The sequence below is a fragment of the Mariniluteicoccus endophyticus genome (assembly GCF_054780035.1).
The window spans coordinates 1-113,646 of record NZ_BAAGXC010000013.1 but is presented as its reverse complement, the minus strand read 5'-3'; the positions used below and the strand labels follow the sequence as shown (position 1 = coordinate 113,646).

The following is a 113,646-nucleotide window of genomic DNA, read 5'->3' as shown; positions in this document are numbered from 1 at the left end:
CTCGAAACCCCAGATGACGCCGTTGTTCTGCTTCCAGTCGGGGGGCAGATCGATCGCGGCGGAGTCCTTCACGCTGCCCAGCGACTGCCAGCCGGGGCTCTTGGCGGCGACGGCACGGGTCGGACAGCTCGAGCCCCCGTCGCCCGACGGGGTGGGGCTCGCGCTCGGCTTCGGGGAGGCCGTCGGCGAGGGGGTCGGCTGCGTCGTGGTCGTGGGTGGTGGCGCGACGGGGCCGTCCTCCTTCGGGTTGAGCAGCGAGTAGGCGAGGACGCCGACGAGCACGAGCACCAGCACCCCGACTCCGATGATCAGGGCCGGTCCCGCCGCGGACTTCCTGGGGGGTTCGGAGCCGAGCCCACCGCCGCCGGGCCCGTTTCCGGAGCCACTGCCCGCGGGCGGCCAGCCCGAACCGCCGCCGGACGGCTGCCAGCCCTGTGCCCCCTGCTGACCCCAGGCCTGCTGCTGACCCTGGTTGGGCCAGCCCTGCTGGGGCTGCTGGCCCCAGCCGCCCTGACCGGAGCCGCCCGGGGCGGGCTGCTGCGGCCAGCCGCCGCCGGAGGATCCCTGGGCACCCCAGCCACCCTGACCGGCGCCGCCCTGACCGTAGCCGCCCTGTCCGTAGCCGCCCTGTCCGTAGCCGCCCTGTCCGTAACCGCCGCTGTGCCAGCCGCCCGAGTTCGTCATGGGCGGCATCCTAGGACGCGGACTGGGCCACGGCAGGTCAGGCGACGAAGGTGCGGCCAGTCAGGCGCTCGTACGCGTCCACGTAGCGTGCCCGCGTCGCCTCCACGACCTCGGCGGGCAGCGCGGGCGGCGCGGTCTCCGCCGCCTTGTCCCACCCGGACTCGCGCGTCAGCCAGTTTCGGACGAACTGCTTGTCGAACGAGTCGAGCGAGTCGGGCCAGGTCGCGGCCTCCCAGAAGCGCGACGAGTCGGGCGTCAGCACCTCGTCGGCCAGCACCACGGTGCCGTCGGCGCGTACGCCGAACTCCAGCTTGGTGTCGGCCAGGATGATGCCGCGCTCGCGGGCGATCTTCTCCGCGGTGGCGTACACCTGCAGGGTGAGGTCGCGCACGCGCTCGGCCAGGTCCTGGCCGATGGTCGCGACGACGGTGTCGAAGTCGACGTTCTCGTCGTGCTCTCCGAGCTCGGCCTTGGTGGCCGGGGTGAAGATCGGCTCGGGCAGGCGGGCGCCGTCGGTGAGGCCCTCGGGCAGCGGTACGCCGCACACCGAGCGCGACTGCTGGTACTCGACCCAGCCGGAGCCGGTCAGGTAGCCGCGCGCCACGCACTCGACGGGAATCATGTCGAGCTTCTCGCACACGATGGCGCGGCCCTCGACGAGCGTGGGGACGTCGGTCGACAGCACGTGGTTCGGCACGACATCGGCGAGCTGGTCGAACCACCACAGCGACATCTGGGCGAGGATCTTGCCCTTGTCGGGGATCTGGCTGTCGAGCACCCAGTCGTACGCGGAGATGTTGTCGGTGGCGACCATCAGCATGGCGTCGTCGCGAACCCTGCCGCCGCCGTCGGGCAGGGCGTACAGCTCGCGCACCTTTCCGGCGTGGATCAGGGGCAGGCCGAGGCTGGCGTAGGTGCTCACAACGAGATTTAACCACCTGGGGCGCCCCGAGGGATGTCGCGCGCGTCTGCAGGCCTACCATCCGTCGCATGACACAGCAGGCGCTGCCGCGCGACGCGGCCGACGGCAGGGTCCGTCACTACGGGCACTTCTACGGCCTCGACGCGGTCGTCGACGACGACCGGCCGCTGTGTGTCGTCCTGGGGAACTGCCAGGCCGAAGCCCTGCGGGTTCTGCTGGACGGGGCCCCGTCATCGCCCCTGCGGACGGTGCGGATCCCCCCGGTCTTCGAGCTCACCGCCGCCGACCTGACCCACCTCGACGCACTGCTGGAGCGCATCGACGTGCTTGTCACACAGCCGGTCCGTGCCGGGTACGCCGGCCTGCCGCTGGGCACCGAGGAGGTCGTGCGCCGCCTGCGCCCCGGCGCCCGCGTGGTGCGGGTTCCGGTGTGCTTCTACGCCGGGCTTTACCCGTGGCAGGTCCTGGTGCGTACGCCGGAGTCCGGCGACCCGCCCGGCGTCCCCTACCACGACCTGCGGACGGTGCTCGAGGTCGCGACGGGCACCCGTCCGGCCGCGCCGGCCAGCCCGGACGGGATTCGAGCCGTCGCGGCCGCCTCGGTCGCGGAGCTGGCCCGCCGAGAGCGGGTGGCGGGGACCCTCGTGGTGTCGGACCTGTTGGCGGCGGCGGGTGCCGACGCCTGCCACGTCGTCAACCACCCCGGCAACACGCTGCTGGTGGGGCTGGCGCGGCGCGTTCAGGCCGCGCTGGGGCTCGTCGAGGACGCCTGTGCACCCGAGCGGGTGCTGCTGTCTGAGCTCTTCGCCCCGCTGTATGGAGAGGTGGTGGATGCGTTGGGTCTCACGGCCGTACCGCGGCCCGGGTGGACCCACCGCGGCCGGGAGGTCAGCGACGCGGAGGTCTCCTCGGTGCAGCGGGAGTGGCTGCGCGCCCACCCCGACATCGTCGACCTGGCCCTGCAACGGCACGCGACCACCGCCCGGGAGCTGGGATGGCTGTGACGACCCACCTCGTGGTCGGGCCGCCGGAGCACGGGGTGACCCGGTGCGCACTCGACCTGCTGACGACCGATGCCCTGCGCCAGGCACCGCGGGTGAGGCTCGCCGACGGGATCGGCGCCGACCTGGTGGGCGCCGTATGCGACACCGACACCACCGGCGGCCTCCACGTCCACTTCACCGATCGCCTGTTCGGGCGGACCGCGGATGCGGCGGCGGCGGCGTTGGAGGCGCTCGCCGGCGCCGTGGCGACGACCGTGACCCTTCACGACGTGCCGCAGCCCTCCGACGGCGAGACCGGCTTCCCGCGGCGGGCGGCGGCTTATGCCCGAGTCGTGGCGGCGGCGCGCGGGGTGATCGTCAGCAGCGAGCACGAGTCGGCGCTGCTGGACGACGCCCTGGCGCGGGCCGGGACGGCCCCGAGGCGCCCACGGGTCGTCGTGCCGCTGGCGATCACCGAGGGGGTCACCGCCGAACCCCCGGCCGACGCGCCCGGCATTTCACCCGACCTGGTCCTGCTGGGCTTCCTGTATCCCGGCAAGGGCCACGCCGAGGCCCTGGAGGCACTGGCGAGCCTGCCGCCGGAGGTCGGCCTCCTCGCGCTGGGGCGCCCGTCCCCCGGCCACGACAACCTCGTCGACGACCTCGCCGCGCGGGCCGCCGTGCTGGACCGGCGCTTCGCGGTCACCGGCTGGGTGCCCGACGCCGATCTGCCGCGCCAGCTCGGCGCCGCTGCGGTGCCCGTCGCCCCGCACGCCCACCTGTCGGCGTCGGGATCGATCAACACGTGGCTGGCCGCCGGGCGCCGCCCCCTGGTGCCCCGCAGCCGGTACGCCGAGGAGCTGGAGCGCCGGTGCCCGGGCGCGCTGTGGATCTACGACGACCTGGCGACCGCGTGCGCGCAGGCGCTGGCCGACCCCGCAGGGACGTGGCTGGCCCCAGATGTACGCCTCGCCCCGCCCCTCGCCGAGGCCGGCGCGGCCTACCGGGACGTGCTGGCCGGGTGGCACCGATGACCACCGCCGCCGTGGTGGTTCCCCACTACCGCGACCAGGCCCGGCTCGACCTGGTGCTGGCGGGCCTCGACCTGCAGACCCGCCGCGACTTCGAGGTCGTCGTCGCCGACGACGGCTCGCCGGAGCCCCCGCACACCGGCGACCGCCCCTACCCGGTGCGGGTGGTGCGACAGGCCGACGAGGGCTTTCGGGCGTCCGCGGCGCGCCACCTGGGGGCCTCGGCGACCGACGCCGGGCTGCTGGTCTTCCTCGACGGCGACACCGTGCCCGAGCCCGCCTATCTCGAGCACCTCCTGCCCGTGCTGGGGCAGGGGCCGCGCGGCACCCTGGCGGTGGGCCGGCGACGCCACGCCGACCTCGGGGGCTGGACGCCCGACCGGCTGCGCGCCTGGTTGGGGGGAGGTGCCCCGGCCCCCACCGAGCTGCCCGAGCCCGCGTGGCTCACCGACGCGTACGCCGCGTCCGACGACCTGCGCGACGCCGACGACCGGTCCTACCGGTTCGTCATCAGCGCAGTGATGGCGTTGCCACGGGAGCTGTACGCCCGGGCCGGCGGCTTCGACCCTGGTTTCGTCGGTTACGGTGGCGAGGACTGGGACTTGGCCCACCGCTGCTGGCTGGCCGGCGGTGACCTCCGCCACGTCCCGGCGGCCGTGGCGTGGCACGATGGCCCCGACTTCGCGGGCCGCGGCGACGACGCGCGCCTGGCCAAGGACGCCGAGACGTTGCGACTGGCGCACGTGCTGACCGATCCGTACGCCCGGGGCGACGGTCTGGTCTGGGAGGTCCCCGAGACGACCGTGACGCTCCACGGCCGACCCGACCCCGGCCAGCTGGCCGCCACCGCCTCGTCGTTGCTGCGGGGCAGCGACGCCGCGGTGTGGTGTGCCGACCTCGGGGACCTCCCGGCCGGGCTCGGTAGGGACCCGCGGCTCCACACGGGCCGCCCGCCGTCGCGGGTCCTGCAGCGCTCTCGGCACCGGGTCGACGTACTCACCCCCGTGCTCCTCGACCAGCCCCTCGCCGCGGTCGTCTCGGACGGCCCGGCCGACCTGATGGCCGACGGCGAGGTCGTGGCGCGGGTGCGGCACACGCGCGACCTCGCCCGCGACCAGACCACCGCGCCGCGGGTCGCGGCCGCCCAGCGGGGCGTACGCCGCTGCCCCGGCGCTCCCCTCGAGGCGCTGTGGGGCGGATGGGCCTGACTCGCCCACAGGCGCGCGGGTGAGGACAATGGAGACATGTCTCTCGCCGCCATCGCATACAACCCCGTCAAGGTCGACCTCGAACGGCTGCGCGCCGTCGTGGCGCAGGCCGAGAAGGAGCACGGCTGGGAGCCGAGCCTGTGGCTCGAGACCTCCGAGGAGGACCCAGGTGCGGGCATGGCCCGCGAGGCCGTCGAGCGCGGCGCGGACGTCGTCGTGGCCGCGGGTGGTGACGGCACCGTTCGTGCGGTGGCCGAGGGCCTGCGCGACAGCGGCGTACGCCTGGCCCTGCTGCCTGCCGGGACGGGCAACCTGCTCGCCCGCAACCTCCACCTCACCCTCGACGACATGGAACACTCGGTCGAGACGATCTTCTCGGGCACCGACCGGCCCGTCGACCTCGGCCTCGCCACGCTCGTACGCCCCGGTGGCCGCCAGGAACAGCACGCGTTCCTCGTGATGGCCGGCCTCGGCCTCGACGCGCAGATGATCGCGAACTCCGACGAGGAGCTCAAGGACAGGATCGGCGCCCTCGCCTACGTGAAGTCGATCGCGACCTCCCTCAAAGAGGCCCACCGCATGCGCCTGCGCTACCGGCTCGACGACGACCCTCCCCGTCGCGCGCGCGTCCACACCATCATGATCGGCAACTGCGGGTCGTTGCAGGGCAACATCCTGCTGCTGCCCGATGCGGCGGTCGACGACGGTTTCCTCGACGTGGTCGCCCTCAAACCGGAGGGCCCTGCGGGTTGGCTGCAGATCGCATGGAAGGTGTTGGTCGAGAACGCGATCCTCAAGCGCGCCGACGCGGGGGTGAAGATCCCCGGCACCCAGGTCCGTACGCTGAGCTACCAGCAGTGCCGCCGCATGGATGCCGTGCTGAGTGATACGCACGACATCGAGCTCGACGGCGACCACTTCGGCGTGGTGACCGCCTTCCGCGCCGAGGTCGACCCCGGCGGCATCCTGGTCCGCGTACCTCGCGACGAGGACTGACCGCCTGACCTCAGGCCCATGCCCGACGGCCCGGCCACGAGCATGGCCATCGCCGCCAAAGCGCTGCCCGTCCTGTCTCGCCCACCGGTGCAGGCGACCTCACCGGGCTGGCGAGGGCCCACATCGCGTCGGGGAAGGGTTCTTCTCGCGCCGTCAGAGCACCGAGCCGACGGTGTACGCAGCCGCCCGGGGATGAGCCTCGGCGAGCTCTTGGACGCGCGCGACGAGGCGCTCGACCTGCGTACGCGCCGCCCCGGTGAGCTCGATCGGCTCGGCCAGCAGGGAGTCGAGCTGGTCCTTCGTCAGGCCCAGGCGGGAGTCGCCGGCCAGGCGGTCGAGCAGGTCGTTGTCCGTGCGCCCGGTCTCGCGCATCTCCAGCGCGACGGCGACCGCATGCTCCTTGATCGCCTCGTGGGCCTCCTCGCGGCCGACACCGTTGCGGACGGCGGCCATGAGGACCTTCGTGGTCGTCAGGAACGGCAGGTAGCGGCGCAGCTCGGTCTCCACGACGGCCGGGAACGCGCCGAAGTTCTGCAGGACCGTCAGGAACGTCTCGAACAGCCCGTCGACGGCGTAGAACGCGTCGGGCAGCGCGACCCGGCGTACGACCGAGCACGACACGTCACCCTCGTTCCACTGGTCACCCGCGAGCTCGCCGATCATGGACACGTACCCGCGCACGATGACGGCGAAGCCGTTGACGCGCTCGCACGAGCGGGTGTTCATCTTGTGGGGCATCGCCGACGAGCCGACCTGGCCCTTCTGGAAGCCCTCGGTGACGAGCTCGTGGCCGGCCATGAGGCGGATCGACGTGGCCACGTTCGACGGGGCGGCGACGACCTGGGCCAGCGCGGTGACGACGTCGTAGTCGAGCGAGCGCGGGTAGACCTGACCGGTCGAGGTGAGCACGTTGGCGAAGCCGAGGTGGTCGCCGATTCGCTGCTCGAGCTCGGCGAGCTTCTCCTCGTCGCCGCCGAGCAGGTCGAGCATGTCCTGAGACGTGCCGACCGGGCCCTTGATGCCGCGCATCGGGTAGCGGGCGATGAGCTCATCGACGCGGCGGTGGGCCACGAGCAGCTCGTCGGTCGCCGTGGCGAACCGCTTGCCGAGCGTCGTGATCTGGGCGGCGACGTTGTGGGAGCGTCCGGCCATCGCCAGCGCGGCGTGGTCGGCGGCGATGCGCGTGAGGCCGACGAGCACGGTCACCATGCGGTCACGCACGAGCTCGAGCGACTGGCGCACTTGAAACTGCTCCACGTTCTCGGTGAGGTCGCGCGACGTCATGCCCTTGTGGATGTGCTCGTGGCCGGCCAAGGCGTTGAATTCCTCGATGCGGGCCTTCACGTCGTGCTTGGTGACGCGCTCGCGGTCGGCGATCGAGGCCAGGTCGACCTGGTCGATGACGGCCTCGTACGCGGAGATCACTGCGTCGGGGTCGTCGCCGCCGAAGTCGACGCCCAGGTCGCGCTGGGCGGCCATGACGGCGAGCCAGAGCTGGCGCTCGGCGACGATCTTGTTCTCGGGCGACCAGATGTCCTGCATCGCCTTCGACGCGTAGCGCGTCGCGAGGACGTTGGGGATCGTCACTGGAACAGGCCCCCCGCCGGCACCTGCCACGCCATGGTGCCCTCGGTGGCGTCCTTGGCGATGTCGGTGCGCCAGAACACGTCGCGCATGAAGATCGAGCTGATGGCGGCGTACACCATGTTGCGGGCGAACTTCAGGTTGTGGCCGCGGCCGACGACAGTGAGCACGCGGCCGCCGCCGATGACGAGGTTGCCCATCTCGTCGCGGGCGGTGCCCGAGTGGATGAAGCGGATGTTGCCCGAGCGGAACTGGTTCTCGGCGATCTTGGTGCCGGTCTTGTACTCACCGGGGTAGCCGTCGGCGCACATGACGACGGCGACGGCGGCGCCCGGGTGGAACTTCAGCGGCGGCTCCTCGTCGAGATTCCCGTCGGCGGCGGCCTTCAGCACTCGTCCGAGCGGCGTCTCGAGCATGAGCAGCAGGGCTTGTGTCTCGGGGTCGCCGAAGCGAGCGTTGAACTCGATGACCTTCACGCCCTTGGAGGTCAGGGCGAGGCCGGCGTACAGGAGGCCGGTGAAGGGGATGTCGCGCTTGTTCATCTCGTCGACGACGGGCTGGGCGATCTTCTCGACGACCTGGTCGGACAGGTCGTCGGGAGCCCACGGCAGCGGCGTGTACGCGCCCATGCCGCCGGTGTTGGGGCCGTTGTCGGTGTCGCCGACGCGCTTGTAGTCCTGGGCGGGTTGGAACGCACGGACGGTCTTGCCGTCGGTGATGGCGAACAGGGAGACCTCGGGGCCGTCGAGGTATTCCTCGATGACGACGCGCTCGCACTGCGCGGCGTGGGCGAGGGCCTCGTCGCGGTCCGCGGTGACGACAACGCCCTTGCCGGCGGCGAGGCCATCGTCCTTGACGACGTAGGGGGCGCCGAACTCGTCGAGCGCGGCGGAGGCCTCCTCGGGCGTGGTGCACACGCGCGACTGGGCGGTGGGGACGCCGGCGGCCGCCATGATCTCCTTGGCGAACGCCTTGGAGCCCTCGATCTGTGCGGCCTCCTTCGACGGGCCGAAGCAGGAGATGCCCGCAGCGCGCACGGTGTCGGCGACGCCGCCGACGAGCGGGGCCTCCGGGCCGATGACGACGAGGTCGACCTCCAGCTCCTTGGCGAGCGCGGTCACGGCGTCACCGTCGAGCGGGTCGACGGGGTGCAGCTCGGCGACGCGTGCCATGCCGGGGTTGCCCGGGGCCACGAACACCTCGCTCACACCGGGATCCTCGGACAGCGAGTACGCGAGCGCGTGCTCGCGGCCGCCCGAGCCGATCACAAGAACCTTCATGCCACGCGGAGCCTCAGTCGTCATAGGCCCCACCTTAGTGGCGTCGCGCCACTCCGTCGGGCCTGTGCCAAACGCGCGCGAGCGTACGCGGACCCTCACGCGAGCACACAACAGGCCGAAAACTCCACAACAGGCGTTGCATGACCTGTTGTGAAGTTTTCGGCCTGTTGTAACGCGATCAATCAGTCAAGAAGGCTGCGGACCATGACCGACTGCTCGCGGCCGGGGCCGACGCCGATGCCGGAGATGCGGCAGCCGATGAGTTCCTCGAGGCGGTGGACGTAGTCCTGGGCCTTCTGGGGCAGGTCGGAGAACTCGCGGCAGCCGGAGATGTCCTCCTGCCAGCCGTCGAGCTCCTCGAAGATGGGCTTGGCGTCGTGGAACTCGGACTGGTTGGTCGGCATGTGGTCGTGGCGTACGCCGTTGACGTCGTAGGCGACGCAGACCGGGATCTTGTCCCAGCCCGACAGGATGTCGAGCTTGGTGAGGAAGATGTCGGTGCAGCCGTTGAACTTGGCGGCCTGCTCGACGACGAGGGCGTCGAACCAGCCGCAGCGGCGCGGACGGCCGGTCGTGACGCCGAACTCGCCGCCCTGAGCGCGCAACCGGTCGCCGTCGGCGTCGAACAGCTCCGTCGGGAACGGCCCCTCGCCGACACGCGTGGTGTAGGCCTTGGCGATGCCGACGACACGATCGATGCGTGTGGGGCCGACGCCCGTGCCGGTGCAGGCGCCGCCCGCGGTCGGGTTGGACGACGTCACGTAGGGGTAGGTGCCGTGGTCGACGTCGAGGTGGTGGGCCTGAGCGCCCTCGAAGAGCACGACGTTGCCCTCGTCGAGCGCGTCATTGAGGAGGCGACCGGCGTCGACGACCATCGGGCGGACGCGGTCGGCGTACGACAGCAGCTCGTCGGCGATGGCCTGCGGGTCTTCGGCGCGACGGTTGTAGACCTTGATGAGGAGCTGGTTCTTCTGGTCGAGGGCCGCCTCGACCTTCTGGCGCAGGATGGTCTCGTCGAACAGGTCCTGGATGCGCAGACCCATGCGGTTGACCTTGTCGCTGTATGCCGGGCCGACCCCGCGACCGGTCGTGCCGATTCGGCGCTTGCCGAGGAAGCGCTCGGTCACCTTGTCGATCGTGCGGTGGTAGGGCGCGATGATGTGGGCGTTCGAGCTGATCTTGAGGTTGTCGACGGGTACGCCGCGGGCCTCGAGGTCGGTGATCTCCTGGAAGAGCACCTCTAGATCGACGACCACGCCGTTGCCGATGACCGGGGTGGTGTTGGGCTGGAGCAGGCCGCTGGGCAGCAGGTGCATCGCGTACTTCTCGCCATTGACCACCAGCGTATGTCCGGCGTTGTTGCCGCCGGAGAAGCGGACGCAGTAGTCGACGCGATCGCCGATCTGGTCCGTCGCCTTGCCCTTGCCCTCGTCGCCCCACTGGGCGCCGACCACGATGATGCCGGGCATTCTCAGCCTCCCCTGATCAAACCGGGAACATGTCGTTCCACAAAGCAGAAGGTCCCGGGACGGGTGCTTCCGCCAAGGACCTCTTGACGCTTCACCCTACCGGATTCACTCCTCGGCGCCGCCCTTGGCCACGGGTCGCAGGGCGGTGAGCTCGGCGTACGCGGTCTCGCTGGAGTCGCGCAGAAGCTGGGAGCAGCGCTCGAACTCGGCCGTCTCGCCGATGCGGTGGGCGGCGTGGGCGAGCGCCCACACGCAGCGCAGGAAGCCGCGGTTGGGGCCGTGCTCCCACGGCACCGGGCCCTGACCCTTCCAGCCGGCGCGGCGCAGCGCGTCGAGGCCACGGTGGTAGCCGGTGCGGGCGTACGCGTAGGCCATCACGGCCGCGTCGGGGGTGTCGACGTTGAGCGCGCCCTCGGCGAGCAAGGCCCAGCACAGGCTCGACTCGGGGTGGCTGGTGACGATCTCGACGAAGCGCTCGCGGCCGTGGTCGGCGATCTCGGCGGCGGCCGGGTCCTCCGGCAGCTTCGTCTCGGGGGCCGTCCCGTGCGTGGCCAGCAGGTTCTGGTGGGTCTTCACGTCGTCGCTCACGTCGCCAGCCTAACCGGAGCCCCCGACATCTGCGGGAGAACGACATCCGCGGGCAGAGACGGCACGTCCCGCGCACGTCGGTGCGGGGGACGGGCGCGGGGGCGAGTCGGCCGGCTGTCCCCTCGGTGAGTCATGGCACCATGGCGCGATGAGCCTCACCTCGAACCCGTGCCAGGACCGCTGCGCGTGGCGCGACACCGGCGACGACCGCGACGGGCTGCCGCTGTTCGCGTGCGCGGGCTGCGGCTCGGAGTGGGTGCGTACCGAGGGGTGGACACCCGCGAACCGCAACGGCCGGGTGCCGTCGGCGGTGCAGCGCGAGCGCAACCGCGGCTGATCAGGGGTTACCGACGCGTATGCACGATCGTCACCTGACCATGGGAAAGCTCTCACCTAAGGATTCTCTGTGAACCCGCGATCCCGGTCCCGACCCGACGTAAGATGGGCCATGCCTGAGCGGCACCAACGACTTCCGCAGAAGGCGATGGTCGGTGATGATCACTCTCGTCGACCGACGCAACCACGAGGCCCCGATCCACGATCGGGGCCTCGCGCTCTCCCGGGGAAGGAGAGCCGCCCCGGTCCGTGCGGACCGGGGCGGCTCTCGCGTCGTGCGTACCGTCAGTGGGTGCCGGCGGAGCGCAGCGCCTGGCAGGCCTCGACGACGCGGGTGGCCATGCCCTTCTCGGCGGCCTTGCCCCACGAGCGCGGATCGTACATCTTCTTGTTGCCGACCTCGCCGTCGATCTTCAGCACGCCGTCGTAGTTCTGCATCATGTGCGTGACGACGGGTCGCGTGAAGGCGTACTGGGTGTCGGTGTCGATGTTCATCTTGACGACGCCGTAGTCGACCGCGTCGGAGATCTCCTGGGCGGTCGAGCCCGAACCGCCGTGGAAGACCAGGTCGAACGGCTTGTCACCCTTGCCGTACTTCTCGCCCACGGCGGTCTGGATCTCCTTGAGGACCTCCGGACGCAGCTTCACGGCACCCGGCTTGTAGACACCGTGGACATTGCCGAAGGTCAAGGCAGCCATGTAGCGGCCGTTCTCGCCCAGACCGAGGGCCTCGGCCGTCTTCATGCCGTCCTCGACCGTGGTGTAGAGCTTCTCGTTGATCTCGTTGGCGACACCGTCCTCCTCGCCGCCGACGACGCCGATCTCGACCTCGAGGATGATGTTCGCGGTCTTGGCCAGCGCGAGCAGCTCCTTTCCGATCTCGAGGTTCTCGTCGAGCGGCACGGCCGAGCCGTCCCACATGTGGGACTGGAACAGCGGGTTCTGGCCGTTCTTCACACGCTCGGCCGAGATGGCCAACAGCGGGCGTACGTAGCCGTCGAGCTTGTCCTTGGGGCAGTGGTCGGTGTGGAGCGCGATGTTGACCGGGTACTTCTCGGCCACGATGTGCGCGTACTCCGCCAGCGCTGTCGCACCGGAGACCATGTCCTTGACGGTCGGGCCCGACAGGTATTCGGCGCCACCGGTCGAGACCTGGATGATGCCGTCGGAGCCCGCCTCGGCGAAACCGGCCAGCGCGGCGTTCAGCGTCTGCGACGACGACACGTTGATCGCCGGGTAGGCGAAGGAACCCTCCTTCGCCTTGTCCAGCATCTCGGCATAGACCTCAGGGGTTGCAATAGGCATGGATTGCTCTTTCTCTCGACTCCAAGTCCTCGACGCCCATCCTTCCACCCGCACTCCGGCGTATCCGGGGCACCCCCTGCGTGCGGGGTCAGGCGCCGAAGGCGGACAGGTCGATCGAGACGCGACCGTCGGAGTAGGCGCGGACGGCGGAGTCGAGCGAGCCCGGCTTGATGCCCAGCGACTCGAACGGTAGCTCCACCGGCGGCCCGCCGGTGTGGCTGATGCGCAGGAGGTGCCCCTCGCCGGTTCGGCTCCAGACTGTGTCCATGCGGGTCACCGCCGACCAGGGGATCTGGGCCTGTTCGACCTCGATGCCGAGGGGCGACAGCTGCATCGCCAGCCCGGGCGCGACGCGCAGCCTCGTTGTGCGCCAGCGCCACAGCGCGTACGCGATGGTGAGGAGCACCGAGATGGCGCTGCCGATCCCGGCGATGGTCCACAGCGACTCCAGCGCGCCGTCAGGCATCTGGCCGCGTCCGAGCGTGAAGAAGTAACCCGTCATCAGTGCGCCGATCACCAGCGGGGTCAGGATGCCGGCCGCCGAGCCAATGATCCGCCGGCGCTGGTTCGACAGGCGCTCCTCGACCACGGACGGGTCGTAGGCGATCGGGGTCGTCGGCATCACGCGGACAGCGTACCCGGGCCCCGTCCGCCTGCGGCCGACGCGACCTGGCCGTCAGGAACGGTCGGTGGTCCCGGTCGGGGTGAGGTCCATGTGGATGTTGTAGCGGTCGCCACGGTAGGCGGACACGGCGAACTCCATGGGCTGTCGGTCGCCGAAGTAGGTGACGCGCTCCTGGACGAGCAGCGGCGCGCGCCGGGCGATGCCCAGCACGTGGGCTTGGGCCGCGTCGGCCGACTCGGCCCGGATGACCTGGCCGCCGGCGCTCACCACGACCCCATAGGTCTTGGCGAACAGCTCGTACAGCGACCCGAGCTCGTGGTCGAGCAGGCCAGGGAACAGCGCCGACGGATAGAAGCCGACCTCTAGGGCCATCGGCGTCCCGTCGGCCAGCCTGAGGCGCTCGACGCGGACGACGGGCGCCCCGGGCAGGATCGCCAGCCGGGTGGCGACGTCGTCGTCGGCGTTGACCTCGCAGGCGTCCAGGACCTGGGTCTCGGGGACGAGCCCACGGGCGCGCATCTCGCGTGAGAAGGACATGAGGTGGAGCCGGGTCGAGATGCGCGGCCCCATGACATAGGTTCCCTTGCCGTGGACGCGTTCGAGGCGCCCGGTCTCGACGAGGTCGGCGATTGCCTGGCGGACGGTGACGCGCGAGACGCCGAGCAGCCGGACGAGCTCGCGCTCGGAGGCGATGGCGTCACCGGGACGGTGCTCGGTGGCGATCATCTGCTCGAGACGCTGGCGCACCTGCACACGCTTGGTCGCGGGCACCTTGCGGTCGTCGAGAATCGCGGCGGCGGGGGATGATTCCACTGCGGCTCCCATTCAGGTCGACTGGATGGATCCTGACCATTCCAGACCAGTAAATACCAGATGGGACCAGCGTGGCCACTGGTCTGGCGCGAATGTGAGGAGACTCACCGCTGACCGGGTGCCGGGTGCTGCAGAGCCCAGGCGTAGATGGTGATGGCCGCCGCGGCGCCCGCGTTGATGGAGCGGGTCGAGCCGTGCTGGGTGATGGCGACGACCTGTACGCAGCGCTCGGCGAGGCCGGGCGTCAGCCCGGGCCCCTCCGACCCGAAGACCAGACAGGCCCGCTCGGGCAACGTCGCGGTCTCCAGGGGGACGGAGCCCGGCACGTTGTCGACGCCCACGACCGCGTACGCCTGCTCGGCCATCGCCGCAAGGAAGTCGTCAGCGTCGGGGTGGTGGTGGACGTGGAGGTAGCGGTCGGTGACCATCGCCCCGCGCCGGTTCCAGCGCCGTCGGCCGATGATGTGGACGCCGCTGACGTTGAACGCGTTGGCGGTGCGCACGATCGAGCCGATGTTGAAGTCGTGCTCCCAGTTCTCGATGGCGATGCGCAGAGGACGCCGGGTGCGGTCGAGCTCGGCGACGACCGCCTCGACGCTCCAGTAGCGGAAACGGTCCTCAACGTTGCGCCGGTCCCCCGCCGCGAGCAGCTCGGGGTCGAGACGGGGATCGTCGGGCCACGGCTGCGGGTGGGGGCCGACGCCGGGAAGACGCGGCGAGCCGTGCCCCTCCGCCTGTTCGGAATTCATCAGGGCAAAAGGTACCCTCGCTGCGTGCTCCCTCTGCTGATCGACGTACTCGCCCCTGCCCTGACGGGCCTCGACATCTCCATGGTGCCGATGCTGCTGCCAGACTGGCTCGACCCCGAGAAGATCATCTCCAGCGCCGGGCCGTGGGCCCTGTGGGTCGTGGCGTTCATCGTCTTCGCCGAGTGCGGGCTGTTCTCGCTGCTGCCGGGTGACTCGCTGCTGTTCACCGTCGGCATGTTCTGCGCCGGCGGCCTGTCCGGCGGCGCGGCTGCGATTCACTACTTCGAATCGAAGCCGCTGACGCTGATCTTCTCCTGCATCGTCCTGACCATCTGCGCGATCCTCGGCAACGTCGCGGGCTACTACTTGGGCCGGCTCATCGGCCCGCCGCTGTTCAAGCCGCGCGCCGGCCTGATGGGCAAGGTCTTCGACCCGGTCTACGTCGACAAGACCCACGAGTTCTTCGAGAAGTACGGCTCGCGCGCCCTGATCCTGGCCCGCTTCGTGCCGATGGTCCGCACGTTCGTGACCCTGGTGGCCGGCGTCTCCCACATGAACTTCCGCAAGTTCATCGAGTTCACCGCCATCGGCGGCGTGCTGTGGGTCTGGTCGATCACCGTCATCGGCTACTTCCTGGGCCAGATCCCCTTCATCCAGCACAACCTCGAGTACATGGCGCTGCTGATCGTGGCCGTGTCGATCCTGCCGATGGTGTTCGAGTACTGGAACGCCCGCAAGGACAAGAAGGGCGCCCTGCCGGTCGACGCCGACCTCGACGACTGAGGCGGACCGATCCGGGGGCTACAGTGACCCCGGGATTCGCAAGAATCTCCGACGCCCACCTGTCCCCCCACCTGTGGAAGCTGAGCGATGAGCGATCGTCCCCGACAGTTCTCGAGGCCCGCGTTCGGGCCCTCGGGTGCTGGCGATCGCTCCGACGCCGACGACAACACCCTCCTGCGCCGCAACCTGCGCGGGGCGGGTGAGCCGGCACGACCCCGGGGCACCGCCCCCTCCCAGTTGGACGCGCCCGCCCGCCAGGTCCGCAGGACCGACGAGTCGGTTTGGGCCAAGACCGACCGTCCGGCCGAGCCCGCGATGCCGGCCCACGGCGCGTACGCGGGGTCGTCGGCGTCCGCCGCCTCGCAGGCCTCCGCGGCCCGCCACATGTCGGCCTCGTCGCAGCTGTCGGCCGGCTCGCAGGCCTCCGCGTCCGCCCCTCCCGCCGCCGCGGCCGCCGTGCCGCCACCGGCGCGCGCCGAGATGGAGGAGCTGCTGGCGCAATACCCGGAGCAGCCCGGTGGCGGGCGGAAACACCGCGTACGCGCCGACGGCGAGACCCTCGAGGTGCCCCTCCCGGGACGCAGCCTGTCCGACGCCCGGAAGAAGGCGGCCACCGCACGTGGCCTGGCCGTCGCCGCCCTCGTGCTCGGCCTCGCCGGGCTCGCGGCCACCGGCGGATTCATGGCGGTCCTCGCCTCCCGCAACGCGACCGGGGACGACCGCGGGACCACGACCACCGGGGAGACGTGGAACACCGCCGCCGGCCAGGCGTTCGGTGCCCAGTACCTGCGCGCCTGCCTCACCCGTCACCGCGGTGACGACCGCGCCGAGGAGTCGCGCATGAACCAGCTCCAGGCGATGAACGTGGGTGCCTTCGACGAGGCGTGCCGCGCGACCAGCGGAGCCGACCAGAAGCCCCGCACGGTCGCGACCCCCGTGTTCACCGGCCGGGTCGAGGAGATGCCGGGCATCCCGAAGGGTCGCTACCTCAGCTTCCTCGTCGACCTGGACCGTACGCCGACGACCTACGTCGTGCCCGTCTACCTCGACGACCCGGCTCAGGGCTTCGGACCGGCCGTCGTCGGCCATATCGGCGTCGGCCCGTCTGGCGGCTACGGCATCCCGTCCGGCGAGGGCACCAACCGCGTCGCCGACCCCGACCTGGCCGCGAGCCTGCGCGGCGAGTTCCTGCCCCAGTTCATGACCGCCTGGGCGGGCTCGACGCCGTCGCTGCAGCAGTTCCTCGCCGACGACCCCACCGAGGGCGCATCGTCCGGGCTGGGCGGCACCGTCAAGGACGTCATGGTCACCGACGTCCTCGCCCACCCGCGCAAGGACTCCCGCCCCGGCGAGAAGGTGTCGTACGCCGACGGCGAGATGGTCGACGTGGTCGTGACCACGACCGGCACGCTGCCGATCGGCGGTCTGCAGGCGTCGAGCTACCGCGTCGTGATCCAGCGCAGCGGTGGCAAGTGGTTCGTCAAGGACGCCCAGGGCGGTGTGGCCGAGGTGCCGACGAACGCGCCACAGCCGACGAAGTCCCCCAAACCCTCCCGAACGCCCCGATAGGAACCTGAGCCATGGAAGAGATCCTCCGCGCACTGGCCAGCCAGATCGCAGCCCTCGGCGGCATCATCGCCACGCTGGCGTTCATCTGCCTCGGCATCAAGGCGATCCTCACGTTCCACAAGGGCGGCGGCCTCCGCGAGATCCTCTCCGGCGCCGGCATGATCTTCCTCGGCCTGATGCTCATCGGCGCGGCCGGGATCCTCGTGGGCGCCATCCAGGCAATCGCCAAGAGCCTCTGACGGGCGCGGCTGGATCGATCATGCGCTCGTCCGACTACACACGCCTGAAGCAGCGTGAGAACAAGCTCTGGGAGTTCGGCGGCATCGCCATCCCCGGCGGTCTGTCCACGGTGCGTGCCGCCGTGGCCGGTGTGGGCTTCATCGTGCTCGTCGGGTTCGGTGGCCTGCTCGCCCAGTTGACCGACAACGTGTGGCTCGGGGTCGGCGGACTGGTCGTCGGGATGGTGGCCGCCCTCATCGGGTACGCGGTCGCCGGTCGCGAGTCGCCCGACCGCATGACGCTGGGCCAGCGTACGGCCGTCCTGTTCGACTACCTGTTCGCGCAGCCGCGACGCATCTCCGGGTTCTCGCGTGACGCCGAGCCCGATCACATCCACTGGCGCGCCATCGTGTGGGAGCCGACGAGCCCCGAGTGGGTCGAGACCCACAACACCTTCGCCCGTCACCTGATCCGGCGCTGGTTCGCGACCGAGGGCGGGCAAGAGCGCCCGTGATGAGCACCATCCTGATCGTCCTGCTCGTCGTCGCCCTGTTCGTGGCGATCGGCGTGGTCTGGGCGGCCGTACGCAGCGGCACCCGCCGCCCCGTCGCCGACGTACGTGCCGACGGCTCAGGCCGCAAGGAGCGCAACGAGGACCTGCGTCTGGGCTACCGCTACGACGCGGGCTCGGTGTTCGTCCACCAGAACACGGTGTGGACAGGGCTGAAGCTGGAGCCGGTGGGCGACATGTACATGAGCGCCGACGACGTCGAGTCGCTGGCCTACCAGGCGACGCAGGCGCTCGTGCACACCGCCGGCGAAGCCGAGCCGGTCCAGGTCCACTACCGCCTGACCCACCAGCCTTTCGACGTCGACGCGTGGAAGCGCCAGCTCATCAAGAACGCGTGGAACCCGTCGAAGCTCTACCGCTCCTACGTCGACGCGACCGCCTTCTTCCTGCGCCACACCAAGACGGTGCGCCCCGTGGCCTACCTGCTGATCCAGATCGACACGCTGTCGACCAGCGCCCTGGCCGAGATCAAGCAGTCGGCCAACGCCGCGCTGATGGGCGGCCACGACGAGTTCATCCCGCCCGACCTGGCGGCGCGCTGGGAGGTCATGGCCCAGCGGGTGCTGCGCAACGTGACCAGCCTGGGCCCGGTCGAGCCGATCACGCGCGCCGACCGCATGTGGCTGATCCGCAAGCCGCTGGCCGGGCATTTCGCCCCGGCGATGCACGACTTCCCCCAGACCAAGCCGTGGGGCGAGGGCGAGTTCGCGCTGTGGGTCGACTTCACCGCCGAGAACAAGCGGCAATACCTCCACATCACCTCGCTCAACGAGAACGTGACCGAGGCCGACCGCAGCGACGACACCGACGAGCTCCACTCCTACACGGCGTGCCTGGCTGTGGCCGAGTGGCCCGAGGAGACGGCGACGAACTCCGGTCACGCATGGATCCGCCACTTCGCCAACGAGGGCGTCGAGGTGTCCTACCGCATGGAGCTGCTGCCGCCGCGCAAGTTCCGCGAACAGCTCGAGAAGATCAACAACAACCTGCGCAGCGAGCTCAAGAACATGGGGGCCGCGACGGGCGGCCACGTGACCGACGTGCTCGTGGCCGACGACCAGGTGCGCGCCGAGGACGCCGTCAACCGTGCCCGCCAGACGCCCAAACCAGGCGTGCTGGGCCAGATCATGGTGCAGGTGTCGGCGCCGACGCTGGAGGAGCTCAACGCCCGCGTCGAGGCGCTCATCATCAACACCAAGAACGCGCTGGGCGATGCGATCCTCGTGCGGCCGTCGCGCTATCAGTGGCGCATGCTGGCTTCGTTCCTGCCCGGCACCGGCCCCCAGCTCGTGTCGGTGCCGTACGTGCGCCTGACCGACCCGGAGCACTTCGGCATCGGCTTCCCCCGCGCGGGTGTCGTCATCGGCGACCGCCAGGCACGTGCGGCCGACGGCGCCTCGCTCGGCTGGATGGGCAACTACATCGGCGAGTCGCAGGGCGTGCCGGTGTTCCACTCGCCGCACTCGGGGGTGGCGCGCAACTCCGGCGGCGGCGTGTTCATCGTCGGCGGCTCGGGCGGCGGCAAGTCGTCGCTGGCCCTGCTGATGTTCTTCCAGGCCTCGGAGTCGGGCGTCCAGACCGTCGTGCTCGACCCGAAGGTCGACTTCGCCCAGTTCTGCTACTACTTCGCGTTCGGCCCGCAGGTGAACAACCCGGCCTTCCAGGAGGAGGCCGCGCGCGGCACGCTGGGTACCCCGGGGTCGCGATTCCAGCCCGTCAACCCGGAGTTCTGGGCCGACACCGAGGTCATCGACATCGTCGCGTCGCTGCCCGGCGTGCTCGACCCGTGGCAGGTCGAGAACTCCGTCGAGGCGGGCGCACTGCTGGCCGACGAGATGCTCACGATGTTCCTGGGCCAGAAGGTCCGCGAAAAATACGACGACGTGATCGTGCCCGCGATCGACACCGTCAAGCAGCGCTACCAATACCGCATCAACACCGCCGTCCGCAACGCCATGGCCGCCGAGCCCGTGCCCGAGCACCGCGTCGGCGAGCTCACCGAGCGCGTCGCCCGCGACGTCCCGCGCCCCACGCTGTGGGAGGTCGTGCAGGTCGTCGGCGAGGAGGCCGCCCGCGTCGAGGCCATGCCCGACGTGCCGTTCGAGATGAAGCGCGAGCTCGGTCGCGCCGCGGTCCAGCTGCGCCAGCTGTTGTCGCTGCCGTACGCGAGCCTCGCGTTCGCCGAGCAGCCCCACGGGTTCGCCCGCCTCCGCAAGCGGCGTACGGTCTTCACGCTGCGCGGCATGAAGGTGCCGAACTCCACGACCAGCGAGGACTCCTGGTCGAAGGAGGAGCGCCTGGCCGCGGCGATCATGTACGTGCTGGTGAAGTTCGCCGCCCAGATGCTCGACAACCGGGTCACCGTGAACCCGGTGACCGGCAAGACCGGCGACATCCAGCCGAAGATGCTGTTCGTCGACGAGTCCTACCTGGTGACCTCGACCAAGGGTGGCCGCGACCTGCTGCTGACGACGCTGGCACAGGGCCGCTCGTACGGCCTGATCACCGTGCTGATCGACCAGCTCGCCAAGCGCCTGGGCCAGATCGAGTCGGCGACTCGCGACTCGGACGGCCCGTCGGCCAACCAGGTCCAGTCGGTGTTCGCGTTCCTGCAGCGCTCGGACGAGGACGCCAAGTCGGTTGCCCCGCTGCTGACCCGCAACAACGCCGAGGTCGTCTCGCGCGCGCTGCTGCCGATGGGCATGGGCGGCCACCTCGAGACCGGCCGCTGCCTGTTCCGCGACATGGACTTCCACGTCGCGCTCACCGACATCGACCTTCTGTTCAAGGAGCTGCTGCGCGCGTCCGACACCAACCCGGCCACGCGCGCCGCATCGCAGCGCCACCCCATCTCCCCCGACCCGTGGGAGTGGGAGTTCATCACCAACGACGACCGCGAGTCGGCCATCACCGAGGCCGAGTCGATCGCCGACGCGCCGGAGCCGGCGGTCAACGTCGCGCCCGCGGGTACGCCGGGGGCGGTCTGATGAGGACCTTCCTCCGCGCTTTCGGAGACGGGAGCCCCTTCCGCTCCCCCAGCGCGGCCGCCCACGGCCCAGACGAGGAGTCTGCGCTCCCCCGCCGCGCAGTCCCGCGCCGCGTACGCGTCCTGCTCGGACTGCTGCTCACGATGATCGTGGCGGTGGCGCTGACGCCGACGGGCACGTCACGCGCGGCCGAGCCGCCGGAGTGTGCGACGCTGCCGACGTTCGGCTCCCACCAGCCCTACACCCAGGACGCCGCGTCGCTGATGGCCGTCGGCCAGCTGCTGCCGCCGAAGGGCAACACCCAGGTCTGGGACGCAGCCGCCGGGCGCCCGCGCCCGGAGTTCACGCTCTACGAGGCCATGGGCATGTCCGGCCTGACGTGGTCCTACACGAAGGTCTACCAGCAGGAGGAGTTCGCCGGCTTCGAGCCGAAGACCGAATACTCGTGCGCCTACCTGGCACCGACACTGAACACCGTGGCGAACTCGATCTTCGACCTCGCGAAGCTCATCACCGCCGGGGCGATCTCGTTCCGCCAGCTCGCCGCCAACCCCCAGCTGGTCGTCGGCCTGCTGGACGGGGCCGTCGCCCCGGTCAACCGGGTGTCGACCGGACTGTTCCTGGCGATGTCGACGGTGATGGTGATGCTGACCGGCGCGCTCATCGCGTTCCAGGGCGGGTTCCGCGGCCAGAGCCAGCAGCGCGAGACTCTGCGTGCCCTGCTCGGCGTGGGCGTGTTCATGGTCATCGGCACGTTCCTGGTGATCCCGTCGACCCGTGACGCCCAGCAGCGGCCCAACTACTACTGGCTGACCACGTCGGCGCTCGACACGATCAACAGCGGCTCCGGCGAGCTGTCGAGCTTGGTCCTGCCGCGCGAGACCTCGCCGTGGTGCTCGACGACCGGGCGCGACGCCCGCCGTACGTTCGACTGCCTCGTCTACCAGAACGTCGTGCTGGAGCCGTGGGCGATCGGCCAGTTCGGCTCGCGGCTCGACCAGCCGATGCCGTACAGGACCGACAACGTGAAGCGGTTCAAGGACGGCGCGAACAAGATGATCGCGCCCGACCGGCAGGCCCGCACCGACATGCGCCTGGTCCAGCTGTGGGCGCAGGGGCGCACCGCGTCGGAGCAGGCGTACGGCGCCCGCCCACCGGGCACGCCGACCGACGCCGCCAACGACAAGGTCGACCAGCGCCAGGGCCAGTGGAACGTCGTGCGCGAGATCATGTGGGCGCAGTACCACGACCAGTACCCGACGTGGTCGGGCGCCAACGCCGGTGAGCGCATCTCGCTCGCCCTGTCGTCACTGCTGCTGTCGGTGCTGGTGGGCTCGTTCCTGCTGGTGACCTCGGGCCTGCTCCTGCTGTGGAACGTCGTGCTCGTCGTGCTGTTCTTCTTTCTGCCGGTGATCGCCCTGCTGGGGCTGTTCCCGCCCACGCAGCGGATCTTCCGCTCGTGGCTCCAGACGTGGCTCAAGGCGCTGCTGCTGAGCTTCGTGTTCCAGCTCGGCCAGACGTTCGCGATGCTCATGGTGAGCGCTGCCCTGAAGGTGCCGGCGATCGGCATGGGCATGAAGTCTGCGCTGCTCGCGATCATGCTGATCGCGCTGTGGAAGATCGTCCAGTTCTTCCGCGGCGACCACGCCGACGCGCGCGCCACGGCCACGTCGACCACCTCGGGCGAGGCCACCGCCGGCGAGTCGTCATCGACGATCAGTGTGGTCAACCGGGCCGCCACTGCCGCGGCCGCCGCCGGGGCGGGAGCCCTGGCGTACGGGACCGCCCGGGCGCCGGGCGTCCAGCGCGTCGGCCCGATGGCGCGCAACCTCAACGCCCCCACGCGCAAGAAGGCCGACGCCAAGATCAGTGCCGCGCTCGCCGAGGCGGAGGAGCGCTGGGTGGCCGAGCACGGTACGCCGCCCGACGACCGGGCCCGCGCCCGCCTGCGCGAAGAAGTCGTGCGCTCGCTGGGCGTCGACGAGCGCGCCCGCCCGACGGGCCGTCCCACCGCGCTGGGGTCGCCCATGCGCACCGACCGCCGCATGGCCCGCGAAGGCGCCGCCGAACGACTCGTCGCCGCCCAGGAGGCGCAGACGAAGGAGCCCCAGCAGCCGCAGGTGCAGGTCAACGCGACCAACTACAACTACTTCCGAACCAACCCGGGCGTCGGCCGCCCGTCCGAAGCCGACCGCGACCGCGAGCGCGGCGAGCAGTCGGGCACCCAGGCCGCGTTCGACGTCGACGCGGGTCGCCTGCGCCGCCGCAGTGGTGGCGGGCGCGACGACCGCCCGGCCGAGGTGCGCGAGCAGACCAACGAGGCCCGTGCCATGGAGGTCGTGTTCCGGCGTACGCTGCCCGCCGGCGCCAGCGAGCAGGCCACCGCCCTCGCCCGCGCCGAGAGCTTCGCCCGCCAGCTCGCTCAGGCCGAGCAGGAGTTCTCGGCGGCCCGCACCGCCCGCGACCAGGCCACCCGCGATTTCCAGCTCGTCACCGGCCGTCACGCCAAGGGCCAGGCCAGCGACGAGGAGCTGGCCGCGGCACGCCGCGCGGCCCGGCAGGCGTCCGCGGCGCTGACGGTGGCCACCAACCGCGTACGCCACCGCACCAACATCGCCCGCTCCGCCGAACAGGCAGCGGGCGAGTACCGGTGAGCCCGCGCGCCCTGCGCGACCCGGTCGTCGCGCTGCTGGGCGTCGTCGTGTCCGAGGCCTGGCTCGCGCTGGTGGGCCTGCGCGCGCTGTGGGACGCCGGGGACCGCACCGGCCTGCCGACCGCCGCCTGGTTGATGCCGCTGGTCGCCGCGCTCGCCCCGTGGGTGCTTCCCGCGCGCACCGCCGGCACCCGCGGCCGGCAGGCGGCCGTGGGCCAGCTCGGCGCGGTGGTCGGTGCGGGGATCATGGTGATCCACCCCGCCGCTGGTGTCGCGGTCGCCCTGGCGGGCATCACGTACGCCGCCGCCACCCGCCGCTGAAGGCCGACGAGGGGTCCCCGACCCGGTGTCAGACAGATTGTCTATCGTCGTGACCAAGGCCTCCCAGAAGAGGGCGGCTCGAACGACCAGAGGAGTTCCCATGGCCACCGACTGGGCAGCCGACGTCAAGAAGCATGTCCCCAAAGCCGACGACGACGCCATCGCCGGCATCATCAAGCATTGCGGCATCGCGCTGCAGAAGGCCGACTCGTCGCTCGTCTCCTTCGGCGACAAGGCGGAGACCGATCGCGTGAAGGCCGGTTTCCTCACCAAGAAGCTCGAGATCACTGACGAGGCCAAGCAGGATGCCGCCATCAAGGCCGTCGGCGAGAAGCTCAAGGGCACGTCGCGAAAGAACCGTGTCACCGTCTACTACATGCTGGCCGACCACTTCGGGAAGCTCGACCTGTTCAAGAAGTGAGCTCAGTCCGCTGAGCCCACCGGCCGCGGGCGTGCCCTGAGCGCGCCCGCGACCGCCAGCGCCGCCCCCGCCCAGCCGCCGAGCGCCAGCGGGCGTGCGCCGGGCACGCCCGCGAGCACCGTGGGGTCGCCCGCGCGGACCAGAGCGGCGTAGCCGACCAGCCAGGCCACCAGCAGGGCCGCGACGGCCCAGCCTGCCCCGCGTGCAAGACCCCGTACGCCGGAACGCGCGCGGGACGCGGCGAGCGCCGCGAGAGCGGTGGCGAGCGCGAGCGCCGAGACGATCATCGTCACCCCTTGGTGGAGGCTCCGGAGAAACCTCTGGTTGGTACCGTTGTCCAGCCAGTCTTCCACGCCCTCGGAGGTCGATCCATGGCGATGAACCCTGATGCGGGATCGCCCGCCGACACCCCGACGTCCGGCGTCCCCTCGCCCGAGTGGGAGATCATCGAACGCATCCCCGGTGACCCGTGGTCGGCCGAGCTGGTCGTCTGGTCGGGCAACGACATCGACGGCGTGAACGTGCCCCTCGACGACGCCCTGGTGGGCGCCGTCACCGAGCTGCGCCGCCGCCAGGACGACATCGCGGGCCTCGACCACGACGACGTCGACCCCGCCGGTCCCGGCGCCCCCGGTGCGTCGATGGGCGGGCCGCGCACGAGCTCGTTGCTGCAGGGGCTGGGGCGCACCACGGGTGCCGCCCAGGCCGACCGCTGGCTGTCGGGTGTCCCGGTGCGCTATCAGGTCGCCGGTGGTGTCGCGCTGCTCGTGGTCTTCGTCCTCGTCATGCTCATCGGGAGCTTGACGTGAGCGAGACGACCGGAGCCCGCCCCCGCCGTTCGTCCGCCGGCCAGCCACCTGCCTGGTACAAGCCCCAGGAGGCGCCGCTGCGTCCCGCGGCTCGGCCCGTCGACCCCGGGGCCCCCGACCCCCGCCGCCAGAACCCGCCGCCGCCCGCCCCGTCCGGCCCGCTGCCGCAGGCGTGGCCACCGCGCGGTGCGGCCGAGGCCTGGGCGCCGCCCCAGCAGCAGGTCACCGGTCATGTCCCCTACGACGAGGCACCCCTGCGCTCGGCGCCCGAGCTTTTCCCCCAGTCGCCGTTCCACCAGTCCCCCTTCCAGCCGTCGCCGTCGACCCGCGACATGGGGCCGGTCGAGCCCCAACGCGGTGACCACCCCAAGGCGTCGCCGGTCGCGCGCAACCGCTGGCTGGGCCGCGTCTTCGGCCAGGACGCCGCCGAGGATGCCGACGACGACCTCGTCGACGACTGGGACACGATGCTGGAGGTGCTCGACGCGCCCGTGGCCCAGCAGCGCATCACCGTCAGCTCGCTGCGCGCCCAGAGTGGCAAGACGACCACGCTGCTCGGGCTCGGCACGGCGCTCGCCCTCCATCGCCGCGAGCTGGTGACCTCCATCGACACCCATCCGTTCGGCATGCTCGCCGACCGCGTCGGCCCCGAGCACGGGGCGACGGTGAGCGACCTGCTGCGCGCGATGGCGTCGATCCACACCTCGTCCGACCTGCGCCGGTTCACCTCGATGGCCCGTTCGCGGCTCGAGGTGATCGCGTCCTCCCGCACCACACCGCTGTCTCCGGGCGACTACGCGGCGGCGCTGCAGGTGCTTTTGACGTTCCGGCCGATCGTGCTCACCGACACCACCAGCGACCTCAGCGCCGCGGTGATGCCCGACGTCTTCGGGCTGACCGACACGCTCGTCGTGCCGCTGCCGCTCGACCCGGAGGGTATCCGGTCGGCCGTCGAGACGCTGGCCTGGTGGGAGCGCCGTTCCCCGCTGGGCCCCGGCATCGTGGCCCGCGCCGTGATCGCACTGGGCCGCGCGTCGTTCGTCCCCGATCCCCACCGTCACGTGCGGGGGCGCGAGCTGCGCCGCATGGAGGACGAGTTCGAGGCCATGCAGGACGCGCTGGAGGACGAGGCGCTGCGGGTGCTGGGTCCGCGCGTGGCCGGCGTCGTGTCGGTGCCGTCCGACCCCGCTCTCGAGCTCCCGGGGCTGTTCCTTTGGGACGAGCTCCAGCCCGAGACCCAGGACGCCTACATCAACGTCGCGTACGAGGTCGCGCGTCTCTTCCCCGTCTGACCGCGTCCCGGCGGCGTCAGAGGGTGTCGCAGAGACCCGCGTACAACACGGCCGAGTCGAGCCAGCCCGCGATCTCCGCGTACGAGCCGGCGCCGCCCCACGCGTCCACGTGACGGTCGAGCAGCACCAGCACCGCGACCTGGCCGTGGGTGCGGACGAGGTCCCACCAGGCCGGGTCACCGGCGAACGTCCACTCACCCAGCCGGGTCACGACGGTGGTGCGGTCGGGGTCGGTCCAGCCGACCACGCGCGGCGCGTCCGGCCAGCGCGCCCAGCCGGCGTCCTCGAGGGGCGCGGCGTGCGGGAACGGGCCGGGGGAAGGCGTACGCGTCACCGGGTGGGTGTCGACGTCGACGTTCGCCACCAGCGCGGGACGGCCGTCGGGCAGCTGGGAGCACACCAGCCGGTGTTCACCGCGACCTCCGTCGCTCATCCGAACCTCACTCCGTTGGCCATGAGGAAGGCGACGGGGTCCTGTGCCTTGTAGACGTCACCCGCGGCGACGCCGGGCGGGTAGTACTCGAGGTGGAGGTGCGGACCGGACGAGTTGCCCGTCGAGCCGACGAGCCCGATGGGTTGGCCGGCTTTCACCTGCGTACCCGGTTGGACGAGCACCTGGGACAGGTGGGCGTAGTGGGTGTGTATACCGCCGGCGTGGGCGACGACGACGTGGTTGCCGTTCCAGCCCTGCGGGATCTGCGGGGCGACGACGCCGTCCATCACGGCGAACACCTGCGTGCCCTGCGGCGCGGAGAAGTCCTCGCCGGTGTGGGTGCGCGACCACATCGCGCCCGTGCGGCCGAACGAGCCGCTGGGACGGATGCCCGGCGGCAGCGGCGCGACCGCCTTGCCGGTGCCGACACCGCCCGGGCCCGTCGTTCCGGGCTGCGGCGCGGGCATGCCCTTGCCGACGTTGCCGAACGTCGTCACATGGACGTGGTCGCGGTGGGCTGCCGTGTCGTCGGGGCCGTTGTAGCATCCCGCCTGCGGCGAGCCGCACTGGCGCCAGCCCTCCGCCTGACGTCCGATCGACCAGATCTTCGCGTTCCAGATCACGTGGTCGACGCCGAGCGCCAGCGCGTTCTGCACGGCGAGGTCGGCGATGCCCTGCCCGTACGCCTGCGCCTCGGGGCTCTTGTAGTCGGCGAACGCCGAGCTGACCATGATGTCGAGCCCGCGCCCGGACGGGTGGTACGGCAGCGCGTCGGGGCGCACGCCGCCGTAGACGCGGATCTTCGGGAACTTGTTGGCCACCGCGCCGGCGACCAGCATCGTGTCGGGCTGCACGCCCGGCAGCATCGCGACCAGCCACGGCGGAGGAGTCGTGCCGCCCAGGTAGGCCGCCGGGCCGCAGCCGCCGACGATGGTGGGCACCGTGCCGATCGAGCCGTCGCCTGCGACCCGCTGGAGCAGTCCCTGGGCGAACGTCTCGAACTCGGCGTACCGGCCGGGGAACGCGGATCGCTGCACAGACTGGATGACCTCGCCGGCCGGACGCGTCTCCCAGTTCGGCTTGTCGAACAGGCCGGGCGGGTCGTGCTGGCCGTTGGGATGTGTACGCCCCTTCAGGAACAGCCGCGTGGTGATGCGGATGTCGATGCGCTCCTGGGGCGTGCCGTGCCAGTGCTGCTGCTGGTACATGCCGACCGAGCCGTGGTCGACCGATACCCCGTCGTTGGGGTAGTTCAGGGAGTCCTCTTGGCCGGGGGCGTCGGAGGCGAGGTTGTACAGCCGCGTCTCGACCATCGCCGCCATGAGCGCCATCACCGCGGCCTTGTCGTTGCCGCCCTCGGCGCGCACGGCCTGGACGATGGCCTTGGCGTTGCGGAGCTGGATCTCGTTGAGCTGCTCGAGCTTCTCGGGCGCGGCGAGCTCGGGGTTGCGGACCGGTGGGCCCTTGGGGTTGGTGCGCTGCGGCAGCGGGAGCGGCTGGTTGCCGCCGGGGATGGCCGCCGAGATCGGCTCGGTGTCGCCGCAGGAGAGTTGACTCGACAGCAGGACGGCGTTCGGCGGCGGCGTGAGTTGGACGGCGGACAGGCCCGCGAGGATCGCGCCTACGGTGGCGACCACGACGAGGCCGGCCAGCCACGGCCACCACGAGCCCGGGCGCCGGTGGCGCGTACGCCGGGTCGTCGTGCGTGGGAGTGCGCCGCGGGCGGCCGTGCGGACTGCCCGCGTGGCACCCGCGAGCGGGCTCGACATCAGTGGCCCTCGCGGGTGAGGGCGTGGACGCGCCACTCGTTCTTGGCGGTGAGGTCCTTCACCAGCGTCGCCGCCCACCACGTGCCGTCGGTGAGCTGGACGTGGGCCTGGGTCTGGTTGGGACGCGACAAGGAGCCGTCCGGTGTGCAGTCACCCTTGCGCTTCGCGGAGCTGAGGCGACGCGGGTCGGTCTCCTTGGCCTGCTCGACGTTCTGCGGCGTACCCCACTCCCGCAGGCGCTGCTCCCGCTCCTCGGGGCTGCCCGGCTGGAGGAAGGCGTCGATGTAGGCGTTGCAGACCTTGACCTGGTTTGACTGGTCCGAGCCCGATGGTCGATTCTCGACGATCGGCGTGGAGCTCGACGACGGCGGGCGGCCGTCGGGACCTCGATGCGTGGGCCGACCGTGCCCGGGCCCGGCGTCGTGTTCGCCGTCGGGCCCTTGGTCGACGTCACGAGCAGCACGATGAGCGACGCGATGACGACGGCGGCGACCACACCGACCGCTGCGACGAGCTTCCAGCGCTGCACGACGACTCCTTGCGCCTCGGGGATGACGGGCCGCGCCCACCCTACGTGCTCGGCGGCTCGCTGCGGGCCGCACCCGAGTCAGGTCCCGAGCTCCGCACGTCGCCCACGCGATGTCCGAGTGAACGCCGACCTATCAGGAGCACCGTCACACCACTCCCCCGCACGCACCGCTTTTGCATACGCCGGGCGCTGCAGCCAGGCCAGCGCTGCGGGCGTGGGCAGCACGCTCGTTCGCAGCAGCGCCGCGTCCGGCCGGCTCGACCGGCCGGTCCGATCGCGGATCGGCGCCCATCAATGCATCGACGCCGCGCCCCCGGGGGGACGCGGCGTCGATGCGTACGCTGGTTCAGCGCGAGGTCAGCTCTGCTTCCACTCGCCGGGGGCCTGATAGCCGCCCTGCTGCGGCTGCTGGCCGTAGTCCTGCTGGGGCTGCTGGCCGTACCCCTGCTGGGGCTGCTGGCCGTACCCCTGCTGGGGCTGCTGGCCGTACCCCTGATGGGGCTGCTGGCCGTAGCCACCCTGGTCCCCGTACTGCGCCTGTTGGCCGTAGCCCTGCTGGGACTGCTGACCGTACTGCTGCTGCGCGTGCGGGGCCTGGTAGCCACCGTTGGAGTGGATGCCCTCGGGCTCGAAAGTGCTCTCCGGCTGGCGGTACTGCTGCTGCGGGGCGCCGTACTGGGGCTGCGACTGCTGCTGCTCGAGCGCCGGCTGGGCCGACGGCTGCGACTGCGGCTGGGCCGTCTGGGACGGGGCCTGCTTCTCGTCACCGCGGTAGGCGATCTCGCCGAAGTTCACGTCAGGGGCCTGGCGGGCGGCGGGGTCCTTGACCTCGAAGTAGGTGGCCTTCTCGAACTTCGCCATGCCGGCGATGACGTTCGTGGGGACCGACTCGACCTTCGTGTTGTATTCGCGCACGTTGGCGTTGTAGTAGCGACGGCCGGCCGCGATGCGATCCTCGGTGTCGGTGAGCTCCTTCTGGAGGTGGAGGAAGTTCTGGTTCGACTTCAGGTCGGGATAGGCCTCGACCGAGACGAGCAGGTTGCGGACGGCGCCCGACAGCGCCTCCTCGGTCTCGGCGCGCTGCTGGGACGGCATCGCGCCCTCCTGCGAGGCGACCGCGGCGGCCTGGTTGCGCAGGCGTGTGATGTCCTCGAGCGTGTTGCGCTCGTGGGCCGCGTAGCCGCGCACCGTCTCGACCAGGTTCGGGATCAACTCGTAGCGGCGGTTCAGCTCGACATCGATCTGGCGCCACGACTCCTGGATCAGGTTGCGCATCTTTACGAGACCGTTGTACATGCCGATGCCGACGACGCCGAGGATCACAGCGATCGCGATGATCACCAGCAGGATGAGAATGACAGACGACACGAGGTCAGCTCCTTGGTCGGTTGCGGTGCGATGCGCGCCAGCCTAGTGGGTCGCAGGGACACAGCCGCCGGGCGGGCCGCGATAATCTCACCTCATGGCCGACAAGGAAGAGCTCATCGAGCACATCAAGGACCTCGCGATCGTCCACCAGCGCGTGACGCTGTCGTCGGGCCGCGAGGCGGACTACTACGTCGACATGCGCCGCGTGACGCTCGACGGCGCCGCCGCGCCGCTGGTCGGCCGGGTCATGCGCGAGCTCGTCTCCGACCTCGACTTCGACGCCGTCGGCGGCCTCACCCTCGGCGCGGACCCCGTGGCCACGTCCATGCTCCACGCGGCCGCGGCGGCCGGTGAGCGCCTCGACGCTTTCGTCGTCCGCAAGTCCGAGAAGGCCCACGGCCTGCAGCGCCGCATCGAGGGCACCGAGGTCGCTGGACGCCGCGTGCTCGTTGTCGAGGACACCTCCACCACCGGCGGCTCGGCGCTGACCGCGGTCGAGGCCGTGCGCGCGGCCGGCGGCGAGGTCGTCGCCGTCGCCGTCATCGTCGACCGCAACACCGATGCCGAGGCCAACATCCGCGCCGAGGGCCTGGACTACCGGTATGCCGTCTCCGCCACCGACCTCGGCCTGGCCTGACCGCCCGCTCCGCCCGTGCGGCGCGACCGGATCCGCCACGCCCACGAGGACGGCGACCGCGGCGACGCCCCGCAGGCCATCGCCCTGACGAAGGGTGCGCGTGTCGAATCATCCAAAAGTTGCCCCGGAAAGTCGGATTCGGGCGCGCTCGACCGAACTTTTCGCTGATTCAGCACGGTCTCCCCGGCTCCCGGGTTCCGGATGTCGTGTATTCGGGTGGGGGTTGTGGTTCTGGTACGCGGGGTGGCTGGGTCCGTTTGGTGGGGGCCCGCGGGTCGGCGAGAATGACACCATGAGCACCAACCTGATGGACGATCTCGAGGACCGCCCGCGCAAGCGGAAGCGCAAGGGCATCTCGGTGTTCACCGTGCTCGGGCTGCTGCTCATGCTGGGCGGGCTCGGCGCGCTCGGCTACGTCGGCTGGGAATACTTCGGGACCAACATCACCTCCCAACAGGCGTTCGACCAGCAGAAGTCGGGCCTGCGCGCCGAGTGGGACAAGAACCCCGCCGCGACCAACAACCAGCCCGGCACCAAGGGCCAGAACGGCCAGCCGCAGGCCCAGCCCGAGAAGCGGATCCCCGGCAGCGCGATCGCGCTCATGCGCATCCCGAAGCTCGGCAAGGATTACGAGGTGCCGATCATGACCGGCACCGACGCGGGCACGCTCGCCAAGGGCCTCGGCTGGTACGAGAACTCCGTCCACGCCGGCCAGATCGGCAACTTCGCCGTCGCCGGCCACCGCGTCACCCACGGCGAGCCGTTCAAGCGGATCCTCGAGCTCAAGAAGGGCGACGAGGTCGTCGTCGAGACGCGCGAGGCCATCTACACCTACGTGATGGACACCTCACCCGCCGACCTGACCGTCGACGACTCCGAGACCTGGGTCCTCGACCCCGTCCCCGGCAAGCCCGGCGCCCAGCCCACCCAGCCGATCATCACGCTGACCACCTGCCAGGACCTGTTCCACTCCGCCGACCGCTCCATCGGCTTCGGCCACCTCGCGTCGACGAAGAACAAGTAGTCGACGCACCTGCGTCTCGCTGGCATTCCTCGTCTCGCTCGCTCTGAAACCACTCGCTCGGAGAGCCGCAACTTTCCGCTCCCACAGCGAGGCCGCCCACGAGAGGAGACGAGGAGCTATGAGAAGTACGCCAGCCCGCCCGGTGGCTCCGGTGAGCGCTCGGCGTCGGTGCCCGCGTACGGCTTCGCCCCGCCGGTGAACCGCGCGAGGTGGTCGCCGAACACCACGCGGTAGGGGAACGCCGAGCCGGCGGCCTTCCGTGTGAGGATGCCCGTCGGCAGCGCCACGGCCGAACCCAGGAGCAGGATGTTGCCGAACCGACGCCCCTTGAGCGTGGCGGGCTCGGCCGACATCAGCCGTTCGGGGTAAAGCTCGGCCAGACCGGCCAGGACGCGGCGCGTGTACGCGAACGGCGCCCGGTCGGTGATGTTCATCATGACGGTGCCGGCCGGGGTGAGGACGCGGCGTACGTCGGACAGAAACTCCAGCGACGACAGCTCGGCCGGCACACGCGCGCCGATGAAGGCGTCGACGATGACGATGTCGGCGAAGTCGTCGCGCATCTCGGCGATGCCCGTGACCCCGTCCTTCGGCCGGACCTTGATGCCGGAGTTCCGCGGGAGCGGCAGGGTCTCCCGTACACGCTCGGTGAGGTCGGCGTCGGGCTCGAGCACGATCTGCGGCGAGGTGGGCCGGGTCGCCGCCACGTAGCGCGCCAGGGTCATGCCCGCCCCGCCGACATGGACGACCCGCAGCCTCTCGCCCTCGGGCGCGTGGGCGTCGATGGCGTCGCCTATGCGCTGGACGTAGTCGAACTCGAGCCGCGTGGGGTCGTCCGGGTCGACCCACGACTGGTCGGCGCCGCCGACGCGCACGGTGTACGCGCCGGCACGGTCGGGATCGGGCACGAGCGGATCGGTCACCGCGTCAGGCTAGCGCGCCGCGCTCGCCGTCTCGGGCCGGTCCCGTCGCGCTCAGCGCTGGTGACGGAGTGCGGCCAGCTCGACGAACGGCTGCAGCAGCGCGGCGTCGTCGAGGGCCTGCGGCGAGACCACCGAGGCCGGGTCGGCGCCCTGCAGGATGCGCTTGATCGGCACCTCCAGGCGCTTGCCGGTCTTCGTGTGCGGAAGGGCGCGTACGGCATGGACCTCGTCGGGCACGTGCCGCGGCGACGCCTCGGTCCGCACCTTGTCCCGGATCGTCGCGACGAGCTCGTCGGTCAGTTCCGCGCCGTCGGCGAGCACGATGAACAGCGGCATCCAATAGGACCCGTCCGGCATCTCCGCGCCGATCACCAGCGACTCGAGCACCTCGGGCACCTGCTCGACCACGCGATAGACCTCGGCCGAGCCGATGCGTACGCCGTTGCGGTTCAGCGTCGAGTCGGAGCGGCCATGGATGACCACCGAGCCACGGGAGGTGACCGTCACCCAGTCGCCGTGGCGCCAGCGGCCGGGAAACACGTCGAAGTACGAGCCGCGGTAGCGCTCCTCGTCGGGGTCGTTCCAGAACGAGACCGGCATCGACGGCATCGGCCCGGTGACGACGAGCTCGCCGACCTCGTCGATGATGGCGTTGCCGTCGGCGTTCCAGGCCTCCATGGGTACGCCGAGGTTGCGCCGCGACAGCTCGCCGGCGTGGATGGGGGTGATCGGCGTACCGCCGCAGAACCCGGAACAGATGTCTGTGCCGCCCGACATCGACCACACCGGCCGTCCGCCGAGCTGGTCGGTGATCCAGCGGTGGGTGACCGGCGACAGCGGCGCCCCGGTGGTGCACAGGGCCCGCAGGGAGGACAGGTCGAACCGCGACAGGTCGAGCCCGGCCTTCAGACAGCCGTCGAGGTAGCCGGGCGACAGGCCCACGACCTCGACCTTCTCGGCCTCGGCGATCTCCCACATTCGTTCGACACCCGGGTGGACGGGGTGGCCCTCGTAGCAGACCACCGTCAGCCCGACCAGCAGCGAGCAGGCGATGAGGTTCCACATCATCCAGCTCGGCGAGGTGTACCAGAACAGCTTCTCCCCCGGCTTCGAGTCGAGGTGGAACGCCTGGATCTTCAGCTGCTCGAGCGTGATGCCGCCCTGGGAGTGGACGATCCCCTTCGGGATGCCCGTGGTGCCCGACGAGAACAGCACCCACAGCGGCTCGTTGAACTCCACGTCGACGGGCTCGGTGGGCTCGGCGCCAGCCAGTAGGTCGGCCCAGCGGTGGGGGCGTACGCCAGCGGGCGCGGCGACGTCGTCGGCGTCTGCGAGCGCGTGATCGATCATCACGACGTGCTCGACGGAGTCGATGGCACCGGCGACCGCGTACGCGTCGGCGCGACGGTCGATGGTCTTCCCGCCCCAGTGGTAGCCGTCGGCGGCGACGAGCACCTTCGGCTCCAGCTGGCCGAAACGGTCGACGACGGCCTGCGGCGCGTAGTCGTGGCCGACGGCCGACCAGACCGCACCCACGGCGGCGGTGCCGAGCAGGGCGACGATCGCCTGCGGGATGTTCGGCAGGTAGGCGACCACGCGGTCGCCCCGGCGTACGCCGAGGGCGGTGAGGGCGCCGGCGAACCGGCGTACGTCGCGGCGCAGGTCGTCCCACGAGAACTCGGTACGGCGCCCCGACTCGTCGAGCCCGATCAGCGCGGCGCCGGTGTCGGTGCGCGCGAGGACCTGCTGGGCGAACGACAGGTTGCGGCCCGGGAACCAGCGCGTGCCCGGCATCGGACCGTCGTGGACCGGGCCGGCGCCGCGGTCGCCGAGGTCGAAGAAGTCCCAGACCGCCGCCCAGAACTCGCCGCCCTGCTCGGTCGAGAAGCGCCACAGGTCGTCGTAGTCGCCGACCTGCACGCCGCGCTCGCCGAGGAAGCGCATGAAGGCTCGAAGGCGGGTGTCTTCGGCCTCCGGGCCGGGGGTCCACAGCAGGTCGCTCACGTCAGACTCCTTCGTCGGTTCGTCGTGGGCAGGGTAGTGCGGGTGGGCGTCGACGGGAAGGGGTCTTCCCCTGCGGACGGCGGCTAGGGCTGGCCGGGCGGGGACAGATAGGCGCGGGTGGTCTCGGTGGGCCCGTCGAGCTCGGTGAAGCCGGCGTCGACGACGTGCACGTCGCCGGGGCCCGCGGCCCACGCCTCCTCGGACATCTCGACGACGCGTACGCGGAACCCCGTCACCTGCCACCGTGCCCGCTCGTCCGGGGCCATCGCCTCCCACATGAGCTGGGCGGCGTGGCCGCACTGGGCGGCGGCCTTGCCGGTCGTCATGGTGATCAGCGGGCTGATGCCGATCGTGACCGGCGCCCGTTCGGTCACCGGGCCCTCCTCGTGGGGCAGCTCGGTGCCGGAGACCTGCAGCTTGTCCAGCTCGGGCGGGAGCGGGCGCACGGGGCCGGGGACGAAGGCCCGGACCGCCGCGCGGCCCTGCTCGACCGTCACGCCGGGGAGCGCCTGGACGTCGTCCCAGCGCTTGCCGCGGGCCCGGCGTACGAGCTTGCGGATGCGGCCATCGCGCCACGTGTGGATCGGCTGCGCCCACTCCCCCTCGGGCCCGGCCTCGGGGTCGGCGAGCAGCGAGACAACCGCACGTGCCGCCGCCTCGCACGTCTCGAGGTGCCCCGCCGGGTCGGTCTTGTCGTGCCGCACCACCAACTGCATCGCCCACGGCACCTCGGCATCGTCCATGGGGCGAGCGTAGCCGGGGGTCGCGACACCCACGCGAGACAGATCGTCCTCCAGGTCACCCTGGACCGGGTGCTGGAGGATGATCTGTTTCACGGGCCCGGCGCCCCTCCCCGGAGCCGCCGGTCGATCGGTCAGCCGATGGACTCTGTCTTGAGCGTGTAGCCCATGACCTCGCCCACATCGGTGATGGTGCCGGTGACGGTGACCTGCTGGCCCTTGGAGAACCCGGCCACCTGACCGGCCTGGTCCTTGTTGATCCGGCACATGATGCTCTGCAAGGAGAACTCCTCGCCGGTGATGGTGAAGTACGCACCGGAGCTGTCGATGGTGCTCACGGTTCCCGTGACCTTGACACGCTTGCCCTTGTACTTGTTGGAGGCACCGAGCGCGTTATCCTTGAGCTCGTCCTGGAGCTGCTTCGCCGTCACCTCGATGGCTGCGGCCTGAGCCTTGGTGGAGGCAGCACCGGGGGCCGAGGTCGAGCCTGCCGACGAGTTCGATCCCGGGGACGAGCTCGAACCCTGATCGTCACCGCCGCCACCGAACACGGATGCGAGGATCGCGAGCAGGACGATGCCGCCCACGATGGCGCCCACCACCTTGAGGCAGCCGCCCTTCTTCTTGGGCGGGGCGACCTGCGCCTGGGGCGGGTACGCGGTGTACATGGGCTGATCGGGCTGCGGGTGCTGACCGGGCTGCGGGGGCTGGTTCATGGTGGGACTCCTGGGTGTCTGGCCGGCGTACCGGCGGTCGGGATGCCTCCAGAATCCTTGCCACCGCAGGGTTCGCGCGTCGCCCAAGCGGCTCGACCCGGTGTCCCCCGAACGGGTGAACGTGCCCGTCCGGCCGAACGACGGCGGATGTCTGAGCGGGGCAATACGATCGCGCCATGACCCTGTCCGACCGACGGTTGCGCACCTGGAGCCACCGCATCGTCACGTTTCTGGTCAACGTCGTCGTGTGGGTGGTGGCGCTGTTCGCGTCGACGCTGGTGATGATGGAGACGCCGTGGTTCATCGCGTCCCGCGACCCGGTGACCAACCAGACGATCGGCAACACCTTGGCGATGGCCTGCTGGTTCTTGGCGATTCTGCTGTCGCTGTCGGTGTTCGTCCGACGCAGGCACCCGTGGTGGGTGCTGGGGACCGGACTGGTGATCGCCGTCGTGCTCCAGCTCGATGCGGTGGTGCTGCTGGTCGGCATGGCCCAGCTCGTCGCCCACGGCAGTGCGCGGGAGCGTACGCGGGCGATCGCGCTGGGGGCGTCCGGCTCGTTGTTCGTGCTCGCCCGGCTGGTGTGGTTCCGCATCCCCATCTCGGGGATCGCCGAGCGTGGGGTGACGATCGCGTTGGTCCACACGCTGGTGATGGCGACGGCGTTCGTCGCGGCGCTGGCGCTCGGCTGGCACCGCCGCAGCCGCACCCAGATCGCCGAGGCCGATGCCCGCGTCGAGAAGGTCGAGCAGCGTGCGGAAGACCTGGGCGTCCAGGTCGCCCAGCAGGCGGAGCGGGAGCGGCTGGCCCGTGAGATCCACGACGCGCTCGCCCACCGGCTGTCGTTGGTCAGCCTCCACTCGGGTGCGCTGGAGGACGCGGCACGCTCCGGTGACCCGAATGTGTCGGAGGCGGCCCAGGTCGTCCGCGACAACGCGCACCGTTCGTTGGAAGACCTGCGCGACCTCATCGGGGCGCTGCGCAACCCGCAGCCTGCGGGCCCGGTGGAGGAGCCGGTGCAGATCCCCCGCTACGGCATGGCCGACGTCGCCGACGTGATCGACTCGACGATGGCGGCGGGCGTGCAGGTGAACGCGTTCGTGATGCTGTGCGACCCGCAAGATGCGGGGGAGCTGTTGAACCGGGCGGTGTTCCGCCTCGTGCAGGAGGCCTTGACCAACGTGGTGAAGCACGCGCCGGGGTCGCGGGTGGGGCTCGACCTGCGGGCCACGCCCCAGGACGGTGTGAGCCTCACCGTCCGCAACCCGCTCACCGGGGGCGAGCCGATGGCGCCGGGGTCGGGCTCGGGTCTGATCGGCATGCGTGAGCGTGTCGGCGCGCTCGACGGGCAGTTCTCGGCCGGGCCGACCGACGACGGCTGGTTCGAGGTCTCGGTTCGGTTGCCGTGGCGACACGAGGACGCGGTGACGGCCTAGGATCGCGGGGTGCCGCTCCCCCATCCCATCCGCGTGCTGGTCGTCGACGACGACTCGATGGCGCGCGCCGGCGTACGCGCGATCCTGAGCCACGACCCCGACCTGCAGGTCGTCGCCGAGGCCGCCGACGGCGACGAGGTCGTCGAGGCCTGCAACCGGCATTCGCCCGACGTGGTGCTGATGGACATCCGCATGCAGCGGGTGGGTGGGGTCGACGCGACGGCCCTGCTGCAGCGCCGTGTGCTGCCGCCGAAGGTGATCGTGCTGACGTCCTACGACCTCGACCGGTTCGTGTATGCGGCGCTCGAGGCGGGGGCGTCGGGGTTCCTGCTCAAGGACACCTCACCGGAGGACATGCGACGCGCGGTCCACACGGTGATGGCGGGCGAGGCGTTCCTGTCGCCGCGGAGCACCAGGCACCTCGTCAGTCACTTCACGGCGGGCCGGTCCTCGGGCCGCGACGAGGCCGTACGCCAGCTTCACTCGTTGAGCGAGCGCGAGCAAGAGATCGCCCGTCTGGTGTGGGAGGGCCTGTCGAACCCCGAGATCGCCGCACGGCTCCATCTCGGCGAGGCGACGGTGAAGACCCATCTGAGCCGGCTCATGACCAAGCTCGACGCGACATCGCGTGTGCAGGTCGCGTTGCTCGTCGAGCGCGCACGCTAGCCCGGCCCGGGGAGGACGCCGAGGGCGGCTGCACCGAGGCCGGAGTGGCGCGCGGGCCCGCATCCCGGCAGGGACGCGGGCCCGCGCACGCGTTCAGGCCTTCTGGACGGTGATGGTCCAGCCGGCGTCGCCCACTTTGCGGTAGTCGGTCACGGGATAGCCCTCCTCGGCCGCCCAGGCGGGGATCGACTCGGTAGCCTGGGTGCAGTCGAAGCCGATGACGAGCTCGTCGCCGACGGGGAGCTCGGCCATGGCCTGCTTGGCCTCGACGAGCGGGAAGGGGCAGACGGCGCCGTTGGTCTCGAGGGTGTGGGTGGCCATGGTGGCTCCTTCGTGGTTGTGGTTGGCAGATGCGGGTCTGGTGGGGCGCAGGGTCAGGCCGGGACCGCCACGGTGGCGGGTCGGCCGGCGGCCTTCGCCCGGGCGGGGTTGGTGATGAACAGGCGCGTTCCGATGGCCACGCCGACGAACGTGAACAGGAACGACAGCCAGCCCTGGTAGGAGAACTGGGCGGTCTGGACCATCGAGTTGCCGATGGTGCAGCCGCCGGCGAGCGAGGCGCCGACGCCCATGCCGATCCCGCCGGCGATGGACTTCACGACGGTGGGGGCGTCGGGGACGCGTACGCGGAACTCGCCGGAGGCCTTGGCGGCGACGAACGAGCCGACCAGGATCCCGACGACGAGCCACACGCCCCAGTCGACCATCTTCGGGTTGCCCGTGACGAGGAACGACGTGATGTTCGCCGACGGGGTGGTGATGCCGAGCCCGGACTGACGGCCGGCGGCGTACGACAGCGGATAGGCCGCGATCGCGATGGCGCCGATGAGCAGCGCGGTGACGAACGGGTGCCAGGGCTTCTCGAGCAGGAGATGCGCGAGGCCGGTGCGCTCCGGCGGCAGCGTCGCGACCTTGAGGGCGGGCTTTCGGAGGTGGCGGACCGCGGCGTACGCGACGCCGGCGACGAGCAGGACGACGAGGACCCACGGCGAGAGTCCGAGCGAGTCCTGGATGGTGGTGGCGGGCACGGTCTGCGCCCGGACGGCGGTGTCGAAGGGCTTGAGCGCGCCGTACTTCATGATGGCGGCGAACCCGGCGTACGCGACGAGCGCGATCCAGGAGCCGACGAGGCCCTCGCCCGCGCGGTAGTAGGTTCCGGTGGCGCAGCCGCCGGCGAGGATGATCGAGACGCCGAACAGCAGCGACCCACCGACGACGGCGAGCAGCGGCAACTGCTTGAACGACAGCGTGATGACGCCTGCCGACTGGAGCGCGAACACGCCGACCGACTGGACGGCGATGACGATCAGGAATGCGATCAGGAAGCGGTAGCGGCGGGCGAGGACGACGTCGCGGAAGGCTCCCGTGACGCAGAAGCGGCCGCGCTGGAGCACAAAGCCGAGCAGCGCGCCGAGGAACAGACCCGTGAGGGGCATGACATCTCCTTGTTTGGGTACGCGGGATTGCGCGGCCCCACATTAACCTCAGCTATGAGCCCATCGCAAAATTGAATGCCCGGGGGGGACGGCCCCCCGGCACACGTTCAGCGGGGTCAGAGCACCGTTCGTGCGAGGAGTACGCCGACGACGGCAGCCACCACCGCGAGCACCGCGGGTATGACAAGGCCCTCGCGGGGCGTACCGACCGGCGGTGCGGTGAGCGCGGCGAGATAGGGCGCAGCGAAGGCGAGCCCCTGGGCGCCGTCGAGGACGCGGGTGAGCGCACCGAGCACGAGCAGCACGACCCCGAGCCCGAACGAGACGGGCAGCCACCACCAGCGCAGCTTCAGCACGACCACGCCGACGACCCCGGCGAGGACGAACCCGCCCAGCGTGGCGACGAGTCCGACGCCCAGGGCGAGGACACCCAGCATCATGACGTTCCACGCGTCGGGGTCGTCGGTCCTGGCGAGCAGGAAGTTCGTGAGCACCGGGCCGGCGAGGGTGACGCAGGCGATCATCACCAGCGGCGCGAGGGCCAGCCCGAACAGGGGGTGGCGGGCGGGTCGCGGAGGTGGCCGGTGCCCGAGCGGCGGGTAGGAGCCGGGCGGCGCGTACTGGCTGGGTGGCTGCTGGTCCGGCACGGGGCGCCAGGATCCCGGGTGATGGGTCACCTCTCGCCCCAGTGGTCGATGGCGTACCTCGCCTCTGCCTGGTCGGCGCCGGTCATCTCCTCGTAGAGGTGGATGGCCCACACGCGGTTGCCGGACAGGATGTAGCGGGCGATGTTGCGTTCCTGGTCGGGCGTGAGGTGGCGCGGCAGGTAGACCTTCGGCCCGAAGCCCTTCGGCGGGCGGAACACCACGTAGACAATGATGCCCAGCACGAGCATGAAGAAGGCCGGCAGCACGATCTGCCAGATCCACAGGCTCTCGTTGACTCCCAACCGTCGCACCCCCCAGTCGATGGGGGACATGGTGCGCCGCGTCGGAGCGCTTTCGCAACCCGTACGCCGAACCCACCCCTTCCGTGGGCTCACCGGCCGGGTGGTTCAGTGGAGATCGGCGGCGACGACCTTGCCGTTGGCGACCGTCAGCCAGGCGGCGATGGTGCGGGTGCCGGCCTGTCCGACGGTCCGCGTACGGACGGGGACGTCGAGGAGAAGGCGCTTGTCGCGTACCTCACGGATCGTGGGGGTCGCCGCGTCGTCGACGCCGACGATCTCGGTGCCGGCAGGCAGTGCGGGGCAGGTGCCGGCCGCGGTGCAGGTGGCCGCCTCGGTGGCCAGCGCCCTGCCGATCGCGGGGATCTGGTCACGTAGCACGCCGACGGTCATGGGCCGCATCGCATCGGTGGCGACCACGCGTACCCGGGCGGGGTTCTCGCCGTTGGCCGCGAGGCCGAGCAGGGGATGCTGGGCGCCCACGTGGTAGGACCCGGCGAACACGCGGGTGTCGTCGGGCAGGGGCAGGGCGTGGATGTTGACCAGGTTCGCCGGGGAGAGGCCCTCGAGCTTGCGCGTGCAATTCTCGATGCGGCCGCCGTTGACGACGAACGTCTCCTCGTGGGGCACGTCGAGGAGCTTCCAGCGGGCCGTCACCAGCGACTTCCCGTCGACCTTCTTCGGCGCCTCGACCTCGAACAGGCCGATGCCGAGGTTGACCGAGCGCTGGCGGCGAAGGACGTCGTCGGTCAGCAGCGGCCCGGGCGCGTCGGTGCACTGCGCGATCGCCTTCTTCGCGTTCGCCTTCTCGATGGCCTCGAGGTGACGGATGACCACCGCCCGCTCGGGGTTGGTGACGAAGAGCACGACCGGAACGGCGAGCACGACCAGTGCGACCAAAAGCGCCAGCAGGGCCCACCAGGACTTCAGGTAGCGGGTCCAGTTCGGCTTGGTTTCGGGAGTCTCCACGTGGCTCACTGGACCATGGTGGCGTATCGGGGCCCTGGGGGCCTGCGTACGCTCCGGCGACACGCCGTACCGGCGTACTAGGAGACGAGACCACACGGACGATCTCGAGAACACCCGGGCTCAAGACCTCTCAACGACGTGACACAGACGGATCGTCCCCGCTGGCGCGGGGAGCACCCCGCGGTGCCGTACAGCCAGACGTCGTGGGCCCGATCCGCGTCCGCGCCCCGCGGCCGGCGTAGCTCAGCCGCGGGCCACCTGGTAGCGGCGCAGCGCCTCGGCGCGCTCCTCGCCGTGGTCGACGACAGGCTCGGGGTAGCCCTGGGCATACCCGTCGGCAACGGTCCACGGTTCGTGCACCTTCGCGCCGGGCAGGTGGGCGAGCTCGGGCACCCACAGGCGCACGTAGTCGCCCTGCGGGTCGAACTTCTTGCCCTGGGTCACGGGGTTGAACACCCGGAAGTACGGGGCGGCGTCGGTGCCGGTGCCGGCCACCCACTGCCAGCCGTGGTTGTTGCTGGCGACGTCGCCGTCGCGCAGCCAGTGCAGGAAGTGGCGGGCGCCGTGCGGCCACCAGATGTGGAGGTCCTTGGTCAGGAACGACGCCGTCACCATCCGCATCCGGTTGTGCATCCATCCGGTGGCGCGCAGCTGGCGCATCCCGGCGTCCACGATCGGGAACCCCGTACGCCCCTCCTGCCACGCGGCGAACACCTCGGCGACGTCTTCGTCGGTGTCGGGGTCGTCGTACGCCAGCCGCGCCAGCTCGGGTCGCAGGTCGGCCCAGGCCGACTCGGGGTGGTGGTGGAGCACGTCGGCGTAGAACTCGCGCCAGCACAGCTCGGTCACGAACCGGTCGACACCCTCGTCCGCGGCTCCGGCCCGACCCTCCTGTTCGGCGCGACCCGTCCGCTGGGCCGCGTCCGCCAGGTCGGCCAGCAGCCGGCGCGGGTGGATGGTTCCGTACTTCAGGTGCATCGACAGCTGCGAGGTCCCGTCGAGGTCGGGCCGGTCGCGGGCGTCGGCATAGTTCGCGAGGCCGTCGTCGAGGAACTCCGCCCACCGCGCCAGGGCGGCCTCCTCGCTGCAGGGCGGCAGGTCGACGTCCTCGCCGCCCCCCTGCCCCAGCGCGCGCACCGCCTCCAGCGGCTCGGTCTCCACGCCGCGCACCCAGCGCGGCAAGACGTCGGGGACGGGCGAGTACCCCCGGTCGGCCAGGCGCGTCCGCCACGCCTTCGAGAACGGCGTGAACACCTTGAACGGGTCCCCGTCACCCTTGCGGATCGTGCCGGGGTCGACGGCGTACGGGGTCCCGGTGGCGACCAGCGCGCGGCCCTCCGCGGCCAGGGCCGCGCGTACGCGGACGTCGCGCCGCCGCCCGTACGGGTGCACCTCCCCCGAGACGTGCACGCGGTCGGCTCCGACCTCGCGGGCGACCCGCGCCACCACCTCGACCGGATCACCGCAGCGCACGACCAGCGCACCGTCGTACGCCGTCCGCACGTGCTCCAGTGCGTCGAGGAGGCAGTGACCCCGCACGGGTCCGGCGGAGGCCATCAACGCGGGGTCGGCGACGAACAGCGGCAGGACGCTGTCACCGTCGTCGGCGGCCGCGGCGAGCGCGGGGAGGTCGTGACGGCGCAGGTCGCGACGCAGCCAGAGGATCGAGGTGGTCATGGGTCCATCCTCGCCGATGGCCTGGGGATAGGCTGCCACGCAGGTGCCGACAGCGGTGCCATGGGGAGAGGAGCAGACCATCGACGACCGGTTGCAGTACCTGCTGTTGATGGGCGGCTGCCTCCTGATCACCCTGCCGCTGGAGTTCGTCTTCCGCGCCCGGGTCTACCGACGGTCGGGGCGCCTGTTGCGCGCCCTGGTCCCGGTGGTGGTGGTCTTCTCGATCTGGGACGTCGTGGGCATCCTGCGCGACCACTGGTCGTACAACCCCCGCTTCATCTCCGGGATCCACCTTCCCCTGCGCATGCCGTTGGAGGAACTGGTGTTCTTCGTCGTCATCCCGATCTGCGGCCTGCTCACCCTCGAGGCCGTCGGCACGTGCCTGCGCTGGCTGCGGGCGTGGCGTACGCGGGGAGGTGCCGATGCCTGAATACACCGTGCTGACCGTGGTGTCGATGGTCGCGGTGGTGGCCCTGGAGCTGCTGTGGCTGCGTACCGGCCTGTTCCGCCGCGCCCAGTACTGGATCTCCATGGCCATCGTGTTCTTCTTCCAGACGCTCGTCGACGGCTGGCTCACCAAGCTGTCCGACCCGATCGTCCTCTACTCCCCCCGTCAGATGCTGGGCCTGCGCGCCCCGTGGGACATCCCCGTCGAAGACTTCGGTTTCGGGTTCTCGATGGTCACCATGACGATGCTGTTGTGGGTCGCGCAGGACCCGCGACGCCGCCCTTCTCAGGAGCACCATGACCACTGACGTCACCTCCGGCTTCGATCACGCCGCCCGGCGCTACGACCTGATGGTCGCGCTCAACCCCGGCTACCACGCCCACCTCCGGGCTGCCGCCGACGAGCTCGTACGCCGGGCCGGTTCGGGGCCCCTGCTCGACCTGGGCTGCGGTTCGGGCGCCTCGACGCGTGCGCTGGTCGACGCGGGTGCCCTGGAGGTGCTCGGCGTGGACGCCTCGGAGGGAATGCTGGCGCAGGCCCGCGCCAAGCGCTGGCCCAACGGGGTGTCGTTCGTCCACGGGCGGGCCGATGACGCGGTCGACCTGCTCGCCGACGGGCCGCCGCCGACGGGCGCGCTGGCGGCATACCTGTTCCGCAACATCCCCGAGGCCGAACGCGACGCCGCGGTGGCCCGCGTACGCGACGCACTGGAGCCCGGCGGCTGGCTGGTGGCCCAGGACTATGCGGTACGCCCGGGCGCGCCCGACGCCGTGTGGACGGCGGTGTGCTGGGGCGTGGTGATCCCGATGAGCGCGGTGCTGCTGCGCGACACGTCGCTGTACCGCTACCTGTGGCACAGCGGGCGCTCGTTCGACAGCCCCGAGCGGTTCATGCACCGGCTGGCCGACGCCGGCTTCACCGACGTCGCCGTGCGCACCACCCGCGACTGGCAGCGCGGCATCCTGCACACCTTCGTCGCGCGCACGCCCGAGGACGCGCCCACGTCGCGGGACGCGCGATGACTCGGCCCTGGCGGCCGGGCCGCGACCGGCGTGCGGTACGCCACCTGGGCCCCTCCGGCGCCCCCCGGGTGGCCGAGCCCCGCCGCGTCGACGTCGTCGGCGGCGGCATCGCGGGCCTTGCGGCGGCGACCGTGCTGGCCGAGCGTGGCGTACGCGTCACCCTGCACGAGCGCGAACACCAGCTCGGCGGCCGCGTGCGTGCGTGGCCGGTCGCCGACGACCGCACGATGTCACGCGGCTTCCACGCGTTCTTCCGCCAGTACTACACGCTGCGCGCGCTGCTGCGGCGCGCCGACCCGGCCCTGGCCCGGCTGGTGCCGGTCGACGACTATCCCCTGCGGCTCGCCGACGGCCCCACCGACTCCTTCGCCGAGCTGCCGAAGACGCCGCCGTTCAGCATCCTCGACTTCGTCCGCCGCAGCCCGACGTTCCCCGTCACCGGCTTGGCCCGGGTCGACGTGGCTGCCGCGCTGGAGCTCGTCCGCGTCCGCTTCCCCGGCACCTTCACCGCCCACGACGGCGAGTCGGCCGAGGCGTTCCTCGACCGGCTCCGCTTCCCCACCGGGGCCCGCCACCTGGCCCTGGAGGTGTTCGCCCGGTCGTTCTTCGCCCACCCCAGCGAGTTCTCCGCCGGCGAGCTGGTCGCGATGTTCCACGCCTACTTCACCGGCTCGGCCGAGGGCCTGCTGTTCGACGTGCCCGACGACGACTACGACACCGCGCTGTGGGCGCCCCAGCTCGCGCACCTGCGCCGGCTGGGCGTCGATGTCCGCCTGGGCGCGCCCGTCGCCGCCCTGGCCGACCTCGACGGCGACGCTGTGGTCCTGGCGACCGAGCCGCCGGTCACACGCGACCTGGTGGACGCGCTGCCCGACCCCGGCGTCCCCGACTGGCAGGCGTGGCAGGCGGCGGTGGCCCGCATCCGCAGCGCGCCGCCGTTCGCCGTGTGGCGGGTGTGGCTCGATCGGCCGGTGGCCGACGAGCGGCCCGCGTTCCTCGGGACTGCGGCGTTCGGCCCGCTGGACAACATCTCGGTGCTCGAGCGGTTCGAGGCCGGCGCGGCACGGTGGCGCGCCGAGAACGGCGGCTCGGTCGTCGAGCTGCACGCCTACGCCCTCGACCCGTCACGCGACCCCCGCCACGGCGACGAGCGCTGGGTGCGCGAGGAGCTGTGGCGCCAGCTCGTGCGGGCATACCCGGAGGTCGACGGCGCCGCGGTGGTCGCCGAGGAGTGGCTGCTGCGTGACGACTGCGGGCTGGTCGGGCTGGAGCCGTGGGCGTCACGGCCTGGCGTACGCACCCCCGACCCGCGGCTGGTGCTGGCCGGTGACACGATCCGCTGCGAACACCCGGTGGCGCTGATGGAGCGCGCGGCGGTGACCGGCGTGCAGGCCGCCAACGCGCTGTTGGAGGGCTGGGGCGCGGCCGGCGAGGACATCTGGACGGTCCCGACCACGGGCCTCCTGCCCGCCCCCGGGTCCCTCCGGCGAGCGACGCGATGAACGACCGGATCGCCACGCGTCCCGGCGAGCCCGACGGGCCCCGCGTCGAACGGGTGCCGATGCAGGCCGGCGGGACGCTGTGGCGCATCCGCTCGCTCGAGGCCGCGCGGCAGGTGTTGCGTGCCCGCGACCGCACGACCCAGGCCGGGTTCACCGCCGAACACATCCCCAAGGGAGTGCTGAGGCACCACCCCATCCTCGTCTCCGACGGCCCGCTGCACGACGAGCAGCGCTCGAAGGTGGGCCGCTTCTTCGCGCCGAAGGTCGTCGCCGAGCGATATGCCGGGCTGATGGCCGAGGTCGCCGACCGGCGCCTCGCCGCCGCCGTCGCCCAGGACACGTTCATGCTCGACGACCTCGCCCTCGACTTCGCCGTGGAGGTCACCGCCGAGGTCGTGGGCCTGACCGAGTCGCCCGTCGAAGCCATGGCGCGACGGCTGGTCACGTTCTTCAACCAGCCCCCGTTCGACCTCACGCGCCGCGACCTGGGGCGCACGCCGGCCCAGTGGGCGCGGGCCGCCCGCGCCGGGCTGGTGCCCATCGCGCGGCTGTGGTGGCACGACGTGCGCCCGGCGGTCCGGGCCCGGCGCCGCGCCCGCGAGCTCGATCGCACCCGGGAGCGCTTGACACGCCGCTGGCCCGGCGTGTCGGCTCGTCGTGGGTGCGATCCGGCTCACCCCGGGCCCCGACGACGCGACGACGTGATCAGCCACCTGATCGACGAGGGCTACACCGACGCCGACATCCTCGTGGAGTGCGTCACCTACGGCACGGCCGGCATGGTCACCACGCGCGAGCTCATCGGCATGGCGGCGCTGCACCTGCTGCGCGACGCGGCCCTGCGCGCACGCTTCCTCGACGCCGAGCAGACCGAGCGGCTGGCGATCCTGCACGAGATCCTGCGACTGGAGCCCGTCGTGGGCCACCTCTATCGCCGCGCGCGGGGCGCGATCGCCCTCGCCGACGGCGACGACCGGTTCGAGGTGGCCCCGGGCGACCTGGTCGACGTGTGCGTACGCCCCACCAATGCTGACCCGCGCGCGACCGACCACGGGCTGGCGTTGTGTCCGGGCCGTACGCTCCCCCGCGGCGTCGACGCCACCGGCCTGGCGTTCGGCGACGGCGCCCACCGCTGCCCCGGCCAACCCCTGGCCATGCTCGAGACCGACGCGCTGCTCACCCGCCTGCTCGCCCTCGACGTCGAGGTCGTGCGCGAACCCGAGCTGGGCTGGGACGACCTGATCGCCGGCTATTGGCTGCGTGGGTTCGAGCTGCGGGCCCGCTGACCCTCAGCGCAGCGACCGCGGCGGGCCGGCCGCCAGGATCCGCACCGCCAGCCCCGCCTTCTGCCACGTGGGCACGCGGTGTCGCCCCGAGAACACGTCGAACCCGGCGGCCTCGATCCGGTCGAGGATGCGCGAATACAACACGTGAGCGGTCGCCACACAGCGCGCCGACCGCGGCGGGAGCATGCGTACGCCCGGCTCGGCGGCCCGGTAGAGCTCCCGGTTGCGCGCGACCTGCTCGGCCATCATCGCGCGCCACGGCGCGTCGGCGACCCGGCGGGCGGGGTCGGCGCCGTGGCGCGCGAGGTCGGCCTGCGGCACGTAGATCCGGCCCCGGTCAAGGTCCTCGGCGACGTCGCGCAGGAAGTTGGTGAGCTGGAACGCCAGACCCAGCGAGCGCGCCGGCGCGTACGCCTGCGGCGTCAGCGGCTCCAGCACCGGCAGCATCATCTCGCCGATGACCGCCGCCGAGCCCTCCATGTAGCCGTCGCGCAGTTCCTCCCACGTCGCCCACGTCGTGCGTGTCAGGTCCAGGGCCATGGCGTCGAAGAACCGGTCGAAGCACTCGGGGTCGATCCCCCGCCGGCGCACGGTGTCGACCACCGCCGCAAGCACGGGCTCGTCGGCGCCGCCGGTCTCCAGCCCGTCGAAGAACCACGCGCGGAACGTCTCGAGCCGCTCTGCGGGGGTGCCCTGAGCGGGCAGGGCCAGGTCGACGGTCTCGGGCTCGTCGACGATGTCGTCGGCGAGGCGACACAGGGCATATACCGAATAGACGTCGCGGCGCTGGTCGGGTGGCAGCAGGGCCGCACCCCAGTAGTAGGTCGTGCCGTGCTGCCTTGTCAGCTCGCCGGCGCGGCGGAAGCCCTCGTCGAGCAGTGTCATCGCAGGTACGCCTCGACGCGTTGGGCGGCGAGCTTGCCGGAGATCAACACCATGGGTACGCCCACGCCCGGCACCGTGCCGGAGCCGGCGAACACCAGGCCGGGGAGCTGACGTGTGGTGTTGGCCGGGCGGAACGGGCCGGTCTGGCCGAAGGTGTGGGCCAGCGCGAACGGGGTCCCCGCCGCCATGCCCTGGTCCCTCCAGTCGTCGGGGGTGACGAGCTCCTCGACGACGACGTCGCTGGGGTAGCCCTCGGCGTCGAGGAACCCGAGCAGCCGTTCCCGCATGCGCGGGGCCTCGTGGTGCCAGCTCACCTTGCCGACGTCGAGGTTGGGTACGGGTTCGAGCACATACAGCGTGGAGTCCCCCGGTGGGGCGGCCGTCGGGTCATCCAGGGAGTGCACGCACACCAGTCGGGACGGGTCGCGCATCAGCGTTCCCGCCTGCAGCAGGTCGTCGAACGCGCCCGCCCACTCGTGCCCGAAATGGATGTTGTGGTGGGCGACTTCTGGGCCGGGAAGGCCGCGTACGCCCACGTGCCACACGACGGCCGAGGGAGAATACGCGCCACTCCGCACGGGCCGCGGGGGGCGCAGGTCGGGCAACAGCCGCTCGTAGGCCACCGGCAGATCGACGGTGCAGACCACGGCGTCGGCCGAGATCTGGTCCCCGTCGGCCAGGCGCACGCCGCAGGCCGCCTGGTCGGAGGGTCGACGCAGCACGGCGGTGACCTCGGCCCCGTACGCGAACTCGACCCCCGCCGCCTCTGCCGCCCGCGCCATCGCGGCGGGGATGGCGTGCATGCCTGCCCCGACGGGGTCGTCGCCGGTCGGCTCCGGGAACCACACGCCCTCGATGGAGTCCATGTAGGTGATGACCGCGTAGATGGCGAGCGCGTCGTCGGGGGCGAGGCCGGCGTACATGGCCTGGAAGGAGAACAGGCGGTGCAGGCGTTCGTCGCGGAAGCGCCGACGGATCTCGGGACCCAGCCGGCCGAACCCGCCCATGGCCACGAGTCGGGCCGCCGCGGCCGGGTTGCGCAGCAGGCCCAGCGGGGAATCGAAGTTGCGGTCGATGAAGTTGGGCATCTCCAGGTCGTAGAGCTTGCGCAGCCAGGCGACGAAGTCGTCGAAGGCGGCGGCGTCGTGGGCGCCGCACTCGCGGGCGATCTCGTCGCGCATCGCCTCGTGGCCGAAGCGGACGTGGAGGGTCGAGCCGTCGGCATAGCGGGCGCGGTAGGCGGGGTCGAGGCGACGCAGCGGCAACACGTCGTCGATGTCGGCGCCGACCGCGGCCAGCGCCTCGGCGACCAGCCCCTTCATCGTGAACACCGTCGGACCGGTGTCGAAGGCGAACCCGTCGCGGACCAGGCGTCCGGAGCGGCCGCCGGGCAGGTCGCCGCGCTCGACCACGGTGACGCGGTGGCCGGCGCCCGAGAGGTGGCAGGCGGCGGCCAGGCCGGCGAGGCCGGCGCCAACGACCACCACGCGGCTCATCGGTCCCTCCAGCTGATACGGCGGGCGACGTCGCGCAGGCCGTCGACCCCGCCCGGGTCGAGGTCGGCGAGCTCGAGGGCGGCGATGGCCTGGTCGTGGGCCTCGGTGATCAGGGATTCGACACGGTCGCGTACGCCGGCCTCGGTGAGCGCGGCTTGCAGGAGGGCCACGTCGCCATCGCGGGCCTCGGGGGTGGCGACGCGGTCGATCGCGCGGGCGCCCTCACCTCGGAGCCGGCCGCGGGCCAGGGCCAGGATGACCGTGGCCTTGCCGCTGCGCAGGTCGTCGCCAGCTGGCTTGCCGGTCACCGCCGGGTCGCCCCACACGCCGAGCACGTCGTCGCGCAGGGCGAACGCGTGGCCCAGCTGGCGTCCGTAGGTCGCCAGTGCGTCGCGGGCCGAAGGCCCGGCACCGGCTGCCGTGGCGCCGAGCAACAGCGGGCGTTCGACGGTGTAGGCCCCGGACTTCAGGCGGGCGACGAGGCTGGCGTGGGCCAGGTCGAAGCGGCCGGCGGCCGCACCGGTGAGGTCGGCGCGCTGGCCGGCGATGAGTTCGACGCACAGCTCGAACCACTGGCGGCGCAGCTCGTCGGGAAGGGTCGAGACCAGCCGGTCTGCCTCGGCGTGGGCGAGGTCGCCCAGGAGGATGGCGACGTTGGCCCCGAAGACGTCGGCGTCGCCGTGGCTGTGTGTGGCGCGATGGGCTGCGGCGGCGACAATGTGGGCGCTGGGCCGTCCGCGTCGGGTGTCGGACTCGTCCATCACGTCGTCGTGGACCAGAGCGAAGGTGTGCAGCATCTCCAGCGCCGCGGCCACGCGTACGACGTCGGCGTACCGCGGTCCGCCGATCTTGCCGCCGGACGCCACATAGCCCCAGTGGCACATCGTGGGCCGGATGCGTTTCCCGCCGCCGCGCACCAGGTCACCGAGCTGGTCGGGGAGGTCACGGCCCACCACGTCGGTGGGGCCGGGTTCGATCGAGCCCCGCCACATGCCGGCCAGCTCGGCGGCCCCCCGGGCCAGCAGTTCGTCAACGGCGTCGAGGGTGACGCCAGCAGTGTTCGGCGCAGACGTCATGGCCGCCGGCCAGCGCGGGAGCTGTTCGTCGAGCTGGGGGATCTGCAGCGCCGCCCAGGGGCTGAACATCTCGGGCGTCGCCTTCACGCCCTCGGCCAGGCGCGGCCACTCCATCCACCGATGTTCCATGACCTCGCTGGGGTCGGGGTCGAGGCGGTCGTCAACGACGGCCCCGAGGTAGACCGGGCAGAGCTCGTTCTCGACCAGGCCGCTGGCGTCGACGGCGCGGTATGCGAAGTCCGGCAGCGCCACGGCCTCGCACAACACCTCGGCGCCGAGTTCTTCGCGGACGCGCCGGCGCACGGCGTCGACCGTGGTCTCGCCGGGGCGGGGGTGGCCGCAGCAGGCGTTGGTCCACACGCCGGGCCACGTGGCCTTCGACAGGGCGCGGCGGGTCATCAACACCTGGTGGTCGGCGTTGAACAGGTAGATGGAGAACGCCCGGTGCAAGGGCGTGTCGGTGGTGTGGACACTGAGGCGGGGCGCCGACCCGAGGGGCGTGCCGTCGGGGGCGACGAGTTCGACGAGGTCGGTGGTCGTGCTGGTGGTGCGGGTCATCGATCATCCTTCGTTCCGAGCAGGTCACCCACGGCATGCGCGGCCCGCGCACCGGAGATCAGCGCGCCCTGGATCGAGGCGGTGTCGCGGTGGTCACCGCAGACGAACAGCCCGTCCCCCACACCGATGTCGCGGCGGGCATCCAGCGGTGGCGGCTGAACGGGAAGTGCGTCGCGGACGACGTGGCGCACCAGCGGGCGTACGCCTCGCAAGCCACCCTCCCACAGGTCCTCGACCTGACGGCGGACCGAATCGTGGTCGGGTGCCTCCCCCGAGCCACCCAGCAGGGAGGTCGCCTGCACGAGGTGGGCCCCGGCGGGCGCGTACGTCGGCGCCGCATTGCTGACCACGGCGGTGTTGACCACCGGGCCGCGGGTCCGGCGCGCGTCGACCCGCAACAGGTCGGTCGCGGGGGCCTCCTCGGCGGCGAACCAGTCGGTGACCAGTCCCTTCATCGGCGGGACGGACATGCGGTCGCTGAGGAGCTCGCCCGCGGTGCGGGGGTCGGTCGCGACGACGACGGCACGGGCGGTGAGGTTCGCGCCGTCGGTGTCGACCCTGCCTGGGGACACCGCACGGACGCGTACGCCGGTGGTCACGCGGTCGTGGAGCGGTGCGGCGAGCTGGGCGGCGATGGCGCCCATCCCGCGGGCGGGTACGCCGGGGGTGCCCAGGACGAACGAGCGCAGCAGCAGGCGGACGAACGTGACCGACGTCGATCCGTCCTCCTCGAGGATGACGCCGGCGAGGAAGCGTTCGAGGACCTCCCGGCGCAGCGGGCCGTCGACCCCCGCGCGGTCGAGCGACTCACCCCACGCGAGGTCGCGCGCACGCAGCAGGCGGGGCACCGGTCCCAGGGCCGGTGCGAGCCACGCGCCGAGGCGGGCGACCTCGAGTGGGCGCACGAGGCCGCTGCGGAGCATGTGCGGCGTACGCCAGGGTTTCCGGCTGGGATCGACCAGTTCGGCGAGGCCGGTGTCCCGACGCACGGCGATGCCGCGCCCGAAGGGGCGCAGGTCGAGCGCGTCGAGGTCGAGCGCGCGGCGCACGGCCGGGTAGGAGGGGTTCACCACCTGGAACCCGCGGTCACACCGGAACCCCTCGACGACGTCGGTGCGTACGCGACCGCCCACCTCGTCGCCGGCCTCCAGGACGCGGACGTCCACCCCGCGCTCGGCCAGGACGCGGGCGCACCGCAGCCCTGCCAGCCCCGCTCCCACGACGATCACATCGGCATCCATGGGCCACCCCCGTCCTTTGGTCAGGCACACTAGCGGGCCCGCGCCGTCCGGGGACCCACCGGGGTCACGTGGATCCGGTCGCCCTTGTGCGAGGCTGGGGCCATGAGCCGCTCCCCCTCGCCCCTGCCCGTCTCCGCCCTGTTCGTCGGCATGGGCGTCCTGCATTTCGCCGCGCCGAAGGTGTTCGACCGTGCGGTGCCCGACTGGGTGCCGGTGAGCCCACGCGCCGCCCACCTGGCCAGCGGCGCGGCCGAGATCGCCCTCGGCCTGGCGTACGCGAGTCCCGCGACGCGAAAGCCGGCGGCTTGGGGGCTCGTGGCGCTGCTGGCAGCCGTCTATCCAGCCAACCTGCACATGGCCCGCCACCCCGAGCGGTACGCGCCCATTCCCCGGGCGGTGCTGGTTGCCCGGCTGCCGCTGCAGTTCACCCTCGCCCGCCGGGTGCTCCGCGGGGCACGCTGAGGCGTCAGCGGTTGCGGCGGGTGATCTCCGCCGTGAGAACGGCGGCGAAGGTGGTCCACGCGGCGTACGGGGAGAGCACGACGCCCTTCTCGGGGCTCACCGAGCCCGCCCGGCGCACCAGGTCGGCGCTGGAGGCAGCCAGGGCGACAGCGACCGCGGTGGACGCTGGGAGGTTGCGGCCCCGGAAGAAGACCGCGCTCCAGCCGGCGTTGAGCACCAGGTTGGCCGCGAGCGCCGCGACGAATCGACGGCGTTCGTCGTGGCGGCCTGTCTCGGCGAGGTCGGCCAGCGATAGGGCGCCGACGACGGCGATGTCGGCGTACAACGCCGTCCATGCGACCGGGAACGCCCAGGCTGGCGGCTGGAACGGCGGCTTTGCCAGGCGGCGATACCAGGCGCTGTCGGGCTGGGTCGCCCACGATCCCGCCACCGCACACGCCGTGACCGCCGCGACCATGGTGCCCAGCGTCTTGCGCCAGCGGCGGGTGTCCTGACCGGACGCGGCCTCGCGTACGGCGTCCTCGAAGCCCGTGGGCCCGCCATCGGGCTCCCCCACCAGGTCGGCGAGGTCGTGCTCGTCGGCGACGGTGTCGTGCAGCAGGCTGTCGACCAACGGTTGCGCCAACCCGTACGTCACCGGGGTGACCAGTCCGATCCACCGCGCGGCGGCGCGGGGAGTGGTGAGGGGGGCAGTGAACACGACGCGCGGGCCCAGTCCGAGGGCGGCGGCGTACCGCTTCATCATCTCCGCATAGCTGACGACGTCGGGTCCGGCGATGTCGAACTCGCGGGACTGCTCGCGGGGCAGGTCGGCGGCGGCGACGAGGTAGTGCAGTGCGTCCTTGACTGCGATGGGTGCGATCTTGTTGCGCAACCACCTCGGGCCGACGGCGCCGGGGAGTCGCTCGGCCAGATGGCGCAGCATGACGAACGATTGGGAGCGGTCGCCGAGCACGACCCCCGCTTGGAGGGCGGCGGTCGGTACGCCGGAGTCGAGGAGGATGCGGCCGACCTCGACGCGCGAGGCAAGGTGGTCCGACAGGTCGTCGCTGTCGGGGTGGAGGCCGCCGAGGTAGACGATGCGACTGACGTCGGCGTCGCGGGCGGCTTCGGCGAACGACTGGGCCATCGCGCGTTCCTCGGCGCGGAAGTCGTCGACGTCGTCACCCATGGAGTGCAGGAGATACCAGGCGACGTCGACCCCATCGAGTGCACGGCGCAGGTCGGCCGCGTCGGAGGCGTCCCCCTCGACGACCTCGACCTGGCCGGAGCTGGCTGCGCCGTTGACGATCGCCTCACCCCACGGGGCCGTGCGCGCCTTGTCGACGCTGCGGGTGAGGACGCGGACGCGCCACCCGCGCTCGGTGAGCGCGGTGACGAGCTCGCCCCCCACATAGCCGGTGGCGCCGGTGACCAGTCCCAGCCGAGTGCTCATAACTTCTCCAGAAGGGTGAGAGTGGGGTCGAGCAGGAGCAGCATACCCAGCGACCACACGAGGTGGGCGAGCATGGGGGCCACGATGCCGCGGGTCCAGCGTCGCAGCAGCGCGCAGGTCAGGCCGAGCAACGCGGCGGCGAGGGCGAGCAGCGGGATGCCCGAAAGGGCCGTGACCGCGGTGTAGACGACCGTGGTGAGGAGGATCGGGTGGCGGGCGGCGGTGGCGTCGTAGAGGGCGCGGCGATAGAACAGCTCCTCGGCGACGCCGTTGACGACGGTGATGGCCAGGACGATCGGCAGCGATCCGACGCTCGCGTGGTCGAGCAGCTGTTGCACCGGGGTCTTGAGGAACGGGACCTGGGCCACGATGCCGGCACCGACGAGGAACACCAGGAGCAGGACCGCCCCCGCGCCCAGACCGGTCACGGCGTCGCGGGAGACCGACGCGGGGACCGACGGGTCCCGCGGTGGGCGCCCGGCGGTGACCGCGCCTGCGATGAGGATCGCCGCCAGGGCCAGGGTCGCCGGATAGAACATCGGGTCGCCCGCGGGGATCCGCAGGGACCAGGCAAGGACGCCGGCCGATACGACGATGGTGGCGGCGCAGACGAGCCGGCGGGTCGTGCGCGTCCGGGGAGGCGTGCGCCGAGCCGCTGCGCGCTCGGCCTCGGCCCGCTGGCGCAGGAGTCGGGGCAGCGCACGCCACGACCCCGCCGGTCGCCCGGCGGGCTGCGGGCGCGGGGGCCCGTCGAGTTCGGCCACGGGTTCTCCTCGGTCACGCACCTCGGCAGGTGGACTGGGTCGCCAGCCTACGCGGGGACTGTCGCAGCCCGGTGCCCGATCGGGTAGGTCGTTGCGGTGCGGTCGATGAGCTGCCCCATGGGACGAAGCTACGCCTGCCCTCCCGCTGGGTCGCACGACGGGGATGAGACGGTCGGATCGCGGGCTGGGCGCGCCTATCATCTGCTTCGCAGACGAGGAGGCCCATGAGCAGACACCGTGAAGGATCGCGTCTCAGCGACCTCCAGGATGTGCTCGCCGTGCTGGAGGCGAGCACTCCCGTCTCGGAGTCACAGCTCGCGACCCTGCTGCCCGGCGTTCCGAGAGCGGACCGTGCGCGGGTCGCCGATCTGTCCAATCGGCTGACGCGTCTGCTGAACCGTGACCGCGAGCTGTCGAGCCTCATCGCCAGTGCCCGGGACCTCGTGGAGGAGACCGATGCGTCTGCCCTCCTGCAACGCCTGGTCGACAGGGCCCACGAACTGGTCGAGGTGGACCTGACCTATCTGTCGGAGTACGACGAGGCGACCCAGGGACTCCTGGTGCGGGCCGCCAGGGGCAGCGTGTCGACCGAGCTCATCTCGCTGCGAGTCCCGGTGGGGGTGGGACTGGCGAGCCGTGTGGCCAGTACGCGGTTGCCCCAGCAGGTCCTCGACTACTGGAGCGGCACGGGGCTCCCCCACGACGACGAGGTCGACTCGGCGGTCCGCGCCGAGGGCATCGCCGCACTCCTCGGCATCCCCTTGGTGGCCAACGACCAGGTCATGGGTGTGTTGTTCGTTGCCCAACGCACCCGGCGTCGCTTCACCGCCGCCGAGATCGCCCTGCTGTCGGCGTTCGGGGGTCATGCGGCGTCGGCGATCCGGACGACTCGGCTGCTGGGTGAGCTGCATCGGGCGGTGGAGCACGCGGAGTCGTCCCAGCGTGCGGCGGAGGAACAGCTGGCCGCGACGGCCCAGGCGGCGCGCACCCACGAAGAGTTGACCGCTCACCTGCTGAAGCACGGCGGTGTGCGGGAGATCGCGGCGACGCTGGAGGAACATCTGGGCTGTGAGATCGCCGCCACCGACCCCGATGGGGCGTTCACGGCGGGGCAGGAGCAGGCCTGGCCGCCGCGGGCGGACTGGTGGGACAGCCGCTGCGCGTCGGTCGCCCGCGGCCGGGCAGTCACCCAGGGGGACATCGTTGTGGTGGCCGCGTCCGCGGGTATGCGATGTCACGGCGCGTTCCTCGCCCGGCGTCCGGCCGCCTTCACCGCCGCCGAGATCCGGACGCTGGAACGCGCGGCGCAGCTCATGGCGCTGGTCACGATGCGTGACGAGGCTCAGGAGCAGGCGATCTGGCGTACGCGGGACGAACTCGTCCAAGACCTCGTGCTGGGGCGGCTGAGCGATTCGGATGTGGTACGGCTCAAGCGTGCCCATGGCCTCGATGTGAGGCAGGGGGTGGTCCTTGCCGCCGTCGGGGTGCGCCCGGAGCACCGCGCACAGACACGGGCAGCATTGCGCCGCCATCCCGACTGGTTGGTCGGACGACACGCTGGCGGCTACACGGTGGCGGCCGCCGCCGGCCGGCTCGACGTCGGACAGTTGGAGGGGCTGCCCGGGGTGGCGATCGTCGCCGATCTGACACCGCTCGACGGGCTGGCCGCCTGTGCCGCGAGCCTGTGGTCCTGCGTCGAGCTCCTGCAGGGACTCGGCGTCGAGCGTCGCACCGGGGCGCTCGTCGAGTATCTCCCCTACGCGTCCATGTTCGGAGGCAGCTCAGCGTCGGCACAGTCGTTCGTGGACGCCACGGTGGCGCCCCTCGTCGCGTGGGACGAGAACCGAGGGACGCAACTGACGGATACGGCCCTGGCCTATCTCGAGACGGGCCGAGGGATCACCCGCGCCGCCGAGAGGTTGTTCGTGCACCCCAACACGGTGCGTCAGCGGTTGACGCGCATCGCCGCGCTCCTGGGGTCTGACTGGGACTCCTCGGAGCGCCACTTCCGAACTCTCGTGGCCCTGCGACTGCACAGCCTGCGCACGATGTCAGAACTCGACACTTCCCGACGCCAAGGATAGAAGGTTCGTCCATATCGTTGCGTCGGCGCCGCTTGTTGACTACTCGGACAGTCAGCAAAGGAGCTCACCCATGGCGAACAGCCGAATCTCCGGGATGCGCAATCTCGACATCTCCCAACGCCGGGCGGCGATCAGCGAGGCGCTCGGCACGACGCCCCACTGGCCCCTGATCGATCCCGATGCCCTCTCGGTCGATCAGGCCAGCAACATGAGCGAGAACACGGTCGGCCTGTTCTCGTTGCCGGTGGGGATCTGCACGAACGTCACGCTCAACGGTCACGATCGGCTCGTGCCGATGGTCACCGAGGAGGCGTCCGTCGTCGCGGCCGCCAGCAACGCCGCACGGATCGCTCGCGTACGCGGAGGCTTCACTGCCAGCTCGAGCGCCCCGCTCATGCAGGCGCAGATCCAGCTCGTCGGATGTCCGACACCCGAGGCCGCCCGTGCCGATGTCCTGGCGATGCGCGACGAGGTCGTTGCCGCCGCGAACGCGTGCGATCGGCGCCTCGTCGAGCTGGGTGGGGGCGTACGCGACCTCACGGCCCGCGTGGTCCGGTTCCGGGAAAAGGCGTACGTGGTCGTCCACCTCGTCGTGGACGTGCGCGATGCCATGGGTGCCAACGCCGTCAACACGATGGCTGAACGGGTTGCCCCGCTGCTCGCCCAGCGCACCGGCGGCCGCCCGCTGCTGCGGATCCTCACCAACAAGGCCGACCAGCGCCTTGCCCGCGCGACGTGCGTGCTCGACAAGGAGGCGCTGGGCGGCGAGCAGGTCGTGACCGACATGCTCCATGCGTACGCGTTCGCTGCGGCGGACCCCTACAGGGCGGCCACCCACAACAAGGGGATCATGAACGGCATCTCGGCGGTCGTCCTGGCCACCGGCAACGACACCCGTGCGGTGGAGGCCGGCTGCCACTCCCATGCCATCGGCGCTGATGGCCGCTACACGACGATGTCCCACTTCGAGCAGAACGCCGACGGCCACCTCGTGGGGACGCTCGAGCTGCCGATGCCGGTCGGTCTGGTGGGCGGTGCGACGAAGACCCATCCCGGCGCGCGCTGGGCACTCGAGGTCCTGGGCGTCGAGTCGGCCTCCGAACTCGCCCAGGTGATCGTCGCGGTGGGCCTGGCCCAGAACGTCGCAGCCATGCGTGCGCTGGCCACCGAAGGCATCCAGCGGGGCCACATGTCGCTGCATGCGAAGAACATCGCCATCGCTGCCGGGGCGCCGGCCGCGCGGGTCGCTGATGTCGCCGACCGCATGGTGGCCGAAGGGTCGGTCACCTTCGATCGTGCGGTGGCGATCCTGGCCGAGGGGGATGGCCATGAGTGAGCCCCCTTCGCAGCCGTCGGGCCTGATCGAACTCTGGGGTGACACGGTGGATTCCCGCCATGTCACGTTCGCCACACTCATCGGGGTGGGGCTCGCCGTGCCGACCTATCTGGGAGCCCGGAGCCTGTTCACGGCGTGGGTGTCCAACGCCTCGCTGGCCAAGTCGTATTCGCTGCTGGCCGGGCTGGCGGCGTGCCTGGTAGCAGCGGTGATCTGTGCCCGGGTGTTCGCACCCAAACGTGTGGTGGGCGAGCACGTCTCCACGCCCCAGGAGCGTGAGGCAGCGCTCCTCGCGGTCGAGGCAGAGGTGGGTCCGCTGGGTCATCCTGCAGATCTTCCCGCTGCCGTGCAGGAAGAGCTCCGCGACCTCGGGCTGTTCGACACCCTCGCCGAACGGGCCACCCAGCGTGGGGGTGCCGCATGATCACCGCCATTCTCTGGGCCCTGGGAATGGGGCTGCTCGGTGCCGTGGTGTTCGCCATGATCGGCGTGGTCTCAGGCACCGACGAGACCGCGACCGTGGCTCCACTGACGCTGCTGGTGATCCTGATCGGGGTTCCCCCGTCGGGGGTGCTGACATTCTTCCTTGCGGGTGTCATCTCCAAGCACATCACCCACATGATCCCGACGACGCTGCTGGGGATCCCCGGTGACACGACTGCGGTGCCCATCCTGCGGGATGCCCAGTTGTTGCGGGACCTCGGCGTACCCCACATCGCACTGCGCAAGGCGATCACCGGTGGGGTGCTTGCTGCGTTCATCGCCGTCCCCTGCGCGGTGCTGTTCGCGTCACTCCTCACCCCGTTCGCAGCCACCATCAGCCAGGCCGCGCCCTGGCTGTTCGGCGCAGCAGCGGCCCTGATCGCGTTCACGTCCAAGGGTCGCTGGGCGGCGGTCCTGTCGCTGGTCCCGTTCGTCCTGGTCGTCGCCGGTCTCAACCTGTTCGTGAAGAGCACCGGTACGCCCAGCCTGTCGATCAGCTATTTCCTCGGCATCGCCGTCGGACCGTTGATCGCCGACATGTTCCTCGCACTGTCCCCCGCCGGGCGACGGTCCATGGCCGTGGCGGAACCGAAGCGGTTCGAACTCGCGCCCGACACCCGGAACTGGTCCGGCCGGCTCCCCAACCCGCTCCGCGTCCTTGACCGCAAGCAGGTGGCCATGACCTCGGCGGCGGCTGTCGTCTCGAGCGCGACCTTCGTGTTCTCACCGGTGGCGATGACGGTTCTGATGGGCGAGATCTTCGGCGGACGCATCAAGAACGCCTACCACCGCCTCACCACCACGATCGCGGTGCGCAACGGCACGACCGAGTCGACCTACATCGCCGAGACCCTCATCCCCCTGATCGCGATCGGGCTCCCGCTGTCCCCCATGGCAGCCGGACCCGCAGCGCCGCTGTTCAACGCCCCGCCCGTCTACACGGTCGACGCGGCTGCGAAGACGAGCCACAACCTGCACGACATGCTCTCGATCTGGGAGTTCGCCGGGTATGGCCTGTTGGCCGTGCTCCTGTCGGCGATCGTGGCGTACCCCTTCGCCATGAACAATGCGCACCGGGCCGCCTCGTGGGTCATGCGTTCGGTCTCGCACGAGGCGATCATCGGCGCGTTCGCGGGCCTGATCGTCGTCATCTGCCTCTACGAAGGCGGGCCGATGGCCCTTCTCGTGACGTTGACCATCGGACTGCTCGGTGGCGTCCTGAACAAGTACTTCGGCGTTCATTCCGGGGTGCAGTTCATGGCCTACTACGGGGCGGTGCTGACCTTGCCAGCCATCCTGAAACTGTTGGGCTGACTCCCGTCGCACGCCACCGGCCACGCTGGTCGTCAGCCTCACCGCACTCGCGTGGGCCGTGGCCGCTGTCGGCATCGGCGTCTCGCTCCGGGAGGAGCCCCCGACAGCTGGCCCAGGCTCATGCCCTGGCCGTGGCGGCGATGCCACGCAGAGGCTGACGGTGTCGGTCGCTGCACGGGACCGCCCGCCGGGGCCTCGGTCTGGCCCTCGCCGCTGGGGGTTCCGACAGAAGCTCGCGAGTTTCGGATCATCCCCGCTCGCGCGGGGAGCACGCGGACGGTGATGTGTTGGCGTGGTACCGATCGGATCATCCCCGCTCGCGCGGGGACCACGTGTCCGAGGATGATCCTACTCTCGACAGCCTGGGATCATCCCCGCTCGCGCGGGGACCACGTGTCCGAGGATGATCCTGCTCTCGACAGCCTGGGATCATCCCCGCTCGCGCGGGGAGCACCGGTCCGCCGACTTGCTCGCGTGCTTCATCTCGGGATCATCCCCGCTCGCGCGGGGAGCACGACATGAACGCCGGCTCCTGCGGCCACGGCCGGGGATCATCCCCGCTCGCGCGGGGAGCACCCTGGTTGGTCGATGCGTGCTCGGAAGGGATCGGGATCATCCCCGCTCGCGCGGGGAGCACCGTGCAGCCGCAGATGCCGTGGGTGGCGCACGCGGATCATCCCCGCTCGCGCGGGGAGCACGTTCCTGGACCAGTACGTCCCGGTCGTTGTGAAGGATCATCCCCGCTCGCGCGGGGAGCACCCACGCCTTGCCCTTGTGGGCGACCTTCCAGCCGGATCATCCCCGCTCGCGCGGGGAGCACTTCAACTTGCCCTCGACGATGACGCGCATGCCCGGATCATCCCCGCTCGCGCGGGGAGCACGTCGAGGTCGTCCCCCTCATCAGCGGCAACGCCGGATCATCCCCGCTCGCGCGGGGAGCACGAGAAGGTCGAGCGGATCACCGCCGACGACCGCGGATCATCCCCGCTCGCGCGGGGAGCACGCAACTGGTGCTGACGGCAAGACCTACGAGATGGGATCATCCCCGCTCGCGCGGGGAGCACACGGCTCCGCTGCCGCAGGTGCGGGGCGCACAGGGATCATCCCCGCTCGCGCGGGGAGCACTACGGCATTCCGTAGACCCACTCGGGTAGGTACGGATCATCCCCGCTCGCGCGGGGAGCACATGGGTTCTCCGCTCATGCTCTTCTCCTGATGGTGGATCATCCCCGCTCGCGCGGGGAGCACGAACGACGCACCGATCGCGGGTGGGCGCAGGACGGATCATCCCCGCTCGCGCGGGGAGCACGACTGGTAGGCGCGCAACTCCGTGTCGAGAGCCGGATCATCCCCGCTCGCGCGGGGAGCACCAGTTCAAGGCGGCCACCCCTGCCATGAAGGAGGGATCATCCCCGCTCGCGCGGGGAGCACCGTCAATCACGTCCGGGTGTGCAGCCATGTGGGCGGATCATCCCCGCTCGCGCGGGGAGCACAGATGCTGCCGCACGTACAACTCAGCAGCAGCCGGATCATCCCCGCTCGCGCGGGGAGCACACAACGCCCCCGAGGGCTCCCGCCTGTGGAGGCGGATCATCCCCGCTCGCGCGGGGAGCACTCGACGGCCTGCCGCGTTGAGATGGCCTACACCGGATCATCCCCGCTCGCGCGGGGAGCACGTGCAGCGGAGTCCTTCGGCTGCTACTAGCACCGGATCATCCCCGCTCGCGCGGGGAGCACGCGAACGAGTCGACGACCATGCCGATCACGTTCGGATCATCCCCGCTCGCGCGGGGAGCACCAGCGCGAGGCCGCCGACGCTCTCGACGCGTACGGATCATCCCCGCTCGCGCGGGGAGCACCGTGTCGCCGCGTTCACCCCTGCCGACCTGACCGGATCATCCCCGCTCGCGCGGGGAGCACCTCGGCATCAGCGCCTACGACGCGCAGGGGAAGGGATCATCCCCGCTCGCGCGGGGAGCACGTTCATGACGCCCCCAGCTGGTCGGCGAGGTTCGGATCATCCCCGCTCGCGCGGGGAGCACGTGACGCCGGACGTGCACCCGCCCGACGTGATGGGATCATCCCCGCTCGCGCGGGGAGCACAGCAGCCCGGCGTCGTCGAACGTGATGGATGGCGGATCATCCCCGCTCGCGCGGGGAGCACTTGCCGGTGCCGATGATCCCCGCGAGCAGGATGGGATCATCCCCGCTCGCGCGGGGAGCACACGTCCAACCTCCCCTCGTAGAGCGGTGCTTGCGGATCATCCCCGCTCGCGCGGGGAGCACAGGTTTTTCTGGTCCGCACCCTCGATGGGACGGGGATCATCCCCGCTCGCGCGGGGAGCACGCGTGGGTAGGGAACTCGCAGATCCACGCCGACGGATCATCCCCGCTCGCGCGGGGAGCACCGTCTGGCTCGCGACGGGTCGATACCGCGTCCAGGGATCATCCCCGCTCGCGCGGGGAGCACCGCGGCTGTGCCAACAGCCAGGGGGTCGGAACCGGATCATCCCCGCTCGCGCGGGGAGCACGCGACATCCTGCGCACCTCCCGCCCACGGGTCGGGATCATCCCCGCTCGCGCGGGGAGCACGACACCATGCCAAGGGTGATAGCGGGCTCACGAGGATCATCCCCGCTCGCGCGGGGAGCACGCGGCATTGGTGAGCGTGACGTTCGACTGTCCGGGATCATCCCCGCTCGCGCGGGGAGCACAGCGATCCGGCCTCACGGATGAGCTCGCCGGTCGGATCATCCCCGCTCGCGCGGGGAGCACCGGCGGGCGTCAAGAGCGGCCTGCCCCCACCGGGGATCATCCCCGCTCGCGCGGGGAGCACTACGCGGCCGAGATCGGGTGCGCGTTGGCGTCCGGATCATCCCCGCTCGCGCGGGGAGCACTCCTCACGAGCGTTCCCGCCGCCGACATAGAGCGGATCATCCCCGCTCGCGCGGGGAGCACGTCGGCGCATGCCCGATCGGGCGCCCGGAGCACGGATCATCCCCGCTCGCGCGGGGAGCACCTCCTCACGGGAGTTGGACCCGCCGACGTAGAGCGGATCATCCCCGCTCGCGCGGGGAGCACCCGCCGGGCGTTGGCGAATATCACGTGGCGAACGGATCATCCCCGCTCGCGCGGGGAGCACGACAATTCCTTGAGCCTCTTGGCCACGGAGTTGGGATCATCCCCGCTCGCGCGGGGAGCACGTTCCCGTCCACGCCCTGCCCGGCGAACCCACCGGATCATCCCCGCTCGCGCGGGGAGCACGCAGCAGCCGTCAAGTCCGAGCGGGGCAACTACGGATCATCCCCGCTCGCGCGGGGAGCACACCAGCAGCGCGGCCAGCGCGGGAAGCCACCACGGATCATCCCCGCTCGCGCGGGGAGCACAGCTCATCGGCTACTCCGGGTATTCCGGCAACGGGATCATCCCCGCTCGCGCGGGGAGCACCGGTGGGGGACCGCCGCGCCGCCCGACCGACCGGGATCATCCCCGCTCGCGCGGGGAGCACCGGTCGGTGTCGAGGCTCTTCGCCCGGATCTTCGGATCATCCCCGCTCGCGCGGGGAGCACGCAAACTCCAAGGCCACATCCGCCGCCGCACACGGATCATCCCCGCTCGCGCGGGGAGCACGACCCGCCAGCAGCCGCGAGAAAATCCACGATGGGATCATCCCCGCTCGCGCGGGGAGCACCCAACGGACGGCTTCACGCTTGATGTGGCGACCGGATCATCCCCGCTCGCGCGGGGAGCACCCTTCGGTGCCGTGATACATCACCCACTGCACCGGATCATCCCCGCTCGCGCGGGGAGCACGCGGGTGGCGGTCGCGTGCATCCGGTTCCGGGGGGATCATCCCCGCTCGCGCGGGGAGCACGACACCGTCAAGGCGGGCAAGACGCTCGACCAGGGATCATCCCCGCTCGCGCGGGGAGCACGTGGGCGACGTGCTCGAAGTCCGACCCGGAGACGGATCATCCCCGCTCGCGCGGGGAGCACTCCCGAGCCTTCAGGAGGTCTCGCACCGCTTCGGGATCATCCCCGCTCGCGCGGGGAGCACATCGTCTGGACGCGGTACCCCTTCGGTGCCACCGGATCATCCCCGCTCGCGCGGGGAGCACCGGCGTACTGGACCACGATCCTGCCGGACCGTGGGATCATCCCCGCTCGCGCGGGGAGCACGCCGCTACCTCGCCGGCGTTCATTGCCAGATACGGATCATCCCCGCTCGCGCGGGGAGCACCTAGCCGCTCAGCGGAAGATCGACTTCCCGACGGGATCATCCCCGCTCGCGCGGGGAGCACGCAGGTGGTGGGGTAATCGTTCGTTATCAACCTGGGATCATCCCCGCTCGCGCGGGGAGCACAGTTGTTGACTAGGAGTTTCGCACACTGGAGCAAACAAACTCATTCACTTCTGCGGGCGTACGCGACGGAACCTTGCAGTTCGGGACATGGGAGTCGGCTTCCCCGTGATGTTCTCCGTTGCAGGTGGACGGCGCATCAGAACCACGCCGTCGAAGTCCTCGGGCGTCCACGCATGCCGATGGTTGCGTATCTCCATGCCCTGCTCGTTGCGGGCGCTCACCACCATCAGCGCGTTCCCATCCCGCACCATGTCAAGGACCAGCGCCCACAACTCCTCCCGAACGCGTACGGAGACCTTTCCGACGTAGACACCGGGAGCCACCTCGAGAAGCCAGCGCGTCAGATGCCCCCGCAGTCCCGACGGCACCTTCGTGAGGACGACGACGATCACCAGGGCACCTCGGAGTAGTCCACGCCACCGGCCACTGCATCTTCACGGTCGTCCCAGAGGTAGGTCACGTCGACCTGGAGCTCAGTATCCTCGTCCCCCGGGACCAGCAAGCCCTTGACGTCACTCACACACCGTTGGATCACCTGGGCCTCACGGATGGCGTCGCGCGAGCGACGGCGCGCGTCGCTGACGATGTCCTCCGGCTCGCTGGCCACTGCCTCGAAAGCGATGGGGATCGTGACGTCGGCCTTGTAGAGATCGGCGATGTCATAGACGAACGCCCGTGCATGGCCTGTGTGAACGAAGCCGAGTCCCGGTGAACACCCCAGCCCGACGATCACCGCATGCACAACCCCGTAGAGGCAGGCGTGGGCGGCCGACAGAGCCTGGTTGATCGAATCACCCGCCTCGAACGCTTCCGGATCGTAGTCCCTTCGGATCCACGGCACGCCGGTCCTCTCCGACTCCCGCCGATAGATCTGACGCACCCTGGCACCCTCCCGGCCACGCAACTGCTGCATCGTCAACCGGTCAGGGACCTCATCGGGGAAACGCATGGCATACATGCGTCGAGCCACGGCGAGACGCTTGTCCCGATGCGACACCGCCTCCGCCTGGGCCTCGAGGAGCCGTGTCGACCTCGCCAGCGGGACCCCGTGCGCGTAGTAGCGCACGGCGTTCTCACCGACCCAGACCGCCGTGGCACCCGACTGGGCCAGCAGCATCATGGCGTGATGCGTCACCCTCGTGCCGGGGCCAAACAGGAGTACGTTCACCCCCGCCGCCGGCACGTGAACCGTCCCAATCTCATTCGTCGCAGTCACCGCGTTGGCATCGCGGCTGACAGTGCATCGCTCGAGATAGACGAACGACACACGGTCCACCACACGATTGAGCTGACGAGCCGTGGGCGGGGCCGCTCCCGGGATCATGTCCGGGCCAGCGTGAGGAGTCCACAGCCGTACGCCTTGCCACGGCCAAGCCCCTGCACCATCGTGGCCCTCAAGGCATCGGGATCCACCACCCGCAATGTCCCGGCGAACGTGGCGTAGGCGAGTGTCACCGAGCTGTCTCCCCGCCGGAATCGGCGTACCTCCCTCGACTCCAGCGCGAAGGTCTGCCCGCCCGAGTCATCAACCAGAGCTGCGCCGATGCGTTCCTGTCGGTCCAGCAGCCACTGCGTCTGCTGCTTGGCTGTCACATGGGCGAAGACCTGCTGCCGGTCACCGCGCCTGCCACGGTGGGTGGGGTTCACCGTGACGCGGAACGACCACACTTGCTCAACCGCAAGGGCATCCAGAAGACCTTCGTACGCGACCGACCGTGCCGTGGGTTTAGAAGGCCATCCGGCCTGCTCCTCCAGATGAGCCAGATCCGGTTCCTCTGCCGAGACCATCCACAGGGCCGTACGCGGGGTTCCTGCACCATCCACACGCCACAGGACCCGACCAGGGTCGGAGTCCGGCGGAAAACCGGCCAGCACAGCGGCGTGGACGGCCTGAGGCGACGCGAGCAGCCGTCGGGCATCCCGTCGCTGTGGATTCAGATACATGCGGGTGAGAATCATGCGTACTCCTCGGCCAGACTGAGCGGATCGTGACCGGCTGAGGGTTTCTCCGCCCAGATCGGGTTCGGCACGGAAACAGTGACGTCGACGACGGCCCGGACGGCATACTCCCGCCGCTCGGGATCGAAGCTGATGGGGACGTCCTGCAGCTGGCGCAGTGCCACCAGCCCCTCGAACACGCCCTCGTCCGCCTGGACCGGCAGGGTGGCCTGCGGCTGCCGCAGTGCCTTCTGGACGCGGGCAGAGGCCTGCCACGGCGTTTCCCGCACGAGAGACTCCATCGACGCCGACGACACGTCCAGGACGAGCCGCCCCTCGGGCACACACGACCGCCGGCCCAGATACAGCGGGTAGGCGGGGTCGCCGAGCGCCTCGGCCAGCCCCTCCACGACAGGCTCCTTGCCACCGATAAAGGCGGTGAACACGGCATCGGCCCAGTAGTACCTCTGGGACAGCGGCATGGAGGCTCCCGTCACCTGGTGGTGGGCGGTGTGGAAGTCGCGGAGCATCTCCCCCTGCTGGTCGACCCGTACGGCGAGCGTCAGATCGAGCAAGTCCTCCAGCGGGTCCTGCCGTCGCAACCCCTTCGCCGCGGCAAGGAGGCCGATCAGCCCGCTCTTGGTCGGCATCGGTTCTGTCGTCCTGCGGACGAAGCGGCTGCGTACTCCCCAGCTCTGCAGGGGACCCGCCAGTCGCAGGACCAGAACGCTCACGCCACACCCCCACCCATGGCGCCGGCCCGCGCCACGAGCTCGTCGAAGGAGACCACGTCACCGAGCTCTGCCAGCTTGCCGACCTGCGCGGGCAAGCCGCACACGAGCACGGTCTCAGGACGGCGCCACGTGGAGAAGACGCCCTCCGCATGTTCAGCCAGCCGGTTGATCGCCTGAGCAACATGCCCTGCGGAGTCCTTGACCGGCTCCTCGAACGCGCCGACGAGGCTCGCGGGCTGACCCGAGCCGATGGTGACCATGACGGCCGAGGGCCGAGTGCCGTTGGCGAACGTGTTCTGTTTGCCGGTCGGCATCGACTCCACGAACGCCTTCACAAACGCCTGCAGCGCGAGGCCGACCGCCTTGTCGTCACCGAGGTTGGTCTGCAGCTGGTCGAGGTTGACGACGGCATAGCGATAAAACGTGGAGGAGAAGAACTCGACCGTGCCGATCATGCCGGCGCCGGTCTCCTCCGCCTCCCGTACGACGTCGTCGACGGCCGTGAAGTAGTCGTACTCCGGCACGACCTCGTGGACACCCAACGCGTGGGCGACCTGGCAGGCCGCATCGACGTTGAGGTCGGGCGCGTCAGCCACCATGCGACCGAACAGGGCGATGTCCACCGAGTGCTGGGTATCGAACAGGTCCCGGACCTTGGCGGCAGTGAGGGCGGCACGGAGCGCCTTGTCGTCCCCGGCGTCCGCATTGGCCACGATCACGTCGGCGACGGCCTCGATCTGGCGCTGAGACAGGAACAGCAGGTAGCCCATCTCGGCCACCGCCGCGTCCCCCTTCTTGGCCTTCGACGGCTTGAGCTTCGCCACCTCGAACGCGGCGGTCGCGAGGGCCTCGGCACGCTCCTCCAGCTCGGGTCGTCGGCGCACGATGGCGTCCATCATGAGCCGAACCACCTGCTTGCTGCGGCGGCCCACGTCCATCGGGTCGAGGTCGCGGTTGAAGGCTTCTCGCATGGCACGCTTCCATGACTGCGACGACACGCGGCCGCGAACGACACCGCCGTAGGTGGCGGTCTTCGGTGCGCCCGTGTCGTCGCGGTTCATGTTGGCGGGAGGGACGTTCTGGATGGCGTGGATCTCGAGGTAGGTCGTCATCGGTCTGCTCCTTCGGTGGCAGCGGTGGGCTGGTCGGTGGTGTGGCTGAGGTGCTCGGCGATCTGGTCATCGTTGAGGCGGTAGAAGTCGCGGCCCCACTCGCGCTGCACATCGACAGCACGACCGGGAACCTGCAGCAGGTAGAGGTTGTCGGCCCAGCGGCCGTAGTCGAAACCGATGCCAGCGGCGCGTAACTGGTCGATGAGCCCCCGAGCGTGGGTGGTGATCCCGGCGAGGCTTCGGCCCGAGGCGAGCGCCATCATGCGGCGGTACGCTGGCGTCGACTGGGGATTCCTCCGCTCCTGACGCTCGGCCAGGAGCCGGAGCGCCTCCCCGAACCTGCGATCGGTCGTGTGCATCGGCACGGTCTTCGACTGCTGGTGGGCGGCCCACTGGGTCAGTGCGACGTGCACGGCTGTCTCCCGCCAGCTAGGGCCACCGCTGGCGCGGTCGTCGACCAGGGTTAGCTCCCAGATCTGGGGCACGGATCCGGGTGGCTTGCCCAGCCCGTGGCGGAGGTGAGCGAGCGCGGCCCGACCATGGGGGGTGAGGTTTGCAGGGTCGGAGGCGATCGTCGCGATGCGGCGACGGACGAGCTCGCCGCAGGTCTGTGACTCGGTCATGATGCAGTGCCCTCCTTCGGGGCGGGACGGACGAGGGTGAGGGTCTTGCGCAGGTCGCGCACGAAGAAGCTGTACGCGCGGTGGGCCGACATGAACCCGAAACTCGTGTCACGGCCCCGGACAGCCGCAGGGCCGGCACGGTCGACGAGTTCCTGCCCGAGAGCCCTCAGCATCGCGTCGAGGTGTCTCTGCCAGTCTCGTTTTGACTCCTGCGGGTCGCTGGCCGCGGTGAGGGAGCCGACCCAGACTCGAGCGGGTTGGTCGAGCGCGGCCCAGGCGCGGGCCATCGCCCGCTGCCGGTCGGCGTCACCCGCCCCGTCGCCCTTCTCCCCCGCGGCGCGCGCGATGCTGGCGGCCAGCTGTCCAAGCGCGCGTACGCAGGTCTCGCTGGTGGCAACGGCATCGTGGATCGCTGTCCGGATCGGCCATGCGTCGTCGCCCAGCAGCGAGCCGTGAAGCTCGATCCGGTCGTCGATGATCTCCTCGATGGTGGCGCTCTGCGGCCCGTACTGGATACCGATGATCTGCAGGACGAACGGGTTCTCCTCCGCGTTCAGCTGTTCGTAGGTCATCGGAGCCAAGAAGCTCGAGACCGTGGAGCCGTCTTCGAGCTTCTGCACGCCGGCGGCAACGATCGCTGGGAGCCCGCGCCACAGGGCACGGTCGGGATCGTGCTCGTTGGGCATGTAGACGTCGCGTCCGAACTTCTTCGACTGGGGTCTCGAGTATCGCCACCCCGTCATGGCCTCCAGCCCCCTCATCTGCTGGGGGGTGACCTGGTCTCCCAGAGAAAGGACGACACCATGCACACCGCTGCGGTCTCCCACCAGGCGTACGCGACGGGACTGCCAGACCAACGCCGAGACCGGCCCGGGGGCGACGCTGTCTTCGACGCGGAGCTGGGTCTGGGGCGGGTCCACCCAGAACGGATGGTCGTCGGGCTTGCCCTCCGTGCTGACGAGGTTGTTGAGCAGAGTCCGGTCGAGGTGGGGGCCGTGGAGAACCACACCACCGAGCTGGCCGGCCCACGACGGACCGATGGGGTAGCCCTTGCCGTTCTTGGCCAAGGGATCCCCCACGGCGCCCGAGCGGATCCCGGATGGATCGAAGGCCTGGACGTGGACGAGCCAGCGCGCCGCCTCCGCAGCCGAGATACGGTCCAGCCCTGAACCGGCCCGCGTGGTGAAGAACTGCTGACCGTTGGGAACGTCAGCGATGATCTTGGACAGGTCCGAGTGTTCCCCCTTCGCTGTCCGCAAGTCCGCGACCTGCATGAACGGCTGGCTGGGGTGGAACAGGTCGAACCTGTCCCGGTGGCGTGCCAGGTAGTCCTCGATCACGCCGAGGCCGAGGCCTTCATCGCGCAGGTCGAGCAGGGTGTCGTTGGAGTGGATCTGGAAGGCGTCCTGACAGATCGCGAGCATCAGGCGCAGGATCGCGAAGGCCTGGGTCGGGACCTCACCGGTCAGGGCGCGGATCTGGGCGCTCTGCCGGAAGGCGTCCAGCAACGAGACCTCGGTCGGCCCGTCATCGCGCTGAGCGAGGATCCAGGGCTCGTCAAGAAGGTTGAACGTCATCACACACCTCCTGCAGCCCCTGTTCGGGGGTGTAACGCAGGCGGACGGGGCGTTCTCCGCCGGCGAACAGCGTGGTCTCCAAGGTCGTGCTCCCTTCGGTGGTCTGGCGCATGGGCAGCAGGGGCTGGCCTTTGATCAGGGGGTGGCGGTGCCACGACCAACCGCGGGCATGGTTGTCGCGCAGCTCATCGAGGACGAGGTCGAGGTGCCGGGGCGAAGGAGTCACAGACGGCGGGAGCTTCACCGTCCAGGAGGCGATGCGCCGGGCAGTGATGTCGTCGGGCTCCGTCGAGACGTCCAGTGTTCCGCCATCCCCCATCCACGGCGGCACGAGCGCCGTCGAGCCGTCGGGGAAGACGGGCACCACGATCACCTCCAGGCTGGGGCGGATGTCACGCACCGTGGCTGCCAGGCGACTCTCGCTGGGGTCGGTAGTCAGGGTGAGCCAGGCCCCCAGGTCGTCGCGGGCCCCTCCGTTCCACGGGTCGAGACAGGCGGTCTCGGCACCGGCACGACGTGTGCCCGCCTCCCGTGTGGCCTCCTCTCGGGCGCGTGCAAACTCCTCCGCCAAGGTGTGGGGAGGCACGACCTGACCGTTACCGAGGGCACGCTGCACGAGTGGTGCGATGTCTGCGGCAAGCGTCAGGGTCGGGCCGTGTTCCTGAAGGACGAGGGCCGTGCTCAGTAGGGCGTGCTCCCCGTAGACCACCCGGGACCCTCCACTGCCCCGCCGAAGGCCGCCCTCTTCTTCTCCGATGATGTACACCCGGGCCTGACTGAGCCGTGACGGCCGCGTACGCCACGCATGCCGGTGAAGCCGGCCGATACGCTGGAACAGCAGGTCGATCGGCGCGAGATCGGTGATCATGACGTCGAAGTCGACGTCCAGCGACTGCTCCACCACCTGGGTCGCAACGACAACAGCTCTGCCTGGCCGACTGCCCTTGCCGGATTCCGGTCCGAAGAGGGCCAGGAGGCGTGCATCGTTGGCCGCACGGTCGGCGGCAAGGAAGCGTGAGTGGGCGAGGATCACCTGGGGGAAGCGGTCGGAGGCCTGCAGCACCCCGGCGAGGCGCTGGGCGTCCTTGACCGTGTTTCGGACCACGAGGGCGCATCCTCCCTCGGTGAGCTCGGCATCGAGCAGATCCATGAGGGTGGCGTCGTCGTCCGCTGTCCAATCCCACGAGACGGTCGTAGGCGGTGCATGATCGGGCACCGCTCGGGCAGCGACGGCTGTCCGGTCCGCCGTCACCCAAGTGAGGAGGGGGTACTCCGCTACCAGATCGCCACTACTCGCACCGGGGGCGTATGCCTCCAGCATTGCGCGCTTGCGCTCCGTCGTGAGGGTCGCCGACAACAGGATGACCGGGACGCCGTAGTGGCCCAGCCAGTGCAGCATGCGGTCCAGATACACGTTCATGAACTCGTCCGAGGCGTGAACCTCGTCCACGATGACCACCTTGCCGGCCAGTGCGATGTGACGAAGCATGAGGTGTTTCTGCTGGAGGGCTCCCATGAGGATCTGGTCGATCGTGCCGATGCCGAAGTTGGCGAGCAGGCGCCGTTTTCGGCCGCGGAACCACTGGTGGGCGACGGCGTTCACCAACGGTGCATCCGTCTCCTCGTCCCGGATGTCCTGCATGCCTCCGTGGTGACCGTCGGCCTTCACGAACTCGTCGAAGGCGGCGACCTGGTCGGCAAACGCGGAGTTCAGCGCCGCCTTGCCGTGTGCGAGGGTGAGTGCCCACGCCGGCACATCCGCAGGCGGCTCGGGGAGGTTGCCGAGCCATTCGAGCATGCGACCGAACATCGCGTCCGTGGTCGCTTGGGTCGGCAGGGCGACGAACAGCCCATGCGCGCCCCATCGTGCGGCCATCACCTCTGCAGCAGCGAAAGCTGCCTCGGTCTTGCCCGACCCCATGCCGGACTCCACGATGAGCAAGGATGGCGCGTGCTCCCGCACAACTTCCAGCACTGTCTCCTGCAGCGGGCGCGGCGAGCGGTCCTGCCCCCACCCGAACCGAGACCTGTAGAGGTCGGCCGGGGCATCGACCGGGTTATCCGGCGCCCACGCGGCGGGCATCCCCACCTCTCCCCACCCGTGGTCCCACCGCGCTTGGAGGTCGGCCTCGGCCAGCACCTCGGGAGCGAGGTCACCGTCGGCCGCCATGAGGCCGAAGTAGTCCTGGTTGCTGGCGAGCCAGTCCGCCATGATCAGCAAGCCGCACATGCCGACCTGGACCGGCAGGGGGATTCGTACGCGGCCCCACCCCGCCAGCCGCGCGCTGATCCCCTGACGCCGATCGACCCAATTCAGGAGCTCCGCTCGCACGACGTCCCACGACTCTCCCCCAGTAGCGAAAGGACGGCCCAAAGCAGCCCTCTTCTGGGGGTTGCCGACAGGCTTGCCATGGTGGGCACCGACGATGCCGGCCAGCTGGTCAGCGAGAGCCGTGTCGACGCTGCGCCCCTTCAGCCAGTCACGCACTGCGAAATAGCCGACCGTGCCGTGAGGGAGATGAGGGCGATCGTCTACCATCTCCTGCATCCGCGGGCAGTCGAGCCCCACCTGTCGAGCCCGATCCGCCAGCGTCTCGACCTGTGCCGAGAACACGGGCGAGGCCTTACCAACGTCGTGGACGGCAGCAAGGAACAGAAAGACTGCCCGTGCGTCGTCCACGCCCTGCGGGAACACAGCCGCCCAGCGTTTCCGTACGCCCGGAGCCAGCCATGAGTCGAACAGGCGCGCGGCCATGGCCTCGGTGTCGAGCATGTGTTGCACGAGAGGAAGCCACTGCTGGGCACGTCCACCCGACTTGGCCCAGACCGCCCTCGCTGCAGGCCCTGGGCCAGAAGTGTCAGAGCCATCCATCAGGATGTCCTCATAGGAAGAGCGCTTGGTGACCATGTACCGATGGTAAGACAACTGAAACTCTGTGTGAACCCTCTCACTCTCTCCCATATAGTCATTCGCTATAGGAGGGCCCCTTGGCGGGAGCATCCCCTCTTGTGAGGGGAGCACGGGCACTCACCCATCTACTCAGGGTCATCCCGCCAAGAGGCTGAACCCCAACGGCACACCAATATGCGCGAGATCGCAAACCAAGGCCACGCGCAAGCAGGCACAGACATGGACGGCCCGGACATCGAGGTGATGACGAACGCGCACAACTTCGTCAGCGACGACATCTCGCTCACCTGTGGCAGCGCGGCTGGAGCGTGCCTGACCCGGACGCCGATCCGCTGCTGTTCATCTGGCCGCCGACCGCTGCGGAGCCGTGGGTCGCACCGACGACCGTCACCCTGGGTCTGATGCTCCTATCCTCGAGGCCCTCGCCCACGTCCGCGGTCCGGCTCTGGCCGGTACCAGCCGCCAGGAGTGGAGCCACGGCGAGCGGCTCCGCACCGAGATCCCCTCGCTGATGTCCGACATCGCCCACGAGCTCACCCGGCGTGCGCTCGACGAGGGAGATCTCCGTCTGGCACGGTGGGCTACCGGCCGGGGGCTGGAGATCGACCCCGGTTCCGAGCCGCTGATGGTGCTCCGCCTCCAGGCCGAGCACCGCGCCGGCAACACCGCCGAGGTCGAGCGCCTCACCCAGCAGATCCACGACCAGGCTCGCCAGCTCGGCCTGGACCTGCACGATGACACCCTGTCCACCCTTTAGGCGATCGCGAACTAAGGAGCCCCCATGCGCGTTCTGTCCATCCCCGGCATCCTGGCCACCGCGGCCGCCCTGGCCGCGTGCACCCCGTCCCCGGCCCAACCCACGCCCACCCCTACAGCAACGAGCACGCCGGCGGCGACCCCGACGACGTCCCCCACCCTCTCGGCCGAGGATCTGTCCAAGCAGGCCGGCCAGGCGTACGAGACGGCCTTCGCCGAGTTCGAGCGGCTCTCACGTGCAGGTGGCGCCGACCAGCCGACGGCGAAGATGCTCGAGGTCGAGACCGACCTCTACCTCAAGCAGGACATGGCCCTGCTCCAGAACCAGCGCGCCACGAAGTTCAAGGTCCAGGGGACGCCCAGCACTGCGAAGTGGCGACCAGCGACCGACCAGGCCAAGAACGGCTCCGACCAGCGACTCACCATCCAGATCTGCGAGGACCGCAGAGGATCGGCGGCGGTCTACGCCGATGGCCGACGTGAGGAGAGCACACTGGCGCAGGGGTACGCGTACGCCAAGATCATCGACGGCAAGGTGAAGCTCGTCGACGTCGACACGAAGAAGGTGGAGCGATGCGACTGGTGAGGACCAGCTTGGTCGCAGCCGCCGGCGGTGCACTCGTGCTCGGCGCGGCTCCGTACGCCCACGCCGATCGAGACGGGCACGGCGCCCCCTCCACCTCTGTCTCGTCGGGCGGAAACATCACGCTGTCCGCGGGCAGCTCCAGCAGCAGCGGCGGGGGCGGGGGGAGCGGGAACAGCGGGGGGAGCGGTGGCGGGAGCCGCGGGGGCTCTCAGACGGTGTCCAGGTCTGGCGGGCCGACCGGAGGCAGCGACGGAGGAGGCGGGGGAGCCCCCGCCCCGCCGTGCACGCCCACTCCCGCGAACCCGCTGTGTACGCTGCAGGCCAGTCCAGTCGGCAGCGACCCTGCAGTCCTGCCACCGATCCCGCTCCCACCGCCACCGGATCCGCGGGTGGTGGCCCAGCAGGCCGTGGCGAACATGCAGCTGCCCGCGGGCGGGCCGCGGGTCGGGCCTCCGCCGGACATCAACCCGTTGGGTCAGGCCCTCGTGGGCTATCCGCTGTGGCTGTGGACCGATGACCCTGGTCAGATGAGCACCACCGTCACCCAGCAGGGACTCACCCTCACGCTGGACGCCCATCGCTCGCCGACGAGGTTCACGACCTCAGACGGGCAGTCGGTGCGGTGCGGACAGATGCCGCGGTGGAGCCGCAGCGTTGCGCCGATGACCAAGAGTCCCTGCGGGCTCTCGTTCGCGAAGGTCGGCCGGCACACCATCACCGCTGAGGCGACCTGGCAGGTCACCTGGACCGCGCTCGGACAGACCGGCACCATCCCCGTCACCCGCACCGCTTCGGCGACCGTCCCGGTCACCGAGCTCCAAGCCGTCAACACCGGCGGACGTTCCTAACCCCCATCCGAGAGGACACCCCCATGCCCCCCTCCTCCCGCCCCTGACCTACACCCCCGAGATCCGCACACGTGTCCTCCACGAGATCCTGCAGCGGGGGTATGTGCCTCCGGCCCGGAGCACCGCCACGGACGTGGGCCCACCACCACCAACGGCGCAGACACCGCATCGAGCACGCCCGGGCTCGGCTCGAAGCCCAGAAGCGGACGCCCACGGCGATCGAGCGGGAATCGCCTGACTCGTCGATGAAGATACTCAACTCACGCATCGGAGCCCAAGAATTGGTTTAGGCGGGGGACATCCCCGCCTAAGGGGTGGACCAAGGCCTTGCGGCCAGCCCAGAGACGAAACGATACGTCAGGAACTGCCACTGCTCAAGCTTTCTTTCAGCGCCGCAGGTTCTCCACGATCGTCACGTTCGCCTGCCCGCCGCCCTCACACATGGTCTGCAGGCCATACCGCTTCCCGGTCCGCACGAGCGCGTGCACGAGCGTGGTCATCAGCCGCGCACCCGTCGCCCCGATGGGATGCCCGAGCGCCATCGCCCCGCCGTACGGGTTCACCTTCGCCATGTCGGGCTCCAGCTCCCGCTGCCACGCCAGGACCACGGACGCGAACGCCTCGTTGATCTCGATGTGGTCCATGTCGTCGAGGCTCATGCCGGCGCGCTCCAGCGCGTACCTCGTCGCCGGGATCGGCGCGTCCAGCATCACCACGGGGTCGGAGCCGCGCGCGGAGATGTGGTGGATGCGGGCCATGGGCTCGAGGCCATATCGCTCGACGGCCGCCTCCGAGGCGATCAGCAGCGCGCCCGCACCGTCGGACATCTGCGACGCGGTGGCGGCGGTCAGCCGCCCGCCCTCCCGGATGGTTGGCAGGGTCGCCATCTTCGCCAGGTCCGGCGTACGCGGCCCCTCGTCGGCCTCGACACCCGCCAGAGGCACGATCTCGTCGGCGAACCACCCCTGCTCCTGCGCATGCAGCGCGCGGCGGTGCGACTCCGCCGACAGCGCCTCGAGCTCCTCACGCGACAGGTCGTAGCGCTCCGCCAGCATCTCCGCGCCGCGGAACTGCGAGATCTCCTCGTCGCCGTAGCGCGCGGTCCAGCCCTGCGAGCCGCTGAACGGGTCGGGGAAGCCGAAGTGCTCGCCCGCGGCGTACGCGCTGCTCAGCGGGACCGCGCTCATCGACTGCACGCCACCAGCGACGACGAGATCGCTCGTGCCGCTCATCACGGCCTGCGCCGCATAGTGCACCGCCTGCTGGCCCGAGCCGCACTGCCGGTCGATCGTCGTCGCGGGAACGTCCTCCGCGCCACCGGCGGCGAGCCAGCACTGCCGCGCCACGTCGAACGACTGCGGTCCCAGCTGGTCGATGCAGCCGTAGATGACCTCGTCGACCAGGGCGGAGCCGCCGACCCGATCTTCATACCGTTCCAGCAGCGCGCGGATCGGTGCCGCGCCCAGATCGATGGGGTGGACCTGAGCGAGTCCCTTGCCGCGTCGCCCGACGGGCGTACGCAGCGCGTCGACGATGTATGCCTTAGCCATGACCGACCTCCTCGTCAGATTGACCACATTGTTGCGGGTCGTCTATCGCGCTCTCAAAGGGGCGTCACGCCCCGAACCGAAGAACGGCACCGCGCACGCGACCGCGGCGAAGGCGAGGACATGGCCGGTCTGATCGCGTACGTGTCGCAGCATCACGGTGAGCAGGAGGGCCGAGACCGGTGGGATGCCCGCAGCGGTGGCGAAGTTCATCACTCCGCGACGACGCACACCCAGTTCGCACCCTTCCCCACGCCGACGAGCTCGATCGCGTTGAGGGTGCCGTCGGCCTCCACGGCGTACAGCTGCGCGTCGGTGGCCTGCTCCCCCACCACGATCGCGTGGCGCCCGTCGCCCGCGACCCCGAAGCCGCGCGGCTGCTCGGGCGTGGGCGCGTACGCGAGGGGGCGGCTGAGCGAGCCACCTTCCTCGATCGCCACGGTGGCCAGGGTGGAGGCCGTACGCTCGCTCGCGAGCAGGAAGTCGCCGGCGCGGTGGACGTCGGCGCCCCAGATCAGGCCCTCGGCCTTGGGGTCGGCGCCCATGCGGGAGTGGCGGAGGCCGGCGTCGGGGTCGACGATGCTGACGGGGTCACGGCGGGTGAGCCGGCCGTCGGCGGCACGCGTAAGGTGGAAAACCTCGCCGGAGTATTCGGTGATCAGGTACGCGTTCTCGCCGTCGACGATCAGGTGGCGCGGCCCGCACCCGTCGGGGAGGGCGACCGTGCCGAGGGGCTCGAGCGTGCCGTCGGCGCCCAGCCGCTGCTGGTCGACGAGATCGCCCCCCAGCGACACGAAGTAGGCGACCTGCCCGTCGGTGACCGCGCAGTGGACGTTGGGGTGGTCGACGCGGCCCACCGGTTCGCCGACGGTGCCGTCGTCGTCGACGGGCCAGGTGGCGCCGAAACCGCCGTGGTACGACGCGCCGAGCAGCACGCGGCGGTCGGGCGTCAGCGCCACGTAGGCCAGCGCGTCGTCGACGGGCCGGCGACCGACCTCGGCCAGTTCGCCGCTGACGCGGTCGAGGCGCAGCGTGACGACGGCGGCCGGGGCGTCACCTTCGGGCTTGACGGCGGCGTACACGAGGTCGCGGTTGGGGTCGACGGCGAGGGTGCCGACGCCCTCGCCGACCGGCGAGGTGGCGAGCGGGGTCAGGTGACCGTCGGCCAGCCGCAGGGTCGAGACGGTGCCGTCACCGGCGTTGGCGATGAGGACGAGTTCGGACATGGCTCCACCGTACGGGGGCCGCTCGTGGCGTTGTGAGGGAGTGGCCCTCGGGCCAGCGACAGGAAGGGCCTCCTTGGGTCGGGGTAGCGTACGCGGCGGTCAGGTCTGGCGGGTGCGAACCGAGTGATGCAGGAGGGCGTACGCGTCCCAGCCGGCCTCCATGTCGGCGATGGAGGTCATGGTCCGTTCGGGATCCAACGACGCCAGCGTTGCCACGAGGCCCTGCTGAAGCGCCATGGCCGGCGTCAGGGACGGAAAGAACGATGTTCCCTCGGTCGGCACGATCAGCACCTCGTCGACAGCAGCGGCCAGCTCCGGAGGCAGGTTGTCGGTCATCGCGATGACCGTGGCGCCATGGGCATGGGCCTGCTGGGCTGCGGCGACCGCCGTGCGATACAGCCGCCAGTAGGAGCAGACGATGAGTACGTCGCCGTCAGCCATGCAGGAGGTGGCGTTGGCGATGGCCGCAGGGCGGTCGAGCAGGCCGTGACAGGGATAGCCAGCAAGCTGGATGTTGTGGCTGAGTGCGTGACCGACCGCGGCGAAGCTTCCCTCGGCCGTGACGTGGATGCTCCGCGCGGCCGCGATGATCCGGGCGACGCGGACCAGGTCGGCGTCCCGGACCCGCCGCAGCAGCTCGTCGGTGGACTCGACATCCTTGAGAAGGCTGTCCCGTAGGGGCGTATCCCGTTGGCCACGCTCGGCCGCAACCTCGACGGCTGACAGATGGGCGATGTAGTGCGCTCGCAGCTCACCCTGCAACGCCGGCCACCCGTCATATCCCAGACGTTGCGCCAACCGGGTGATGGTGGAGACGCTCACGCCGGCATCTCGGGCGATGTCCGTGGCCGGCGAGTGGCTCGCCATGCCGGGATTCATGAGCAGGTGCTCGAAGGCCCGGCCAGCCTGTCCCTGCAGCTTCTGCCCGTCGACCAAGGCCCGCAGCCAGTCCAGGAGATGGGCCGCATGCTGGACCGCGGCTTCACGACCGTCCGCGATATCGGCGGCGCCGACTTCGGTATCAAGGAGGCCCAGCGCGAGGGGCTGGTACGCGGTCCGCGGCTGTTCATGGGCGGCAAGGCGTTGTCGCAGACCGGCGGCCACGGCGACATGCGCGGGCCGGGGCGCAACGTGTGGGATCCGCACTACTGCTGCCCGATCATCGCGCGGGTGGCCGACGGCGTCGACGAGGTGCGCCGGGCCGCGCGCGACGAGATCCGCCGCGGCGCGGATCACATCAAGATCATGGTGAGCGGCGGAGTGGCCTCGCCGACGGACCGGATCGACTCGACGCAGTATTCGATGGACGAGATCCGGGCGATCGTCGAGGAGGCCGTGGCGGCGAACCGCTATGTGGCGGCGCACGCGTACACGGCGAAGGCCATTCTTCGGGCGCTCGAGGGTGGCGTACGCAGCATCGAGCACGCGAACCTCATGGACGAGTCGGTCGTCGACGCGCTGAAGGAGCACGACGCGTTCGTGACGATGAATCTGGTGACCTATTGGGCGCTGCAGGAGGAGGGCCGCAGGCACGGCCTGCCCGAGGTGATGTACCGCAAGATCGAGGCAGTGCTCGACGGCGGCGTCAAGGCGCTGAAGCTGTGTCACGACGCGGGGATCATCCCGGCGTACGGGTCGGACCTGCTGGGCGGGATGCAGCGGCACCAGTCGAAGGAACTCACCATTCGCGCCGAGCACGTGCCGGCCATCGACGTCATCCGCTCGGCGACGTCGCAGGCGGCGAAGCTGCTGCGCGACGACAGGCTGGGGCGGCTGACGCCGGGGGCGTACGGGGACCTGCTGGTGGTGGACGACGACCCGTTGGAGGACATGGCCGTGTTGGGGGACGCGCGGATCCGGACGGTGGTGCAGGAAGGTCGGGCGGTGTGAGGAAGGGTCCGTACACGGGACGTCGAGGGAAGGCACCTGCGGTCTTGGGGCGAGGAGCTCGACCGCTCAGCCGAAGGCTCCCAACCGGCTGACGTTCGGACAGCCACGGCAGGAGGACCTGTTGGAGATCCTGCGGGAAACGGACGTCGACGAAGTGTCGCTGAGACTCGACCTCTCGCCGCGGGCATCGACGAAGTGACGGACCGCCCGAGCCAGTTCCCGCTCAGGCGGCACTCCGCTCCACCATCGAGGTCAAGTGCCACCCTCGGCACGTCTCGCAGGCGTACGCACGCCGCTCCCGCCGGTTGGTGTGCAAGCCGAACTCTAGCGCGGTCTGACGGGAGTTGGCTGCCGCCCACAGGGCCGCCACCGCCTCGCGATGGTCCCGAAACCGGCGCTTGCCGGTAGCAGCGCAGACGTTCCTGTTCCAGCGTGACGCGTGATGGCCCATGGCGATCACTTCTTCTGGAACAGCACGTCGTCGTGCTCGAAGTCGGGCTGCACCTGCATGACCAGGTCGCCGGTGTCAGCCACGGCGAAGGCCATCTTGAACTTCACCTCGCGCCCGGGAAGCACCTTCGTGGAGGGGTCGGCCGGCAGCTTTCCCGAGTCATAGATCCGGGACGCCTCCTCGTTGGCGGACTGCAGGGTGGCATGGAAGAGCACGGGGTCCCAAGCCTTCTGGCTCTTGTTGACCACCGTGACGTCGAAGACGACCGCGTTGGGGAAGCGGTCGGCTCCAGCCGCAGTGTCCGAGGGCTTGTAGGCCTTCGGCTGCCCCACCGTGACGGTGAGTCCATCGGAGTACGCGTACGCCTGTCCGAACTCCTGGATCCCTGAGTTGGTCGGCGTCGGGGTGGGCGTGGCCGAGGTGGCCGGCGCCGACGAGGGCAGCTCGACCGGCGCCGTCGATGTGGCTGCTGGGCGATTCACCCCGGTCGGCACCGACGACGACGGCGTGGCTCCAATGCCGGAGCAGCCGGTCAGTGCGGCGCAGGCGGCGATGCTGAGGATGACTGTGGTGGCGGTCTTCATGGGCCTGAGCTCCTGTGTCTGTGTCGGTGCGGATCACCGACAGCTAGAAGGTGACACGAAGAGCCATCGAAAGTCGTATTGGAGACTGATAACCCCCCTTATCATTTGCTGCCAGCAGGATTCGCCAGGCGGACCCGTAGTGTGTTGAGCGAAAGGAGGCCACATGGCCACGACGCTCTCTCTGGCCGACATCGCGCGGCTGGCTGACGTTCAGCGCCCCGTCGTGTCGATGTGGCGCAAGCGTCCTGTGGGCTCGCCGTTCCCCGAACCTGACGGGACGGGACGGTTCGATGCCGACATGGTGGCCTCCTGGCTCGAGCACACCGGGAGGGGAAAGAACCCCGACTTCCGGGCTGACCTCGCGCTCCACGCCTCCCTCACTGCGGCGGCCAGCCCCGATCACCTCACCCACCTCCACACCCTCGCCGCTGCCCGCGCCTTGTTGGACATGGAGCTGTCGGCGCTGTCGCTGGACGATCTGCTCGACGAGATCGAGGAGCTGGACCCCGGTGACGAGTTCATCGCCCGCGAGGTCACGGCCATCCCTCGTTCTGCGTACACCGCCCTCGCCACCGAGACGGATGCCCTGATCGAGGCCGCTTGGCATGCACGGAACGCGTTCGAGAAGATCAGCGACGCGCTCGCACGGGGAGCATCGGGGCACGACGAGCGGCTCGGCTTCGACCTGATCGACGTGTTGGCCCCACTGGGCAAGGCCCTCATGGGTGATGACGGGACTCTGGTCGACCTGGGCGCGTCGTGTTCCGAGGTGGCCGCGGCGATCCTGGCTGATGAGGACTATTCCCATCCTCGGGTCATCCTCCCCACCCGCGATGCGCCTGACCGGGCTGCGCTCCGTCGCTACCGGCTCCACGGCTGCCGACCCCACCTGTGCGCCCTCGACGACGACTGGCCCCTGCGCGGGGCCGCGGTCGTGCTGGCCAGAGTGGGCGACGACGCCGACCGAGCCCTCGACGAGCTCGACCAACTGGTTCTTCAGCTCCCGCCCAACACCACCGCGGTGGTGGTGGGCCCCGCCACCTTGCTGATCGATCCGGTGACAGGTGACGCGCGGGGCGTACGTGATCGCATGCTCCGCGAGCGGGTAATCCGGGCAGCTGTGCGGTTGCCCGCAGGACTCACGCGCGGCGGCAGTCGCTCGCAGCTCGCGATCTGGGTCCTGACCCGGCCGCTGGCGGAGTCCAGCGCGACCCTGGCCGCTGACCTTTCGGGCATCCCGTTCACCCGCGTCATCGCGCAACAACTGCTGGATGATCTGCTTGCAGCCGCCGAGGAATCCCGCGGTCACGCGTACGCCCTGCTGCACGCGGCGAACTTCGCCCGGATCGTCGCGGAGAACCTCTCGTTGACGGCGGCTCCCCGGCGTACCGTTGCACTTCCCCGGACCGACGCGGCTGCCGACGACGCCGTGCGAATCCTGCGGCTCCGCGAGTCGCTGATGGAGCCGGCCCCGGACCCATTCCCCTTTCGACCGGATCTGGGGACAGACAACACGCCCGGCGAACTGAGCCTCGGGGACGCGGTCCAGGCGGGGACCGTCAAGTTGCTGTCGGGGACGCGTCTCGATCGCCTCCCGCAGGGGAGCATGCGTCTGTGGACCGCTGAGTGCCTCCGCACAAGCACCCCCACCTCGGTAGACCGCCTGGCTCTGATGCGCACCGCACCGCGCTTCCGCATGACGGAGCCCATGGACGTGGTGTTCAGCACGCAGGGTCGGCCGTGCGCGGTCGTGGATGTCGAGGGTGCCGCGGCGGTGGCGTACCCGGCCCGGGTCATCCGCGCCCGCGACCCCCGCGTGCACCCGTCCGCGATCGCTGCAGCCATCAACGCCCTCCCCGAGGATCAGCGGGTGTGGCGCACCTGGCCCGTCCCGCTGTCGGCGATCAACCACGAGATGGCCGACGCAGTCCTGCAGCAACTCGATTCCTGTACGGCCGATCTCCGCAGGCGGCAGACTGAGCTCGAGGAGCTCCGCCGTCTGGTCACCCGATCCGTTCTCACGGGCGCGGTCCAGCCGGTCCGCGCCCATCATCCAACTACGAAAGGCCAGTGATGGCACGCACGAAGAAGCAGGCCCTGGCGCCGTCGACGCCCAAGGAGCTGAAGGACACGCTGTGGAAGGCGGCCGACAAGCTCCGCGGTTCGATGGACGCCTCGCAGTACAAGGACGTCGTCCTGGGGCTGGTGTTCCTCAAGTACGTCTCGGATGCCTTCGCCGAGCGCCGCGACGCGATCACCGCCGAGCTGGAGGCGGAGGGGTATGACGCCGAGCAGATCGAGGAGACGCTGGAGGATCCCGACGAGTACGCGGGGTCGGGCGTCTTCTGGGTCGATCCCGACGCGCGGTGGACGACCCTGGTGCAGTACGCGAAGGTCACCGGCGACAAGACGATCGGTCAGCGCATCAATGAGGCCATGGACCTGCTGATGAGCGCCAACCCATCACTGCAGGGCACGCTGCCCCGGCTCTTCAACCGCGACAACGTCGACCAGCGCCGCCTGGCGGAACTGCTCGACCTGCTCAACTCGATGCGCTTCACCGGTGACGGGGCGTCGAAGGCCCGCGACCTGCTGGGCGAGGTCTACGAGTATTTCCTCGCCAAGTTCGCCCTCGCCGAGGGGCGCCGGGGCGGGGAGTTCTACACGCCGGCGAGCGTGGTGCGCGTGATCGTGGAGATGCTGCAGCCGAAGAAGGGCCGCGTGTATGACCCCTGCTGCGGATCGGGCGGCATGTTCGTGCAGGCCGAGAAGTTCCTTGCCGCCCACGCGGAGGACCCGTCGAACCTCTCCGTGTATGGGCAGGAGAACGTCGAGAGCACGTGGCGCATGGCGAAGATGAACCTCGCGATCCACGGTCTGAACGGCAACCTGGGGCCGCGGTGGGGTGACACCTTCGTGCTCGACTACCACGCGGGCACGCAGATGGACTACGTGATGGCGAACCCGCCGTTCAACCTCAAGGACTGGCACCGCCGCGAGGACGACGCCCGCTGGGCGTACGGCGTCCCGCCGGTGAACAACTCTAACTACGCGTGGCTGCAGCACATCGTGTCGAAGCTGGCGCCCGGCGGCACGGCGGGCGTGGTCATGGCGAACGGCTCGATGACCTCGAACAGCGGGGGTGAGGGCCTGATCCGTGCGCAGCTGGTGGAGAACGACCTGGTGGCGTGCATGATCGCCCTGCCCGAGAAGCTCTTCCGCTCGACGGGCATCCCGGTGTGCCTGTGGTTCTTCGCGAAGGACAAGTCGGCGGGGAAGGGCGGTTCGGTCGACCGCCGCGGCGAGGTGTTGTTCATCGACGCCCGCAGCCTGGGTCACATGGTGACCCGTGCGGAGCGGGCGTTCTCGGACGACGACATCCACAGGATCGCTGACACCTATCACGCCTGGCGCGGAATGGAACGTCTCGACATCGGCACGGTCGACGTGACGCTCACCGACGACTCCTCGGACGCCCAGAGATCGCAGCGAGACGAGGAGTACGCCGACGTCCCCGGCTTCTGCCGGTCGGTTCCCCTGGCGGAGATCAAGGAGGCGCAGTATGCGCTGATGCCGGGCCGATACGTGGGCATGGCCGCCGCCGCGGAGGACGCCGAACCGCTGGAGAAGAAGGTGGCACGACTGGCGGCCGAGCTAGAAGAGCAGTTCCGTGAATCCGAGCGCCTTACGCGGGTGGTACGCGAGCAGTTGGGGAGGCTCTGATGTTCCCTCGGTTCCCGCTGGGTGAACTCACTCTCAAGATCGGCTCGGGGATAACACCGCGAGGCGGCGCCTCGGTCTACAAAACGGCGGGCACCGCGTTGATCCGTTCACAGAACGTCTTGGACAACGGGATGACTGATGAAGGCCTCGTTTTTGTTGGTCCCGAATTGGCAGATCAGATGCGGGGTTCGGCCGTCGAAGAGGAAGATGTCCTACTCAACATCACCGGCGATTCGGTTGCGCGTTGCGCCTTCGCCCCCGCGACCTGGCTCCCCGCGCGAGTCAATCAGCACGTGGCCATCATTCGGTGCGGCCGACGTTTGAACGGACGATTCCTCCAAAGAGCACTCGTCGAACCCTCGATGAAGCAGCATCTCCTCAGCATCTCCGCCGGGGGCACAAGAAAGGCACTCACGAAGGCGATGATCGAGGAACTGTTGGTCCCTGTTCCCCCGCTTGCCGAACAGGAAGCCATCGCCGAGGTCTTGGGCGCCTTGGACGACAAGATCGCCGCCAACCGACATCTGTCCGAGGCAATCAAAGCCCTCGCCCGTGCGATCGTTCTCGAAGCATGCGCCTCGGGCCAGGTTGCAGTTGTCGAGGAGATAGCAGACTTCCATAACAACGAGCGTAAGCCGCTATCAGCATCACAGCGTACGGCTCGACAGGGGCCCATTCCATACTGGGGAGCCAACGGGTGTCTCGACCACGTGGATCACGCGCTCTTCAACATGCCGATTGTCCTTATCGGGGAGGACGGCAGCGTGGCGGACGCTGCAGGGAAGGCGGTCGTTCATCACGTTTGGGGACCGTGTTGGGTGAATAATCATGCCCACGTGGTCACGGGAAAGGGGATGAGCACCGAGCTCCTGTTCATCCTCATGCGAGAACTTGACGTCAGTCACGCAATCACGGGGGCCGTGCAGCCCAAGTTGTCGATGGGCAACCTCAAGAAGTTGACCGTGCGGCGACCCGCCGCCGCCCAAGTAGAAGACGTTGAGCGAAAGATCGGACCCCTCGTCGAGCGGTTTCGTGCGGCGACAGACGAAGCCGTGAAACTTGCCAAGCTCCGCGACACTCTCCTCCCAGCTCTCATGGACGGGCGCCTCCGCGTACGCGACGCCATCAAACAAGCCGAAGAGGTGCTGTGATGATCGACGAGTCCGAGTGGGAGGCCGCCATGCTCGAATGGCTGGGCGAGCTCGCCTGGCACACGGGCAAGGGCGGCGACTTCGAGACCCAGCGCGCCAATCTGGCCGACCTCGTCCACCACGACGACCTCCTGCGAGCCATGCGGCGGCTCAACCCCGGCGTACCCGACCAGCACCTCCTCCAGGCCAAGGCCGACATCCTCCAGCCCAAGTCGCAGGACGCGCTCGCCGAGAACAAGGACTTCCACGCGTTCTTGGCCCACGGGTTCCGCGGCCTGACGTATGTCGACGCGGCAGGGCAGGAACAGACGCCGACCCTCCGTCTACTCTCGAACGATCCCGGCGAGAACCACTACCTGGCCGTGCAGCAGGCCCGCCTCGTCGACAGCCAGCACCGCCGACGGCTCGACGTCGTGCTCTACGTCAACGGGCTGCCGCTCGTGATCGTCGAGCTCAAGAAGGCCGGCAGCCAGAACGCCACCATCGCGAAGGCCCACGCCCAGATCGGCACCTACCTCCACGAGTTCCCCATGGCCTTCCGCACCGTCGTCGCCACCGTGATCAGCGACGGGATCGAAGCCCAGTACGGCACTCCGTTCACCCCGCTCAACCACTACTCACCGTGGAACGTCGACGAGCAGGGCGTCCCGGTGTCCACCGACGCCGAACACCCCCAGCTCGAGATCCTCACCTTCGGACTGCTGGCCCAAGAGAGGTTCGGCGACATCGTCCAGCACTTCACGGCCTTCGACACCACCGACACCGGCCTGGTGAAGCGCATCGCCAAGCCCCACCAGTACTTCGCCGTCCGCAAGGCCGTGGACAGCACCCTGCGCGCCGTGGCCTCCAACGGGAAGGCCGGCGTCGTCTGGCACACCCAGGGCTCCGGCAAGTCGATGGGGATGGAGCTGTACGCCAACCTCATCGTCACCCACCCCACGCTGCTCAACCCCACCATCGTCGTCATCACCGACCGCAACGAGCTAGACGGCCAGCTGTACGAGACCTTCAAGCGGTCAACACTGCTCGCCGAGGAGCCGCTGCAGGTCCGCCGGCGCAGCCAGTTGCGCGACGAGCTCGCCAACCGGAACAGCGGCGGCATCCTGTTCACCACTCTGCAGAAGTTCGGCCGCGACAAGGACGAACGCGATGCCGGCCTCGACCACCCCGAGCTCACCGACCGCCGCAACGTCATCGTGATCGTCGACGAGGCCCACCGCAGCCACTACGACGATCTCGACGGGTACGCCGCCCACCTCAAGCACGCCCTCCCCCACGCCACCTTGATCGCCTTCACCGGTACGCCGGTCAGCGAGACCGAGCGCAACACGCGTCAGGTCTTCGGCGACTACATCGACGTCTACGACCTCAGTCGCGCCGTCGCCGACGGGGCCACGGTTCCCGTGTACTTCCAGCCGCGCATCGTCCAGGTCAAGCTCGCCGACGACGTCACCGAGGCCGACCTCGACGCGATCGCCGACGAGCAGACCCGGGGCCTCGACGACGCCGAGCGCGCCCGTGTCGAGAAGTCCGTGGCCGTCATCAACGCCGTGTACGGCGCACCCGCGCGTCTCAAGGCGCTGGCCGCCGACATCGTCGAGCAGTGGGAGATCCGGCGTACCGCCATGGCCGAGGCGCTGCAGCCCACCGACCCCGCCGACACTGCCGAACCGCACGGCAAGGCCATGATCGTCTGCGCCACGCGTACGATCTGCGCCAACCTGTACGCCGAGATCGTCGCCCTGCGCCCCCAGTGGCACTCCGACGACATCAACGCGGGCGTCATCAAGGTCGTCTATTCCGGCAGCGCCTCCGACGAGCCGCCGATCCGCGACCACGTCCGCCGCGAGTCCGAGAACAAGGTCATCAAGAACCGGCTCAAGGATGTCGACGACGAGCTCGAGCTGGTCATCGTCAAGGACATGATGCTCACCGGCTTCGACGCCCCGCCGCTGCACACCCTGTTCCTGGACCGGCCGATGAAGGGCGCCCTGCTCATGCAGACCCTGGCGCGAGTGAACCGCACCTTCCGCGGCAAGCAGGACGGCCTCATGGTGGGGTACGCGCCCCTGGCCGACAACCTGAGCGAAGCGCTCAAGGAGTACTCGCCCAGCGATCAGCAGCACAAGCCGATGGGGCGCAACCTCGACGAAGCGGCCGCTCTCACGCGCGAACTGGTCGGGGCCCTGCGCGGCCTACTCAAGGGCTTCGACTGGCGGTCCATCATGCTGAGCAACGCCAAGGACAAGGCCCTCAAGGCGGTGGGCGGGGCCGTCAACTACCTCCGATCACCTCTGACTCCGGGCAACCGGGTCCCCGAGGGCGCAGACACCCTGGCCGATCGCTACCGGACGCTGTCATCCCAGCTCGGACGCATGTGGTCACTGGCATCGGGATCGGAGACCCTTGCCGACCTTCGCGGCGAGATCAAGTTCTACGAGGAGGTCCGGGTCTGGATGGCGAAGTATGACGCCGCGGACCGCCGGGCCAACGGGGAGCCGATCGCCGACGAGATCGCGCGCGTCCTCAAGGGGGCAGTCGCCGAGGCCACCGCCGCAGGCGAAGTCACCGACATCTATCGGACCGCCGGCATCTCCCTGCCGGACCTGCGCGGGCTCACCACCAAGGCCTTCGAGGACGCGGCCAAGTCCGACAACGTGCACCTGGCCATCGAGGCACTCCGGGACATGCTGCTCGCCGAAGCCACGCGGTCGACCACCAACAACGTGGTACGCCGCAAGGCCTTCAGCGAACGCGTCGGCGAGCTGATGAACAGGTACACGAACCAGCTGCTGACCGCTGCCGAGGTGCTCGCGGAATTGGCCAAGCTGGCCGAGGAAGTGGTCGCCGAGGCCGAGCGCGGAAAGCGCTTCGACCCGCCCCTGTCCCACGACGAATTGGCGTTCTTCGACGCCGTGAGCCAGAACGATTCCGCGGTGCTGCAACAGGGCGAAGACGTCTTGGCCCAGATCGCGCGCGAACTGGTCGACGTCAAGAAGCGGGACACGCGTACGGACTGGACCCGCCGAGCTGACGTCCAGGCGAAGCTGCGTACGGCGATCAAGCGACTGCTGCGCCAGTACAAGTACCCGCCGGACAAGCAGCCGGAGGCGGTGAAACTGGTGTTGGAACAGATGGAAGTGTTGGCGCCGGGATACTCGAGCGCGAGCAAGAACGAGTAGGAACGGTACGATTCATGAGCACTCCCGCGGATGACATCAAGCGCGTCTATAACGTCATCAAAGACAACGGCGAACGCTGGCAGATTCTGTATACCTCACACGGCATACGCTGGATTCCCGACCTGACTCCCGAAGCAGCCAGCCCCGGCGCGCCGACGCCGGCGACTACACCGTCTCCTCGGCCCGCTCCGCCCATCGGACCACCACCCCTGCAGGTCATCCAGGGGGTGCTCAACACGGCCAGCAACATCGGCCTGTGGTATGAGACCCGTCAGGAGCGTCTGATCGCCGAAGCAGCTCATGAGGAAAGACGAGTCCAGTGGCTCGCCGACATGCTGACCCGGTGGGGTGAGATCCACCGCGAGGGAGACCAGCTCGACCTCAGGGTCACCGAATACTTGGCACGCGAATCCAGCGGCCTCGTGAACGCCATGTCCTCCAGCAAGCGGGTTGCCGTTCCCCAGTCCATTCTGTTCGAGATCGCCAGCGTTCAAGACACCCTTCGTGCTTTTCGCTCATTGATGCTCGAACAGTTCGAGGAACTCGCGGAAACCGAAGACATCGACGCCGTCGTGCGCGCCTCGTTGCCGGAACGAAAGTTGAACCTCGAGTTCATCCGTGAACTCGCCAGTGAGCCCACCGTCGAATGGGGAGATCGCGGGCGAAAGAACGGCGACCTCGACCCGATCGCCGCACTAGCTGAGAGCACCGGCCCCGCGTCCGGTTTCCTGACCCGGCTCTTCCCCAGCACCGGACTCGCACTTCGAGTGGAAGATGAGTCCCCTGAGCAACAGGGCTTCATAGAACGCCTGGTGGGAGTCCTCACCCAGACCCTCCCCCGGCCGAGGCTGTTCGAGAGCAAGACCACGGACCGGTTCGACCTCCACAGAGAATTGGTCACGCTTCCCACTGAAGTTTCGCGCGTGAAGCTGCTGCATTCAGCCTGGATCGCCACGAGCGGAGTGATCACGCGCGCACTGGGCTCCGAGCCCCAGGTATCGATCGATGCCGATGGAATGAGCTTGGCGCTGACGGCGTCGCCCGGAACCCTTCGTGGTCAGCTCGGCAGCCGCGGTTCCCAAGCCAGCATCACTCAGTAGACGACCACCGATCGAGCCCAGACCCAGCAAGCAGGAGGCGCCGTGGCACCAAGAGAGAACGCCGACATCCTCACATGGGTGATCAGCCGAGCCGTCGAGGAAGGAGACCCAGGCGTCCTGGCCCTCGCCGCCTTCGACGGCCCTGCAGCCGTCACCGCCTACTTGGACGGTCACACGCGCGCCCCCATCTCGGGTGTCTCCGCCAGCCCCACCGAACACCCTCCCACCTGGCTCAAGTCCCTCACCGTCACCGCCTTCCGCGGCGTCGGCCCCACCACCACGCTCTATTTTCCCGCCGGGCCGGGCCTCACCGTCGTCAGCGGCCGCAACGGGTCGGGCAAGTCGTCCCTCGCGGAGGGGCTCGAGGTCGCGCTGACAGGGCGTACCTATCGGTGGGGCAACGACCGGACCAGCACACAGTTCGACCCCGCGTGGCGCAACCTCCACACCAACGCCGAGCCGAACATCTCGCTGCGCCTCACCAGAGACGACCAGGACTGCACGATCGACGTCGCGTGGGCCCCGGGCGCGACCGACAAGGCGGCACTGACCCGCTCGGTCGAATCGGTCGGCCAGACTGCCGATTTCTCCTCGCTCGGCTGGGACAGCGCGATCGAGGTGTTCCGGCCGATGCTCTCCTACGAGGAACTCGGCCAGTCACTCCTCAAGGCCAACCAGAAGACCACCGCGCAGGCGTTCGAGCGGGGCCTCGGACTCCAGCAGCTGACGGCCGCAGCCGAGGCGCTCAACACCGTGGCCAAGCAGACCGACGGAGCCACCGGCGACGAGAAGAATGCCCGCGCCGCCCTCCGCGAACTCCTGGAAGCCTCCGGCGATGAGCGCGCCGCCGCCCTGCGCGACGCGCTGCCCAAGCGCATCACTCCGACCGCCGACGTTGGCGCGTTCCGCAGTCTCGACACGACCGCCCCGGTGGCGGGCGGTGTCGCCGTGCTGACCCAGATCGCCGACGTCCGCGCACCCTCAGCCGACGACGTCACGGCGCGTACGCAGCGGCTTCGCGCCGCCGCCGACGCGTACGCCGCCGTCACCGATCGCGCCGAGACCCTCGACCAGCACAGGCAGGACCTGCTGCGGCGCGCGCTCGACCTGCACGCGGTCTTGGGAGACGACCCAGCCTGCCCCGTCTGTGGAACCGGTGTGCTCGACGCCGACTGGCTGGCCAGCACCCGCGAGACCCTGGACAGCAGCGCGTCGGCGGCCCACGAGCTGTCCGAGGCCGAGAACGAGCTGCGGGCGGCGCGTACGGCCCTCGAAGGACTGGTCGGTGGCCGGCCTGGCCAGCTGAGCCAGACCGCGGTCGACCTCACCGCGCAGCAGCCCGCCCGGGACGCATGGGCGACGTGGGCACAGCTGCCGGCCGACCACGCGGAGGCCGCCCATCACGTCGAGACCCACCTTGACTCCGTCCGCACCGCCACCGAAGCGTGGCGCGCCGAGGCCGAGGCCGAGGCGCTGCGCCGCCGCGACGACTGGGCCCCGGTCGCCCAGGCCGTGCTGCGGTGGCTGGACGCGTTCGACCGGTACTGCGACGAGTTCGACCGGCGGGCCCGGATCACCGCCGCCCAGAAGCTGCTGCGGACGACCACAGCCGAGGCGCGCGAGCTGCAACTGGCGCCAATCCGCGAGAAGGCGCAGGCCATGTGGGCCCAGCTGCGCCACGAGAGCAACGTGTCCCTCGGCGACCTCAAGCTGTCAGCGACCAAGCTGGAGATCCCCGCGGAAGTCGACGGTGCACAGGCGGGCGCCCTGCAGGTCATGAGCCAGGGTGAGCTGCACGCGCTGGCACTCGCCCTGTTCCTGCCCCGCGCGGCGTCCGACGCCAGTCCGTTCCGGTTCGTGGTGCTGGACGACCCGGTCCAGGCCATGGACCCCGCCAAGGTCGAGGGCCTGCTCAGCGTCCTGCTCGACCTGGCACAGACGCGTCAGGTCGTCGTGTTCTCCCATGACGACCGGCTCGCAGCGGCGGCACGTCGCCGGATGGGCGATCCCACCGCCAGTATCCGCCTGCTCACCGTCGAGCGAGGAGGCAAGTCGGCGGTCACCATCAAACCGTCGGGCGACGCGGCTGGTCGGTATCTGTCCGAGGCGGGCGCCCTCCTCAAGGACAAGAAGGTGAATCCCGCGCTGAAGTCGAAGGTCGCGAGCGGCCTGTTCCGCATGGCCATCGAGGCCGCGGCCCGTGACGCGTGGTTCCGCAACGGGCTCGGCGGAGGGCTGTCGCCGGAAGCCGTCGAGGAGCGCTGGGAGAAGGCGAAGCGCACGAAGGACAGGGTGGCCCTCGCGGCCGGTGTGGACGACTGCTTCCAGTGGTTCTCCTGGGACCACCCCCACCGCAAGCCCGCGATCGAGGCGTGCAACGAGGGGATGCACTCCGGGCAGTCTCCTGACGCCCTGGAGAAGGTGTTCTCCGATGTGCACCAGACCGTGAAGGACCTCAGGAAGTCCGATGGCTGAGCACGATGCGTACCTCAAGGTCGCGCGCCAGATGGTCGACAGCGGCGACCCTCGCTACCTCTACATGGCCTGTTGGTTGGCCCGGCAGGGGCTGGAGCTGATGGTCGACCAGCTCATCGATCTCATCGACCCGAGCGCTGGCCACGCCTCCACACGGAGCAAGCTTGCGATCCTGCTGGTCATCTTCGACGGCACGGCGGTTCCCGGGCGGGCAGTGAGGGCGTGGGAGGAACTGTCGTACGCGTGTCATCTGCCCGCGTACGAGCTGACGCCCACACCGCCTGAGGTGAACGACTGGCTGGAGGATGTGAAGGCCGTGTCGGACCTGTGCTCAAAGTTGGGATGATCTGAATCGGCCCCGGTACCCCGACGCTCCCGCACCCGAGAGGATCGAAGATGCTCCATCCGTCAACCAAGCGGCAGCTTGGCGTCTGTGCACCGAACTCGTTCGGCGCCACCTCGACCTATGGATCACGGAACAGCACGCAGGCGGCGGCATGTATGACGAGCTTGTTGTCCATCCCGTGGAGAACCGGTGGTGCCTCCGCTACAACCTCGAGGGATCCATCCATGCCTTTGTTCCAATGAGCCGCGACGGGCATCGCCGCTGGGACCCGCTCGAATATCTGCACAGCGAACCCAAGCGGTTCGTTCATGAGGTGGAATCCGCACTGGGCCTCTCAGCACCGTCGTCGATGCCATTGACGACGCCCCGCACGCTGACGTATCGAGTGCTCGCCGAACTCATGGCACGCAACTTCCTCAAGGTCGGTGAAGTGAAGCTCCTCAACGGGTTCTTGGATGTCCCTGACGAAGATGCAGGCCCTCGTGAAGACCTTTTCGCCGACTTCGCCTCGCTCCCACCTCGCATCCGCGCAGACCGTCCAGACGACTTCTTCGGTCAGGGCGGCTATCGGTTCTGGTTTCTCATGGTCAACGAGCGGCCTGAGCTCATGTTCGAAATCAGTGGGGCGAGTGTGTGGCGCCGGGGTGCGTTCGAGTCGTTCGAGCCCTTCGACCTGATGAGTGCGTACGCCGCAGCAGGTCGTGATCTGAACGCCATGATGGCGCGATTCGACGCGTGGCGCATGAAGATCTAACCCCGATGCTCGGCTTCTCATTCTCAGCCACGTTCGAAGGACAGCACCTGGCGTACTGGTTGACCACCCGACGTGGCACCAGCTGGTTGGACGAACTGGTGGACCTTCGGCAGACTATAAAATCTAAAAAACACAGCGAGTTCTACAAACGGGGGGGTCGTCATATGCGCGACTACGAACCCAGCCCTTTCAACCCGGGGTTCGGCCGACGGCCGGCGGTGTTCGGCGGCCACGAACAGGCTCTCACAGACCTCACCCGCGCTCTGGAGACCCACGACTTGGGCGAGAACCAGGCCCTGCTCATCTCGGGGCTGCGCGGAGCGGGTAAGACCTCGATGCTGAGCGTCCTCCAGGAGCGCGCCACTGAGCGCGGCTGGGCGGTCATCGCCGACGACGCGAGCGAGGGCCTCGTGGAGCGTGTCTCGAAGAGCACCATCCCGCGTATCCTGAACCAGTTGGAGGGCTCGTCGGAGTTCCGGCTCAAGGCGGTTCAGGTCGCCCAGGTGAAGGCCGAGATGGAGATCACCGAGCGCCCCGTCGTCCCTCTCCTGCGCCACCAGCTCATCGACCTGTCCGCGGCCCTTGGTACGCGGGGTGGCGTACTCATCACCATTGACGAAGTCACCAGTTCACGCGCCCACCTGCAGGAGCTGACACGGTTCGCGCTGGAGGTCCAGCACGCCATCAACGCCGGCGCGGTGCTCATGGTGGCCTTCGCCGGAATCGGCGTGGATCTCGACGAGCTGATGAAGCAGCGCACCCTCACGTTCTTGCGCCGTTCACGCCCCCTCGACTTCCGGCGCTTACCCGCGTCAACGACCCGGCGCGTGCTCCAAGAGACGATCGAGTTCGGTGGCCGAACCACCGACGATGCGGCCCTCGACCGGCTCACTCAGATCGCGCAGGGCTACCCCTATCTCATCCAGCTGGCCGGCGATTACGCCTGGCGTCACACGCCCGGCTCACCCACGGTCACCCTGGCCGACGCGGACTTCGCCCTCGACCGCGCCATCAAGGCGGTCGTCGACCGCGTGATCAGCCGCGTCTTCGACGACCTCTCCGAGCGCGACAAGGACTTCCTGCGAGCCATGTCGATCGACGAGGGCCGGTCGAAGATGGCCGACATCGTGCAGCGCATGGGCGAGTCCGACCAGTACGTGCAGGTCTACAAGCAGCGCCTCATCAAGAGCGGCTACGTCCAGCAGGCCGGCCGCGGCTACGTGGAGTTCTCACTGCCCTACCTCGACCAGTACATCAAGACGCTCACGGGAGACGGCCCAGAGGCCAGACCCGCCAACGAGGGTTGGGACTCCTACCCGCCACCAGCAATCGGCTGAAGCCTCGGACATTCTCGACAGCTGCTAGTGAGAGAGTCGTCGGGATCGTCTCGAAGGGGCGGGGGTAGCTCCTCGACTCGGCCGCAAGCGCCTCTGACCCGTTCACATCGGACCATGGTTCCCATGCCCCGCACCTGCCTCTGGAACCGCCTGGCGCTGATCCTGGCCGCGCTCGCGCTGCTGACCGCACAGTCGGTGTCCACCGCCTGCCCGGCGTCGGCATGCAGCTGCATGCCGCCCGACCCGGAACGCGCCGCGCGTTCGGCCGCCTATGTGGCCAAGGTGCGCGTCGACCGCGTGACGCAGGTCGGCGGACAGTACGCCGTGTTCAGCGTCGACCCCGAAGCCCTGTACAAGGGGCCGGGCCTCGAACCCACCACCATCGTCACCAACCAGGCCACCACCGCCTGCGGGCTCGGCCGCTGGAAAGAAGGAACCGTGGCCATGATCGTCGGCTACCCCACACGGGGCGACACCGCCGGCATCGCACCCCTGCAGGCCACCTGGTGCAGCCTCATGACCGAAGAGGAGGCCCAGCGCGTCCTCGGGCCGCCGCGTACGCAGGCCCTTCCGAACCCCGCGCCCCGCGGCCCGAACGTCGTCCTGATCGCCGCGATCGGCCTCGGCGTGGTGACGCTCGTCGGGCTGATCGTCGGATTCCTCGTCGTACGCCGACGCCGGCCCGGCAAGAACTGACGGCGGCCTGGCCAACACCGGCCACTGACCTCCAGCACGAGCGTCTGAGACGTGTGCCCCGAACCCGGTCGCACCCCTGGACCAGTCTCCAGACCTGTTCCTGCGACACCGACGCGGACCGGACTCAGGCCGAACGCCGACCCCGACGCGCGATCGCGAGGAAGACCACCACGACCGCAGCCGCCGCGGCGACGCCGCCGACGACCGGGGACCGCAGCTCGCCGGTGAAACGGCCGACCGCCACCCACGCCAGGCCCCATGCGGCGGCAGCCCCGAACGCGATGGCACTCGCGCGGTGGACCAGCAGGCGGGCGACGGTCACCCCCGCGATGCCGACGACCACCGCGATCACGGCCACCGTCAGCGCCACAGCGAGCACGCCGGTCGCGGCTACGCCCGACCCGACGAGCGCCAGCGCCACGTTCGCGCAGGTCGCGACGCACGACCACCCGAGATACAACCCGAACGTCACCCGCACCCACACCGCGTCCCCGAGCCCGCCCGGCTCCAGGTCGCGCACGCGCCGGAACAGCCACCCCAACGCCGCCACGAGCAGCGCGATCACGACGACGCTCCCCCAGATCCACTGGGCCTGCGTCACGAGCAGCCACACCCCGTTCAGGGCCAGCGTGGCCGCGGCGGGGATCCGCGTACGCTCTGCCCAGCGCGAGCGCCCCGCCGCGGGCAGCCACTGCCACACCACATACCCGGCCAGCCCGAGATAGATCACCGACCAGATCGAGAACGCCGGCCCGTGGGGCGCGATGAGCGTCGCGTGGTCGCTGAACAACCCGCGGCCCTGCTCGGCCACGCGCGTCCCGATCAGGCCCAACCCGAACGCCGTGCCGACGACCCAGACCAGGGCTGCCGCGGTCACGACCAGACGGTCACGGGTGAGAGACATGGCACTCCATTCGTCGCGGGCCACTGCTGTGGAGCCGTGGAGTCTATCCGGGGCGTCCCCCCATCACGCCTCCATAGCAAGAACGAATATTCTCATAGGACCGCGTCTTGCCATCTGGTCGGCGCGCGGTCGCGTTCGCGACAGCCCCCACCCTTGGACCCGTGACCCAGACCGACACCCATCGCCCCGTCGTCCGCACGCCCGCCGACGTCGCCCGCCTCGTCGCCGACCGCACGACGCCCCAGCGCGGCGCGCTCGGCGTGGTGATCCTCGCGCTCGGCGGGATCTTCATGGACGCGTACGACTTCAGCTCGCTCGCCTTCGGCATCACCGAGATCAAGAAGCAGTTCGGGCTCAACGGCTTCATGACCGGCCTGGTGAATGCGGCGATCATGGCCGGCTCCGTCGTCGGCGCGACGGTGGGCGGCTGGCTGGTCGACAAGCTGGGACGCTACAAGCTGTTCACCGCCGACATGATCTTCTTCGTGGTCGCCGCGATCGGCTGCGCGCTCGCCCCGAACGAGTGGGTGCTGATCTTCTTCCGGTTCATCATGGGCATCGGCGTCGGCCTCGACCTCCCCGTCGCCATGGCCTTCCTCGCCGAGTTCTCGTCGCTGCGCGGCAAGGGCAACCGCTCCCAGCGCGTCAACGCCTGGTCGCCGGCCTGGTACGCCGCCACGGGCATCGGCTATGTCGTCGTGCTCGTCCTGTTCCTCACCCTGCCCGCCGCCCACCAGCCCCACCTGTGGCGCTGGGTCGTCGGCTTCGGCGCGGTGCCGGCCCTGGTCGTGCTGATCGTCCGCCGCCGCTTCCTGCAGGAGTCCCCGCAGTGGCTCGCCAACCAGGGCGACCTGCGCGGCGCGGTCGACGTGCTGCGCAGCTCGTACGGCATCGACGCCGAGCTGGCCCCCGACGCCTCGGCGGCCCCCACCCCCGTCCGCCGCACCAACGCCTTCGCCCGTCTCTGGTCGCCGCGCTACCGCATGCGCACCATCGCCGCGCTCTGCGTCAGCGTGTTCTCGACGTTCGGCTACAACGCCGTCGCGTACGGGACGCCGCTGATCATCTCCGAGCTGCTCGGCCGCGGCCCCCTCATCACGATCACGTCGTCGCTCGTCATCAACCTCGTGTTCGGCGTGGCCGGCGGCCTGATCGGCGTCAGCATCGTGTCGAAGATCGGCGCCCGCCGCGAGACCCTGATCGGGTTCGGCCTGCAGGCCGTCGCGCTCGCTGCCATGGCTCTCATCGGCGCGCCGAAAGGCGCGATCGTCTACGTCGCGGTGGCGATGCTCGCGCTGTTCATCTTCGCCCAGGCGGGCGGCCCGGGCGCCACTCTGATGGCGTACGCGACCCTCAGCTACCCGTCCAGCCTCCGCGGCGTGGGCGTCGGCTTCAACGAGGGCGTCAAGCGGGTGTTCTCGATCGTGTCGCTCGTCGGCTTCCCGATCCTGGCCGCGTCGCTGAAGACCGGCGTGTTCTGGGTGATCCTGATCTTCCCGCTGCTCGGCTTGCTGTCCATCGCGTTGATCCGCTGGGACCCCACCGGCGTCGACACCGATGCCGAGGAGTACGCCGACCAGGCCTGACTCGCCACCCAGGAAGACCGATCCCGATCGCACCCAACCGGTGCCCCCGATCCGTTGAGCCGGCGTGTCGTTCCCGCGTGCATGCAATCGGTCTCAGCTCTGCTGAACCGCTCGAATCCTTCAGCCGAGAATGCCGAGGGCCGGTTTCAGGTTTCCCGGAGTCGAAGCACGCCGTGGCAGACGATCCGGGCCTCGGCACGCATGGGTCCCGCCATCTCGACGAGCAACCCGACGGCCTCCTGGACGGCGTATGCGGTGGGAAGCTGGATGGTTGACAACCGTGGCCGGGTGCGCACGGGAAGCGCATCATCACACCCCAGCAGCCGGACGTCGCCGGGGATGCGCAGCCCGGCGTCGCCGAGGCCGTCCAACACTCCGCAGGCGATGATGTCGTCGAAGGCGATGATGACATCGGAATCGGGGGCCTGGTCGCCCACGATGGCACGAGTCTGCGCGTACGTTCCGGCCTCGACCTGGAGGAACTCGACGGCGAAGCCACGCTCAACGGTGCCTTCTGCGACGGCTCGGCTGCGCTCGTGCTGAGACCACGACCGGGTCGGTCCACCGACATAGGTGAACCGGCGCGCCCCCGCGTCGGCGAATCGGGCGATGGCCTCGTGCAGCGCCTGGGACGATGACAACAGCACGCGCGCGACGCCGTCGGTGTCATTGTTGATCAGAACGAGCCGCGTCATCTCGGCGATCTGCTGGAGTTCCGCGGCAGGCAGGCGCGGGGAGCCCATCACGAGTCCCTCGCAATGTGGCATCAGTGAGGCGAGAAGACGGCGTTCCCGCTCGGGATCGGAGTTGGTCTCGACGACCATCACGGTCAGGCCATGCTCCTCGGCGGCCCGCTGTGCAGCACGAATCAGCGGCGGGAAGAACGCCGGTCAGCGCACCGGCACCAGCGACGGCACGGCCGCCAACAGCCCCCGCGTGTACGCCTCCTGCGGCTGCCCGTACACCTCGGCCACGGTCCCCTGCTCCACGATCTGCCCGGCGCGCATCACCGCCACGCGGTCGGCGACGGACTTCACCACCGACAGGTCGTGCGAGACCAGCAGCAGCGCGAGGTTCTCCTCGTCGCGCAGCCGTGCCAGCAGGTCCATGACCTGGGCCCGGATCGAGACGTCGAGGGCCGAGACGGGCTCGTCGGCGATCAGCAGCGAGGGTTGGGTCGCCAGCGCCCGCGCGATGCCGATGCGTTGCCGTTGGCCGCCGGAGAACTGGTGCGGGTATCGCTCCGCGTACGCCGGATCGAGACCCACCTGTTCCAGCAGCCCGGCGATCCGTGAGGGGCTCGCGTCGAGGCCGTGGACACGGGCGGCGCGACCAAGGATCTGGCCCACGCGGTGCCGTGGGTTGAGCGATGAATAGGGGTCCTGGAAGATCATCGCCATGTGGCGACGTTGTGGTCGCAGCCGCGTCTGGGACCACCCGGTGATGTCCTGCCCACGGAACTCGATCCGTCCGGCGTCCGGATCGACCAGACGCAGCGCGATCCGGGACACCGTCGACTTGCCGGACCCCGACTCGCCGACGAGCGCGACGGTCTCGCCGCGACGTACCTCCAAGGACACGTCCTGTGCCGCGCGCGTCTCCACGCCCCGACCCAGCAGGCCCCGACGCGAGCGGAAGGTCTTCGAGACCCCCGTCAGCCGCAGCACCACGTCGTCGTCGACCGCCCGAGGCGGCGGTGCGGGCACGTCGATACGCGGCGTGGCGTCGCGCAGCGCGCGGGTGTAGGGGTGGGCGGTCTGCGTGAACACCTGGGCGACGGGCCCGGTCTCGACCACTTCCCCACCGCGCATCACCGCGACCCGGTCGGCGGTCTCGGCGACGACGCCGAGGTCGTGGGTGACGAGCAGCATCGCCATGCCGAGATCGTCGACGAGTTCGCGCAACAACTGCAGCACCTGGCCCTGGACGGTCACGTCGAGCGCGGTCGTGGGTTCGTCGGCGATCAGTACGCGCGGCTCGTTGACGACGGCCATGGCGATCATGGCGCGTTGTCGCATCCCCCCGGAGAACTCGTGAGGGTAGCGCTCGACCTGCGTCTCGGGATCGCTCAGGCCGACCCGTCCCAGCATCTCTACGGCTCGGGCGCGGGCGGCGGCCGCACTGACCGGGTGGCGCAGCCGGTGGGCGTCGGCGATCTGCTGGCCGACCGTGCGGTAGGGGTTCAGTGCGGCGAGCGCGTCCTGGAACACCATGGCGATCTCACCACCGCGTACGCCCTCCCGCGCCCGCTCGGGCAGCCCGACCATCTCGTGGTCACCGACGAGGACCTCGCCGCTGACCCGCGCGGTCGGTGGCAGCAGGCCGAGTGCGGCGAGCCCGATCGTCGATTTGCCCGACCCCGACTCGCCGACGACGCCGAGCACCTCCCCGGCGCGCACGTCCAGGGAGACGCCGGCCACTGCGGTGGTGGTCCCGTAGGTGACGCGCAGATCGCGTACGCGCAGCACGGCCTCCTCGGACTTCGCAAGGAGGTCGGACTTCGCGGCGTGGGCGGCGGACGCCGGGATGTGGGGGCGGTCAGGCACGACGGATCCTCGGATCGATCAGGCCATGGACGATGTCCACGACAAGGTTGGCGACGATGACCAGGGCCGCTCCGAACAGCGCGGTGCCGACGACCAGGCCGAGGTCGCGGCGGCTCACCGCCTCGATGAGCAGTTCACCGAGACCGTGGATGCCGAAGACGCGTTCGGTGAAGATCGCGCCGCCGAGCAGACCGGCGATGTCCAGCCCGACCATCGTCACGATCGGCACCCATACGCCGCGCCGCGCCGACCGCAGCACGGTACGCCGGGGCGCTCCCGTGGCCCGCAGGGCGAGCAGGTGGTCGGCGCCGAGCTCGTCGAGCATCTGGTTGCGCGCGAATCGCAGGTAGCTGGCGGCGAAGATCGTGCCCAGGACCAGCCAGGGGGTGACCAGGTGCCACGCCCAGTCGATCGGCGACTCGGCGAACGGGACATAGCCGGAGACGGGCACCATGTTCAGGGCGAACCCGAACACCAGCAGCGCCAACAGGCCGAACAGGTAGGTGGGTGTGGCGAGGACGAGCAGCGAGAGGCCGCGTACGAGATGGTCGAACGGGCGGTTGCGTCGCAGGGCGGCGACGATGCCACCGCTCATGCCCATAGCGACGGCGACGACGATCGCGCCGAGTGCGATGGCCGCGGTGATGGGCAGCCGTTCGAGGATGAGCGCGGTGACGGGCTGGCGGAGGTCGAACGAGAACCCGAAGCACGGGGCGTCGCAGGCGACGGCCTCGGGTCCGGTCCCGAACGTCCGACCGGCGACCAGCCCACGAAGGAAGTCGAACCACTGCTGCAGCGCCGGCTTGTCGGTCTGCATGAAGGCCTTGACCTGCTCGAGCCGATCGGGGTAGCAGGGCCGTCCGCACATGATCTGGGCGGGCTCGCCGACGGAGTAGAACAGCAGATAGACCGCGAGCGAGATGGCGAGCAGGATCAGCGCGGAGGCGGCGACCCGTTGGGCGACGAAGCGCAGCATCAGACCTCCTCGGTCTTCACGTCGTAGGCATCCCGCAGCGCGTCGCCGACGAGCATCGAGCCGAGCACGATCAGCAGCAGTGCGGCCCCCGGGAACAGCAGATACCAGATGTCGGCCCCGGTGTAGGTCCACGTGATGGAATTGCCGATGAGGCGGCCGAGTTCGGGGGTCTGCGGCCCCACCCCGATCCCGAGGAAGCTCAACCCGGCACCGGTGGCGACGAACGCGGGGAACTTCAGCGCGGCCACGACGATCACCGTCGACACGAGGTTCGGCAGGATCTCACCGACCAGTATGTCCCGATGGGTGGCACCGGTGGCGCGGGCGGCGGTGACGTAGTCGCGGGCGGCGATGACCTTGGCCTGCCCGCCGACCAGGCGCGCGGTCGCCGCCCAGCCGAACGCGGCCAGCGCCAGAATGATCAGCACCGGCTTGGGGAAGTCCGGCGGCACGATCAGCTGGATGGCGATGAGAAACAGCAGGCTCGGGAAGCCGAACATGAAGTCGACGAACCGTCCCAGCACGGCCTCGACCCAGCCGCCGCAATAGCCGGCGAGCAGGCCGACGGTCACCCCAATGGCCAGGGCGAAGATCGTCGCCCCGGCCGCGATGCCGATGGAGGTGCGGATGCCGTGGGCGATGAGCGCCAGCAGGTCGCGCCCGGTGCCGGGTTCGACACCCAGCAGGTGCCGCGACGAAACACCGCCGAACGGGCCGATGGGGACACCGCCCGACGCGGCGTCGATCGCCGTCGAGTCGAACGTGGCGGGGTCCTGCCCGGTGAGGGCGGTGATGAGGGGCGCGAACAGTCCGACCAGCGCGACGGAGGTCAGGCAGACCGCACCGACATGGAACTGGCGGGCCCGCAGCAGGCGGCTGCGTACGGTCCCGCGTGTGGTGCGTGGGCCCGTCGCGCCCCCGCTCGCTGCGTTCGGGGACCCCGGGGTCCGGGTCGGTGCGTGCTCGGAGGTCGCCTCCCCGCTCACGGCTTCTTCAGACCCTGGACGAGTGCGTTGGTGTAGCTGGGGTAGAGGGGCACGTAAGAACCGCCGACATTCGAGCCGTAGATGAACGCGTTCTTCGAGTAGATCAGCGGCACGACGGGAGCCAGTTCCATGGCAGCCCGATCGATCTCCGCCCACTTCTTCTGCGCGGCGGCGGCGTCGAGCACACCGGACGCCTCGGCGATCGCCTGATCGATCTTCGGGTCGGACAGCCGTGCCATGTTGTAGCCGCCGTTGCCGATCTCGGAACTGGCGATCAGCGGCTGCAGTGCGGCGTACGCGGAGGGGAAGTCGGCCTGCCACCCGGCCAGGGTGAGGTCGAAGTCGCCGGTCTTGGTCTGGGTGTCGCTGAGCTTGTCCGCATCCTGGGGGACGATCTGGACCTCGATCCCGATGGCCTTCAGGTCGTTGGCGATGGAAGCGGCCTGGTTGCCCTGGGCCGTCTTCGCCGAGTCGATGGCCAGGGTGAGCTTCGGCACCTGAGCTCCGGCGAGGACCTCCTTGGCCTTGGCCTGGTCGCCGGTGGGCGCGGCGGGGTAGAGGTCGAACTTCTCGTGGCCGTAGACGCCCGGGGGCAGCAACGTGGTGGCGATGTCACCGCCGTAGACCGGGCCGCCGGCGATGGTCTGGATCTGCTGCTTGTTGATGGCGTACTGGATGGCCCGGCGCACCTTGATGTCGCTGAGGCCGGGGCGCGAGGTGTTCATCACCAGGAAGGTCATCTGTCCCGACGGGGAGACGTAGACGCGCTCCTTGAGCTTCGGGTCGGCGTTGATGCGGGTGATCAGCGATGCGTTCACGCTGGGACCGGTGGCGTTCTTGTCATCGCCCTGGTCGGCGGCCATGCGCTGGCCGGCGGTCTCGGAGTTGAGGCCCATCTCGTATTCGATGCGGTCGGGGTACGCGGGCCGCACCGGGTCGGTCTCGGCCTTCCAGTGAGGGTTGCGCTCGAGGACGACCTTCGAGCCGACCTTGTAGTCGGTGACCCGGTAGGGGCCGGAGGCGGGCGGGGTGTGGTCGTACGCCGGGATGCCCATGCCCTTGGTCGCCGGGACGGGGGCGAAGGCCGGCATCGAGGTGATCCACGGCCAGTCCGCGAACGGCCGGTCGAGATGGAAGATGATCGTCTTGTCGTCGGGAGTCTCGATCGAGTCGAGGTGCTGGCCCTGGGCGGGTCCCCGATAGCCGGGGGCGCCGACGAGCAGCTGCTTGTGGTAGCCGAGACCACCTTGGAGCTGTTCGTCGAACGAGCGCTCGACGCCGAATTTGATGTCGGCGGCGACGATGGGGCTGCCGTCGGCGTAGCGGAGGTCGTCCTTCAAGGTGAACTTCCACGTCCGTCCACCGTCGGACGTGGTGCCGGTGTCGGTGGCCAGGTCGGGAGCGAGTTCGGCCATCGCCTTGGGGTCGGTCTTCCAACTGGTGAGGCCGCGGACGATGTAATGGATGCCGGAGGTGCCGAGGTTCTGGCTCATCGCCGGGTCGAAGTGGATCTCCTTCGACGTGGACAGCACCTTGAGGGTGCCGCCGCGGGCGGGGGTGGTCGTGGTGGCACCGCTGGCGGTGGCGGTCTGACCCGTGGCGGGCGTACGCGGGTTCGCGTTGCACCCGGCGACGACGAGCGCGGTGGCGGCGATGCCGGCGGCGAGCATATGACGACGGTTCATGGGGACTCCTGAGGTTGGGCGCGCGGCGGCGCACCCCGATCGTGGGGACAGCGTGAGGGGGGCGCGGAGGTCAGAGCGTGGCGCAGCGCTGATCACGCACGCGACAGCACTCGCAGGTCATCAGACCGTGCGGTGTGTCGTGGAACTGGCCCGTGCGGGACATGCGGGACTCCTTGGGATGGCGCTCGAACAGCACTCGGAACATTAAACCCAAGGATGGACACATTGGCAAAAGCAATACTGGCCCTGGCTCTGCCCTCTCGACCCAGTCGGCGAGGACGCGTACCCAGTTGGCACCCGCCCCGATGCTGACGAGCTCGAGCTGCGACAGCGAGCCGTCGGACTCGACGCGGAAGAGCTGGGCGTCGGTGTCGCGCTCGCCGACGACGATCGCGAGGGTGTCGGCGTACGTCACGAAGCCCATCTGTCACCTGCCGTTCACCACCAACCGCTACCTCTGGGCGCGTCCATACCGAGGAGTCTGCATGCGCCCCACCCGTCCCCCCGTCGCCGCCATCGCCGCGCTGATCGTCATGCTGCTGGGACCGCTCGCCCCGGCGTACGCCGCCCCGAGCCAGCAGCCCGCCGGGTTCACCATTGGCCGCCCATTCGTCGGCGGGCACGCGCACAACGACTACGCCCACGACCACCCGCTGTATGACGCCCTCTCCCACGGGTTCACCAGCATCGAGGCCGACACCTGGTTCGCGGCCGACGAGCTCTACGTCGGCCACGACCCGATCGAGGCCGGCCAGGGCCGCACCCTCAACGACCTCTACCTCGCACCGCTGGCCCAACTCGTCCGCAGCCAGGGCGGGCGGGCGTACCCCTGCTGGCCCGGCGAGCTGCAACTCCTCGTCGACTTCAAGTCGTTCGGGGCCCAGAGCTATGCGACGCTCGAGCGTCAGCTCCAGCCGTATCCCGACGTCTTCACCCACGTCATCGACGGCCGCCTCGTGCGCGGTGCAGTGCGCGTCGTCATCTCCGGCGAGCGCCCGCGCGACCTCATGCAGGCCGACACCGACCGCTGGGCTTTCTTCGACGGCCGCCCGGACGACCTCGCCACGCCGCCCGACGCCGACCTCATGCCGCTCGTCTCGAGCAACTGGGCCACGGAGTTCACCTGGCGAGGCGACGGCCCCATGCCCGCCGACCAGCGCGCCCGCCTTGACGACCTTGTCCGCCGCACCCACGCCGCCGGCGCCCGCTTGCGCTTCTGGGGTACGCCGGACACCGCCGGGCCCGCCCGCGACCAGGTCTGGCAGACCCTGTACGGCGCCGGCGTCGACCACATCAACACCGACGACCTCGCCGGACTCGAGGCGTTCCTCACCGGCCGCCGCGCCCCGTTCGCGGGCTGTCCGACGGCGATGCCAACCCCGAGCGCGGCCCCAACCCCCAGCGCGGCCCCAACCCCGAGCGCGACCCCGACACCGAGCGCGACCCCGACACCGACCGTGTCACCGCGGCCCACGGTGCGCCCCACCGCCTCGACGACCGCGACCCCGACGCCGTCCGCGACGACTTCGGCCACCGCACCCACACCTCCGCCCGTCCGCGAGGCCGTCGGTGGCCTGGCCAACACGGGCCGCTGAGCAGGTCGGCGTCGGTGGCCCCACAGCCCCTACTCTTCCGGTATGGGCTTCAAGTGCAACTTCTCCGCCATCTCCCCCGGCATCCCCCGCGACGACATCCTCGGCCTGACCGAGGGTGGTCCCGAACGCGCCGCCGCCGTGGTCCGGCAGTTCTTCGGGGAGGGGTACGCGAACGACGGCATGGGTGAGGCGCACTCGACCTACCCCGAGGGGGACGCGATCTGGGCCGGAACGTGGGGCGACACGATCCTGTTCGCCGCCGACACCCTCACCCTTGACAACGCCGTGTGGACGCTGCCGGACGGGTTCGGGCGGTGGGACCTCAACATCCATTCCGTAGTGGACGTGTGCCGCTTCGAGGTGGCCGGAGGGCCGTTCGGCCAGCGGCGTGTCGAGCTCTACGGTGGCATGGAGGAGTCCCTCGAGGAGGCCAGCATGGGGCGGCCGCTACCGTTCGAGGAGCCGTTCCTGCGGGGCGAGCACCCCGATTTCGACGACTACCCGCTGCCGTTCCACCCCCTCGAGCTCGGCGACGCGGCCGCGGCGTGGATGTTCGGCATCGAGGGTGAGACACCACCCGACGACGCCGTGATCGCCCCCGTGATCGCGCAGATCCGCGCCCACGGCAACGTGATGGTGCATCGGTTCGTGCCGGCGGCCGCGCAGCCCGAACCCAAGAAGGGTCTGTTCGGGAAGCTGTTCGGTCGCTGACCCGACGCCCGCACGCGGTGGCATGAAGATGCGCACCGCGCCGGTCGCCAGGGCCTGCGTACGGGGTTTCAGCCGTCCAGTACGCCATGCCCGTGTCCATGCACGCGTACGCCGGCCCCGCAGGGACCGGCGTACGCGTGTTCTTCAGCAAACCTCAGGCCAGAACCAGACCGTCGGAGTCCTCATCGAGGTCGAACTTCACCGTGTCGCCGTCCATGACCTCCCCGGCGAGCACGCGGCGGGCCAACAGGTCCTCCATCGTCGACTGCACCAGGCGACGCAGCGGACGTGCACCGTAGACGGGGTCGAAACCCGTCATGGCCAGCCACTCCTTGCCCGCATCGGACACCTCGATGCGGATGCGCCGATCGGCCAGACGGCGGTTGAGCCGGTCGAGGGTGATGTCGACGATGCGGGTCAGGTCCTCGATGCCGAGCGGGTCGAACATGACGACTTCGTCGAGCCGGTTCAGGAACTCCGGCTTGAACGACTTTCGCACGACCTCCATGACCGCGTCACGCTTCGTCTTGTCGTCGAGCTTGGCGTCGGCGAGGAACTGCGAGCCGAGGTTCGACGTGAGGATCAGGATCGTGTTGCGGAAGTCCACCGTCCGCCCCTGGCCGTCGGTGAGGCGGCCGTCGTCGAGCACCTGCAGCAGCACGTCGAACACCTCGGGATGGGCCTTCTCGACCTCGTCGAGCAGCACCACCGAGTAGGGGCGACGGCGTACGGCCTCGGTGAGCTGGCCGCCCGCCTCGTAGCCCACATAGCCGGGGGGCGCGCCGACCAGACGTGACACCGAGTGCTTCTCGCCGTACTCGGACATGTCGATGCGGACCATCGCCTGCTCGTCGTCGAACAGGAACTCCGCCAACGACTTCGCCAACTCGGTCTTGCCGACACCGGTCGGGCCGAGGAACAGGAACGAGCCCGTGGGCCGGTTCGGGTCAGCGATGCCGGCGCGGCTGCGACGAACAGCATCAGACACGGCCTTCACCGCCGCCTTCTGGCCGATCAGGCGCCGGCCGAGGCCGGCTTCCATCTCGAGCAACTTCTCCGACTCGCCCTGCAGCATGCGGCCGACGGGTACGCCGGTCCATGCCGACACGACGTCGGCGATGTCGTTGGCCGTGACGTCTTCGGAGACCATGGGCTTGGCGTCCTTCTCGGCGGCGTCGGCGACCTCGAGCTGCTTCTCCAGCGCGGGGATCTGACCGTACAGCAGCTCGGACGCGCGCGTCAGGTCGCCGTCGCGCTGGGCGCGCTCGGCCTCGCTGCGCAGCTCGTCGATCTGCTGCTTCAGCGCGCCGACCTTGTTGAGGCCCGACTTCTCGGACTCCCAGCGGGCCTCGAGCGCACGCAGCTCCTCCTTCGCGTTCTCCAGCTCCTCCTGCAGGCGCGCCAGGCGCTCGCGGGAGGCCGGATCGTCCTCCTTCTCGAGGGCGAGCTGCTGCATGGTCATGCGGTCGACGTTGCGGCGCAACTGGTCGATCTCTTCCGGGCTGGAGTCGATCTCCATGCGCAGGCGCGACGCGGCTTCATCGATGAGGTCGATGGCCTTGTCGGGCAACTGGCGCGACGTGATGTAGCGGTTCGACAGCGTTGCGGCGGCCACCAGCGCGCCGTCGGTGATGGCGACCTTGTGGTGGGCCTCATAACGCTCACGCAGGCCGCGAAGGATCGCGATCGTGTCCTCGACGCTGGGCTCGCCGACGAACACCTGCTGGAAACGCCGCTCGAAGGCCGGGTCCTTCTCGATGTTCTCCCGGTATTCGTCGAGCGTCGTCGCACCGATCATGCGCAGCTCACCACGCGCGAGCATGGGCTTGAGCATGTTGCCGGCGTCCATCGAGCCCTCGGCCTTGCCTGCACCGATGACCGTGTGGAGCTCGTCGATGAACGTGATGATCTGACCCTCGGCCTCCTTGATGGCCGTGAGCACGGCCTTGAGACGCTCCTCGAACTCGCCGCGATACTTCGCGCCGGCGATCATCGCACCCAGGTCGAGCGAGACCAGGCGGCGACCCTTCAGCGAGTCCGGCACGTCGCCGGCGACGATGCGCTGGGCCAGGCCCTCGACGACGGCGGTCTTGCCGACGCCGGGCTCGCCGATCAGCACCGGATTGTTCTTCGTGCGCCGGGACAACACCTGGACGACGCGGCGGATCTCGGCGTCACGGCCGATGACGGGGTCGAGCTTGCCGGAGCGGGCGACCTCGGTGAGGTCGACCGAGTACTGGTCGAGCACCGAGCTGGAGCCCTCCTCCTCGGCCGACGTGATGCGCTTGTCGCCGCGGGCCTCATTGAACGCCTTGGCGAGGTTGGAGTCGGTCACGCCGAGCTGGCCGAGCAGCTGCTGGGCGTCCGACTTCACCTTCGCCAGCGCGATCAGCAGGTGCTCGGTGGCGACGAACTTGTCGCCCATCTTCTGAGCCTGGGTCTCGGCCTCGGCGTGAACGCGCGCCAGCGGGCCCGACATCGTCGGGTTCGCCACCGAGCTGCCAGACGTCGATGGGAGCTTCTTGATCGCTCCCTGGGCTGCGGCCTCGACGACCTTGGGGTCGGCGCCGACGTTCTCGAGCAGCGGGGCGCAGGTGTTTCCGGGGATGGCGAGCAGCGCCGCCAGCAGGTGCGACGGCTCGGCCTGGGGGTTTCCCTCGGTGAGGGCCATGCGCACGGCGGCCGAGACGGCGTCGCGGCTCATCGTGGTCAGTTTGCTGGTGTCCATGGATCTCCTTCGTCGGAGCGGGAAAAGTCGAATGGCTCAGGGTTGAGCCTCACGGACTCAACTATCCTCCACGGGCGAGTGAATGGCAAGCAGAGTTGAGCGGACTGGGCTCAAGTCAGGGTTCAATCAGGGACGGGGCCACTGGCAGGCGTGCCGAATCGGCGAAAAGTTGGCTCAGGAGTCCCGATATGGCGGGTCCGGGGCGAACTTTTCGCTGATCTGGCACGCCCCCTCCCTGAAAAGGTGGGCCGGAACGACGATGCCGCCGCGGACCGTCGATCGGTCCGCGGCGGCATCGTGGTCGCGACGGCCAGGGCTCAGGCCTCGGACGACTCCTGCTGGGCCGCCTCGTTCTTCATCTCGGCCTCGTGCTTGGCCAGAGTCTCGGCGTATTCCTTCTTGACGGTCTCCATCTCCAACCCCTTGACCTGCTGGATGAGGTTCTCCAGCGCGGCCGGCGGCAGCGCACCGGGCTGCATCAGCAGGGGTACGCCCTGCCGGAAGATCATGATCGTGGGGATCGACGTGATCTCGAGCATCGCCGACAGCGTCTGCTGGGCCTCGGTGTCGATCTTGCCGAAGATGACGTCCTCGTGCCGCTCCGAGGCGGCCTCGAAGACTGGCGCGAACTGCTTGCAGGGGCCACACCAGTCGGCCCAGAAGTCGAAGATGACGATGTCGTTGTCGTTGATGGTCGACTCGAACGTCTCCTGCGTGATCTCAACAGTGCTCATATGGGGTGAACATACAATCGGGGCCGCTGATTCCCCTGGCCACCCGGAGTCTTCCCAGACCGTCGGCCAAACGCCGCACGGCGGCCCGTCTGATTCGGGCACACGCGGCTGATCGACAACAAGGTCCTCGCACCCCGCTGACACCTGCAAGTGGGTCCGGGGACCCTGTTCACATCCAGCTCCTACAGGGAGTAGTATTCGAGCGTCGGGTTCGTCCGCCAGCATCATGCTTCGAACGGTCCGGCGGCGCGCTGGACCTCGTCGACGACGGAGGGTTCATGTCTGGTGAGTTGTCACGCCTGCGCGAATTGCGCGAGCAGGCACTGGCCGGCGGCGGTGCGCGCCGCATCGACCAGCAACACGCGAAAGGGAAACTGACCGCGCGCGAGCGCCTGGCGATCCTGCTCGACGAGGGCTCCTTCCAGGAACTCGGCGCGCTGGCCACCCACAACATCAACGACTTCGGCATGGCCGACAAGCACTTCCCCGGGGACGGCATCATCACCGGCTTCGGCAAGATCAACGGCCGCCGCGTCGCCGTCTTCGCTCAGGACTTCACGGTGCTCGGCGGGTCGTTCTCCGAGGTCCAGTCGCAGAAGATCTCCCACATCCAGGACCTCGCGGTCGCCTCAGGCATCCCGATCATCGGCCTCAATGACTCCGGCGGTGCGCGCGTCCAAGAGGGCGTACGCTCACTGGCCGCGTACGGCGAGGTGTTCGTGCGCAACGTCCTGGCCTCGGGCGTGATCCCGCAGATCTCGGTCATCATGGGCCCCTGCGCCGGCGGCGCCGTCTACTCCCCCGCCCTCACCGACTTCACGATCATGGTCGACCAGACGTCGAACATGTTCCTGACCGGGCCGGAGATCATCAAGACCGTCACCGGCGAGGACGTCAGCGCCGAGGGGTGTTGGGCGTCGGGACAACCCGCAGGACGTGCCCAACGCCGGTTCGGGCGGACCGGCCGCGTTCTGCGGCGGATCTGTCGTGTCAGTCGAGCGGGAGCGGCTCGACGTCGAGCGCCACGTCCCCGCGGCACTGGCGGTGTGGCCAGAACGGCAGCGGCCGGTTGTTCCAATCGACCGGCCCGGGCTCCGCTGCGCCACTGGCACCCCCGTTGCGGGGACGCAGCTCGTACATCGCCCGGACCACACCCGTGGTTGATCCGTTGGCGGGGCCGCAGCCCGCCCAGAGGATGCCACCGCTCTCCTGCCAGTGCCAGGTCCGGTGGTCGCCCGCCGCGGTGGGGACCCCGCAGCACGCGAGCCCGAACTCGTGCAGCACGAGAAGCGTGCCGTGCACGGCGGGCAGGCCGGCCGAGAACGGCGGTTCGTCGGGTTCGACCATCGGCCGTGGCTGACTCTTCGGGGGCTGTCTCCGGAGCTGGAGGAGGAGGCGGCCGGCCGGTCCGGGGATCCGGGCGGGCAACCGGTCGATCTCGGTCGATTCGTGCAGCCACCAGTGCTCGGCGACGTCTCGCCAGGGGTGTTCGCGCCGCCCCGTGCTCTCGCGCACGTGCGCCAACGCCTGACGCGCGTCCTCGAGCGAGACGGCGGGTCGCCCGGCGCGCGGGCCGTGCGTCTCGTCGTGCGGATCGAGGGTCAGGCCGATCGTCAGGGCCGCAACCGTACGCAGCACGCCGGTGAAGTCCGGCGCGGGCAGCGGGAAGCGGTCGTAGGGACGCCACCCCTCAGCCAGCAGTCCCTGCGCCTCGGCGTCGACGATGCCGAGGAGCTCGGACGCCGACAACGAGACCCCGTCCACGGACAGGTCCCTGTAGTCGTCGTCGGCCACGGCGGCCGTCAGCAGGGCATGGACTCCCACGCCCCTCATCCTAGGTCGTCGCCTGTGGGCCGCTCACGCAGTGACCCCACCGCTGCGGCAGTCGGCGCCTGCGTACGCTCGAGGTCTAAGGGAGCCACCATGCCGATCCCGAAGCGCGTGACGACGTTCAACCGCGACTACCTCAACAAGCTGCTCGTCCGACTGGCCAGCACCGGTTCGTTCGTCGACCTGGAGCACGTCGGCCGAAGGTCGGGGCGGGTCTACCACACCCCGCTCATGGCTTTCCGGTCCGGCGACACGGTCACGTTCGCGCTCACCGCGGCCCTGACGTCGACTGGCTCAAGAACATCCGCGCCGCCGGCCGTGGCCGGATGCGGATGGGCGAAAAGCTGCTCCACCTGGGCGCCGCACGCCTGGTCGCCCGTGGAATGGGCATCGAGGGCATGCCGCAGCCTCAGCGGACCATCCTCAGAGCCACCGGCAACGTGGAGCACTTCGTCGAGGCCCCCGTCCTCGCCGAGGAGCCGTGGTGACAGTCGGCCGGGCCTTGGACGCGGATCAGGTCGGTCCAGTTGAGTCCCCGATAGTGGTGTAGCGCGGTCGCTGTCCTCGTCCCGGTAGTGGACGTGGGTGCGGC

Annotated in this window: 100 protein-coding genes, 2 pseudogenes and 1 CRISPR repeat array (1 of these 103 only partly in view); of the genes and pseudogenes, 49 read left to right on the top strand and 53 right to left on the bottom strand. The window is 70.1% G+C overall.

Annotation, left to right across the window (positions count from 1 at the left end; translation table 11 throughout):
* On the bottom strand, positions 1-684 hold the 5' portion of the coding sequence (locus ACYVGD_RS04055; protein ID WP_460741704.1) for a hypothetical protein. The gene continues 453 nt to the left of window position 1, outside the view; the window shows 684 of its 1,137 coding nt (coding positions 1-684); the start codon lies at positions 682-684; the stop codon falls past the left edge of the window.
* A gap of 55 nt (positions 685-739) precedes the next feature.
* A pseudogene (locus ACYVGD_RS04050) lies at positions 740-1,606 on the bottom strand (phosphoribosylaminoimidazolesuccinocarboxamide synthase); the annotation flags it as partial.
* Between the two features lie 68 nt (positions 1,607-1,674).
* Between ACYVGD_RS04050 and ACYVGD_RS04045 the strand changes: the two are divergent.
* Genes ACYVGD_RS04045 through ACYVGD_RS04030 form a run of 4 tightly spaced genes read left to right on the top strand, consistent with a single transcriptional unit; the run spans position 1,675 to position 5,824 of the window.
* Positions 1,675-2,610 carry a WcbI family polysaccharide biosynthesis putative acetyltransferase gene (locus ACYVGD_RS04045; protein ID WP_460741703.1) on the top strand — a complete coding sequence of 312 codons (936 nt, stop codon included), beginning with the start codon at positions 1,675-1,677 and terminating at the stop codon, positions 2,608-2,610.
* The gene (locus ACYVGD_RS04040; RefSeq protein WP_460741702.1) at positions 2,601-3,623 is read left to right on the top strand and encodes a hypothetical protein; all 1,023 of its coding nucleotides are present in this window, start codon (positions 2,601-2,603) and stop codon (positions 3,621-3,623) included. The genes ACYVGD_RS04045 and ACYVGD_RS04040 overlap by 10 nt, the downstream gene beginning before the upstream one ends.
* Positions 3,620-4,828 (top strand): glycosyltransferase, encoded by a 1,209-nt coding sequence (locus ACYVGD_RS04035; protein ID WP_460741701.1) that lies wholly within the window; start codon positions 3,620-3,622, stop codon positions 4,826-4,828. The genes ACYVGD_RS04040 and ACYVGD_RS04035 overlap by 4 nt, the downstream gene beginning before the upstream one ends.
* Positions 4,829-4,864: 36 nt before the next feature.
* Positions 4,865-5,824: a diacylglycerol/lipid kinase family protein gene (locus tag ACYVGD_RS04030; protein WP_460741700.1), complete on the top strand. Its 960-nt coding sequence runs from the start codon at positions 4,865-4,867 to the stop codon at positions 5,822-5,824.
* 153 nt (positions 5,825-5,977) lie between these two features.
* On the opposite strand, the gene purB is transcribed toward ACYVGD_RS04030, so the two are convergent.
* From purB to ACYVGD_RS04010, 4 genes are all read right to left on the bottom strand, one after another.
* Positions 5,978-7,411 (bottom strand): adenylosuccinate lyase, encoded by a 1,434-nt coding sequence (purB, locus tag ACYVGD_RS04025; protein WP_460741699.1) that lies wholly within the window; start codon positions 7,409-7,411, stop codon positions 5,978-5,980.
* A complete protein-coding gene (purD, locus tag ACYVGD_RS04020) occupies positions 7,408-8,688 on the bottom strand; it encodes a phosphoribosylamine--glycine ligase (protein WP_460741756.1) in 1,281 nt (426 codons plus the stop codon). The genes purB and purD overlap by 4 nt, the downstream gene beginning before the upstream one ends.
* A 182-nt stretch (positions 8,689-8,870) precedes the next feature.
* Positions 8,871-10,157: an adenylosuccinate synthase gene (locus ACYVGD_RS04015; RefSeq protein WP_460741698.1), complete on the bottom strand. Its 1,287-nt coding sequence runs from the start codon at positions 10,155-10,157 to the stop codon at positions 8,871-8,873.
* A 105-nt stretch (positions 10,158-10,262) separates the two neighbouring features.
* Positions 10,263-10,745 carry a DUF3151 domain-containing protein gene (locus tag ACYVGD_RS04010; RefSeq protein ID WP_460741697.1) on the bottom strand — a complete coding sequence of 161 codons (483 nt, stop codon included), beginning with the start codon at positions 10,743-10,745 and terminating at the stop codon, positions 10,263-10,265.
* Between the two features lie 148 nt (positions 10,746-10,893).
* On the opposite strand from ACYVGD_RS04010, the gene ACYVGD_RS04005 reads away from it, so the two are divergent.
* Positions 10,894-11,082, top strand: a complete 189-nt coding sequence (locus ACYVGD_RS04005; protein WP_460741696.1) for a hypothetical protein — start codon at positions 10,894-10,896, stop codon at positions 11,080-11,082.
* Between the two features lie 284 nt (positions 11,083-11,366).
* Here the strand turns inward: ACYVGD_RS04005 and fbaA are convergent, their stop codons facing one another.
* The 4 genes from fbaA to ACYVGD_RS03985 form a co-directional block, all read right to left on the bottom strand.
* Positions 11,367-12,386, bottom strand: a complete 1,020-nt coding sequence (fbaA, locus tag ACYVGD_RS04000) for a class II fructose-bisphosphate aldolase (protein WP_460741695.1) — start codon at positions 12,384-12,386, stop codon at positions 11,367-11,369.
* Between the two features lie 88 nt (positions 12,387-12,474).
* Positions 12,475-13,011: a hypothetical protein gene (locus ACYVGD_RS03995; protein WP_460741694.1), complete on the bottom strand. Its 537-nt coding sequence runs from the start codon at positions 13,009-13,011 to the stop codon at positions 12,475-12,477.
* A 51-nt stretch (positions 13,012-13,062) separates the two neighbouring features.
* Positions 13,063-13,824: a GntR family transcriptional regulator gene (locus ACYVGD_RS03990; RefSeq protein WP_460741693.1), complete on the bottom strand. Its 762-nt coding sequence runs from the start codon at positions 13,822-13,824 to the stop codon at positions 13,063-13,065.
* 104 nt (positions 13,825-13,928) lie between these two features.
* Positions 13,929-14,573, bottom strand: coding sequence for a TrmH family RNA methyltransferase (locus ACYVGD_RS03985; RefSeq protein WP_460741692.1), 645 nt, complete (start codon positions 14,571-14,573; stop codon positions 13,929-13,931).
* A gap of 60 nt (positions 14,574-14,633) precedes the next feature.
* Here ACYVGD_RS03985 and ACYVGD_RS03980 point away from each other — a divergent pair, with 60 nt between their 5' ends.
* The 8 genes from ACYVGD_RS03980 (at position 14,634) to ACYVGD_RS03945 (ending at position 24,097) form a co-directional block, all read left to right on the top strand.
* Entirely contained in the window at positions 14,634-15,356 is a 723-nt protein-coding gene (locus ACYVGD_RS03980; protein ID WP_460741755.1) for a DedA family protein, read from the top strand.
* 87 nt (positions 15,357-15,443) lie between these two features.
* Complete coding sequence (locus tag ACYVGD_RS03975) at positions 15,444-16,925, top strand: hypothetical protein (protein ID WP_460741691.1); 1,482 nt, start codon at positions 15,444-15,446, stop codon at positions 16,923-16,925.
* An 11-nt stretch (positions 16,926-16,936) separates the two neighbouring features.
* Complete coding sequence (locus ACYVGD_RS03970; RefSeq protein WP_460741690.1) at positions 16,937-17,164, top strand: hypothetical protein; 228 nt, start codon at positions 16,937-16,939, stop codon at positions 17,162-17,164.
* A gap of 20 nt (positions 17,165-17,184) precedes the next feature.
* The gene (locus ACYVGD_RS03965) at positions 17,185-17,658 is read left to right on the top strand and encodes a hypothetical protein (RefSeq protein WP_460741689.1); all 474 of its coding nucleotides are present in this window, start codon (positions 17,185-17,187) and stop codon (positions 17,656-17,658) included.
* Positions 17,658-20,702, top strand: a complete 3,045-nt coding sequence (locus tag ACYVGD_RS03960) for an ATP-binding protein (protein ID WP_460741688.1) — start codon at positions 17,658-17,660, stop codon at positions 20,700-20,702. The genes ACYVGD_RS03965 and ACYVGD_RS03960 overlap by 1 nt, the downstream gene beginning before the upstream one ends.
* Positions 20,702-23,356 (top strand): type IV secretion system protein, encoded by a 2,655-nt coding sequence (locus ACYVGD_RS03955; RefSeq protein ID WP_460741687.1) that lies wholly within the window; start codon positions 20,702-20,704, stop codon positions 23,354-23,356. Before ACYVGD_RS03960 ends, ACYVGD_RS03955 begins: the two co-directional genes overlap by 1 nt.
* Complete coding sequence (locus tag ACYVGD_RS03950) at positions 23,353-23,676, top strand: hypothetical protein (protein WP_460741686.1); 324 nt, start codon at positions 23,353-23,355, stop codon at positions 23,674-23,676. Before ACYVGD_RS03955 ends, ACYVGD_RS03950 begins: the two co-directional genes overlap by 4 nt.
* 100 nt (positions 23,677-23,776) lie before the next feature.
* Positions 23,777-24,097, top strand: coding sequence for a DUF2853 family protein (locus tag ACYVGD_RS03945; RefSeq protein WP_460741685.1), 321 nt, complete (start codon positions 23,777-23,779; stop codon positions 24,095-24,097).
* 2 nt (positions 24,098-24,099) lie between these two features.
* Here the strand turns inward: ACYVGD_RS03945 and ACYVGD_RS03940 are convergent, their stop codons facing one another.
* A complete protein-coding gene (locus tag ACYVGD_RS03940; protein WP_460741684.1) occupies positions 24,100-24,384 on the bottom strand; it encodes a hypothetical protein in 285 nt (94 codons plus the stop codon).
* Positions 24,385-24,468: 84 nt separating this feature from the next.
* On the opposite strand from ACYVGD_RS03940, the gene ACYVGD_RS03935 reads away from it, so the two are divergent.
* A complete protein-coding gene (locus ACYVGD_RS03935; protein ID WP_460741683.1) occupies positions 24,469-24,906 on the top strand; it encodes a hypothetical protein in 438 nt (145 codons plus the stop codon).
* Entirely contained in the window at positions 24,903-26,198 is a 1,296-nt protein-coding gene (locus ACYVGD_RS03930) for a MinD/ParA family ATP-binding protein (protein ID WP_460741682.1), read from the top strand. The genes ACYVGD_RS03935 and ACYVGD_RS03930 overlap by 4 nt, the downstream gene beginning before the upstream one ends.
* A 16-nt stretch (positions 26,199-26,214) precedes the next feature.
* Here ACYVGD_RS03930 and ACYVGD_RS03925 read toward each other — a convergent pair whose 3' ends face one another.
* The 4 genes from ACYVGD_RS03925 to ACYVGD_RS03910 all read right to left on the bottom strand — a co-directional run bounded on the left by ACYVGD_RS03925 (position 26,215) and on the right by ACYVGD_RS03910 (position 30,297).
* A complete protein-coding gene (locus ACYVGD_RS03925) occupies positions 26,215-26,631 on the bottom strand; it encodes a hypothetical protein (protein ID WP_460741681.1) in 417 nt (138 codons plus the stop codon).
* On the bottom strand, positions 26,628-28,400 hold the full coding sequence (locus ACYVGD_RS03920; protein ID WP_460741680.1) for a M23 family metallopeptidase: 1,773 nt from the start codon (positions 28,398-28,400) through the stop codon (positions 26,628-26,630). The genes ACYVGD_RS03925 and ACYVGD_RS03920 overlap by 4 nt, the downstream gene beginning before the upstream one ends.
* Positions 28,400-28,969, bottom strand: coding sequence for a hypothetical protein (locus ACYVGD_RS03915; protein ID WP_460741679.1), 570 nt, complete (start codon positions 28,967-28,969; stop codon positions 28,400-28,402). Before ACYVGD_RS03915 ends, ACYVGD_RS03920 begins: the two co-directional genes overlap by 1 nt.
* Before the next feature lie 317 nt (positions 28,970-29,286).
* Positions 29,287-30,297 (bottom strand): LemA family protein, encoded by a 1,011-nt coding sequence (locus ACYVGD_RS03910; protein ID WP_460741678.1) that lies wholly within the window; start codon positions 30,295-30,297, stop codon positions 29,287-29,289.
* Positions 30,298-30,391: 94 nt separating this feature from the next.
* Here ACYVGD_RS03910 and pyrE point away from each other — a divergent pair, with 94 nt between their 5' ends.
* Positions 30,392-30,934, top strand: coding sequence for an orotate phosphoribosyltransferase (pyrE, locus tag ACYVGD_RS03905; protein WP_460741677.1), 543 nt, complete (start codon positions 30,392-30,394; stop codon positions 30,932-30,934).
* A 292-nt stretch (positions 30,935-31,226) separates the two neighbouring features.
* Complete coding sequence (locus ACYVGD_RS03900) at positions 31,227-31,958, top strand: class E sortase (protein WP_460741676.1); 732 nt, start codon at positions 31,227-31,229, stop codon at positions 31,956-31,958.
* Between the two features lie 116 nt (positions 31,959-32,074).
* On the opposite strand, the gene ACYVGD_RS03895 is transcribed toward ACYVGD_RS03900, so the two are convergent.
* The 4 genes from ACYVGD_RS03895 to ACYVGD_RS03880 all read right to left on the bottom strand — a co-directional run bounded on the left by ACYVGD_RS03895 (position 32,075) and on the right by ACYVGD_RS03880 (position 36,341).
* Complete coding sequence (locus ACYVGD_RS03895; RefSeq protein ID WP_460741675.1) at positions 32,075-32,881, bottom strand: spermidine synthase; 807 nt, start codon at positions 32,879-32,881, stop codon at positions 32,075-32,077.
* Between the two features lie 51 nt (positions 32,882-32,932).
* Positions 32,933-34,885, bottom strand: a complete 1,953-nt coding sequence (locus tag ACYVGD_RS03890) for an acetoacetate--CoA ligase (RefSeq protein ID WP_460741674.1) — start codon at positions 34,883-34,885, stop codon at positions 32,933-32,935.
* An 83-nt stretch (positions 34,886-34,968) separates the two neighbouring features.
* Positions 34,969-35,601, bottom strand: coding sequence for a peptidyl-tRNA hydrolase (locus ACYVGD_RS03885; RefSeq protein WP_460741754.1), 633 nt, complete (start codon positions 35,599-35,601; stop codon positions 34,969-34,971).
* Between the two features lie 158 nt (positions 35,602-35,759).
* Positions 35,760-36,341: an OB-fold protein gene (locus tag ACYVGD_RS03880; protein WP_460741673.1), complete on the bottom strand. Its 582-nt coding sequence runs from the start codon at positions 36,339-36,341 to the stop codon at positions 35,760-35,762.
* Positions 36,342-36,517: 176 nt separating this feature from the next.
* Between ACYVGD_RS03880 and ACYVGD_RS03875 the strand changes: the two genes are divergently transcribed.
* Together ACYVGD_RS03875 and ACYVGD_RS03870 are read left to right on the top strand one after the other, a co-directional pair.
* On the top strand, positions 36,518-37,777 hold the full coding sequence (locus tag ACYVGD_RS03875; RefSeq protein WP_460741672.1) for a sensor histidine kinase: 1,260 nt from the start codon (positions 36,518-36,520) through the stop codon (positions 37,775-37,777).
* Between the two features lie 9 nt (positions 37,778-37,786).
* Entirely contained in the window at positions 37,787-38,443 is a 657-nt protein-coding gene (locus ACYVGD_RS03870) for a response regulator (protein WP_460741671.1), read from the top strand.
* Between the two features lie 93 nt (positions 38,444-38,536).
* Here the strand turns inward: ACYVGD_RS03870 and ACYVGD_RS03865 are convergent, their stop codons facing one another.
* From ACYVGD_RS03865 to ACYVGD_RS03840, 6 genes are all read right to left on the bottom strand, one after another.
* The gene (locus tag ACYVGD_RS03865) at positions 38,537-38,764 is read right to left on the bottom strand and encodes a sulfurtransferase TusA family protein (protein WP_460741670.1); all 228 of its coding nucleotides are present in this window, start codon (positions 38,762-38,764) and stop codon (positions 38,537-38,539) included.
* Positions 38,765-38,817: 53 nt separating this feature from the next.
* The gene (locus tag ACYVGD_RS03860; RefSeq protein WP_460741669.1) at positions 38,818-39,879 is read right to left on the bottom strand and encodes a YeeE/YedE family protein; all 1,062 of its coding nucleotides are present in this window, start codon (positions 39,877-39,879) and stop codon (positions 38,818-38,820) included.
* Between the two features lie 116 nt (positions 39,880-39,995).
* Entirely contained in the window at positions 39,996-40,526 is a 531-nt protein-coding gene (locus tag ACYVGD_RS03855; RefSeq protein WP_460741668.1) for a hypothetical protein, read from the bottom strand.
* Positions 40,527-40,552: 26 nt separating this feature from the next.
* Positions 40,553-40,858, bottom strand: a complete 306-nt coding sequence (locus ACYVGD_RS03850; protein WP_460741667.1) for a hypothetical protein — start codon at positions 40,856-40,858, stop codon at positions 40,553-40,555.
* Positions 40,859-40,933: 75 nt separating this feature from the next.
* Entirely contained in the window at positions 40,934-41,794 is an 861-nt protein-coding gene (locus ACYVGD_RS03845; protein WP_460741666.1) for a hypothetical protein, read from the bottom strand.
* A gap of 243 nt (positions 41,795-42,037) precedes the next feature.
* Positions 42,038-43,471, bottom strand: a complete 1,434-nt coding sequence (locus ACYVGD_RS03840) for a cryptochrome/photolyase family protein (RefSeq protein ID WP_460741665.1) — start codon at positions 43,469-43,471, stop codon at positions 42,038-42,040.
* Between the two features lie 43 nt (positions 43,472-43,514).
* On the opposite strand from ACYVGD_RS03840, the gene ACYVGD_RS03835 reads away from it, so the two are divergent.
* From ACYVGD_RS03835 to ACYVGD_RS03815, 5 genes are read left to right on the top strand one after another with little or no spacing between them, the layout of a single operon-like run.
* A complete protein-coding gene (locus ACYVGD_RS03835) occupies positions 43,515-43,901 on the top strand; it encodes a lycopene cyclase domain-containing protein (protein ID WP_460741664.1) in 387 nt (128 codons plus the stop codon).
* Entirely contained in the window at positions 43,894-44,226 is a 333-nt protein-coding gene (locus ACYVGD_RS03830; protein WP_460741663.1) for a lycopene cyclase domain-containing protein, read from the top strand. Before ACYVGD_RS03835 ends, ACYVGD_RS03830 begins: the two co-directional genes overlap by 8 nt.
* Positions 44,216-44,941: a methyltransferase domain-containing protein gene (locus ACYVGD_RS03825; RefSeq protein ID WP_460741662.1), complete on the top strand. Its 726-nt coding sequence runs from the start codon at positions 44,216-44,218 to the stop codon at positions 44,939-44,941. The genes ACYVGD_RS03830 and ACYVGD_RS03825 overlap by 11 nt, the downstream gene beginning before the upstream one ends.
* A complete protein-coding gene (locus ACYVGD_RS03820) occupies positions 44,938-46,443 on the top strand; it encodes an FAD-dependent oxidoreductase (RefSeq protein ID WP_460741661.1) in 1,506 nt (501 codons plus the stop codon). Before ACYVGD_RS03825 ends, ACYVGD_RS03820 begins: the two co-directional genes overlap by 4 nt.
* Entirely contained in the window at positions 46,440-47,729 is a 1,290-nt protein-coding gene (locus tag ACYVGD_RS03815; RefSeq protein WP_460741660.1) for a cytochrome P450, read from the top strand. The genes ACYVGD_RS03820 and ACYVGD_RS03815 overlap by 4 nt, the downstream gene beginning before the upstream one ends.
* A 3-nt stretch (positions 47,730-47,732) precedes the next feature.
* Here ACYVGD_RS03815 and ACYVGD_RS03810 read toward each other — a convergent pair whose 3' ends face one another.
* Genes ACYVGD_RS03810 through ACYVGD_RS03795 form a run of 4 tightly spaced genes read right to left on the bottom strand, consistent with a single transcriptional unit; the run spans position 47,733 to position 52,985 of the window.
* Positions 47,733-48,614, bottom strand: a complete 882-nt coding sequence (locus ACYVGD_RS03810; protein WP_460741659.1) for a phytoene/squalene synthase family protein — start codon at positions 48,612-48,614, stop codon at positions 47,733-47,735.
* A complete protein-coding gene (gene crtI / locus ACYVGD_RS03805; protein WP_460741658.1) occupies positions 48,611-50,110 on the bottom strand; it encodes a phytoene desaturase family protein in 1,500 nt (499 codons plus the stop codon). The genes ACYVGD_RS03810 and crtI overlap by 4 nt, the downstream gene beginning before the upstream one ends.
* A complete protein-coding gene (gene idi, locus ACYVGD_RS03800; RefSeq protein WP_460741657.1) occupies positions 50,107-51,744 on the bottom strand; it encodes an isopentenyl-diphosphate Delta-isomerase in 1,638 nt (545 codons plus the stop codon). The genes crtI and idi overlap by 4 nt, the downstream gene beginning before the upstream one ends.
* The gene (locus ACYVGD_RS03795; protein ID WP_460741656.1) at positions 51,741-52,985 is read right to left on the bottom strand and encodes an NAD(P)/FAD-dependent oxidoreductase; all 1,245 of its coding nucleotides are present in this window, start codon (positions 52,983-52,985) and stop codon (positions 51,741-51,743) included. Before ACYVGD_RS03795 ends, idi begins: the two co-directional genes overlap by 4 nt.
* Positions 52,986-53,087: 102 nt before the next feature.
* Between ACYVGD_RS03795 and ACYVGD_RS03790 the strand changes: the two genes are divergently transcribed.
* Positions 53,088-53,447, top strand: a complete 360-nt coding sequence (locus ACYVGD_RS03790) for a DoxX family protein (RefSeq protein WP_460741655.1) — start codon at positions 53,088-53,090, stop codon at positions 53,445-53,447.
* Positions 53,448-53,451: 4 nt separating this feature from the next.
* On the opposite strand, the gene ACYVGD_RS03785 is transcribed toward ACYVGD_RS03790, so the two are convergent.
* Both ACYVGD_RS03785 and ACYVGD_RS03780 read right to left on the bottom strand, forming a co-directional pair.
* Positions 53,452-54,882 carry a tryptophan-rich sensory protein gene (locus ACYVGD_RS03785; protein ID WP_460741654.1) on the bottom strand — a complete coding sequence of 477 codons (1,431 nt, stop codon included), beginning with the start codon at positions 54,880-54,882 and terminating at the stop codon, positions 53,452-53,454.
* Complete coding sequence (locus ACYVGD_RS03780; protein ID WP_460741653.1) at positions 54,879-55,646, bottom strand: CPBP family intramembrane glutamic endopeptidase; 768 nt, start codon at positions 55,644-55,646, stop codon at positions 54,879-54,881. Before ACYVGD_RS03780 ends, ACYVGD_RS03785 begins: the two co-directional genes overlap by 4 nt.
* A gap of 224 nt (positions 55,647-55,870) precedes the next feature.
* Between ACYVGD_RS03780 and ACYVGD_RS03775 the strand changes: the two genes are divergently transcribed.
* Genes ACYVGD_RS03775 through ACYVGD_RS03760 form a run of 4 tightly spaced genes read left to right on the top strand, consistent with a single transcriptional unit; the run spans position 55,871 to position 60,863 of the window.
* The gene (locus tag ACYVGD_RS03775; RefSeq protein WP_460741652.1) at positions 55,871-57,730 is read left to right on the top strand and encodes a helix-turn-helix domain-containing protein; all 1,860 of its coding nucleotides are present in this window, start codon (positions 55,871-55,873) and stop codon (positions 57,728-57,730) included.
* The gene (locus tag ACYVGD_RS03770; RefSeq protein ID WP_460741753.1) at positions 57,627-59,066 is read left to right on the top strand and encodes a hydroxymethylglutaryl-CoA reductase, degradative; all 1,440 of its coding nucleotides are present in this window, start codon (positions 57,627-57,629) and stop codon (positions 59,064-59,066) included. The genes ACYVGD_RS03775 and ACYVGD_RS03770 overlap by 104 nt, the downstream gene beginning before the upstream one ends.
* Positions 59,059-59,490: a hypothetical protein gene (locus tag ACYVGD_RS03765; RefSeq protein ID WP_460741651.1), complete on the top strand. Its 432-nt coding sequence runs from the start codon at positions 59,059-59,061 to the stop codon at positions 59,488-59,490. The genes ACYVGD_RS03770 and ACYVGD_RS03765 overlap by 8 nt, the downstream gene beginning before the upstream one ends.
* Positions 59,487-60,863: a tripartite tricarboxylate transporter permease gene (locus tag ACYVGD_RS03760; RefSeq protein WP_460741650.1), complete on the top strand. Its 1,377-nt coding sequence runs from the start codon at positions 59,487-59,489 to the stop codon at positions 60,861-60,863. The genes ACYVGD_RS03765 and ACYVGD_RS03760 overlap by 4 nt, the downstream gene beginning before the upstream one ends.
* 244 nt (positions 60,864-61,107) lie before the next feature.
* Positions 61,108-65,226: a CRISPR direct-repeat array (repeat unit 28 nt; unit sequence GGATCATCCCCGCTCGCGCGGGGAGCAC).
* Positions 65,227-65,270: 44 nt separating this feature from the next.
* Here the strand turns inward: ACYVGD_RS03760 and cas2e are convergent.
* Genes cas2e through cas3 form a run of 8 tightly spaced genes read right to left on the bottom strand, consistent with a single transcriptional unit; the run spans position 65,271 to position 74,238 of the window.
* Positions 65,271-65,618, bottom strand: coding sequence for a type I-E CRISPR-associated endoribonuclease Cas2e (cas2e, locus tag ACYVGD_RS03755; protein ID WP_460741649.1), 348 nt, complete (start codon positions 65,616-65,618; stop codon positions 65,271-65,273).
* Positions 65,615-66,550 (bottom strand): type I-E CRISPR-associated endonuclease Cas1e, encoded by a 936-nt coding sequence (cas1e, locus tag ACYVGD_RS03750; protein ID WP_460741648.1) that lies wholly within the window; start codon positions 66,548-66,550, stop codon positions 65,615-65,617. Before cas1e ends, cas2e begins: the two co-directional genes overlap by 4 nt.
* Positions 66,547-67,185, bottom strand: a complete 639-nt coding sequence (gene cas6e / locus ACYVGD_RS03745) for a type I-E CRISPR-associated protein Cas6/Cse3/CasE (protein ID WP_460741647.1) — start codon at positions 67,183-67,185, stop codon at positions 66,547-66,549. Before cas6e ends, cas1e begins: the two co-directional genes overlap by 4 nt.
* The gene (cas5e, locus tag ACYVGD_RS03740) at positions 67,182-67,898 is read right to left on the bottom strand and encodes a type I-E CRISPR-associated protein Cas5/CasD (protein WP_460741646.1); all 717 of its coding nucleotides are present in this window, start codon (positions 67,896-67,898) and stop codon (positions 67,182-67,184) included. Before cas5e ends, cas6e begins: the two co-directional genes overlap by 4 nt.
* Complete coding sequence (gene cas7e, locus ACYVGD_RS03735; RefSeq protein ID WP_460741645.1) at positions 67,895-69,010, bottom strand: type I-E CRISPR-associated protein Cas7/Cse4/CasC; 1,116 nt, start codon at positions 69,008-69,010, stop codon at positions 67,895-67,897. The genes cas5e and cas7e overlap by 4 nt, the downstream gene beginning before the upstream one ends.
* On the bottom strand, positions 69,007-69,633 hold the full coding sequence (casB, locus tag ACYVGD_RS03730) for a type I-E CRISPR-associated protein Cse2/CasB (RefSeq protein ID WP_460741644.1): 627 nt from the start codon (positions 69,631-69,633) through the stop codon (positions 69,007-69,009). The genes cas7e and casB overlap by 4 nt, the downstream gene beginning before the upstream one ends.
* Positions 69,630-71,210 carry a type I-E CRISPR-associated protein Cse1/CasA gene (gene casA / locus ACYVGD_RS03725; protein ID WP_460741643.1) on the bottom strand — a complete coding sequence of 527 codons (1,581 nt, stop codon included), beginning with the start codon at positions 71,208-71,210 and terminating at the stop codon, positions 69,630-69,632. Before casA ends, casB begins: the two co-directional genes overlap by 4 nt.
* On the bottom strand, positions 71,191-74,238 hold the full coding sequence (gene cas3, locus ACYVGD_RS03720) for a CRISPR-associated helicase Cas3' (RefSeq protein ID WP_460741642.1): 3,048 nt from the start codon (positions 74,236-74,238) through the stop codon (positions 71,191-71,193). Before cas3 ends, casA begins: the two co-directional genes overlap by 20 nt.
* Positions 74,239-74,488: 250 nt before the next feature.
* On the opposite strand from cas3, the gene ACYVGD_RS03715 reads away from it, so the two are divergent.
* From ACYVGD_RS03715 to ACYVGD_RS03705, 3 genes are all read left to right on the top strand, one after another.
* Positions 74,489-74,878, top strand: coding sequence for a hypothetical protein (locus ACYVGD_RS03715; RefSeq protein WP_460741641.1), 390 nt, complete (start codon positions 74,489-74,491; stop codon positions 74,876-74,878).
* Positions 74,879-74,902: 24 nt separating this feature from the next.
* On the top strand, positions 74,903-75,463 hold the full coding sequence (locus ACYVGD_RS03710) for a hypothetical protein (RefSeq protein ID WP_460741640.1): 561 nt from the start codon (positions 74,903-74,905) through the stop codon (positions 75,461-75,463).
* Positions 75,464-75,852: 389 nt separating this feature from the next.
* Positions 75,853-76,311 (top strand): hypothetical protein, encoded by a 459-nt coding sequence (locus ACYVGD_RS03705; RefSeq protein ID WP_460741639.1) that lies wholly within the window; start codon positions 75,853-75,855, stop codon positions 76,309-76,311.
* 386 nt (positions 76,312-76,697) lie between these two features.
* On the opposite strand, the gene ACYVGD_RS03700 is transcribed toward ACYVGD_RS03705, so the two are convergent.
* On the bottom strand, positions 76,698-77,861 hold the full coding sequence (locus ACYVGD_RS03700) for an acetyl-CoA C-acetyltransferase (protein ID WP_460741638.1): 1,164 nt from the start codon (positions 77,859-77,861) through the stop codon (positions 76,698-76,700).
* On the opposite strand from ACYVGD_RS03700, the gene ACYVGD_RS03695 reads away from it, so the two are divergent.
* Positions 77,860-77,994, top strand: a complete 135-nt coding sequence (locus ACYVGD_RS03695) for a hypothetical protein (RefSeq protein WP_460741637.1) — start codon at positions 77,860-77,862, stop codon at positions 77,992-77,994. The two genes, ACYVGD_RS03700 and ACYVGD_RS03695, sit on opposite strands and share 2 nt — an antisense overlap.
* Before the next feature lie 76 nt (positions 77,995-78,070).
* Here ACYVGD_RS03695 and ACYVGD_RS03690 read toward each other — a convergent pair whose 3' ends face one another.
* Together ACYVGD_RS03690 and ACYVGD_RS03685 are read right to left on the bottom strand one after the other, a co-directional pair.
* Positions 78,071-79,084, bottom strand: coding sequence for a lactonase family protein (locus ACYVGD_RS03690; RefSeq protein ID WP_460741636.1), 1,014 nt, complete (start codon positions 79,082-79,084; stop codon positions 78,071-78,073).
* Positions 79,085-79,183: 99 nt separating this feature from the next.
* Positions 79,184-80,020, bottom strand: a complete 837-nt coding sequence (locus ACYVGD_RS03685) for a MurR/RpiR family transcriptional regulator (protein ID WP_460741635.1) — start codon at positions 80,018-80,020, stop codon at positions 79,184-79,186.
* Positions 80,021-80,041: 21 nt separating this feature from the next.
* Here ACYVGD_RS03685 and ACYVGD_RS03680 point away from each other — a divergent pair, with 21 nt between their 5' ends.
* A complete protein-coding gene (locus ACYVGD_RS03680; protein ID WP_460741634.1) occupies positions 80,042-80,974 on the top strand; it encodes a metal-dependent hydrolase family protein in 933 nt (310 codons plus the stop codon).
* 456 nt (positions 80,975-81,430) lie between these two features.
* On the opposite strand, the gene ACYVGD_RS03675 is transcribed toward ACYVGD_RS03680, so the two are convergent.
* Positions 81,431-82,009 carry a hypothetical protein gene (locus ACYVGD_RS03675; protein WP_460741633.1) on the bottom strand — a complete coding sequence of 193 codons (579 nt, stop codon included), beginning with the start codon at positions 82,007-82,009 and terminating at the stop codon, positions 81,431-81,433.
* Positions 82,010-82,457: 448 nt separating this feature from the next.
* On the opposite strand from ACYVGD_RS03675, the gene ACYVGD_RS03670 reads away from it, so the two are divergent.
* From ACYVGD_RS03670 to ACYVGD_RS03625, 10 genes are all read left to right on the top strand, one after another.
* Positions 82,458-84,083 carry a hypothetical protein gene (locus ACYVGD_RS03670; RefSeq protein ID WP_460741632.1) on the top strand — a complete coding sequence of 542 codons (1,626 nt, stop codon included), beginning with the start codon at positions 82,458-82,460 and terminating at the stop codon, positions 84,081-84,083.
* On the top strand, positions 84,083-85,732 hold the full coding sequence (locus ACYVGD_RS03665; RefSeq protein WP_460741631.1) for a class I SAM-dependent DNA methyltransferase: 1,650 nt from the start codon (positions 84,083-84,085) through the stop codon (positions 85,730-85,732). The genes ACYVGD_RS03670 and ACYVGD_RS03665 overlap by 1 nt, the downstream gene beginning before the upstream one ends.
* Positions 85,732-86,883 carry a restriction endonuclease subunit S gene (locus ACYVGD_RS03660; protein ID WP_460741630.1) on the top strand — a complete coding sequence of 384 codons (1,152 nt, stop codon included), beginning with the start codon at positions 85,732-85,734 and terminating at the stop codon, positions 86,881-86,883. The genes ACYVGD_RS03665 and ACYVGD_RS03660 overlap by 1 nt, the downstream gene beginning before the upstream one ends.
* Positions 86,883-90,065, top strand: coding sequence for a type I restriction endonuclease subunit R (locus tag ACYVGD_RS03655; protein WP_460741629.1), 3,183 nt, complete (start codon positions 86,883-86,885; stop codon positions 90,063-90,065). The genes ACYVGD_RS03660 and ACYVGD_RS03655 overlap by 1 nt, the downstream gene beginning before the upstream one ends.
* Positions 90,066-90,079: 14 nt before the next feature.
* Positions 90,080-91,165, top strand: a complete 1,086-nt coding sequence (locus tag ACYVGD_RS03650) for a hypothetical protein (protein WP_460741628.1) — start codon at positions 90,080-90,082, stop codon at positions 91,163-91,165.
* A gap of 42 nt (positions 91,166-91,207) precedes the next feature.
* A complete protein-coding gene (locus ACYVGD_RS03645) occupies positions 91,208-93,640 on the top strand; it encodes an AAA family ATPase (protein ID WP_460741627.1) in 2,433 nt (810 codons plus the stop codon).
* On the top strand, positions 93,633-93,986 hold the full coding sequence (locus ACYVGD_RS03640) for a hypothetical protein (RefSeq protein WP_460741626.1): 354 nt from the start codon (positions 93,633-93,635) through the stop codon (positions 93,984-93,986). Before ACYVGD_RS03645 ends, ACYVGD_RS03640 begins: the two co-directional genes overlap by 8 nt.
* A 1-nt stretch (position 93,987) precedes the next feature.
* A complete protein-coding gene (locus ACYVGD_RS03635) occupies positions 93,988-94,740 on the top strand; it encodes a TY-Chap2 family putative peptide chaperone (protein ID WP_460741752.1) in 753 nt (250 codons plus the stop codon).
* A 164-nt stretch (positions 94,741-94,904) separates the two neighbouring features.
* Positions 94,905-96,077 carry an ATP-binding protein gene (locus ACYVGD_RS03630; RefSeq protein WP_460741625.1) on the top strand — a complete coding sequence of 391 codons (1,173 nt, stop codon included), beginning with the start codon at positions 94,905-94,907 and terminating at the stop codon, positions 96,075-96,077.
* A 123-nt stretch (positions 96,078-96,200) separates the two neighbouring features.
* Entirely contained in the window at positions 96,201-96,773 is a 573-nt protein-coding gene (locus ACYVGD_RS03625; RefSeq protein ID WP_460741624.1) for a hypothetical protein, read from the top strand.
* Positions 96,774-96,897: 124 nt separating this feature from the next.
* On the opposite strand, the gene ACYVGD_RS03620 is transcribed toward ACYVGD_RS03625, so the two are convergent.
* Positions 96,898-97,677 (bottom strand): TspO/MBR family protein, encoded by a 780-nt coding sequence (locus ACYVGD_RS03620; RefSeq protein WP_460741623.1) that lies wholly within the window; start codon positions 97,675-97,677, stop codon positions 96,898-96,900.
* Between the two features lie 161 nt (positions 97,678-97,838).
* Here ACYVGD_RS03620 and ACYVGD_RS03615 point away from each other — a divergent pair, with 161 nt between their 5' ends.
* Entirely contained in the window at positions 97,839-99,263 is a 1,425-nt protein-coding gene (locus ACYVGD_RS03615; protein WP_460741622.1) for an MFS transporter, read from the top strand.
* 146 nt (positions 99,264-99,409) lie between these two features.
* On the opposite strand, the gene ACYVGD_RS03610 is transcribed toward ACYVGD_RS03615, so the two are convergent.
* From ACYVGD_RS03610 to ACYVGD_RS03585, 6 genes are all read right to left on the bottom strand, one after another.
* A complete protein-coding gene (locus ACYVGD_RS03610) occupies positions 99,410-100,135 on the bottom strand; it encodes a LacI family DNA-binding transcriptional regulator (RefSeq protein ID WP_460741751.1) in 726 nt (241 codons plus the stop codon).
* Between the two features lie 18 nt (positions 100,136-100,153).
* Entirely contained in the window at positions 100,154-101,809 is a 1,656-nt protein-coding gene (locus tag ACYVGD_RS03605; protein ID WP_460741621.1) for a dipeptide ABC transporter ATP-binding protein, read from the bottom strand.
* On the bottom strand, positions 101,802-102,785 hold the full coding sequence (locus ACYVGD_RS03600) for an ABC transporter permease (protein WP_460741620.1): 984 nt from the start codon (positions 102,783-102,785) through the stop codon (positions 101,802-101,804). Before ACYVGD_RS03600 ends, ACYVGD_RS03605 begins: the two co-directional genes overlap by 8 nt.
* Positions 102,785-103,771, bottom strand: coding sequence for an ABC transporter permease (locus tag ACYVGD_RS03595; RefSeq protein WP_460741619.1), 987 nt, complete (start codon positions 103,769-103,771; stop codon positions 102,785-102,787). The genes ACYVGD_RS03600 and ACYVGD_RS03595 overlap by 1 nt, the downstream gene beginning before the upstream one ends.
* A complete protein-coding gene (locus ACYVGD_RS03590) occupies positions 103,768-105,456 on the bottom strand; it encodes an ABC transporter substrate-binding protein (protein WP_460741618.1) in 1,689 nt (562 codons plus the stop codon). Before ACYVGD_RS03590 ends, ACYVGD_RS03595 begins: the two co-directional genes overlap by 4 nt.
* A gap of 70 nt (positions 105,457-105,526) precedes the next feature.
* Positions 105,527-105,880 carry a hypothetical protein gene (locus tag ACYVGD_RS03585; RefSeq protein WP_460741617.1) on the bottom strand — a complete coding sequence of 118 codons (354 nt, stop codon included), beginning with the start codon at positions 105,878-105,880 and terminating at the stop codon, positions 105,527-105,529.
* A gap of 61 nt (positions 105,881-105,941) precedes the next feature.
* Between ACYVGD_RS03585 and ACYVGD_RS03580 the strand changes: the two genes are divergently transcribed.
* On the top strand, positions 105,942-107,051 hold the full coding sequence (locus ACYVGD_RS03580) for a phosphatidylinositol-specific phospholipase C/glycerophosphodiester phosphodiesterase family protein (RefSeq protein WP_460741616.1): 1,110 nt from the start codon (positions 105,942-105,944) through the stop codon (positions 107,049-107,051).
* Between the two features lie 42 nt (positions 107,052-107,093).
* A complete protein-coding gene (locus ACYVGD_RS03575; protein WP_460741615.1) occupies positions 107,094-107,762 on the top strand; it encodes a DUF6928 family protein in 669 nt (222 codons plus the stop codon).
* A 154-nt stretch (positions 107,763-107,916) separates the two neighbouring features.
* Here ACYVGD_RS03575 and clpB read toward each other — a convergent pair whose 3' ends face one another.
* Together clpB and trxA are read right to left on the bottom strand one after the other, a co-directional pair.
* Positions 107,917-110,490 carry an ATP-dependent chaperone ClpB gene (clpB, locus tag ACYVGD_RS03570; protein WP_460741614.1) on the bottom strand — a complete coding sequence of 858 codons (2,574 nt, stop codon included), beginning with the start codon at positions 110,488-110,490 and terminating at the stop codon, positions 107,917-107,919.
* 317 nt (positions 110,491-110,807) lie between these two features.
* Positions 110,808-111,224: a thioredoxin gene (gene trxA / locus ACYVGD_RS03565; protein ID WP_460741613.1), complete on the bottom strand. Its 417-nt coding sequence runs from the start codon at positions 111,222-111,224 to the stop codon at positions 110,808-110,810.
* Between the two features lie 278 nt (positions 111,225-111,502).
* On the opposite strand from trxA, the pseudogene ACYVGD_RS03560 reads away from it, so the two are divergent.
* Positions 111,503-112,129: pseudogene (locus ACYVGD_RS03560) on the top strand (carboxyl transferase domain-containing protein); the annotation flags it as partial.
* 85 nt (positions 112,130-112,214) lie between these two features.
* Here the strand turns inward: ACYVGD_RS03560 and ACYVGD_RS03555 are convergent.
* Positions 112,215-113,048 (bottom strand): hypothetical protein, encoded by an 834-nt coding sequence (locus ACYVGD_RS03555; protein ID WP_460741759.1) that lies wholly within the window; start codon positions 113,046-113,048, stop codon positions 112,215-112,217.
* Positions 113,049-113,386: 338 nt separating this feature from the next.
* On the opposite strand from ACYVGD_RS03555, the gene ACYVGD_RS03550 reads away from it, so the two are divergent.
* A complete protein-coding gene (locus ACYVGD_RS03550) occupies positions 113,387-113,542 on the top strand; it encodes a hypothetical protein (protein ID WP_460741612.1) in 156 nt (51 codons plus the stop codon).
* Positions 113,543-113,646: the final 104 nt, after the last annotated feature.

What these genes read in the sequence shown, in the direction of transcription:
- ACYVGD_RS03700 (WP_460741638.1), bottom strand. Translation starts at nt 77,861, where the DNA reads ATGGCTAAGGCATACATCGTCGACGCGCTGCGTACGCCCGTCGGGCGA.
- ACYVGD_RS04035 (WP_460741701.1), top strand. Translation starts at nt 3,620, where the DNA reads ATGACCACCGCCGCCGTGGTGGTTCCCCACTACCGCGACCAGGCCCGG.
- ACYVGD_RS04040 (WP_460741702.1), top strand. Translation starts at nt 2,601, where the DNA reads ATGGCTGTGACGACCCACCTCGTGGTCGGGCCGCCGGAGCACGGGGTG.
- ACYVGD_RS03765 (WP_460741651.1), top strand. Translation starts at nt 59,059, where the DNA reads ATGAGTGAGCCCCCTTCGCAGCCGTCGGGCCTGATCGAACTCTGGGGT.
- ACYVGD_RS03885 (WP_460741754.1), bottom strand. Translation starts at nt 35,601, where the DNA reads ATGCAGTTGGTGGTGCGGCACGACAAGACCGACCCGGCGGGGCACCTC.
- ACYVGD_RS03815 (WP_460741660.1), top strand. Translation starts at nt 46,440, where the DNA reads ATGAACGACCGGATCGCCACGCGTCCCGGCGAGCCCGACGGGCCCCGC.
- ACYVGD_RS03590 (WP_460741618.1), bottom strand. Translation starts at nt 105,456, where the DNA reads ATGAACCGTCGTCATATGCTCGCCGCCGGCATCGCCGCCACCGCGCTC.
- ACYVGD_RS03925 (WP_460741681.1), bottom strand. Translation starts at nt 26,631, where the DNA reads ATGAGCGACGGAGGTCGCGGTGAACACCGGCTGGTGTGCTCCCAGCTG.
- ACYVGD_RS04015 (WP_460741698.1), bottom strand. Translation starts at nt 10,157, where the DNA reads ATGCCCGGCATCATCGTGGTCGGCGCCCAGTGGGGCGACGAGGGCAAG.
- ACYVGD_RS03960 (WP_460741688.1), top strand. Translation starts at nt 17,658, where the DNA reads ATGAGCACCATCCTGATCGTCCTGCTCGTCGTCGCCCTGTTCGTGGCG.
- ACYVGD_RS03665 (WP_460741631.1), top strand. Translation starts at nt 84,083, where the DNA reads ATGGCACGCACGAAGAAGCAGGCCCTGGCGCCGTCGACGCCCAAGGAG.
- ACYVGD_RS03575 (WP_460741615.1), top strand. Translation starts at nt 107,094, where the DNA reads ATGGGCTTCAAGTGCAACTTCTCCGCCATCTCCCCCGGCATCCCCCGC.
- fbaA (WP_460741695.1), bottom strand. Translation starts at nt 12,386, where the DNA reads ATGCCTATTGCAACCCCTGAGGTCTATGCCGAGATGCTGGACAAGGCG.
- ACYVGD_RS03935 (WP_460741683.1), top strand. Translation starts at nt 24,469, where the DNA reads ATGGCGATGAACCCTGATGCGGGATCGCCCGCCGACACCCCGACGTCC.
- ACYVGD_RS04005 (WP_460741696.1), top strand. Translation starts at nt 10,894, where the DNA reads ATGAGCCTCACCTCGAACCCGTGCCAGGACCGCTGCGCGTGGCGCGAC.
- cas7e (WP_460741645.1), bottom strand. Translation starts at nt 69,010, where the DNA reads ATGACGACCTACCTCGAGATCCACGCCATCCAGAACGTCCCTCCCGCC.
- trxA (WP_460741613.1), bottom strand. Translation starts at nt 111,224, where the DNA reads ATGAGCACTGTTGAGATCACGCAGGAGACGTTCGAGTCGACCATCAAC.
- casB (WP_460741644.1), bottom strand. Translation starts at nt 69,633, where the DNA reads ATGACCGAGTCACAGACCTGCGGCGAGCTCGTCCGTCGCCGCATCGCG.
- clpB (WP_460741614.1), bottom strand. Translation starts at nt 110,490, where the DNA reads ATGGACACCAGCAAACTGACCACGATGAGCCGCGACGCCGTCTCGGCC.
- ACYVGD_RS03810 (WP_460741659.1), bottom strand. Translation starts at nt 48,614, where the DNA reads ATGACACTGCTCGACGAGGGCTTCCGCCGCGCCGGCGAGCTGACAAGG.
- ACYVGD_RS03790 (WP_460741655.1), top strand. Translation starts at nt 53,088, where the DNA reads ATGAGCCGCTCCCCCTCGCCCCTGCCCGTCTCCGCCCTGTTCGTCGGC.
- ACYVGD_RS03985 (WP_460741692.1), bottom strand. Translation starts at nt 14,573, where the DNA reads ATGAATTCCGAACAGGCGGAGGGGCACGGCTCGCCGCGTCTTCCCGGC.
- ACYVGD_RS03820 (WP_460741661.1), top strand. Translation starts at nt 44,938, where the DNA reads ATGACTCGGCCCTGGCGGCCGGGCCGCGACCGGCGTGCGGTACGCCAC.
- ACYVGD_RS03965 (WP_460741689.1), top strand. Translation starts at nt 17,185, where the DNA reads ATGCGCTCGTCCGACTACACACGCCTGAAGCAGCGTGAGAACAAGCTC.
- crtI (WP_460741658.1), bottom strand. Translation starts at nt 50,110, where the DNA reads ATGAGCCGCGTGGTGGTCGTTGGCGCCGGCCTCGCCGGCCTGGCCGCC.
- purD (WP_460741756.1), bottom strand. Translation starts at nt 8,688, where the DNA reads ATGAAGGTTCTTGTGATCGGCTCGGGCGGCCGCGAGCACGCGCTCGCG.
- ACYVGD_RS03710 (WP_460741640.1), top strand. Translation starts at nt 74,903, where the DNA reads ATGCGCGTTCTGTCCATCCCCGGCATCCTGGCCACCGCGGCCGCCCTG.
- ACYVGD_RS03550 (WP_460741612.1), top strand. Translation starts at nt 113,387, where the DNA reads ATGGGCGAAAAGCTGCTCCACCTGGGCGCCGCACGCCTGGTCGCCCGT.
- ACYVGD_RS03675 (WP_460741633.1), bottom strand. Translation starts at nt 82,009, where the DNA reads ATGAAGACCGCCACCACAGTCATCCTCAGCATCGCCGCCTGCGCCGCA.
- ACYVGD_RS03625 (WP_460741624.1), top strand. Translation starts at nt 96,201, where the DNA reads ATGCCCCGCACCTGCCTCTGGAACCGCCTGGCGCTGATCCTGGCCGCG.
- ACYVGD_RS03875 (WP_460741672.1), top strand. Translation starts at nt 36,518, where the DNA reads ATGACCCTGTCCGACCGACGGTTGCGCACCTGGAGCCACCGCATCGTC.
- ACYVGD_RS03600 (WP_460741620.1), bottom strand. Translation starts at nt 102,785, where the DNA reads ATGCTGCGCTTCGTCGCCCAACGGGTCGCCGCCTCCGCGCTGATCCTG.
- ACYVGD_RS03840 (WP_460741665.1), bottom strand. Translation starts at nt 43,471, where the DNA reads ATGACCACCTCGATCCTCTGGCTGCGTCGCGACCTGCGCCGTCACGAC.
- ACYVGD_RS03825 (WP_460741662.1), top strand. Translation starts at nt 44,216, where the DNA reads ATGACCACTGACGTCACCTCCGGCTTCGATCACGCCGCCCGGCGCTAC.
- ACYVGD_RS03650 (WP_460741628.1), top strand. Translation starts at nt 90,080, where the DNA reads ATGAGCACTCCCGCGGATGACATCAAGCGCGTCTATAACGTCATCAAA.
- ACYVGD_RS03945 (WP_460741685.1), top strand. Translation starts at nt 23,777, where the DNA reads ATGGCCACCGACTGGGCAGCCGACGTCAAGAAGCATGTCCCCAAAGCC.
- idi (WP_460741657.1), bottom strand. Translation starts at nt 51,744, where the DNA reads ATGACCCGCACCACCAGCACGACCACCGACCTCGTCGAACTCGTCGCC.
- cas1e (WP_460741648.1), bottom strand. Translation starts at nt 66,550, where the DNA reads ATGATCCCGGGAGCGGCCCCGCCCACGGCTCGTCAGCTCAATCGTGTG.
- ACYVGD_RS03640 (WP_460741626.1), top strand. Translation starts at nt 93,633, where the DNA reads ATGGCTGAGCACGATGCGTACCTCAAGGTCGCGCGCCAGATGGTCGAC.
- ACYVGD_RS03785 (WP_460741654.1), bottom strand. Translation starts at nt 54,882, where the DNA reads ATGAGCACTCGGCTGGGACTGGTCACCGGCGCCACCGGCTATGTGGGG.
- ACYVGD_RS03660 (WP_460741630.1), top strand. Translation starts at nt 85,732, where the DNA reads ATGTTCCCTCGGTTCCCGCTGGGTGAACTCACTCTCAAGATCGGCTCG.
- ACYVGD_RS03970 (WP_460741690.1), top strand. Translation starts at nt 16,937, where the DNA reads ATGGAAGAGATCCTCCGCGCACTGGCCAGCCAGATCGCAGCCCTCGGC.
- ACYVGD_RS03830 (WP_460741663.1), top strand. Translation starts at nt 43,894, where the DNA reads ATGCCTGAATACACCGTGCTGACCGTGGTGTCGATGGTCGCGGTGGTG.
- ACYVGD_RS03760 (WP_460741650.1), top strand. Translation starts at nt 59,487, where the DNA reads ATGATCACCGCCATTCTCTGGGCCCTGGGAATGGGGCTGCTCGGTGCC.
- ACYVGD_RS03620 (WP_460741623.1), bottom strand. Translation starts at nt 97,677, where the DNA reads ATGTCTCTCACCCGTGACCGTCTGGTCGTGACCGCGGCAGCCCTGGTC.
- ACYVGD_RS03795 (WP_460741656.1), bottom strand. Translation starts at nt 52,985, where the DNA reads ATGGATGCCGATGTGATCGTCGTGGGAGCGGGGCTGGCAGGGCTGCGG.
- ACYVGD_RS03920 (WP_460741680.1), bottom strand. Translation starts at nt 28,400, where the DNA reads ATGTCGAGCCCGCTCGCGGGTGCCACGCGGGCAGTCCGCACGGCCGCC.
- cas6e (WP_460741647.1), bottom strand. Translation starts at nt 67,185, where the DNA reads ATGATTCTCACCCGCATGTATCTGAATCCACAGCGACGGGATGCCCGA.
- ACYVGD_RS03940 (WP_460741684.1), bottom strand. Translation starts at nt 24,384, where the DNA reads ATGATCGTCTCGGCGCTCGCGCTCGCCACCGCTCTCGCGGCGCTCGCC.
- ACYVGD_RS03680 (WP_460741634.1), top strand. Translation starts at nt 80,042, where the DNA reads ATGGGCCGCATGCTGGACCGCGGCTTCACGACCGTCCGCGATATCGGC.
- casA (WP_460741643.1), bottom strand. Translation starts at nt 71,210, where the DNA reads ATGACGTTCAACCTTCTTGACGAGCCCTGGATCCTCGCTCAGCGCGAT.
- ACYVGD_RS04045 (WP_460741703.1), top strand. Translation starts at nt 1,675, where the DNA reads ATGACACAGCAGGCGCTGCCGCGCGACGCGGCCGACGGCAGGGTCCGT.
- ACYVGD_RS03585 (WP_460741617.1), bottom strand. Translation starts at nt 105,880, where the DNA reads ATGGGCTTCGTGACGTACGCCGACACCCTCGCGATCGTCGTCGGCGAG.
- ACYVGD_RS03775 (WP_460741652.1), top strand. Translation starts at nt 55,871, where the DNA reads ATGAGCAGACACCGTGAAGGATCGCGTCTCAGCGACCTCCAGGATGTG.
- ACYVGD_RS03880 (WP_460741673.1), bottom strand. Translation starts at nt 36,341, where the DNA reads ATGAACCAGCCCCCGCAGCCCGGTCAGCACCCGCAGCCCGATCAGCCC.
- ACYVGD_RS03580 (WP_460741616.1), top strand. Translation starts at nt 105,942, where the DNA reads ATGCGCCCCACCCGTCCCCCCGTCGCCGCCATCGCCGCGCTGATCGTC.
- pyrE (WP_460741677.1), top strand. Translation starts at nt 30,392, where the DNA reads ATGGCCGACAAGGAAGAGCTCATCGAGCACATCAAGGACCTCGCGATC.
- ACYVGD_RS03900 (WP_460741676.1), top strand. Translation starts at nt 31,227, where the DNA reads ATGAGCACCAACCTGATGGACGATCTCGAGGACCGCCCGCGCAAGCGG.
- ACYVGD_RS03695 (WP_460741637.1), top strand. Translation starts at nt 77,860, where the DNA reads ATGACCGACCTCCTCGTCAGATTGACCACATTGTTGCGGGTCGTCTAT.
- ACYVGD_RS03955 (WP_460741687.1), top strand. Translation starts at nt 20,702, where the DNA reads ATGAGGACCTTCCTCCGCGCTTTCGGAGACGGGAGCCCCTTCCGCTCC.
- ACYVGD_RS03850 (WP_460741667.1), bottom strand. Translation starts at nt 40,858, where the DNA reads ATGTCCCCCATCGACTGGGGGGTGCGACGGTTGGGAGTCAACGAGAGC.
- ACYVGD_RS03865 (WP_460741670.1), bottom strand. Translation starts at nt 38,764, where the DNA reads ATGGCCACCCACACCCTCGAGACCAACGGCGCCGTCTGCCCCTTCCCG.
- ACYVGD_RS03670 (WP_460741632.1), top strand. Translation starts at nt 82,458, where the DNA reads ATGGAGCTGTCGGCGCTGTCGCTGGACGATCTGCTCGACGAGATCGAG.
- ACYVGD_RS04030 (WP_460741700.1), top strand. Translation starts at nt 4,865, where the DNA reads ATGTCTCTCGCCGCCATCGCATACAACCCCGTCAAGGTCGACCTCGAA.
- ACYVGD_RS03690 (WP_460741636.1), bottom strand. Translation starts at nt 79,084, where the DNA reads ATGTCCGAACTCGTCCTCATCGCCAACGCCGGTGACGGCACCGTCTCG.
- ACYVGD_RS03975 (WP_460741691.1), top strand. Translation starts at nt 15,444, where the DNA reads ATGAGCGATCGTCCCCGACAGTTCTCGAGGCCCGCGTTCGGGCCCTCG.
- ACYVGD_RS03655 (WP_460741629.1), top strand. Translation starts at nt 86,883, where the DNA reads ATGATCGACGAGTCCGAGTGGGAGGCCGCCATGCTCGAATGGCTGGGC.
- ACYVGD_RS03860 (WP_460741669.1), bottom strand. Translation starts at nt 39,879, where the DNA reads ATGCCCCTCACGGGTCTGTTCCTCGGCGCGCTGCTCGGCTTTGTGCTC.
- ACYVGD_RS03630 (WP_460741625.1), top strand. Translation starts at nt 94,905, where the DNA reads ATGCGCGACTACGAACCCAGCCCTTTCAACCCGGGGTTCGGCCGACGG.